Source organism: Nocardia sp. NPDC051030 (genome assembly GCF_040683015.1).
In the GTDB taxonomy this organism is placed as follows: Bacteria; Actinomycetota; Actinomycetes; order Mycobacteriales; family Mycobacteriaceae; genus Nocardia.
This window is the reverse complement of record NZ_JBFBCD010000004.1, coordinates 237,483-352,825: the sequence shown is the minus strand read 5'-3', so window position 1 is coordinate 352,825 and position 115,343 is coordinate 237,483. Positions and strand designations below refer to the sequence as shown.

General features: G+C 65.6%; 103 protein-coding genes and 2 tRNA genes (1 of these 105 only partly in view). 51 read left to right on the top strand and 54 right to left on the bottom strand.

Annotated elements, in window-relative coordinates:
* A protein-coding gene (locus AB0N05_RS15245; RefSeq protein ID WP_364693219.1) for an MFS transporter crosses the window boundary here: on the bottom strand, positions 1 to 1,047 show its 5' portion. 231 nt of this gene lie to the left of the window's left edge; the window shows 1,047 of its 1,278 coding nt (coding positions 1–1,047); it begins with the start codon at positions 1,045 to 1,047; its stop codon lies off the left edge, out of view.
* Between the two features lie 105 nt (positions 1,048 to 1,152).
* On the opposite strand from AB0N05_RS15245, the gene AB0N05_RS15240 reads away from it, so the two are divergent.
* The 7 genes from AB0N05_RS15240 (at position 1,153) to AB0N05_RS15210 (ending at position 6,948) form a co-directional block, all read left to right on the top strand.
* A complete protein-coding gene (locus tag AB0N05_RS15240) occupies positions 1,153 to 2,043 on the top strand; it encodes a LysR family transcriptional regulator (RefSeq protein WP_364693216.1) in 891 nt (296 codons plus the stop codon).
* A 193-nt stretch (positions 2,044 to 2,236) separates the two neighbouring features.
* A complete protein-coding gene (locus AB0N05_RS15235; protein WP_364694595.1) occupies positions 2,237 to 3,298 on the top strand; it encodes a PhoH family protein in 1,062 nt (353 codons plus the stop codon).
* A gap of 22 nt (positions 3,299 to 3,320) precedes the next feature.
* The gene (ybeY, locus tag AB0N05_RS15230) at positions 3,321 to 3,875 is read left to right on the top strand and encodes an rRNA maturation RNase YbeY (RefSeq protein WP_364693213.1); all 555 of its coding nucleotides are present in this window, start codon (positions 3,321 to 3,323) and stop codon (positions 3,873 to 3,875) included.
* On the top strand, positions 3,872 to 5,197 hold the full coding sequence (locus AB0N05_RS15225; protein ID WP_364693210.1) for a hemolysin family protein: 1,326 nt from the start codon (positions 3,872 to 3,874) through the stop codon (positions 5,195 to 5,197). Before ybeY ends, AB0N05_RS15225 begins: the two co-directional genes overlap by 4 nt.
* Positions 5,190 to 5,600: a cytidine deaminase gene (locus tag AB0N05_RS15220; protein ID WP_364693207.1), complete on the top strand. Its 411-nt coding sequence runs from the start codon at positions 5,190 to 5,192 to the stop codon at positions 5,598 to 5,600. Before AB0N05_RS15225 ends, AB0N05_RS15220 begins: the two co-directional genes overlap by 8 nt.
* Positions 5,597 to 6,550 (top strand): GTPase Era, encoded by a 954-nt coding sequence (gene era, locus AB0N05_RS15215; RefSeq protein WP_364693204.1) that lies wholly within the window; start codon positions 5,597 to 5,599, stop codon positions 6,548 to 6,550. Before AB0N05_RS15220 ends, era begins: the two co-directional genes overlap by 4 nt.
* Before the next feature lie 110 nt (positions 6,551 to 6,660).
* Positions 6,661 to 6,948, top strand: a complete 288-nt coding sequence (locus tag AB0N05_RS15210) for a YggT family protein (RefSeq protein ID WP_364693201.1) — start codon at positions 6,661 to 6,663, stop codon at positions 6,946 to 6,948.
* A 340-nt stretch (positions 6,949 to 7,288) separates the two neighbouring features.
* Here AB0N05_RS15210 and AB0N05_RS15205 read toward each other — a convergent pair whose 3' ends face one another.
* The gene (locus tag AB0N05_RS15205; protein ID WP_364693198.1) at positions 7,289 to 8,707 is read right to left on the bottom strand and encodes an amidase; all 1,419 of its coding nucleotides are present in this window, start codon (positions 8,705 to 8,707) and stop codon (positions 7,289 to 7,291) included.
* Between the two features lie 420 nt (positions 8,708 to 9,127).
* On the opposite strand from AB0N05_RS15205, the gene recO reads away from it, so the two are divergent.
* From recO to AB0N05_RS15190, 3 genes are all read left to right on the top strand, one after another.
* Positions 9,128 to 9,886: a DNA repair protein RecO gene (gene recO, locus AB0N05_RS15200; RefSeq protein WP_364693195.1), complete on the top strand. Its 759-nt coding sequence runs from the start codon at positions 9,128 to 9,130 to the stop codon at positions 9,884 to 9,886.
* A gap of 148 nt (positions 9,887 to 10,034) precedes the next feature.
* The gene (locus AB0N05_RS15195; protein ID WP_364694592.1) at positions 10,035 to 10,838 is read left to right on the top strand and encodes an isoprenyl transferase; all 804 of its coding nucleotides are present in this window, start codon (positions 10,035 to 10,037) and stop codon (positions 10,836 to 10,838) included.
* The gene (locus tag AB0N05_RS15190; protein WP_364693192.1) at positions 10,835 to 11,239 is read left to right on the top strand and encodes a hypothetical protein; all 405 of its coding nucleotides are present in this window, start codon (positions 10,835 to 10,837) and stop codon (positions 11,237 to 11,239) included. The genes AB0N05_RS15195 and AB0N05_RS15190 overlap by 4 nt, the downstream gene beginning before the upstream one ends.
* An 87-nt stretch (positions 11,240 to 11,326) precedes the next feature.
* Here the strand turns inward: AB0N05_RS15190 and AB0N05_RS15185 are convergent, their stop codons facing one another.
* The 3 genes from AB0N05_RS15185 to AB0N05_RS15175 form a co-directional block, all read right to left on the bottom strand.
* Positions 11,327 to 11,944, bottom strand: coding sequence for a TetR/AcrR family transcriptional regulator (locus AB0N05_RS15185; RefSeq protein WP_364693189.1), 618 nt, complete (start codon positions 11,942 to 11,944; stop codon positions 11,327 to 11,329).
* A 173-nt stretch (positions 11,945 to 12,117) separates the two neighbouring features.
* Positions 12,118 to 12,531 (bottom strand): Fur family transcriptional regulator, encoded by a 414-nt coding sequence (locus tag AB0N05_RS15180; protein WP_364693186.1) that lies wholly within the window; start codon positions 12,529 to 12,531, stop codon positions 12,118 to 12,120.
* A gap of 2 nt (positions 12,532 to 12,533) precedes the next feature.
* Positions 12,534 to 12,929 carry a metalloregulator ArsR/SmtB family transcription factor gene (locus AB0N05_RS15175; protein WP_364693184.1) on the bottom strand — a complete coding sequence of 132 codons (396 nt, stop codon included), beginning with the start codon at positions 12,927 to 12,929 and terminating at the stop codon, positions 12,534 to 12,536.
* Between the two features lie 258 nt (positions 12,930 to 13,187).
* On the opposite strand from AB0N05_RS15175, the gene AB0N05_RS15170 reads away from it, so the two are divergent.
* From AB0N05_RS15170 to AB0N05_RS15155, 4 genes are all read left to right on the top strand, one after another.
* The gene (locus tag AB0N05_RS15170) at positions 13,188 to 14,579 is read left to right on the top strand and encodes a glycine--tRNA ligase (protein WP_364693181.1); all 1,392 of its coding nucleotides are present in this window, start codon (positions 13,188 to 13,190) and stop codon (positions 14,577 to 14,579) included.
* Between the two features lie 196 nt (positions 14,580 to 14,775).
* Positions 14,776 to 15,486, top strand: a complete 711-nt coding sequence (locus AB0N05_RS15165; protein ID WP_364693178.1) for a DUF6875 domain-containing protein — start codon at positions 14,776 to 14,778, stop codon at positions 15,484 to 15,486.
* A gap of 6 nt (positions 15,487 to 15,492) precedes the next feature.
* Positions 15,493 to 29,421, top strand: coding sequence for an amino acid adenylation domain-containing protein (locus AB0N05_RS15160; protein WP_364693175.1), 13,929 nt, complete (start codon positions 15,493 to 15,495; stop codon positions 29,419 to 29,421).
* 113 nt (positions 29,422 to 29,534) lie between these two features.
* Complete coding sequence (locus AB0N05_RS15155) at positions 29,535 to 30,977, top strand: molybdopterin-dependent oxidoreductase (protein ID WP_364693172.1); 1,443 nt, start codon at positions 29,535 to 29,537, stop codon at positions 30,975 to 30,977.
* Between the two features lie 219 nt (positions 30,978 to 31,196).
* Here AB0N05_RS15155 and AB0N05_RS15150 read toward each other — a convergent pair whose 3' ends face one another.
* Positions 31,197 to 33,191: a TPM domain-containing protein gene (locus tag AB0N05_RS15150; RefSeq protein ID WP_364693169.1), complete on the bottom strand. Its 1,995-nt coding sequence runs from the start codon at positions 33,189 to 33,191 to the stop codon at positions 31,197 to 31,199.
* Positions 33,192 to 33,255: 64 nt separating this feature from the next.
* Here AB0N05_RS15150 and AB0N05_RS15145 point away from each other — a divergent pair, with 64 nt between their 5' ends.
* The 4 genes from AB0N05_RS15145 to AB0N05_RS15130 all read left to right on the top strand — a co-directional run bounded on the left by AB0N05_RS15145 (position 33,256) and on the right by AB0N05_RS15130 (position 37,375).
* Positions 33,256 to 33,951: an MBL fold metallo-hydrolase gene (locus tag AB0N05_RS15145; RefSeq protein ID WP_364693166.1), complete on the top strand. Its 696-nt coding sequence runs from the start codon at positions 33,256 to 33,258 to the stop codon at positions 33,949 to 33,951.
* Between the two features lie 125 nt (positions 33,952 to 34,076).
* A complete protein-coding gene (locus AB0N05_RS15140; protein ID WP_364694589.1) occupies positions 34,077 to 34,655 on the top strand; it encodes a YdcF family protein in 579 nt (192 codons plus the stop codon).
* Complete coding sequence (locus AB0N05_RS15135; RefSeq protein WP_364693163.1) at positions 34,655 to 35,923, top strand: deoxyguanosinetriphosphate triphosphohydrolase; 1,269 nt, start codon at positions 34,655 to 34,657, stop codon at positions 35,921 to 35,923. Before AB0N05_RS15140 ends, AB0N05_RS15135 begins: the two co-directional genes overlap by 1 nt.
* 666 nt (positions 35,924 to 36,589) lie before the next feature.
* Positions 36,590 to 37,375 carry a hypothetical protein gene (locus AB0N05_RS15130; RefSeq protein ID WP_364693161.1) on the top strand — a complete coding sequence of 262 codons (786 nt, stop codon included), beginning with the start codon at positions 36,590 to 36,592 and terminating at the stop codon, positions 37,373 to 37,375.
* Positions 37,376 to 37,379: 4 nt separating this feature from the next.
* On the opposite strand, the gene AB0N05_RS15125 is transcribed toward AB0N05_RS15130, so the two are convergent.
* From AB0N05_RS15125 to AB0N05_RS15115, 3 genes are read right to left on the bottom strand one after another with little or no spacing between them, the layout of a single operon-like run.
* The gene (locus tag AB0N05_RS15125) at positions 37,380 to 38,060 is read right to left on the bottom strand and encodes an ABC transporter ATP-binding protein (protein WP_364693158.1); all 681 of its coding nucleotides are present in this window, start codon (positions 38,058 to 38,060) and stop codon (positions 37,380 to 37,382) included.
* Positions 38,057 to 38,605 carry a biotin transporter BioY gene (locus tag AB0N05_RS15120; protein ID WP_364693155.1) on the bottom strand — a complete coding sequence of 183 codons (549 nt, stop codon included), beginning with the start codon at positions 38,603 to 38,605 and terminating at the stop codon, positions 38,057 to 38,059. The genes AB0N05_RS15125 and AB0N05_RS15120 overlap by 4 nt, the downstream gene beginning before the upstream one ends.
* A 54-nt stretch (positions 38,606 to 38,659) precedes the next feature.
* Entirely contained in the window at positions 38,660 to 39,250 is a 591-nt protein-coding gene (locus AB0N05_RS15115; RefSeq protein WP_364693152.1) for an energy-coupling factor transporter transmembrane protein EcfT, read from the bottom strand.
* A 133-nt stretch (positions 39,251 to 39,383) separates the two neighbouring features.
* On the opposite strand from AB0N05_RS15115, the gene dnaG reads away from it, so the two are divergent.
* Entirely contained in the window at positions 39,384 to 41,321 is a 1,938-nt protein-coding gene (dnaG, locus tag AB0N05_RS15110; RefSeq protein WP_364693149.1) for a DNA primase, read from the top strand.
* A 265-nt stretch (positions 41,322 to 41,586) separates the two neighbouring features.
* Here dnaG and AB0N05_RS15105 read toward each other — a convergent pair whose 3' ends face one another.
* On the bottom strand, positions 41,587 to 41,832 hold the full coding sequence (locus tag AB0N05_RS15105; protein ID WP_364693146.1) for a hypothetical protein: 246 nt from the start codon (positions 41,830 to 41,832) through the stop codon (positions 41,587 to 41,589).
* A gap of 184 nt (positions 41,833 to 42,016) precedes the next feature.
* Here AB0N05_RS15105 and AB0N05_RS15100 point away from each other — a divergent pair.
* A tRNA-Asn gene (locus AB0N05_RS15100) sits at positions 42,017 to 42,089 on the top strand.
* Positions 42,090 to 42,156: 67 nt separating this feature from the next.
* On the opposite strand, the gene AB0N05_RS15095 is transcribed toward AB0N05_RS15100, so the two are convergent.
* From AB0N05_RS15095 to AB0N05_RS14990, 22 genes are all read right to left on the bottom strand, one after another.
* Positions 42,157 to 43,431 (bottom strand): tyrosine-type recombinase/integrase, encoded by a 1,275-nt coding sequence (locus tag AB0N05_RS15095; protein ID WP_364693144.1) that lies wholly within the window; start codon positions 43,429 to 43,431, stop codon positions 42,157 to 42,159.
* 118 nt (positions 43,432 to 43,549) lie between these two features.
* Positions 43,550 to 43,819 carry a hypothetical protein gene (locus tag AB0N05_RS15090; protein ID WP_364693142.1) on the bottom strand — a complete coding sequence of 90 codons (270 nt, stop codon included), beginning with the start codon at positions 43,817 to 43,819 and terminating at the stop codon, positions 43,550 to 43,552.
* Between the two features lie 56 nt (positions 43,820 to 43,875).
* Entirely contained in the window at positions 43,876 to 44,820 is a 945-nt protein-coding gene (locus AB0N05_RS15085) for a hypothetical protein (RefSeq protein ID WP_364693139.1), read from the bottom strand.
* Positions 44,821 to 44,944: 124 nt separating this feature from the next.
* Complete coding sequence (locus AB0N05_RS15080; protein ID WP_364693136.1) at positions 44,945 to 45,169, bottom strand: hypothetical protein; 225 nt, start codon at positions 45,167 to 45,169, stop codon at positions 44,945 to 44,947.
* Entirely contained in the window at positions 45,166 to 45,858 is a 693-nt protein-coding gene (locus AB0N05_RS15075; protein ID WP_364693133.1) for a DUF2786 domain-containing protein, read from the bottom strand. Before AB0N05_RS15075 ends, AB0N05_RS15080 begins: the two co-directional genes overlap by 4 nt.
* The gene (locus AB0N05_RS15070; protein WP_364693131.1) at positions 45,855 to 46,076 is read right to left on the bottom strand and encodes a hypothetical protein; all 222 of its coding nucleotides are present in this window, start codon (positions 46,074 to 46,076) and stop codon (positions 45,855 to 45,857) included. The genes AB0N05_RS15075 and AB0N05_RS15070 overlap by 4 nt, the downstream gene beginning before the upstream one ends.
* Positions 46,073 to 47,926 carry a hypothetical protein gene (locus AB0N05_RS15065; protein WP_364693128.1) on the bottom strand — a complete coding sequence of 618 codons (1,854 nt, stop codon included), beginning with the start codon at positions 47,924 to 47,926 and terminating at the stop codon, positions 46,073 to 46,075. The genes AB0N05_RS15070 and AB0N05_RS15065 overlap by 4 nt, the downstream gene beginning before the upstream one ends.
* Before the next feature lie 20 nt (positions 47,927 to 47,946).
* Positions 47,947 to 48,486: a hypothetical protein gene (locus tag AB0N05_RS15060; RefSeq protein ID WP_364693125.1), complete on the bottom strand. Its 540-nt coding sequence runs from the start codon at positions 48,484 to 48,486 to the stop codon at positions 47,947 to 47,949.
* Positions 48,483 to 49,079, bottom strand: a complete 597-nt coding sequence (locus AB0N05_RS15055) for a hypothetical protein (RefSeq protein WP_364693123.1) — start codon at positions 49,077 to 49,079, stop codon at positions 48,483 to 48,485. Before AB0N05_RS15055 ends, AB0N05_RS15060 begins: the two co-directional genes overlap by 4 nt.
* 61 nt (positions 49,080 to 49,140) lie before the next feature.
* The gene (locus AB0N05_RS15050; protein WP_364693122.1) at positions 49,141 to 49,698 is read right to left on the bottom strand and encodes a hypothetical protein; all 558 of its coding nucleotides are present in this window, start codon (positions 49,696 to 49,698) and stop codon (positions 49,141 to 49,143) included.
* Positions 49,695 to 51,911 carry a hypothetical protein gene (locus AB0N05_RS15045; RefSeq protein ID WP_364693120.1) on the bottom strand — a complete coding sequence of 739 codons (2,217 nt, stop codon included), beginning with the start codon at positions 51,909 to 51,911 and terminating at the stop codon, positions 49,695 to 49,697. Before AB0N05_RS15045 ends, AB0N05_RS15050 begins: the two co-directional genes overlap by 4 nt.
* The gene (locus AB0N05_RS15040) at positions 51,908 to 52,720 is read right to left on the bottom strand and encodes a hypothetical protein (protein WP_364693117.1); all 813 of its coding nucleotides are present in this window, start codon (positions 52,718 to 52,720) and stop codon (positions 51,908 to 51,910) included. The genes AB0N05_RS15045 and AB0N05_RS15040 overlap by 4 nt, the downstream gene beginning before the upstream one ends.
* On the bottom strand, positions 52,717 to 53,580 hold the full coding sequence (locus AB0N05_RS15035) for a hypothetical protein (RefSeq protein WP_364693114.1): 864 nt from the start codon (positions 53,578 to 53,580) through the stop codon (positions 52,717 to 52,719). The genes AB0N05_RS15040 and AB0N05_RS15035 overlap by 4 nt, the downstream gene beginning before the upstream one ends.
* Positions 53,577 to 54,626 (bottom strand): hypothetical protein, encoded by a 1,050-nt coding sequence (locus tag AB0N05_RS15030; RefSeq protein WP_364693111.1) that lies wholly within the window; start codon positions 54,624 to 54,626, stop codon positions 53,577 to 53,579. Before AB0N05_RS15030 ends, AB0N05_RS15035 begins: the two co-directional genes overlap by 4 nt.
* Positions 54,623 to 55,465: a hypothetical protein gene (locus AB0N05_RS15025; protein WP_364693108.1), complete on the bottom strand. Its 843-nt coding sequence runs from the start codon at positions 55,463 to 55,465 to the stop codon at positions 54,623 to 54,625. Before AB0N05_RS15025 ends, AB0N05_RS15030 begins: the two co-directional genes overlap by 4 nt.
* A complete protein-coding gene (locus AB0N05_RS15020; protein ID WP_364693105.1) occupies positions 55,462 to 56,193 on the bottom strand; it encodes a hypothetical protein in 732 nt (243 codons plus the stop codon). The genes AB0N05_RS15025 and AB0N05_RS15020 overlap by 4 nt, the downstream gene beginning before the upstream one ends.
* A complete protein-coding gene (locus tag AB0N05_RS15015) occupies positions 56,190 to 56,693 on the bottom strand; it encodes a hypothetical protein (protein ID WP_364693102.1) in 504 nt (167 codons plus the stop codon). The genes AB0N05_RS15020 and AB0N05_RS15015 overlap by 4 nt, the downstream gene beginning before the upstream one ends.
* Positions 56,690 to 57,133 (bottom strand): RRQRL motif-containing zinc-binding protein, encoded by a 444-nt coding sequence (locus tag AB0N05_RS15010; protein ID WP_364693099.1) that lies wholly within the window; start codon positions 57,131 to 57,133, stop codon positions 56,690 to 56,692. Before AB0N05_RS15010 ends, AB0N05_RS15015 begins: the two co-directional genes overlap by 4 nt.
* Positions 57,130 to 57,489, bottom strand: coding sequence for a hypothetical protein (locus AB0N05_RS15005; protein WP_364693096.1), 360 nt, complete (start codon positions 57,487 to 57,489; stop codon positions 57,130 to 57,132). Before AB0N05_RS15005 ends, AB0N05_RS15010 begins: the two co-directional genes overlap by 4 nt.
* Entirely contained in the window at positions 57,486 to 57,968 is a 483-nt protein-coding gene (locus AB0N05_RS15000) for a hypothetical protein (RefSeq protein WP_364693093.1), read from the bottom strand. The genes AB0N05_RS15005 and AB0N05_RS15000 overlap by 4 nt, the downstream gene beginning before the upstream one ends.
* A gap of 450 nt (positions 57,969 to 58,418) precedes the next feature.
* Positions 58,419 to 58,718, bottom strand: a complete 300-nt coding sequence (locus AB0N05_RS14995) for a hypothetical protein (RefSeq protein WP_364693090.1) — start codon at positions 58,716 to 58,718, stop codon at positions 58,419 to 58,421.
* Positions 58,718 to 58,933 carry a hypothetical protein gene (locus tag AB0N05_RS14990; protein WP_364693087.1) on the bottom strand — a complete coding sequence of 72 codons (216 nt, stop codon included), beginning with the start codon at positions 58,931 to 58,933 and terminating at the stop codon, positions 58,718 to 58,720. The genes AB0N05_RS14995 and AB0N05_RS14990 overlap by 1 nt, the downstream gene beginning before the upstream one ends.
* Before the next feature lie 317 nt (positions 58,934 to 59,250).
* Here AB0N05_RS14990 and AB0N05_RS14985 point away from each other — a divergent pair, with 317 nt between their 5' ends.
* The 3 genes from AB0N05_RS14985 to AB0N05_RS14975 all read left to right on the top strand — a co-directional run bounded on the left by AB0N05_RS14985 (position 59,251) and on the right by AB0N05_RS14975 (position 62,146).
* Complete coding sequence (locus AB0N05_RS14985) at positions 59,251 to 59,613, top strand: winged helix-turn-helix domain-containing protein (RefSeq protein WP_364693084.1); 363 nt, start codon at positions 59,251 to 59,253, stop codon at positions 59,611 to 59,613.
* Between the two features lie 116 nt (positions 59,614 to 59,729).
* Positions 59,730 to 61,217, top strand: coding sequence for a peptide deformylase (locus AB0N05_RS14980; RefSeq protein ID WP_364693081.1), 1,488 nt, complete (start codon positions 59,730 to 59,732; stop codon positions 61,215 to 61,217).
* Positions 61,214 to 62,146, top strand: a complete 933-nt coding sequence (locus tag AB0N05_RS14975; protein ID WP_364693078.1) for a PfkB family carbohydrate kinase — start codon at positions 61,214 to 61,216, stop codon at positions 62,144 to 62,146. Before AB0N05_RS14980 ends, AB0N05_RS14975 begins: the two co-directional genes overlap by 4 nt.
* A gap of 186 nt (positions 62,147 to 62,332) precedes the next feature.
* Here the strand turns inward: AB0N05_RS14975 and AB0N05_RS14970 are convergent, their stop codons facing one another.
* The gene (locus AB0N05_RS14970) at positions 62,333 to 62,827 is read right to left on the bottom strand and encodes a hypothetical protein (RefSeq protein ID WP_364693076.1); all 495 of its coding nucleotides are present in this window, start codon (positions 62,825 to 62,827) and stop codon (positions 62,333 to 62,335) included.
* Positions 62,824 to 63,540 (bottom strand): hypothetical protein, encoded by a 717-nt coding sequence (locus AB0N05_RS14965; RefSeq protein ID WP_364693073.1) that lies wholly within the window; start codon positions 63,538 to 63,540, stop codon positions 62,824 to 62,826. Before AB0N05_RS14965 ends, AB0N05_RS14970 begins: the two co-directional genes overlap by 4 nt.
* Before the next feature lie 259 nt (positions 63,541 to 63,799).
* On the opposite strand from AB0N05_RS14965, the gene AB0N05_RS14960 reads away from it, so the two are divergent.
* Positions 63,800 to 64,312 (top strand): hypothetical protein, encoded by a 513-nt coding sequence (locus AB0N05_RS14960; RefSeq protein ID WP_364693070.1) that lies wholly within the window; start codon positions 63,800 to 63,802, stop codon positions 64,310 to 64,312.
* Positions 64,313 to 64,348: 36 nt separating this feature from the next.
* On the opposite strand, the gene AB0N05_RS14955 is transcribed toward AB0N05_RS14960, so the two are convergent.
* Together AB0N05_RS14955 and AB0N05_RS14950 are read right to left on the bottom strand one after the other, a co-directional pair.
* Positions 64,349 to 65,626: a hypothetical protein gene (locus tag AB0N05_RS14955; RefSeq protein ID WP_364693067.1), complete on the bottom strand. Its 1,278-nt coding sequence runs from the start codon at positions 65,624 to 65,626 to the stop codon at positions 64,349 to 64,351.
* 586 nt (positions 65,627 to 66,212) lie between these two features.
* Positions 66,213 to 67,103, bottom strand: a complete 891-nt coding sequence (locus AB0N05_RS14950) for a hypothetical protein (RefSeq protein ID WP_364693066.1) — start codon at positions 67,101 to 67,103, stop codon at positions 66,213 to 66,215.
* Positions 67,104 to 67,238: 135 nt separating this feature from the next.
* On the opposite strand from AB0N05_RS14950, the gene AB0N05_RS14945 reads away from it, so the two are divergent.
* The 5 genes from AB0N05_RS14945 (at position 67,239) to AB0N05_RS14925 (ending at position 74,505) form a co-directional block, all read left to right on the top strand.
* Positions 67,239 to 67,937 (top strand): hypothetical protein, encoded by a 699-nt coding sequence (locus AB0N05_RS14945; RefSeq protein WP_364693063.1) that lies wholly within the window; start codon positions 67,239 to 67,241, stop codon positions 67,935 to 67,937.
* Between the two features lie 119 nt (positions 67,938 to 68,056).
* Positions 68,057 to 68,809 carry a hypothetical protein gene (locus tag AB0N05_RS14940; RefSeq protein ID WP_364693061.1) on the top strand — a complete coding sequence of 251 codons (753 nt, stop codon included), beginning with the start codon at positions 68,057 to 68,059 and terminating at the stop codon, positions 68,807 to 68,809.
* 573 nt (positions 68,810 to 69,382) lie between these two features.
* The gene (locus tag AB0N05_RS14935) at positions 69,383 to 70,837 is read left to right on the top strand and encodes a hypothetical protein (protein ID WP_364693058.1); all 1,455 of its coding nucleotides are present in this window, start codon (positions 69,383 to 69,385) and stop codon (positions 70,835 to 70,837) included.
* Between the two features lie 644 nt (positions 70,838 to 71,481).
* A complete protein-coding gene (locus tag AB0N05_RS14930; RefSeq protein WP_364693055.1) occupies positions 71,482 to 71,691 on the top strand; it encodes a hypothetical protein in 210 nt (69 codons plus the stop codon).
* 93 nt (positions 71,692 to 71,784) lie between these two features.
* Positions 71,785 to 74,505 carry an ATP-dependent helicase C-terminal domain-containing protein gene (locus AB0N05_RS14925; protein ID WP_364693052.1) on the top strand — a complete coding sequence of 907 codons (2,721 nt, stop codon included), beginning with the start codon at positions 71,785 to 71,787 and terminating at the stop codon, positions 74,503 to 74,505.
* Between the two features lie 219 nt (positions 74,506 to 74,724).
* On the opposite strand, the gene AB0N05_RS14920 is transcribed toward AB0N05_RS14925, so the two are convergent.
* Together AB0N05_RS14920 and AB0N05_RS14915 are read right to left on the bottom strand one after the other, a co-directional pair.
* Entirely contained in the window at positions 74,725 to 74,988 is a 264-nt protein-coding gene (locus AB0N05_RS14920) for a GlsB/YeaQ/YmgE family stress response membrane protein (RefSeq protein ID WP_364693049.1), read from the bottom strand.
* 14 nt (positions 74,989 to 75,002) lie between these two features.
* Entirely contained in the window at positions 75,003 to 75,218 is a 216-nt protein-coding gene (locus AB0N05_RS14915; RefSeq protein WP_364693046.1) for a hypothetical protein, read from the bottom strand.
* A gap of 158 nt (positions 75,219 to 75,376) precedes the next feature.
* Here AB0N05_RS14915 and AB0N05_RS14910 point away from each other — a divergent pair, with 158 nt between their 5' ends.
* The 7 genes from AB0N05_RS14910 to AB0N05_RS14880 are packed head-to-tail and all read left to right on the top strand — an operon-like array spanning position 75,377 to position 85,542.
* On the top strand, positions 75,377 to 77,797 hold the full coding sequence (locus tag AB0N05_RS14910; protein WP_364694586.1) for an FAD-dependent oxidoreductase: 2,421 nt from the start codon (positions 75,377 to 75,379) through the stop codon (positions 77,795 to 77,797).
* Between the two features lie 2 nt (positions 77,798 to 77,799).
* Positions 77,800 to 78,939: an N-methyl-L-tryptophan oxidase gene (gene solA / locus AB0N05_RS14905; RefSeq protein WP_364693043.1), complete on the top strand. Its 1,140-nt coding sequence runs from the start codon at positions 77,800 to 77,802 to the stop codon at positions 78,937 to 78,939.
* Complete coding sequence (locus AB0N05_RS14900) at positions 78,930 to 80,063, top strand: aromatic ring-hydroxylating dioxygenase subunit alpha (protein ID WP_364694583.1); 1,134 nt, start codon at positions 78,930 to 78,932, stop codon at positions 80,061 to 80,063. Before solA ends, AB0N05_RS14900 begins: the two co-directional genes overlap by 10 nt.
* The gene (locus tag AB0N05_RS14895) at positions 80,057 to 81,550 is read left to right on the top strand and encodes an aldehyde dehydrogenase family protein (RefSeq protein ID WP_364693040.1); all 1,494 of its coding nucleotides are present in this window, start codon (positions 80,057 to 80,059) and stop codon (positions 81,548 to 81,550) included. The genes AB0N05_RS14900 and AB0N05_RS14895 overlap by 7 nt, the downstream gene beginning before the upstream one ends.
* A 38-nt stretch (positions 81,551 to 81,588) precedes the next feature.
* Positions 81,589 to 83,139 (top strand): APC family permease, encoded by a 1,551-nt coding sequence (locus tag AB0N05_RS14890; RefSeq protein WP_364693037.1) that lies wholly within the window; start codon positions 81,589 to 81,591, stop codon positions 83,137 to 83,139.
* On the top strand, positions 83,136 to 84,692 hold the full coding sequence (locus tag AB0N05_RS14885) for a GMC oxidoreductase (protein ID WP_364693034.1): 1,557 nt from the start codon (positions 83,136 to 83,138) through the stop codon (positions 84,690 to 84,692). Before AB0N05_RS14890 ends, AB0N05_RS14885 begins: the two co-directional genes overlap by 4 nt.
* 55 nt (positions 84,693 to 84,747) lie before the next feature.
* A complete protein-coding gene (locus AB0N05_RS14880) occupies positions 84,748 to 85,542 on the top strand; it encodes an IclR family transcriptional regulator (protein WP_364693031.1) in 795 nt (264 codons plus the stop codon).
* A 5-nt stretch (positions 85,543 to 85,547) separates the two neighbouring features.
* On the opposite strand, the gene AB0N05_RS14875 is transcribed toward AB0N05_RS14880, so the two are convergent.
* The 11 genes from AB0N05_RS14875 to AB0N05_RS14825 all read right to left on the bottom strand — a co-directional run bounded on the left by AB0N05_RS14875 (position 85,548) and on the right by AB0N05_RS14825 (position 94,238).
* The gene (locus tag AB0N05_RS14875; RefSeq protein ID WP_364693028.1) at positions 85,548 to 86,234 is read right to left on the bottom strand and encodes a hypothetical protein; all 687 of its coding nucleotides are present in this window, start codon (positions 86,232 to 86,234) and stop codon (positions 85,548 to 85,550) included.
* A gap of 83 nt (positions 86,235 to 86,317) precedes the next feature.
* The gene (locus AB0N05_RS14870) at positions 86,318 to 87,541 is read right to left on the bottom strand and encodes a cytochrome P450 (RefSeq protein WP_364693025.1); all 1,224 of its coding nucleotides are present in this window, start codon (positions 87,539 to 87,541) and stop codon (positions 86,318 to 86,320) included.
* The gene (locus tag AB0N05_RS14865; protein ID WP_364693022.1) at positions 87,538 to 88,803 is read right to left on the bottom strand and encodes a cytochrome P450; all 1,266 of its coding nucleotides are present in this window, start codon (positions 88,801 to 88,803) and stop codon (positions 87,538 to 87,540) included. Before AB0N05_RS14865 ends, AB0N05_RS14870 begins: the two co-directional genes overlap by 4 nt.
* Positions 88,800 to 89,330 carry an ATP/GTP-binding protein gene (locus tag AB0N05_RS14860; RefSeq protein ID WP_364694580.1) on the bottom strand — a complete coding sequence of 177 codons (531 nt, stop codon included), beginning with the start codon at positions 89,328 to 89,330 and terminating at the stop codon, positions 88,800 to 88,802. Before AB0N05_RS14860 ends, AB0N05_RS14865 begins: the two co-directional genes overlap by 4 nt.
* A 52-nt stretch (positions 89,331 to 89,382) precedes the next feature.
* The gene (locus tag AB0N05_RS14855) at positions 89,383 to 89,739 is read right to left on the bottom strand and encodes a DUF742 domain-containing protein (protein WP_364693019.1); all 357 of its coding nucleotides are present in this window, start codon (positions 89,737 to 89,739) and stop codon (positions 89,383 to 89,385) included.
* Positions 89,736 to 90,161, bottom strand: a complete 426-nt coding sequence (locus AB0N05_RS14850; protein ID WP_364693016.1) for a roadblock/LC7 domain-containing protein — start codon at positions 90,159 to 90,161, stop codon at positions 89,736 to 89,738. Before AB0N05_RS14850 ends, AB0N05_RS14855 begins: the two co-directional genes overlap by 4 nt.
* Positions 90,161 to 92,026 carry an ATP-binding protein gene (locus tag AB0N05_RS14845; RefSeq protein WP_364693013.1) on the bottom strand — a complete coding sequence of 622 codons (1,866 nt, stop codon included), beginning with the start codon at positions 92,024 to 92,026 and terminating at the stop codon, positions 90,161 to 90,163. The genes AB0N05_RS14850 and AB0N05_RS14845 overlap by 1 nt, the downstream gene beginning before the upstream one ends.
* A gap of 160 nt (positions 92,027 to 92,186) precedes the next feature.
* Positions 92,187 to 92,858: a TMEM175 family protein gene (locus tag AB0N05_RS14840; protein WP_364693010.1), complete on the bottom strand. Its 672-nt coding sequence runs from the start codon at positions 92,856 to 92,858 to the stop codon at positions 92,187 to 92,189.
* An 18-nt stretch (positions 92,859 to 92,876) separates the two neighbouring features.
* Positions 92,877 to 93,572 carry a hypothetical protein gene (locus tag AB0N05_RS14835; protein WP_364693007.1) on the bottom strand — a complete coding sequence of 232 codons (696 nt, stop codon included), beginning with the start codon at positions 93,570 to 93,572 and terminating at the stop codon, positions 92,877 to 92,879.
* Entirely contained in the window at positions 93,569 to 93,928 is a 360-nt protein-coding gene (locus AB0N05_RS14830) for a hypothetical protein (protein ID WP_364693004.1), read from the bottom strand. The genes AB0N05_RS14835 and AB0N05_RS14830 overlap by 4 nt, the downstream gene beginning before the upstream one ends.
* Before the next feature lie 79 nt (positions 93,929 to 94,007).
* Positions 94,008 to 94,238: a hypothetical protein gene (locus AB0N05_RS14825; protein WP_364693002.1), complete on the bottom strand. Its 231-nt coding sequence runs from the start codon at positions 94,236 to 94,238 to the stop codon at positions 94,008 to 94,010.
* A 322-nt stretch (positions 94,239 to 94,560) separates the two neighbouring features.
* Here AB0N05_RS14825 and AB0N05_RS14820 point away from each other — a divergent pair, with 322 nt between their 5' ends.
* From AB0N05_RS14820 to AB0N05_RS14780, 9 genes are all read left to right on the top strand, one after another.
* Positions 94,561 to 95,589, top strand: coding sequence for a zinc-binding dehydrogenase (locus AB0N05_RS14820; protein WP_364692999.1), 1,029 nt, complete (start codon positions 94,561 to 94,563; stop codon positions 95,587 to 95,589).
* 186 nt (positions 95,590 to 95,775) lie between these two features.
* A complete protein-coding gene (locus AB0N05_RS14815) occupies positions 95,776 to 96,480 on the top strand; it encodes a hypothetical protein (RefSeq protein WP_364692996.1) in 705 nt (234 codons plus the stop codon).
* Between the two features lie 65 nt (positions 96,481 to 96,545).
* A complete protein-coding gene (locus AB0N05_RS14810) occupies positions 96,546 to 97,922 on the top strand; it encodes an MFS transporter (protein ID WP_364692993.1) in 1,377 nt (458 codons plus the stop codon).
* Entirely contained in the window at positions 97,912 to 98,331 is a 420-nt protein-coding gene (locus AB0N05_RS14805; RefSeq protein ID WP_364692990.1) for a MarR family transcriptional regulator, read from the top strand. The genes AB0N05_RS14810 and AB0N05_RS14805 overlap by 11 nt, the downstream gene beginning before the upstream one ends.
* 37 nt (positions 98,332 to 98,368) lie before the next feature.
* Complete coding sequence (locus tag AB0N05_RS14800; RefSeq protein ID WP_364692987.1) at positions 98,369 to 99,160, top strand: N-acetylmuramoyl-L-alanine amidase; 792 nt, start codon at positions 98,369 to 98,371, stop codon at positions 99,158 to 99,160.
* Between the two features lie 221 nt (positions 99,161 to 99,381).
* Positions 99,382 to 101,244: an amino acid transporter gene (locus AB0N05_RS14795; RefSeq protein WP_364694577.1), complete on the top strand. Its 1,863-nt coding sequence runs from the start codon at positions 99,382 to 99,384 to the stop codon at positions 101,242 to 101,244.
* A gap of 183 nt (positions 101,245 to 101,427) precedes the next feature.
* On the top strand, positions 101,428 to 102,333 hold the full coding sequence (locus AB0N05_RS14790; RefSeq protein WP_364692984.1) for a metal-dependent hydrolase: 906 nt from the start codon (positions 101,428 to 101,430) through the stop codon (positions 102,331 to 102,333).
* 2 nt (positions 102,334 to 102,335) lie between these two features.
* Complete coding sequence (locus tag AB0N05_RS14785) at positions 102,336 to 103,445, top strand: PDR/VanB family oxidoreductase (protein WP_364694574.1); 1,110 nt, start codon at positions 102,336 to 102,338, stop codon at positions 103,443 to 103,445.
* 19 nt (positions 103,446 to 103,464) lie between these two features.
* Entirely contained in the window at positions 103,465 to 105,249 is a 1,785-nt protein-coding gene (locus AB0N05_RS14780) for an SDR family oxidoreductase (RefSeq protein WP_364694571.1), read from the top strand.
* A gap of 1,241 nt (positions 105,250 to 106,490) precedes the next feature.
* Here the strand turns inward: AB0N05_RS14780 and AB0N05_RS14775 are convergent.
* Positions 106,491 to 106,979 (bottom strand): hypothetical protein, encoded by a 489-nt coding sequence (locus tag AB0N05_RS14775; RefSeq protein ID WP_364692981.1) that lies wholly within the window; start codon positions 106,977 to 106,979, stop codon positions 106,491 to 106,493.
* A gap of 64 nt (positions 106,980 to 107,043) precedes the next feature.
* Here AB0N05_RS14775 and AB0N05_RS14770 point away from each other — a divergent pair, with 64 nt between their 5' ends.
* The gene (locus AB0N05_RS14770; RefSeq protein WP_364692978.1) at positions 107,044 to 107,883 is read left to right on the top strand and encodes a GNAT family N-acetyltransferase; all 840 of its coding nucleotides are present in this window, start codon (positions 107,044 to 107,046) and stop codon (positions 107,881 to 107,883) included.
* A gap of 74 nt (positions 107,884 to 107,957) precedes the next feature.
* Entirely contained in the window at positions 107,958 to 108,512 is a 555-nt protein-coding gene (locus AB0N05_RS14765; protein WP_364692975.1) for a hypothetical protein, read from the top strand.
* Positions 108,513 to 108,607: 95 nt separating this feature from the next.
* Here the strand turns inward: AB0N05_RS14765 and AB0N05_RS14760 are convergent, their stop codons facing one another.
* Positions 108,608 to 109,630, bottom strand: a complete 1,023-nt coding sequence (locus tag AB0N05_RS14760) for a TerC/Alx family metal homeostasis membrane protein (RefSeq protein WP_364692972.1) — start codon at positions 109,628 to 109,630, stop codon at positions 108,608 to 108,610.
* Between the two features lie 205 nt (positions 109,631 to 109,835).
* Entirely contained in the window at positions 109,836 to 110,264 is a 429-nt protein-coding gene (locus AB0N05_RS14755; protein WP_364692969.1) for a nitroreductase family deazaflavin-dependent oxidoreductase, read from the bottom strand.
* Positions 110,265 to 110,426: 162 nt separating this feature from the next.
* Between AB0N05_RS14755 and AB0N05_RS14750 the strand changes: the two genes are divergently transcribed.
* The 3 genes from AB0N05_RS14750 (at position 110,427) to AB0N05_RS14740 (ending at position 112,574) form a co-directional block, all read left to right on the top strand.
* Positions 110,427 to 110,804, top strand: coding sequence for a DUF4234 domain-containing protein (locus AB0N05_RS14750; protein ID WP_364692966.1), 378 nt, complete (start codon positions 110,427 to 110,429; stop codon positions 110,802 to 110,804).
* A gap of 112 nt (positions 110,805 to 110,916) precedes the next feature.
* Entirely contained in the window at positions 110,917 to 112,338 is a 1,422-nt protein-coding gene (gene tnpB / locus AB0N05_RS14745; protein ID WP_364692964.1) for an IS607 family element RNA-guided endonuclease TnpB, read from the top strand.
* 162 nt (positions 112,339 to 112,500) lie between these two features.
* A tRNA-Ile gene (locus AB0N05_RS14740) sits at positions 112,501 to 112,574 on the top strand.
* Between the two features lie 153 nt (positions 112,575 to 112,727).
* On the opposite strand, the gene AB0N05_RS14735 is transcribed toward AB0N05_RS14740, so the two are convergent.
* Positions 112,728 to 113,189, bottom strand: a complete 462-nt coding sequence (locus tag AB0N05_RS14735) for a nuclear transport factor 2 family protein (RefSeq protein WP_364692961.1) — start codon at positions 113,187 to 113,189, stop codon at positions 112,728 to 112,730.
* Positions 113,190 to 113,590: 401 nt separating this feature from the next.
* Positions 113,591 to 114,022: a GNAT family N-acetyltransferase gene (locus AB0N05_RS14730; protein WP_364692958.1), complete on the bottom strand. Its 432-nt coding sequence runs from the start codon at positions 114,020 to 114,022 to the stop codon at positions 113,591 to 113,593.
* 280 nt (positions 114,023 to 114,302) lie between these two features.
* On the opposite strand from AB0N05_RS14730, the gene AB0N05_RS14725 reads away from it, so the two are divergent.
* Complete coding sequence (locus AB0N05_RS14725) at positions 114,303 to 115,211, top strand: helix-turn-helix transcriptional regulator (protein ID WP_364692955.1); 909 nt, start codon at positions 114,303 to 114,305, stop codon at positions 115,209 to 115,211.
* Positions 115,212 to 115,343 lie beyond the last annotated feature (132 nt).

Sequence of the window (115,343 nt, the reverse complement as noted above, 5' to 3'; positions counted from 1 at the left end):
GGCGGCTGCTCCGACCCAGCCGCTGGCGACCGAGTGGACGCCGAAGAAGCCTGCGGTCCAGAGCAATACGCCGATCAGGAGGGTGGGGAGGTAGTCGGGGACAGTGCAGGCGAGGCCGATGGCCATGGTCAGGAGCGAGACCGTCATTACCCGGATGCGGCCCACGCGGTCGGCCAAGCGGCCCGCGATCGTGGATGAGGCGGTGCCTGCCAGGTACATGACGAATACCGAACCTGCTGCGGCGGCGGACAATCCGAACGGTTCCGCGATGAGACGGAAGCCCAGGAAGTTGTAGATCGCGACGAAGCCGCCCATCAGGACGAAGGCCAGGCCGAACAGTGGTAGCAGGGTGCGGTTGCTCAGATGCCCGGCCAGATCGCTTGCCACCGAACGGATGTCGAGGGTGTGGGCGACGAATCGGCGTGAGGGCGGGAGGTAGCGGACGAACCAGATCGTGCACAGTGCGGCTGCCGTACCGACCACCGCGGCACCCCAGCGCCAGGAGGCGAATTCCAGGGTGAGCGCCGGAAGTAGCCGTCCCGCAAGGCCTCCCATGCTCGTGCCCGACACGTAGACGCCCATTGCCGCGCCGAGACCCTTGCCGCCGATCTCCTCGGCCAGATAGGCCATCGCCACCGCGGGGACGCCCGCCAGCGCCATCCCTTGCACTGCACGACCGACGAGCAGCACCTCCAGGTTCGGGCTGAAGGGCAGCAGCAGCCCGATCGCCGCGGATGTCAGGGCCGAGGTGATCATTACCCGGGTGCGGCCGAATCGTCCGGACAGCACGCTCACCGGAACGACTGTCAGCGCAAGCAATCCGGTGGTCAGGGAGACGGCCAGGGCCGCCTGCGCGGGGGTGGCTCCGAATTCCGTGGACAGTGCGGGCAGTAGGGCCTGCGCGCTGTACATCGAGGCGAAGGTGGTCAGCCCGGCCGCGAACAGGGCCAGTCTGATTCGTCGTTCATGTGCCGTCGTGTCGGCATGGACGCTCGCAATGCCGGGCGAGACGCCGGTGGCGTGGGCCGGGGTGGCTTCGATGGTCACCGGCTCAGCATGGGCGGGTATTACTTCCGAAAGGAAATGCATCATAATTGCCTTGTTCATGCAGCGACGGCATTAGCTGAGCTATCGGGCGGGAGGTCGGAGCGGATGAGTGACGGGCTTCACTGGTTCATCACCCTTGCCGAACTGGAACGGGTCGGCGCGGCCGCCGAGCGGCTGCATCTGACTCAGCCGACGTTGTCGCGCATGCTGGCCCGGCTGGAACGGCGGCTCGGGGTGCAGTTGTTCGACCGACATGGGAAACGGCTGGCCCTCAATGACTTCGGGCGCGTCTACTACGAGCACACGCGGCGGGCGCAGGCCGAACTCGATGCCGCCGCGCGCGAACTGGCCGATCTCGCGAATCCCGCCAAAGGTGTTGTGCGCCTGTCATTCCTGCACTCCTTCGGTGCTCGCATAGTGCCCGAGCTGATCGCGGGATTTCGTCGCGGATCCGGCCACATCACGTTCACCCTCACTCAGGAGGCGGCCGAATCGGTCGAGGCGAGAGTGCTCGACGGCGGCGCGGACCTGGGCCTGGTGTCGCCCAAACCCGCTGTCCCCGGCCTGGGCTGGCGCACCCTGCAGCGGCAGCGCCTGGCCTTGGCGGTTCCCGCGGATCACCGCCTCGCGGCCCGCCGCCAGATTCGCCTGGCCGAGGTCTCCGACGCGGACTTCATCGTCATGCATCCGGGTTTCGGGATGCGTCGCATCTTCGATGACCTCTGTGCCGCAGCCGATTTCCGCCCGCGCATCGCCTTCGAATCGAGCGACCTGGTCACCGTCGCGGGGTTGGTCGCGGCGGGTTTGGGAGTAGCCCTGCTCCACATGGACGAACCACCGGTTCGCGGCCCGGTGCCCGCTCCGGTGCTGGTCCCGCTGTCCGATCCGGGCGCGATTCGCGAGGTAGGCCTGATTTGGTCCGCCTCCGCGGTCCCCTCCGAGGCGGTCCGCCGCTTCCGCGACTTCGCCCTCGACCGTGCCCATTCCGCCCCGTGAGCGGTAACGCCCAGGCCGCGAGGGTGCGGCGGTCTCGCGTCACCCCTGCCGGTAGCGATCTATTCACTGGGCGGTGTCGGTGTGCGGCGTTAAACTTTCATCAACGAAGCACCGCTCGAGACCGGGAAGCAGGCTATAGCCACTTTTGAGAACACCAGGCGAAATCGGCGACCAGAACACACCCCTTGTCGGCATCGGAGCCGGTACAGATGGGTCCGGACCGGCGGGTCGGACCGTTCGTTCCAGTATCGAATTGGCACCCGAGTCGGTGTTCGGATTCCTGGGTTCGGCGGATGAGAACCTGCGTGAACTCGAGCGACTGCTCATTGCCGACATTCATGTGCGCGGCAATACCGTCACACTCACCGGCAAGCCCGCGGATGTCGCTCTCGCGGAACGCGTTGTGGCGCAACTGGTCGCATTGACGGCGCGCAATCGGGTGGTCAGCCCGGAGGCTGTGCGGCACACCTATTCGATGCTCACCGAGGGTTCCTCGGACTCCCCGGCGGAGGTGCTGAGCCTGGACATCCTGTCCCGGCGCGGCAAGACTATCCGGCCCAAGACGCTCAATCAGAAGCGCTATGTCGATGCCATCGACAAGCACACCATCGTGTTCGGCATCGGCCCGGCGGGTACCGGCAAGACGTATCTGGCCATGGCGAAGGCGGTGCAGGCCCTGCAGACCAAGCAGGTCACCCGCATCATCCTGACCCGTCCCGCCGTCGAGGCCGGTGAGCGGCTCGGCTTCCTGCCCGGCACGCTGAACGAGAAGATCGACCCGTATCTGCGTCCGCTCTACGACGCCCTGCACGACATGATGGATCCCGAGGCCATTCCCAAGCTCATGGCCGCGGGCGTCATCGAGGTCGCGCCGCTGGCGTACATGCGTGGCCGCAGCCTGAACGACGCGTTCATCATTCTCGACGAGGCGCAGAACACCACGGCCGAGCAGATGAAGATGTTCCTCACCCGCCTGGGTTTCGGCTCCAAGATGGTGGTGACCGGCGATGTCAGCCAGGTCGACCTGCCGTCCGGTGCGCGTTCGGGCCTGCGGGCGGCGACGGAGATCCTCACCGATATCGACGACATCAATATTTCCGAGCTCACCAGCGCGGATGTGGTGCGGCATCGGCTGGTCGGCGAGATCGTGGACGCCTACGACCGCTACGAGAACGACACCCGCCCGCAGGTGGCGGCGCACTATCCGGGCAACCGCGCGGAGCGGCGTGCCGCGAGCCGGACGGGGCGCCGCTGAACTCGGCCGATACCCTTAGCGCGTGAGTATCGAGATCGCGAACGAATCGGGTATTGAGGTATCCGAAGAAGAGCTGGTCAGTGTCGCGCGTTTCGCGATCGGCCAGATGGATGTGCACCCGGCGGCCGAGCTGTCGATGGTGCTCGTCGATCTCGACACCATGGCGGACCTGCACATGCGCTGGATGGACCTGCCGGGTCCGACCGACGTCATGTCCTTCCCCATGGATGAGCTGGAGCCGGGCGGGCGGCCCGATGCCGCCGAGCCCGGCCCCTCCATGCTCGGCGATATCGTGCTCTGCCCCGAGTTCGCGGCGCAGCAGGCCGAGAAGGCCGGCCACTCCATGGACCACGAGCTGGCTCTGCTGACCGTGCACGGCGTCCTGCACCTGCTCGGCTACGACCATGCCGAGCCGGAGGAGGAGAAGGAGATGTTCGCGCTCCAGGCCTCGCTGCTGGAGGGCTGGTACGAGAGCCTGCGCGAGGCGCAGCGGCGGGCCGAACTCGCCGAACGGGATCGGCGACTGCTGGGCAAGACAGGTTTCACCGAATCCGGTGATCCACTGGATCCGGCGTGAATTCGATAGTCCTACTACTTCTGGCGATTGTGCTGGTGCCCGCGGGCGGAGTTTTCGCGGCATTGGATTCGGCGCTGAACACCATTTCCCCGGCGCGTGTGGACGATATGGTGCGGGCCGACCGCACCGGCGCGGCACGGCTGGCGCGCATCATCGCCGACCGGCCGCGGTACGTGAATCTCATGGTGCTGCTGCGCCTTACGTGTGAGATCACCGCGACGGTGCTGCTGGCGGCCGTGCTCATGGACTGGCTCAGCGAGGGGCAGGCCCTGATCATCACCGCCGCGGTGATGGTGCTGGTGGACTACCTCGTGATCGGTGTCGGGCCGCGCACTTTGGGCCGTCAGCACGCGTATTCGCTGGCGCTGGGCGCCTCGTTGCCGCTGCAGGCGATCGGCACGCTGCTGGGTCCGATCAGCCGCCTGCTGATCCTGATCGGTAATGCGATCACCCCGGGTAAGGGATTTCGCAACGGCCCCTTCGCCTCCGAGATCGAGCTGCGTGAGGTCGTGGATCTCGCCGGTGAGCGCGGCGTGGTGGACGATGAGGAACGCCGCATGATCCAGTCGGTGTTCGAACTCGGCGAGACGGCCGCGCGCGCGGTCATGGTGCCGCGCACCGAGATGGTGTGGATCGAGGCGGATAAGACTGCGGCGCAAGCCATGTCGCTGGCGGTGCGGTCCGGGCATTCGCGAATTCCGGTGGTGGGGGAGAACGTCGATGACATTCTCGGCGTCGTCTACCTGAAAGACCTGGTGTCGTACGCGGATCGGAGCAAGAAGGTGCATGTGCGCGATGCCATGCGCCCGGCCGTGTTCATGCCCGACTCCAAGCCCCTCGATGCCCTGCTCGACGAAATGCAGCGCCGCCGCAACCATATGGCGGTGCTGGTGGACGAGTACGGCGGGATCGCCGGTCTGGTCACCATCGAGGATGTGCTGGAGGAGATCGTCGGTGAGATCGCCGACGAGTACGACAAGGACGAGATCGCCCCGGTCGAGGATATCGGGCACGGCAAATACCGTGTCTCGGCGCGACTTCCGGTCGAGGACCTCGGCGACCTGTTCGGCATCGAGATCGAGGAGGAGGACGTCGACACGGTCGGCGGCCTGCTCGCGCACGCGCTGGGGCGCGTGCCGCTGCCGGGCTCCAAGGCCGTGGTCCACGGTCTGCAATTGAAGGGGGAGGGCGGTGCCGACGCGCGTGGCCGGGTGCGGGTGCATACGGTCGTGGTGCGTCGGGCGTCCGACAAGACGAAAACCGAACCGGCGGAACATGAGCCGGGCAGCGGTGCATACGAGGATGGAGAGACCGATGACTGAACTGGATGCCGAGGACAATAAGCTGCTTGTCCTCGCGCGTGGGGCCATGGGCCGCACGGGTGGCAATGGCGGTGCGGCGGTGCGCGATACGGATGGACGCACCTACGCGGCCGGCGAGGTGGCTCTCGCCGCGCTGGAGCTGACCGCTTTGCAGGCCGCGGTGGCGGCCGCCATCTCCAGTGGCGCAGAGGGATTCGAGGCCGCCGTCGTGGTCGCGGGGCGTTTCTCCGATCTCGGTGTCTCGGCTGTTCGTGAAGTAACCGCTTCGGCGCGAATCGTTTTCGCCGATGCCAAGGGCGCCGTATTCGAGGTGCTCGACCCGCAGGTGGAGGGTGATCCCGCTACCCGCCCGGGTATTCCCGAGGGGTTCGATCTGGAAACCGAGTCGGAGGTATTCGAGTGAGCGGCAAGAATAATGGCGAATTCCGTTCGGGCTTCGTATGTTTCGTGGGACGGCCGAATACCGGCAAGTCCACGCTCACCAATGCGCTGGTGGGTCAGAAGATCGCCATCACCTCCTCGCGCCCGCAGACGACGCGGCACACCATTCGCGGCATCGTGCATCGTGAGCACACGCAGCTGATCCTGGTGGATACGCCCGGTCTGCACCGGCCGCGCACCTTGCTGGGGCAGCGGCTCAATGACCTGGTGCGCGATACCTATTCCGAGGTCGACGTCATCGCGATCTGCATTCCGGCGGACGAGAAGATCGGCCCCGGTGACCGCTGGATCGTGGAGCAGATTCGGACGATGGCTCCCAAGACCACCCTCCTGGGCGTGGTCACCAAGATCGACAAGGTGAGCCGCGACGCGATCGCGCATCAGCTCATGGCGGTGTCCGAGCTGCTCGGACCCGAGGCGGACATCGTGCCGGTTTCGGCCGTCAAGGGCGAGCAGGTCGAGACGCTGATCGATGTCATCGCCTCGAAAATGCCGGAGGGCCCGGCCTTCTACCCCGATGGCGAGCTGACCGACGAGCCCGAGGAAACCCTCATGGCCGAGCTCATTCGCGAGGCCGCGCTGGAGGGTGTGCGCGATGAGCTGCCGCACTCGCTCGCCGTCGTCATCGAGGAGGTGCTCGAGCGTTCCGAGGATGAGGAGCTCGAGGCCGGGATGAAGGACCCGAAGTCCGCGCGCGACATGCTCGACGTGCATGCCCTGCTCTATGTCGAACGGCCCAGTCAGAAGGCCATCATCATCGGCAAGGGCGGTGCCAGGCTCAAGGAGGTCGGCACGAATGCCCGCAAGCAGATCGAGCACATTCTGGGTGTGCGGATCTACCTGCACCTGCATGTGAAGGTGCTCAAGGACTGGCAGCGCGATCCGAAGCAGCTCGGCAAGCTCGGATTCTGACGCGCGGCTTCTGATAGTCGACTGAGAACCGTACAAAAGCGACACTTACCCGCGATCGGCCACGTTGAGATCAGTAGGACGGCCGCTCGGCCACCACGAAGGAGTTCGACATGAGCCTGATCGGATTACTGCTCGGATGGGCGCTGACGGTGCTCATCCTGGTGCTGCTGGCCCGCATGGTGCTGGATTGGATCGGCACCCTGAGCACCGACCCCGCCCCCTGGGTAGGCAAGGGCCGCGCCCTCACCTACCGCTGGACCGAACCCCTCCTGGCCCCGGTCCGCCGAGTCCTGCCGCCCATCCGTACGGGCGGTCTATCCATCGACTTGGCCTTCACAGTGGTCTTCATCCTCGCGTTGGTGCTGCGCAGCGTCTTCTTCGCCATGGCGGCATCCTGACCCTGCTCTCACCTGGCCCACGGAAATAGTTGAGGGCTATGGTGGGTTGACGAATGTGGGCCAGCTCACTGTTCGTCGCGGCCCCGGCCGGACCGCCTGAACCCTCCGGCCGCGCAACACCCAGCCGCAGCAGAACCCCGTCGGGGGCTGCTACGGCGGCCATCTATCGCCCCAGCCGCGCACGCCGCAGCTGGGGCGAAAGTATGTCGCCACCTCTGAGCCCCGGCCGCACATACCGCAGCTGGGGGAAGCATCGGCGACCTCTGGGCCCCAGCCGCGCACGCCGCAGCTGGGGCGAAAGTATGTCGCCACCTGTGACCCGAGTGCACGGCGGGTTCGATCAGGCGGGTTGGCTCCACCAGTCGGTGGGGCGGTGTGCTTGCCACTTCAGTTCGGATTCGAGTTGGGCGGCGACCGAGACCAGGAGGGGTTCGGAGTTGGCGGGGCCCATCAGTTGGGCGCCGACGGGGAGGCCGGTGGCGGTGAAACCTGCGGGGACATTGACAGCGGGCCAGCCCAGGACGTTCCAGGGCCAGGTGTAGGGGCAGGCGGCGGTGATGAGTTCGTCTGTGGCCCAGGAGCCTATGCCGTCGATTTCGTGGACGCCCGGGGGAGGGGTGGCGGTGGTGGGGGCCAGGACCAGGTCGAAATCATTGAACATGCGGCCGATTCGCATGCGCAGCAAGGGTTCTGCGCGGCGGGCGGCGAACAGCAATGGGGAGAGGATTCGGCCTACGAGGGCATTGTGGTCGGTGCGCGGGTCCACGACCGCGCCGGGGAAGCGCGCCATCGCTTCATGGATGCCGACCATGGAGCGCGGCAGGAAGGTCGCGCCCATCATGACGCCGTAGTGGACATCGGCGATGACCACCTCGTGGCCGAGACGGCGGAGGGTGTTCGCCATCGCGTGCACATTGGCTTCGACCTCGCGATCGAGCGCGGTCTTGGTGGCGGTGAAGGGGATTCGCAGTGACAGTGCGATGCGCAGCCGCCCGGGATCGCGGCCCACGGCATCGGAGACGCGCACTGCGGGCGGGGTGTGCAGATCGCCCTCGTGCGGTCCGGCGGCGGCATCGAGGAGCAGTGCGGCATCGGCGACGGTGCGGGCGAGCGGGCCGTTCACGGTGAGTCCGTGGAACGCCTCCGGTAGCGGCCAGGTGGAAATCCGCCCGCGCTGCGGCTTGATCCCGACCAGGTTGTTCCACGCCGCCGGGATGCGCACCGACCCTGCCCCATCGGAACCCAGTGCGGCAGGCACCAATCCGGCCGCGACCGCCGCCGCCGACCCACCCGACGAACCGCCGGGAGTATGCCCCTCACTCCACGGATTGCGGGTATGCCCGAACGCGTCACCGCTGGTGAACGGCAGCTGCCCGAGCTCACACGTATTGGTCTTCCCGACGATCACCGCACCGGATGCACGCAACCGCCGAACCGATTCCGCGTCTTCGGTTTTCGCGGGAAAGTCCCCACCGCATCCGAAAGCCGTAGGGCTACCGGCGATATCGGTGTCATCCTTGATGGCCAGCGGCACCCCGAGCAGCGGGGTCCGTTCTCCCGCAGCAAGTTTCCGGTCCGCCTCGGCGGCCTCGGCCAGCGCCGCCTCCCGCCGCACGACCCGAAACGCATTCAGCCGCCCCTGACTGCCCTCGATCCGATCGAGCACCGCCCCGGTCGCCTCCACCGAGGTGACCGCGCCCTTGGCCAGTGCCGCCGCCAGCTCCGCCAGCCCGAGTTCGCCAACCGACGCCATCGTCATGTGAATCCCGTCTCCCAGCCGTGAGCGAAAAACGTATCGCGATTCTGGTCACACGTCCAATGTCTGTCCAGCCCTCTCGATATGCTGAGGGCTACTGCAATCCCGGTGCTGTACAGACGGGCGATCGGATGCCGACCACCGGGAGTTCCCGACATCCGCGCCCGTACCAAACTTTCCGAGGCGATCGTGCAGCGCTTCGACCCGCCTCGACCCGCCTCGATCCAGCGCTTGGACGCACCCTGTCCGGGCGTCCCGGCGAGGCCGGGCTTGAACCAGGCGTGGCACCTCGTCGCGGGTCTCCGCGTACGACAAGCCCGCGAGTTTCCTAGCGCGGACGGCTGGCGCGAGATATCGGCGCGATCCCGCACACGCCCGGCGACTCGTCGCCGCTCGGTCGGTCTCGCGTGCGAGACTGTTGCGGTGCGTTTGTATCGGGATCACGCGGTTGTGCTGCGCCAGCACAAGCTGGGCGAGGCCGATCGCATTGTCACGCTATTGACTCGGCAGCACGGGCTGGTTCGGGCGGTCGCCAGGGGAGTGCGGCGGACGCGGTCCAAGTTCGGGGCGCGGTTGGAGCCGTTCGCTTATATCGATGTGCAGCTGCATCCGGGCCGCAATCTCGACACCGTTACCCAGGTGCACACCGTGGAGACCTTCGCCGCCGATATCGTCGCGGATTATGGCCGATACACCACCGCCTGCGCTGTGCTGGAGACCGCGGAACGCCTAGCCGGTGAGGAGCGTGCCCCCGCGCCCCGCCTGCATACCCTTACCGCGGGCGCGCTGCGGGCGATCGCGCTCGGCCAGCGGCCTCACGAACTGATCCTCGACGCATTCCTGCTGCGCGCCATGGGTTTCGCCGGTTGGGCTCCGGCCCTGGACGACTGCGCCCGCTGCGCCACTCCCGGCCCGCACCGCGCCTTCCATGTGGCCGCGGGTGGCGCGGTCTGCGTTCACTGTCGTCCCCCGGGCGCGGCCACCCCCTCCCTGGGCGTCCTAGAGCACATGAGCGCCCTCAACCGAGGGGATTGGTCCGGCATGCACGAGATCCCCGACCCGATGCGCCGCCAAGCCAGCGGCCTCATCGCCGCCCACCTCCAATGGCACCTCGAACGCCAACTCCGCACTCTCCCTTTGATCGAGCGCACCCGCCCCCACGAGTCCGCCGTCGCAGGCTGATCTCCTGAAGTGGTGAGGGAACACTGGTGGAGGAATTTGTCCGATTTCCCCACCACCAGAGCTCCCTCGGCGCTTCGGTGTGCGGGTTTTGGGGAGAGAGTGTGGGAATGCGGTGGGTGGCGTCGGGGGGTTGGGGGCGTCGGGCAGGATGGTGGGCGTGATCGGTAACCGCAAACCTTCGACGGCCCAGCGCTCGGTTCGGCCGCCTTCGCCGCATCCGTCGGGGGCGACGCCGCCGGCGATTCCGCTCGAGTTCGTGCCCAAGCATGTGGCGCTCGTGATGGATGGGAATGGGCGGTGGGCGCAGGAGCAGGGGCTGCCGCGGACCGCGGGGCATGAGCGCGGTGAGGCGGTGCTCATGGATACCGTCGAGGGCTGCATCGAGATCGGCGTGAAGTGGCTGTCGGCGTATGCGTTCTCGACCGAGAATTGGCGGCGCAGCCCGGATGAGGTGCGCTTCCTGATGGGCTTCAATCGCGATGTGATCCGCCGCCGCCGCGATGAGATGCACGAGATGGGTGTGCGGGTGCGCTGGGCCGGGCGGCGACCGCGCTTGTGGCGCAGCGTGATCAAGGAATTGGAGATCGCGGAGGAGCTCACCCAGGACAATACGGTGATGACGCTCACCATGTGTGTCAACTACGGTGGCCGCGCCGAGATCGCCGATGCGGCAAGGGAAATCGCGCGTCGCGTGGCCGCAGGGGAGATCGACCCGGAGAAAGTCACCGAGGCGACCGTGGCCAAGTACCTGGACGAGCCGGACATGCCCGATGTGGATCTGTTCCTGCGCCCGTCTGGTGAGTTCCGCACCTCGAACTTCCTCATGTGGCAGTCCGCGTACGCCGAATTCGTGTTCCAGGAAACGCTTTTCCCCGATTTCGACCGCCGCAACCTGTGGGATGCCTGCCTCGAATACGCCAAGCGCGACCGTCGATTCGGTGCGGTGAAATGAGCGACCTGACCTCCGCCGAGGAACTCCAGGCCCGCGCCGGTGCCTGCCTGACGCGCTATGACGTGGCCGTCCGAGTCGAGGACACCGGCCTCGGCTTCGAATTCGACGGGGCGCTCTGCTCGCTCCGTGCCGTGAATCTCGCCCCCGGCCTGGATGTTCTGACCTTGACCTGCGTTCTGGCCTGGGACCGCCCGATGAAGCCGCAGCTCCACAAGCGGGTGGCCGAACGCAATGCCGCCCTCCAGTTCGGCTCCATCACCGTCATCAACCAGGACAAGCTGGCCGATGTGATGCTCCGCTACACCTTCCCGGCCGCGGGCCTGGACGACGAGGCTCTCGCGACCATGCTTCTGCTGGTCCTGTCCGGTGCGGGTCGCGCCCGCCAGGGCTTGCTGCCCTGACTCGCATTCAGCTGAATCCTGCTGTGGGCCTTGCTCATCGCGGGATTCAGCGCGCCGCCAGGGCTTGTTGCCCTCGTCGGTGCCGCATCAGCCGGGGGCGACGGCGGTGTGGCGGAAGGTCGGGAAGAGCTGTTCGACTCCGTGAGTGAGGGTTTCGGGGTCGACGTCGCCCATGATCAGGTATTGCAGGATGAAGCCGGGGAGCAAGCCCAGCAGAGTCTTGGCGACGGCGTCGGTATCGGCATCCGGTGGGAGCCAGCCGATGTCGACCATGCGGCGGGTGTAGTCGAACCAGAGTTTGCGGACGCCCGCCATATTGGTGCGGACGTAGTCGGCGATATTGGGGTCGGTGAGGGCGAGCGACCAGGCTTGCGGGATGAGGCGGACGGCTCCGCCCGGGGTGCTGAGCCGGACCACGGCCTCCGCGACGGTGTGCATGAGTTCCGGGGGAGTGGGGAGGGGGTCGCTGTAGACGGCCTCGCTCATGGCGGCGTGCAGGTCGACGGTGGCCTCGGTGGTGAGGGCCGCGATGAGGTGGTCCTTGCTCTTGAAGTAGCGGTAGACGGCGCCTGCGGACAGGCCTGATTCGGCGAAGACGTCCTGCATGGTGGTGGTGTGAAGGCCCTTGCGGGCGAAGCACGTTTGCGCAGCGTCGAGGATCTGCTGCCTGCGGCGTTCCAGGTGTTCCTCGCTGACTCTTGGCATGACCTCAAAGTAAAACGAATATCCGTTCTTGACTAGCTGACAGCTCGATGTCAGGGTTGTCCCCAACAAAAAGAACGAACCTTCGCTTTTCTCGCAGCGTAAGGATCACTCCCGAAACGCAGTGCGCCCCTTGCGGTCATCGCAAGGGGCGCACTGATTTTCGCCGGGGGGTGTCAGGCCTTGCCGTTGGCGCAGGCCCGGCAGGTGCCGAAGATCTCCATGGTGTGGCTGATCTCGGTGAATCCGTGCTCTGCCGCGATGGCGTCGGCCCAGGCTTCCACGGTCGGTCCTTCGACCTCGACGGTTCGTCCGCAGTGGCGGCACACCAGGTGATGGTGGTGGCCGGAGGAGCACTGGCGGTACACGGATTCGCCTGAGTCCGTGCGTAATACGTCGACCAGGCCCGCGTCGGCGAGGGATTGCAGGGTGCGGTAGACCGTGGTCAGCCCGATCCCCTCACCCCGTTTGCGAAGCTCGTCGTGCAGTTCCTGCGCGGAGCGGAATTCGTCGATATCGGCGAGCAGGGCCGCGATGGCGCTGCGCTGTCTGGTGCTGCGCACCCCGACCGTCTTCTCGGTTGTTCCCACCGTCACCCCTCCTCGGCATGCGCCACGGCGTCGATGACGATGTGCGCCAGATGTTCGTCCACGAGTTCATAGATCACTTCGCGGCCGGTGCGCTCGCCCCGCACCACGCCCGCGGATTTGAGGATGCGCAGGTGCTGGCTGATCAGCGGTTGCGTCACCCCGAGGGTGTCGACCAGTTCGTGCACGCAGCGCGGCGATTCGCGCAGTTGCAGCACAATGGCGATGCGTACCGGCGCCGCGAGGGCGCGCAGTAGCTCCCCGGCGGAATCGAGAATGGTGCGCGACGGCACCGCGGGTGGCAGGGGCGACCGGTACGGGTACGGGTCGTGGGGGATCGCGGTCGGGGCCTCCGTCGCGACATGGGAGCGCCGCAGTGGTGCACCACTGTCCGTGGTCATCGAACCAACTCCTTATTGGAAACCGATGCCATTTTTGTATGCATAGTTGCGCATGTCAAATGTGGCGCGTCTCAACTCTCGAAACTCTCAGGGGTTCCACCCCCGAACCCCCTGCTATCCGCCGTGTCCGCCGCCTCGGCAGCGGGCACGGTGAGTGCAGTCACTCGCGGGCAGGTCCGGGTGAAAATCCGCTCGCCAGGTACCGATAGTCTTGAGGTCAATCCTTGTTATCTTCCGGACCGGATGGAGAAATCTTCAGTGGCACCCAAGTCGAAGGTGGACACCGTCGCCAACCTCGCCAAGCGTCGGGGTCTCGTGTACCCGAGCGGTGAGATCTACGGCGGCACCAAGTCGGCGTGGGATTACGGCCCGCTGGGAGTCGAGCTCAAGGAGAACATCAAGCGGCAGTGGTGGCGGTCCATGGTCACCAGCCGTGACGATGTGGTCGGCCTGGACTCCTCGATCATCCTGCCGCGTCAGGTGTGGGTGGCCTCGGGTCACGTCGCGGTATTCAACGATCCGCTGGTGGAGTGCCTGAATTGCCATAAGCGGCACCGGCAGGACCACCTGCAGGAGGCGTACGCCGAGAAGCACAAGATCGATGACCCGGACACGGTCGCCATGGAACTGATCGGCTGCCCGGATTGCGGCACCCTCGGCAAGTGGACCGAACCGCGCGACTTCAACATGATGCTGAAGACCTACCTCGGCCCGGTCGAGTCCGAAGACGGCATGCACTACCTGCGCCCGGAGACCGCGCAGGGCATCTTCGTGAACTACAAGAACGTCGAGACCACCGCGCGCAAGAAGCCGCCGTTCGGCATCGCCCAGATCGGCAAGAGCTTCCGCAACGAGATCACGCCGGGCAACTTCATCTTCCGTACTCGTGAGTTCGAGCAGATGGAGATGGAGTTCTTCGTCAAGCCGGGCGAGGACGAGCAGTGGCACCAGTACTGGATCGACACCCGTCTGGCCTGGTACACGGACCTCGGCATCGATCCGGAGAACCTGCGGCTGTTCGAGCACCCGAAAGAGAAGCTCTCGCACTACTCCACCCGCACGGTGGATATCGAGTACCGCTTCCGCTTCGCCGGCAGCGAGTGGGGCGAGTTGGAGGGTCTGGCCAACCGCACCGACTTCGACCTGAAGACTCATTCCGAGCATTCGGGACAGGATCTGAGCTTCTTCGACCAGACCACGGGCGAGCGTTTCACCCCGTATGTGATCGAGCCGGCGGCCGGTCTGACCCGTTCGCTGATGGCGTTCCTGGTGGATGCCTACAACGAGGACGAGGCCCCGAACGCCAAGGGCGTGCTGGAGAAGCGCACCGTGCTGAAGCTGGATCGCCGTCTGGCCCCGGTCAAGGCCGCCGTTCTGCCGCTGTCGCGCAATGCGGATCTGTCGCCGAAGGCGAAGGATCTGGCCGCGCAGCTGCGGAAGAACTGGAATGTCGAATTCGATGATTCCGGCGCTATCGGCCGCCGTTACCGCCGTCAGGACGAGATCGGCACCCCGTTCTGCATCACGGTGGACTTCGACACGCTGGAAGATCACGCCGTTACGGTGCGGGAACGCGACTCCATGGCTCAGGAGCGGATCGCGCTTGATCAGGTAGAGGGCTACCTGGCCGCGCGCCTCATCGGCGCCTGACACACGCCATCCAGGAAAGACCGGTCAATGCCTGACCGGTCTTTTCTTTTATTCCGTGCCCCTGAAATTTGGGGCGCTGCTCAGTAATTCGGGTATCGCACTACTCATGTTAACGGCCCATGACCGGCGCACTATTAAATAAGTGTATGGGCAACGGCGCCTTCTGCCGCTGTGCTCGATCTGCCGAGGTGAAGTCATGAGCGAGCGTGTTATCGGCCCCCGCTCGGGGCTGCAATGGGTCTCATTGGGGGACACCGGTTCTTCCTGCCCGGCCGCAAAGTCCACGGTAGCGGCCTTTCGATCTTGGGCAGAATCCTTTCTGACCCAACCCAGTGATGAACTGGGCCGAGACGGGCCCGTGTGCCCGTATGTAAGGCCGTCGATGCGACGGGATCTGCTCTGGCTTGCGCAGGTCCCCGCCGTGGAACCGCGGCCGGTGTGGGTGCGCGCCATCATCAACGACGCACTGGAGATGTATCCCGAACTGCCTACGGGGAACGGCAGTTCCACCTCCGTGTTGCGCGCACTCATCACCGTGTTCCCGAATTTGAAGGATTATACGCTGATCGACGAGATCCATAGAGAATTCAAGACCAAATTCGTTGAGAGCGGGTGGATGCTCGGGCAATTCTATCCGGGCTGTGATCAACCGGGCTTGTGGAACAAGGAATTTCGGCCATTGGACGCGCCTATGCCGATGCTGGTGGTGCGAAGCATGATGACGACCGACTTCCCATTCTTGCTCGATAAGCCGGAATGGATGGATTCGTACGTGCGCAAGTTCGCGCCGATGCTTCCGGCGCATGTGCGATCAGTCATGGTGGGGCGCTTGACGGCTCGGCCGGACAGCTGGGTTCCGGCATATGAGGAGCAATCCGACGAGTCATGCTCGACCGGTAGCCGGTGACCAGCCGTGACACGCGAACTCGCGGCGGAACAGACCGCCACCGTTTTCCCGTTGTCGCCGGCCCAGTTGGGCATGTGGTATGCGCAGCAACTGGATCCGAGCGTGCCATTGTCCGAGGCGCAGTACATCGAGATGCGCGGGCCGCTGCTACTGGACGCGCTGCGTAGGGCCGGTGTCATCGCGGCACGCGAATTCGGTTCCGGCGTACTGCGACTCGTCGAGATCGAGGATCGGCCGTATCAAGTCGTCGATCCCAATCTCGAAGCGGCGGTCGGGTTCCTGGACTTCAGCGATCGGCCCGATCCGGTGGCGGACGCGCTGGCCTGGATGCGCGCGGACGTCACCGCGCCCATCGACCTGTTCGGCGCGAATGCCGGTATCTCCACGGTGATTCGGGTCGGGGAGGACCATCACCTGTGGTACACCCGAGCACACCACATACTTATCGACGGATTCGGCTCCGTGACCATGCTCTACCGGGTCGCCGAGCTCTACAACGCCGCGGTGCGCGGGGAACAGGCGCCTCCCGCCACCGCGGCCTCGCTGCTGGAAGTGCACGAGGCCGAAATGGCGTACCGGGATTCCACCCGGTACGCCACCGATGAGCGCTACTGGCGGGAAGCGTCCGCCGGGCTGCCCGACCGGTGCAGCCTCGTCTCCGCCACCGCGCCCGCGTCCGCGCTGGGACGCGAGGCCCGGGCGCAACTGCCGCCAGAGACCGCAAGGCGGCTGGACGCGGCCGCCCGGCGGTACGAGACCAGCTCCGCGACCCTCGTAATGGCGGCTGTGGCGCTCTACTACGCACGAATGACGGCTTCTGCTGATGTGGTCCTCAGTTTGCCGGTGTCGGGGCGTACAACGGCCGTGCTGCGGCGGTCGGGCGGGATGATCGCCAATGTCGTCCCCCTGCGCGTGAACGTCCCTCGTGACGGCCGCATCGGCGAAGTGGTCGCCGCGATCCAGGTGGCGGCCTCCGGCGCGCTCCGGCACCAGCGCTTCCGTCACGAGGACATGCGCGCCGACACCGACGCGACCTCCGACCAGCCCGACTTCGGCCGCGGCTTCGTCGGCCCCGTCATCAACATCATGCTGTTCCCCGCCGGTATCGACTTCACCGGCGTCGAATCCAGTCTGAACGTCCTGACCTCCGGCCCCATCGAAGACCTCTTCGTCAACTTCTACCAACACGGCGCGGGTGCACCGATCCACGTCGACTTCGCCGCCAATCCCCGTCTCTACGAACCGGATTCCCTCGATCGTCACCACCGGCGCTTCCTGACGCTGCTGGATTCCCTGCTGATAGCGGCACCGGAAACCCCTCTCGCCGAACTGGATTACTGCACCACAGACGAAAAACCCCTGCTCGCAGGAGCCTTTGGCGCGCCCGCGCCACAGCCACGCCTACTGCCCGAGATCCTGGAGGGCGGGCTGCGCCAGGCCGGTCGTGACGCGATTGCCGTATGTGGCAACGGTCGTCAGCTCACCTACGGTGAACTCGACGTCCTGTCGAACCGCTTGGCGCGCAGACTATTGGCGACCGGCATGCGGGAGTCCGCCGACACCGGTGGCCGAGACACCTTGGGGGAGACAGGGTCCGGCCACGGCATTGTCGGACCGGAATCGGCTGTGCTACTGGCCCTTCCGCGCTCGATCGAAGCCATGGTCGCCCTGTGGGCGGTGGCCAAGACCGGCGCGGCCTTCGTCCCGCTCGGAAGCGCCATGCCCGGCGATCGAGTCGAGCGAATCGCCGCCGAATGTGGCGCGAAACTCGGCCTCACCTTCGCGAAATCGGCTGCCGAACTGCCGGATTCGGTGCGATGGATCACTCTGGACGATCTGCTCGCCGACGTCGGACGACCCGGCGCGGAATCGGCTGCCTCGAACGGCCCGATTGCCTCCGATGAGCTGCGGGGGCCGGTGCGGCTGGAGAATCCGGCGTACATCGTGTTCACGTCGGGGTCTACCGGTGTGCCGAAGGGCGTGGTGGTTACCCATACCGGACTGGCGGGTTTGGCTGCTGCGGTGGTGGATTCGTATTCGGTGACGGCCGGGTCGCGGGTTCTTCAATGTTTGAATCCGAGTTTCGATGCGTCGGTGCTGGAATGGCTTATGGCGTTTGCTTCCGGGACGACTTTGGTCGTGGCCGAGGCAGATCCGGTGCTGGGCCCGGAGTTGGCGGCGTTGGTGCGGGACTATGGGATCACCCAGATCTGCTCCACGCCCGCGGTGTTGTCCACGTTGGAGCCGGGGGCCCTCGATGGGGTGCGGGCGGTGTCGTCGGGGGGTGAGCCGACTCCGCCGGATATTGTGGCGCGCTTCGGGATCGGGCAGGATCTGCTGAACTCGTATGGTCCGAGTGAGACCACGGTGGCGGTCACCTATACGAAGGGCCTCGTGCCGGGGGAGAACGCGGGGATCGGTGACCCGATTCCGGGTGCGGGGATGCTGGTGCTGGATCGCTGGATGCGGCCGGTGCCGATCGGTGTCGCCGGTGAGTTGTATGTGAGCGGTCCGGGGGTGGCGCGCGGGTATGTCGGTCGTGCGGCGCTGACCGCGGAGCGGTTCGTCCCGGTTCCCTCGGGGCGGCCGGGTGCGCGCATGTATCGCACCGGAGATCTGGTGCGCTGGACCGAATCCGGTGTGCTGGAGTATGTCGGCCGCGGTGATTTCCAAGTGAAGCTGCGCGGCATGCGCATCGAACCGGGTGAGATCGATGCCGCGCTCAATACGCATCCCGCCGTGGAAATCGCTGTGACAGTGGCCCGTCCGGCACCCAGCGGTGGCACCATGCTGGCCGCCTACGTGGTCCCGCGCGCCGATGCCACCGTCACCGAGGCCGAGCTGCTCGACCACGCCACCCATCGCCTGCCCCCGTACATGGTCCCCGCGACCATCACCGTCCTGGGTGCGCTACCGCTCACCGCGAACGGCAAGGTGGACCGCCGAGCCCTCCCCGAACCTGTTGTCGCACAGCCGGTCCACCACCGCGAGGCCGCCTCCGACACCGAACGCCTCCTGTGCACCCTCTTCACCGAGGTCCTCGGCACCCCCGAAATCGGCCCCGACACGTCCTTCTTCGCCCTCGGCGGCGATTCGATCATGGCGATCACCCTGGTCTCCCGCGCCCGCGCCGTCGGCCTCGTCTTCTCGGCCCGAGAGGTCTTCGAACACCGCACTCCCGCCGCCTTGGCCGCCATAGTCACCAGCCTCGACGACCGGCCCGCCCAACTGGCCGAACTCCCCGGCGGTGGCGTAGGCCGCCTCCCTCTGACCCCCATAGCCTCCTGGCTCCTGACCCGCCCCGGTTGGGAAACCTTCGCCCAGTCCATGATCCTGCGCCTCCCGCGAGGCGTAGAACACGAAGCCCTACTCACCACCATCCAGGCCCTCGTCGAACATCACGACATCCTCCGCGCCCGGGTGATAACCACCCCTTCCGGCTCCGAACTCGAGATTCCCCCACCCCACCGCGCCGACGCCGCCACCCTCTTGACTCGAATCGACTGCGCCTCAACTGAACCTGGGAACGGCGACCATGCACGGACGGAAGGTTCGGCGGACGCCAATACGCTCGATGACCGCGCGGAGCGTGAGCTCGACGTGGCGGTCACCAGGCTGAATCCGCGCGACGGCGTGATGATTGCGCTGACTTGGCTGGATGCCGGACCTGCTGCGGCTGGTCGCCTGGTGATCGCCGTGCACCACCTTGCCTGTGATGCGGTCTCCTGGCGCATCCTGTTACCCGATCTGATGGCCGCGTGGGCGCAGGCGTCGGCGGGGACGACCCCGACCCTGCAAGACACCGGCACCTCCGTGCGGACGTGGGCGCACACGCTTCGTGCACTCGCCGAACCGTCCTCCGCCTTGGATTCGGAAGTCCCGGTGGATGTCCCTGATATCGGCGACGTTGCGGATGTACCGGACGCTGTGGATGCCTCCGGCCTGCGCGAAGGGCGGCCCGGGGGAGCGGATCAGACTCCCGGGCGGTCAGCTGCGGCAGACGTGGGCGAGCTTGGCGTGAGCGAGGTGCGCGCGGAGGGTTCCGTGTGGCCGGTGAGTGAGCTTGGGTATTGGCGCAAGGTGCTGGCGGCGGACGCGTTGCTGGGTCGTCGGCGGCTCGATCCGGCGGTGGATACCGTGCGGACCGCCGGACGGGTCGAGGTTGATGTCTCGAGGGAGGTTTCGGCGGCACTGGTGGGCCGGATTGCGGCGGCCTATCGATGCGGTGTCGAGGATGCGCTATTGGCGGCGCTGGCCTTGGCGCTGGCGCGATGGCGGGCCGGGCGGGGGCAGTTCGGGGCGGCCGCGGGTGGGACCGTGGTGGCGGTCGAACGGCATGGGCGGGATGAGGCCGCCGTGGCCGGTGCCGACCTGTCGCGGACCGTCGGCTGGTTCACGGCTCAGGTGCCCGTGCGACTGGGACCGGTTGTCGCGGGGGGCTTCTCGCAGCCAGAGGACGACGCTCAGTTCGCGCCCGAGCGGATCGGTTCGGGAATCGCTGCGCTCAAGGCGGTCAAGGAGCAGTTGCGGGGGGTGCCTCGGGGTGGGTTCGGGTTCGGGTTGTTGCGGTATTTGAACTCGGAGACCGCCGGGGAGCTGGCGGGGTTGCAGGAGCCGCAGGTGGGGTTCAACTATCTGGGGCAGGTGCCGGAGTCGGATATGGAGGGGGATTGGCTGCCGGTTTCGATGGCTTCGCGATTGGGCGGGCACGCCGCGCCCGAAATGCCGCTGGCGGCGGTGGTTTCGGTCGATGCGGTGGTGTTGGAGTCCGAGCGGGGGCAGCGGATTCGGGCGGTCTGGCAGTTCGCCACCGGGGCCGTGGATGCGGCCGAGGTGGAAGCGTTGGCGCGCGAGTGGGTTTCGGCGGTCGAGGAGATTGCCGAGCAGATCGGTGTGCCGGAGTCGGGTGGGTTCACGCCCAGCGATGTGGGGTTGGTGTCGGTTACCCAACCTGAAATCGACTCGTGGGAGCGAGATTACGGCCGTTTGGATGATGTCTGGTCGTTGACTCCCTTGCAGCGGGGTCTGCTGTTCCAGGCGCAGTTGGCCGAGGGCGGGCCGGATGGGTATTCGGTGCAGGCGGTCATCGACGTGGAGGCCGACCTCGACCGGGACCGGTTGACGGCCGCCGCGGAGGCCCTGGTGCGCAGGCATGATGCATTGCGGGCGAGCTATGTGCCATCCGCGGCAAGCCCGGTGCAGGTGATCGCCGCTCGGGTGCCGGTGCCGTGCGCCTATCGCGAGGCCTTCGGCGCGACCGAGGCCGAACTCGACGAGCTCGCGGCCATCGAACTGCGCACTCCGTTCGAGGTGGATGCCCCGCCGCTCATCAGGTTCCTGTGTATTGCGGTGGGGGAGCGGAAGTTCCGGCTCGTCATCACCAACCATCACCTGATCCTCGACGGCTGGTCCATGCCACTGCTGTTCGCCGAACTCGTGGCCCTCTACGAAACCGGTGGGGATGACAGCGGATTCGGGCCCTCGGTGCCCTTTCGTGGCTACCTGGAATGGCTGTCGGAGCGCGACGCGGAGGGGGCTCGGCGGGCATGGTCCCAAGCCCTGTCCGGCGTCGAGGGCCCGACCCTTGTCGCTCCGGCCGCACCACGAGCCGACGCGGCCACCGCGCCTGTCGCACACGAGGTTCCGCTACCCGACGGCCTGACCGAGAAGCTCCGCACCACGGCAGCCGAATCCCAGGTCACCGTGAATACGATCGTCCAGGTGGCGTGGGCCCTGGTGCTCTCCGAGCTCACCGGTTCCGCCGATATCCTTTTCGGCGCTACCGTCTCCGGCCGCCCGCCGGAGCTCCCCGGTTCGGATCGCATGATCGGCATGCTGGTTAATACCGTCCCCGTCCGGATCGCCCTGAACCCGGCCGAATCCATTGCCGCCCTGCTATCCCGCGTTCAGCGCGAGCAGGCCGCCCTGGCCGAACACCAATTCCTCGGCCTGGATGAAATCCACGCTCGCACCGGCCTCGGCCCACTCTTCGACACCGCGACCGTCTTCGAGTCCTATCCCGTGGACGCCGCGTCCTTGACCGCCGCCACCCGCCAAGCCCAACTGTCGGTCACCGGCATCCACACCCACGACGGCACCCACTACCCTCTCTCCCTGGCTGCCTACGCCGCCGCCGGGCTCCGTCTGGAACTCACCCGCTCACCCAGCTATTTCGATGCCCTCCAAGCGGATTCGATAGCCGAGTCGCTGGCCCGAATCCTGACTTCCCTCACGGGCGACCCGAACCGTCGAACCGCCGAACTGCGCAGCACCATCCCGCTCGACACTCCCGCCATCCGTCACGGCGGCCCGACCCACTCCGTCCGGCTACTCCCGGACCTGCTCACCGCCACCGGACGCCCGCAGTCCACGGCTGTCGTAGCAAACGACACCCTGACTTCCTATGGCGAGCTGGACGCGCTCTCGAACCGACTGGCTCGCAAGCTCATTGCGCTGGGCGCCGGGCCGGAACGCGCGGTGCTCGTGGCCTTGCCGCGTTCGGTGGAGGCCATGGTGGCCGTGTGGGCAATAGCCAAAACCGGTGCGGCGTTCGTACCGATCGACACCTCGCAACCGGCCGCGCGCACGGCGACGATCGCGACGGAATGTGGTGCGGCACTGGGTATCACCGGGCAGTCGGTGGCGGCGGATCTGCCAGAGGAGGTGTCCTGGCTGCTGCTGGACGACCTGAGCACCATCGACGCCATGAGCGGTCTGTCCGAGGAACCGGTGACGGACGCCGACCGGCTGCTGCCGCTGCGCCCCGACCATGCGGCGTATGTGGTGTTCACCTCCGGCTCCACCGGAACCCCGAAGGGCGTCGTGGTCACGCACACCGGGCTGGCGAACATGGCCGACGGCACCGCCGAACACTGTCTGATCAACGCTGAGTCTCGCGTACTCCATTGCCTCAACCCAGCTTTCGACGCGGCGATTCTGGTCTGGCTGTCGACCTTCGCGGCAGGTGGCACGCTGATTATTGCCCCGCCCGAGGCCAATGCCGGTGGGGAGCTGGCCACCGCCATCGCCAATGGCGCTGCGACGCATCTGATCTGCACGCCAACCGTGCTGGCTACTCTCGATACAGCCGATCTTCGCGGCATCGAAGCGATCATCGCCGGTGGTGAGCCCTGCCCGCCAGCCTTGGTCACGCGCGTCAGCGCGGGCCGAATCCTGGTGAATTCCTACGGCCCTGCCGAATCCACCATTGCCGCCAGCTTCAGCGCCCCGATGACCCCGGAAACCTCCACCGTCATCGGTGCCCCGATCGCCGGTACCACCCTGCTGGTCCTCGACAACTGGCTACGCCCCGTCCCGCTCGGTGCGATCGGCGAACTCTATATCGGCGGACCCGGCGTGGCCCGCGGCTACACAAGTCGCACAACGCTTTCCGCGGCGAGTTTCGTAGCAGACCCCTACTCGGCCGGTCAGCGCCTGTACCGCACCGGTGACCTGATGCGCTGCACGCCAAGCGGGTTCGAATACGTCGGCCGCATAGACCACCAGATCAAGATCCGTGGCATCCGAGTCGAGCCCGGCGAGGTCGACGCCGTCCTGCTCACTCACCCTCAGATCGAAGCGGCGATCACTGTCGCCTACGAAACACCCACGGGCACGAAGGCGCTGTACTCGTACGTTTCGCTGTCATCCAAGACCAGCGGCGGTGATTCGGCCGCCGCAGCGGATGGGTCTGCCGTGGATTCGGTGGATGAGAGTGGCATCCCCTTGACGCCGAGCGCGGACTCTTCTGCCGATGAGATCAACACGGAGACCCTCGGCGGGCGGCCGACAGGGCCGGACCCCTCGGATCCGACCGCTACAGCGCCGGTGACGGCGACCGAGGTCGCGGCGTGGGTCCGGGCTCGGTTGCCGCGGTATTTGGTGCCGTCGGGGATTCGGGTGCTGGAGGAGTTGCCGCGCACTCGGAGCGGGAAGGTTGATCTGCGTGCGCTCCCGGAACCGGAAGTGGCGCAGGCGGAATACGTCGAGCCGGTCGGTGCCGAGGTGATGGTCGCGCGCACCTTCGCGGAGGTGCTGGGGCAGGAGCGGGTGGGTGCCCGGGATGATTTCTTCGCGCTGGGCGGGGACTCGCTGATCGCGACTCGGGTGGCGGCTCGGTTGAGTGCGGAGTCGGGTGCGCCGGTTCCGGTTCGGGTGCTGTTCGAGGCGCCCGTGGTGGCGGATTTGGCTCGGCGATTGGTCGCGGCGGAAGCGCACGCGGCCGGGCCCGAGCTCGTGGGCGGCGTCCGGCCCGAGGTGGTGCCGCTGTCTCCGGCGCAGCAGCGCATGTGGTTCGTGAATCGCTATGACCCGTCGTCTCCGGCATATAACGTGCCTGTGGCACTGCGGCTTTCGGGTCACTTGGATTTGTCCGCGCTGCGAGCCGCGTTGTACGACGTGATCGATCGGCATGAGACGCTGCGCACCCTGTATCCGGATATCGACGGGGTCGGTGGGCAGCGGATTGTCGCCGCGCGTGAGGTGCCGGTGGATCTCGATCCGGTTCCGTTGTCGCTGGAACAAGTGCCGGACGCCGTCGTGCGCACGGTCACCGAAGGATTCGATGTCACCGCTGCGGTGCCCCTGCGGCTGCGGCTGTTCCGCATCGAATCGGGCCACGGCGGTGAGGCGAAGGACGGCACCCTGGGAACGGCATCCTCGGGCTCCCGTGTCGACGGCACCGTGGGAACGGCCTTCACCGGCTCCGATGCCGACGGCACTACGCCCGCCGACTCGGCGGCCGAGTATGTGATCGTGCTGGTCGCGCATCACATTGCGACCGATGGTTTTTCGATGGCCCCGCTGATCCGGGATGTGGCCGCCGCGTATGCGACGCGTGCCGCCGGGCAGCTGCCCGCGTGGGAGCCATTGCAGGTGCAGTACGCCGATTACGCCCTGTGGCAGCATGCCCGGCTCGGTGATGAGGCCGATGCGGATTCACTACTGGCACGGCAGGTCGACTACTGGTCGCGCACGCTGGCCGGATTGCCCGATCACCTCGAATTGCCCACGGACCGGCCACGTCCCGCGCGTGCCTCGCATCGGGCGGCCGAGTGCACGGCACGAATGGATCGTGACCTCACGGCGGCCGTGGAGCGGTGCGCACGCAGCCACCGGGCGACGCCTTTCATGGTCATTCACGCCGCGCTGGCGGTTCTGCTGGCTCGGCTCAGCGGCAGCGCCGATATCGCCGTGGGCACGCCGGTCGCCGGTCGCGGTGCGCGCGAACTGGACGATCTGGTCGGCATGTTCGTGAACACGCTGGTACTGCGGACGGGTATCCGGCCGGATGAGGGCTTCGGCGAGCTGCTCGACCGGGTGCGCGAGAGTGATCTGGCCGCATTCGAGCAGGCGGACGTGCCGTTCGAGCGGCTGGTGGATGTGCTGGCCCCGGCGCGGTCGGAGGCTCGGCATCCGATCGTCCAGGTAATGCTGGTGTTCCAGAATCTCGCGCTGCCGGAACTGCAACTGCCGGAGCTGACGGTCACGCCACTCGAATTGCCGCAGACGACAAGCCGTTTCGACTTGAGCGTGACGGTCGTCGGAGATGCCGACGGCATGGAACTGCGCTGCTGCTATGCCACGGATCTATTCGACGAGTCCACGATGACGGCGTTCACCGACCGGCTGGTTCGGCTGCTCACCGCGGTAACGGCCGAATCGGCGCTCACGGTCGGTGATATCGACCTGCTCACCGCCGGTGAACGGGACGCGCTGACAGTCGGCACGACGCCTGCGGCGGCACCACGACCTCTGGCGGAACTCATGGCGGACGCGGTCGCCGCCAACCCGGATGGCATCGCGGTGGTCTGCGGAGACCGGCGGCTGACCTATCGGGAATTCGACCATCGCGCAGAGCGACTCGCACGCCGCCTCGCCCACGCCGGTGCCGGGCCGGAAACCCTGGTGGCCGTGGGTATTCCGCGCTCCATCGAGTCTGTGTTGGCAGTCTGGGCGGTCACCCGCACCGGTGCCGCATTCGTGCCGGTGGACCCGGCCTACCCACCCGAACGTATCGCCCGCATCGTCGATGTTTCCGGCGTGGAACTCGGACTGACTGTCACCGATCAACGGCATCGCCTACCCGATGCGGTCGACTGGTGGTGCCTCGATGATTCGGCCGATCCGGATAACCCGGCGGCAGGCGAAGGCAGCCGGGTAGCGCGGCCGGAGAATCCCGCGTACGTGATCTTCACGTCCGGTTCCACCGGTGCTCCGAAGGGGGTCGTCGTTACTCATGCGGGTCTGGCGAATCTTGCGGTGGCGCAACGGGAACGCGGTGGGCTCACCCCGCAGTCCCGGGTGCTGCACGTCGCATCGCCGAGCTTCGATGCTTCCGTGCTGGAACTGGTGATGGCGGTGAGCGCGGGCGGAACCCTGGTGGTTGCCCCGCCGACTGTCTTCGCCGGTGCCGATCTGGCGGAATTGCTCTTCCGTGAACAGGTTTCGCACATTGCTCTCACGCCTTCGGCGCTGTCCACGGTGGACGCGGCCGGGCTGGATTCCGTGCAAATGATCATTACCGGCGGTGAACCCTGCACTCCCGAGCTGGTGACTGCCTGGGCCGCGCCGGGGCGCGAGCATTTCAACGATTACGGTCCGACCGAGACCACGGTATGGGCAACTGGCAGTGGGCCTTTGCGGCCGGGGGATCCGATTACCATCGGCACGGCCGCGCCCGGTTTGCGGGAGCTGGTGCTCGATGATCGGCTGCGCCCGGTGCCGGACGGCGTTGTCGGCGAACTGTATCTGGCTGGGATCGCGCTGGCACGCGGCTATCACGGGCGGGTCGATCTCACCGCCGCCAGGTTCGTGGCGGACCCGTACGGGGTTGCGGGCGAGCGTATGTACCGCACCGGAGATCTGGTGCGGCGGCGCGGCGGGGATCTGGAGTATCTGGGCCGCACCGACACTCAGGTGAAGCTGCGCGGTCTGCGGATCGAGCTCGGCGATGTGGAGACGGCGCTGACCGCCGATCCCACGGTGTCGCATGCGGTCGCCCTGGTTCGTGAGGATGCGCGGGGCGGCATGCTGGTCGCCTATGTGATCCCGGAGACTGATGCGGAATTCGATCCGGCTCAGCTGAAAAAGGCTATGGCCCAGCGTGTGCCGTCCTACATGGTGCCCTCCGCGATCGTGGAGCTGGACGAGCTGCCGCGCACGGCCAATGGGAAGCTCGATCGGGATGCGCTGCCCGCACCCCGGTTGACCGTCGGTGAGCGTTCCGCGCCCAAGGGGCCGGTGGAAGCGGCAGTGGCCGCCGCCTTCGCGGAAGTCCTGGGTATCGACCAGGTTTGGCGTGATGACGACTTCTTCTCTCTCGGCGGCAACTCGCTGATTGCCACCCGCGTCGTGGCCCGGATCGGCGCGGCGCTGGCCACCACGGTCGCGGTGCGAGCGTTGTTCGACGCGCCGACGGTGGCGGAGCTGGCGACGCTCGTGGCTTCCGGCGGTACCGCCGATCGCCCGCGGCCGGGGCCTCGCCCACGCCCGGAGCGCATTCCGCTCTCGGCGGCTCAGCAGCGCATGTGGTTCCTCAACCGGTATGACCCGGGCTCGCCCGTCTACAACATTCCGGGTGCCTTCGAAATCCTTGGGGCACTGGATATACCGGCCCTGCGTGCCGCCATCGATGATGTGGTGGCACGGCACGAGACCTTGCGGACCATCTATCCCGCCGGTGCGGATGGACTGCCCGATCAGCGGATTCTCTCCGCCGCAGAGGTTTCCACACCGGTGATCGAGTTGGATGTGGCGGCGGATGAGATCGCGCAAGCGCTGGTTTCTCAGCTGTCACGCGGCTTCGACATCACGCGCGAGACTCCGCTGCGCGTATGCATCCTCCGCGTCTCACCGGAGCGCACGGTATTGGCAATGGCCGTGCATCACATCGCCGCTGACGGCTGGTCCATGGCCCCGCTGGCACGAGATGTGCTGTACGCCTTCGCCGCCCGCACAACCGGTGCGGAACCGCAGTGGACTCCGCTCCCGCTGCACTACGCCGATTACGCACTGTGGCAGCGAGAACTACTCGGCTCCGACGATGACCCGGACGGCCTCGCGCACCGGCAGCTGGAGTTCTGGCGCACCGCGCTCGACGGCTTGCCTGAGGTACATTCGCTACCCACCGACCATCCCCGCCCGACCATTCCCTCGGGTATCGGTGACCGCATCGAATTCACCATTCCGGCACCGGTTCACGACCGGTTGCAGGTCCTCGCCCGAGCGCACGGGGCAAGCCCCTTCATGGTCGCGCACGCGGCCCTGGCCGTACTTCTTGCCAGGTTCTCCGGCGAGCCGGATATCGCTATCGGCTCGGTCGTGGCCGGACGCGGTGACGGCGAATTCGATGATCTCGTGGGCATGTTCGTCAATACCGTGGTGCTGCGCTCGCATATCGACCCGTCCGCGGGCTTCGCGCAGACTCTCGATGCCACCCGCCGCTCCGACCTCGCCGTCTACGGCAATATGGACCTGCCCTTCGAGCGGCTCGTGGAGGCACTGGCCCCGTCCCGTTCCACCGACCACCACCCGCTGTTCCAGGTGCTCCTCGCCTTCCAGAACTTGCAGCTCGCCCGAACTGCCTTGCCCGGCATGGAGATCCGGCCACTGGATGCCCCCACCCCGGGCTCCAAGTTCGACCTGGAGTGGATGCTCGCCGAGCAATTCGGCTCGGCAGGCGAGCCCGCGGGCATCACCGCGTCGCTGATCTACGCCACCGACCTGTTCGACCGCGAAACCGCACAGACCCTGGCCGACGGCTTCGGTCGCCTCCTCGCTGCGGTCGCCGCGGCTCCCGATGAGCCCGTGGGCGATATCGCGTGCGATCCGGTGCCGCGACTCGCTATGAAGATTCATGATGCGGATGCCCCCGCAGTGAAGGTTCACCGCCCGGCCGAGAACCCGCGCCTGGCCTACCGCGCCCCGCGCACCGACGCCGAGCGCACGCTCGCCGCGGCCTTCGAATCCGTCCTCGACAACCCGCGAATCGGCATCGACGACAATTTCTTCGACCTCGGCGGCAACTCCATGGCAGCGGTCCAACTGGTCACGCTGGTTCGGGAACGCACCGGTATTCCGATGCCGCTGCAATGGATGTTCCTCGACCCGACCCCGGCCGCTCTCGCCCTCCGCCTCACCGAGACCGCCGATCAGCCTGGCGTGGATCCGTCCATGCGCGTGCTGCTCCCCATACGCCCGACGGGTGATGGCCCGGCCTTGTTCTGCATCCATCCCGCCGTCGGGCTGGCCTGGTGTTACGGCGGTTTGGTGCAGCACATCGATCGCGCTCACCCGATCTACGGCCTGCAATCCCCGGGCGTCACCGATGGCGGCAGCGCCGAACGCACCGTCCACGACTTGGCGGTTCGCTATGTCGAGGAGATCCGCCGAGTCCAGCCGAACGGCCCCTATCACCTGCTCGGCTATTCCGCGGGCGGCCCCATCGCCCACGCCATCGCCGTCGAACTGCGCCGCCGCGGTGAGCAAGTCCCCGCCCTGATCATGATGGATGCTCGCGCCGACGTGGCACCCGATGACAGCGCCATCCCGCCGCTGTCCGTGCTGCTGGCCGAATTCGGCGGCATCGATGTTCCACCCGAACAAGCCGAGCTGACTCCCGCCGAGACCGCCCGCCTCCTGGAATCCACCGGCGTCGCCCTCACCCCGGCCGACCTGGACCACCTCTACACCGACCTGCAGCACCTCCTGCGTCAAATAGCCGCCCACAAGCCGGAAGTGTTCGACGGCGACCTCCTGTTCTTCACCGCTTCCGGCAACCCGGACCCCACCCCCAATGTCGCGACCTGGAGCCCATACATCTCCGGCCGAATCCACGATCACCCGATCCCGTTCCCGCACAACCACCTGATCACCCCCGCCGCCCTGGCCTTGATCGGCCCCACCGTCAACAGCTACCTCACCGCCGGGCAATAACCCGCTGTCGACGGGGACATCGTTTGCCCTGCACCTTGGGGAAACCTTCTGGGACGCACGTCGGCTGGGGAAGAATGGGGCTGATTACCCGGGAGACTAGGGAAGGTTCTGCTGTGTCGGTGAACGGGAAGCGTCGGCTGCTGAGTGCGGCGGCGGTAGGGCTGGGTGCGCTCGGCGCCGGAGAGTTGATTGCCGCGGCCAGGGGCGGGTCGGTGATCGACGGCGTCGGACGATTGGCGGCCGATACCGCGCCGGTGCCGGTGGTCGAGGCGACCGTGGCCATGTCCGGCCGACACGACAAGGAGGTGACGCGCGCCGGGGTCGCGGTGGGCGCGATTGCCGCCACGGCCGGAATCGCGGCCCTGCCGGAGCGATTGCGCGGGCCCGCGGTGGCGGCCTTCGGTGCGGGAGCCGCGGCGGCCGCACTGCGAGGATCGACGCGGTCGACGGCCGGAGCATTCGGCGGGGTCGCGGCGGCGGGCATCTTGCGCGCCGGACTGCGCCGGACGCCGACTGGGCTCGGTGGCGGATTGCTGTGGGCGGCAACCGGTGTCGGGATGCTCGCCGCGGCGGAGACGCTCGTGCGCCGGGAGGATCGGTTGCACGAGGAGCGGGTGCGGCGGGTCGGCCCGATGGGTTCGCACACCCCGGTTCCCGAGGACGGTTTCGGCACCGAGCCCGGCCTGTCTCCGCTGATCACCAAGGCGGGCAGATTCTATGTGGCGGATGTGAATTCGCGTCCGCCGCGCATCGATCCGAATCAGTGGCGGCTGTCGATCAGCGGCAAGGTCGCGCACCCGCTGCGGCTGTCGCTCTCCGACTTGGCCGACCGCGCAGTGGAATTCGACGCCGTCATGGTGTGTGTGCACAATACGGCGGGCTCGGGCCGCGCGGGCAATGCCCGCTGGCTCGGCGTACCCCTCACCGAACTGTTCGACCACGCCGTCCCCGAATCCGGGGCGACACGCCTGATCACCCGAGCCGTAGACGGTTACACCATCTCCCTGCCCCTGGCACCCCTGCGCTCCGGAGAATGGCCCGGCTACCTGGTAATCGGCATGAACGGCGAACCCCTCGCGCCCGAACACGGCTTCCCCGCAAGAGTTTTCGTCCCCGGCCTGTACGGCCAATACACCGGCGCGAAATGGCTCACCGGCCTCGAACTCGCCGACGAAACCCACGTCGACTACTGGGTGAAACGCGGCTGGCCCCGCGAACCCATGTGGATCAACCCCCACGCCCGCATTGACGTAGCCTCCTGCGCCAGCTCGGGTTCCGGAAAATTCACCATCGCAGGCGTAGCCTGGGCCCCACCTCAGGGCGTCTCCGCCGTGGAAATCCGAGTAGACGAAACAGACTGGACCCCAGTAGAACTCGGCTCCGAACTGGCCCCCGCCGCCTGGCGTCGCTGGCGAACCATAGCCGACCTCCCACCCGGCCCCCACACCATCCAGGCCCGAGTAACCAGCCGCTCGGGCGAAGTCCAAGAAGGCACCCCCCGCCCCCCATTCCCCCACGGCCCCAGCGGCTTCCACGCCGTGACAGTCACCGCGTAACCACACCCGTGGCCTGCCGGTAAACAACGCAGACACTCGTGCGCTGAAACGGGTGAGTCCCCCACCTGAGGCTCGAATCTGCACAGGCTGCACGGCCAGGGCGCAGAGCAAGCGCCCCCGTGTGTTCCGTGCCCATGCGTGGTGTTTGGTGAGCATGCAATGGTGCAGGCAAATGCCGAGTGAGGGCCTGCACCACCGCATGCTCACGGGTGGTCGGGGTTAGAAGCGGCCGCCGCGGCTTATGCGGCGGGAGCCGTCGGAGCCGCCGAAGGAGCCGGGGCCGTAGCTGGTGCCGCCTCCGCCGAATCCGCCTCCTCCGCCTCGGTATCCGGAGCCCATGCCTCGGAGCATGCCGTCGATGAGGATGCCGCTGAGGACTGCGCCGGTTTGGGAGGAGCTGGCGACGGGCTGTTGTTGGGATTGCCACGCTTGGACGGAGGCCTGGGCGGTGTTCAGGGCGCGGGAGCCGAGTTCTACTGCGCGCTGGGCGGATTGGAGGGCCTGGTCAGGGTTGGTGGGGGCGAGTTGTTGAGCCTGGTCGAGGCTGCGCTGGGCTTCGGCTAGGCGGGTGCGGGGTTCGGCGTCGACGCCGCCTCGGCGGGTGCTGATGAAGTCGGCGGCGGCATTGATCTGGCTGCGCGCGGCGGTGAGGGCCTGGTCGAGGCGGCGGCGGAGTTCGTCGGCGGCCAGCTTGCGGTCGGTGGCGACGGCGATCGCATTGTCGAGGGTGGTGTCGGCGGCGACCGCTTGCTGGAAGGTGCCGAGCGGGTTGGTGGGACCGTCGTTGATGGCCTGCTCGAGGGCGGTGCGCGCACCGGTGGAGGCCGTGGTCAGGTCAGCGCCGCCGTGTTCGGTGAGGGTGGCGGCGGTGGCGAGATCGCGGCGCAGCTCCTCGATGATGCCGGGGAGCCCGGCGCGGGCCTGCTCGATATCGGTGGCGGCGGTGTCGACCGCGTTCAGCAGAGTGCGGGCGGTGTCGAGGGCGGATTCGGCTGCGCGAATGGCGGCCACGGCGGCACCCTGCTGGCCGACCGGCTTGGCGACTGCATCGCGGCCTTGCTCGATGCTGCGCTCCGCGAAGCTGATTCGCTCCCTCGCCATGTTCACATTGTCGTGAATGGGCGCGATGACCGAGGCGGGCTGTTGCGAGACCAGCTGGGCCAGCGTGACATTGGAGTGCGGGGCGCGCGTGGTCAGATCCACTACGTCCCGGGTCAACGCATCCAACCGTTCCCCGGCATTGATGAGCAGGTTTCGCATGGCATCGAATTCGGCGACCTTGGCGTCGAGTTCGTGATCGGCTCGCCCGCAGGTGCTGATCAGATCGACCAGCATGAGGCGCTGTTGATCCGGTGTTTCGGGAATATCGTCGTCGAGTTGCTGGCGGATCGAAAAGGCCTTGGCCAGAGCATTCTTCGCGGCTTGCAGCGCGGCGGTGAAAGGCGCCACGGCGGTAATGCCGAATTCGTCTGTGGCGAGCTGTAATTCCTCGCCGCTGGTGCGAATCGCATTGTCGGCGTCGACCAGGACTTCCTTGGATCGAGTGTCCAGGGCATGCAGGGGGAGTGCCGCCAATGCCTTGGTGTCGGTCGGATCGAGTTTGCGAACGGCATCCAGTTCCCGGCGTTCGCGTCTGCCGCGCCGATTACGCGACCACAGCCACAGCGCGATCAGCACCACCGCCACCACCAGCAAGAGCAGCGCAATCGTCCGGAAGCCCACTCCGCCGGAATCATTCATCGCGGCCGAGAGCCCCTCGGCCGTGGCGAGCCCGGCCCCGGCCCAATCTCCGGTCCGGAGTTTCGGCTCCACCTGGTCGGCGAGCAGCCGATCCAGCTCCTTATCGCTGACCGAGGTCGGCGCGGTTCCGGTGAACGCGTACGCCCGGTCGTTCACCGCGACCGACAGCAGCACATCGCGATCCCCGAAGCCGGAGGCCTGCGCGGTCCGCTCACCCCACGCGGTGGCGTCCATTCCGCCGAAGTCGTGCACGTAGACGATCCACAGTCGCTCATGATCTTTCGAGTAGAGCGAGTCGATCGCGGTCTGCAATTCCGCGGTCTGCCCCTTGTCGAGCGCTCCGGCCTTGTCGGTGACATAGGTGGGCAGCCGTGCCGGTTCCTCGGCGAGCGCCGGTGCGGCCCAGCCGACGAGCACGGCCAGGGCCAGGAGGAATCCGCTCGAGATCAACGACCACCGCTTCGACTGCGCCACCCATCGAATCTATCCGCCACAAGCCGGGCGGGCGGCTTCATCCGCGCACCTCGTGTCGGAGTCGATGACTACCATCGGGGGTGTGATCACGATCGATAGCCCGTATACGGGTCATGTCGCCCCCGGTTCGAACCCGCAGCAGCGGGAGGTTTCCGGCGCGCGCATCGTGAAGATGTCGGTGGGCGGCATGGATAACAACGTGTACCTGGTCCAGTGTGCGAATACCGGCGCTACCCTGCTGATCGACGCCGCCAATGAGGCCGAACGGATTCTCGAATTGATCGGCCAGGAGGCTCCGGAGCGGGTGGAGTTGATCTTCACCACGCACCGGCATCCGGACCATTGGTGGGCGCTGCAGGATGTGGTGTCCGCGACCGGGATTCCCACTGCCTCGCATCCCCTCGACGCCGGCCCGCTACCCGTGCCGCCGGACCGCATGGTGACGGACGGCGAGAAGATCCGCGTCGGTGATCTCGAGCTCGAGGCCATTCACCTGCGCGGACACACGCCCGGATCGGTGGCGCTCGCATTGACCGACGGTGATGGGCGCACGCATCTGTTCACCGGTGACTCATTGTTCCCGGGTGGGGTGGGCAAGACCGCCACGCCCGAGGAGTTCAGCACTCTGCTCGGAGATGTGGAGTCGAAACTGTTCGGTCGCTATCTGGATGACACCGTGGTGTATCCCGGCCACGGCGACGACACCACCCTCGGCGTGGAACGCCCGCAATTGCCCGAGTGGCGGCGGCGCGGTTGGTAAAACTCCGGAACCGCGCCCCCGAGCCCACTTGGGCACCCCGGGAGGAGCCCGACGACGCACCCCAGGACGGCTGCGTCGGGGGAACGCTGCGCTGGGTACGGCGGCTGCTGGTCGGTGCGCTATTGATGAGCGTGCTGGTGGTCGGCGGTACGGCCGTGCGGGTCTGGCAGGTGGCCCGGATCAGTGATCATTCCCCGGCCGATGCCATTGTGGTGCTGGGAGCCGCGCAGTACGACGGCACGCCGTCCTCGGTGTTCAAGGCGCGATTGGATCAGGCGGACAACCTCTTCGACAAGGGCGTTGCACCGCTGATCGTCACGGTCGGCGGGAAACAGGTGGGCGACAACTACACCGAGGCCGCTTCCGGGAAGCTGTATCTGGAAGACAAGGGTGTGCCGTCGGATCGGATTCTCGCGGTGGAAACCGGTTCGGACACACTGCAAAGCGTGGAGGCGGTCTCCAAAGCGCTACTGGCGCGCGGTAAGTCGTCGGTGGTGCTGGTGAGTGATCCGTGGCATTCGCTACGCACCCGCACCATGGCCCGCGATGCCGGTCTCGACGCGTGGACCGCGCCCACCCGCACCGGGCCCGCCGTGTACACGCGGGAATCGCAGGCGCACGGGATATTTCGCGAGACCTTCGCGCTGCTGTGGTATCAGCTCAGTCATTTCTCGGCGGACTTCAAGTACACGGCGGATCAGTAATGTGCGCGCGTATCGACTATGACAAGGTCTACTCCGATGCCGATCGGGAGCGACTGGTGCCCGAGACCGATCGGACGGCCGGGCTGTCCTGGTCGCCCAGTCCGGCGCGGCGCAGCGAGTTCGCGCGGGATCGCGCGCGGGTGCTGCATTCGGCCGCGCTGCGCAGGCTGGCCGACAAGACGCAGGTGATGGGGCCGCGCGATGGCGATACCCCGCGCACCCGGCTCACGCATTCGCTGGAGGTCGCGCAGATCGGGCGCAGCATTGCCGACGGGCTGGGCTGCGATCCGGATCTGGTGGATCTGGCCGGGCTCGCGCACGATATCGGGCATCCGCCGTACGGGCACAATGGTGAGAAGGCGCTCGACCAATTCGCTGATGCCCATGGCGGTTTCGAAGGCAATGCGCAGAACCTGCGCATCCTCACGCGGCTGGAACCCAAGGTGATCGACGAGCACGGCACCAGCTTCGGCCTCAATCCGACCCGCGCCGCCCTCGACGCGGTCATCAAATACCCCTGGGGCAGAACAGGTCCCAACTCCAAATTCGGTGCCTACGACGTCGACATGGACCGCCTGGCCTGGGTCCGCAAGGGTGCCCCCGAGCGCCGCCAATGTCTGGAATCCCAGGTCATGGACTGGGCCGACGATGTCGCCTACTCGGTCCACGATGTCGAGGACGGCGTCATAGCCGGCCGTATCGACCTGCGCGCCCTCGCCGACCCCCTCGAACAGGCAGCCCTCGCCGAATACGGTGCCCGCCAAAAGAACTCCCTGGCCGCCGGCGAACTGATAGCCGCAGCCCAACGCCTGTCCGAACTCCCCGTAGTCACAGCCGCCGCCGACTACGACGGCTCTCTAACCGCCTCGGTAGCCCTCAAACGCCTGACCAGCGACCTGGTAGGCCGCTTCGCCACCGCAGCCGTCGAAGCAACCCGATCCGCCTGGGGCAGCCGCCAACTCTGCCGCTACACAGCCGATCTCGAAGTCCCCCCGATAGTCGCCGCCGAAGTAGCAGTCCTCAAAACCATGGCCCTCCGCTACGTCCTCTCCGACCCCATCCACCAAGTCCGCCAAGCAGGCCAACGAGAACGCATCCTCCTGGTGGCCACCACCCTCCTCGCCGCCGCCCCCCGAGGCCTCGACCGCCTCCTCCTCCCCTGGTGGGACTCCGCCCCCGACGACACCGCCCGCCACCGAGTAATAGTCGACCAAATAGCCTCCTACACCGAAAGCCGCCTAGAACGAGTAGCCGCCGCCATCCCCTAACCCCCCCACGCCCACCTTTGCGCGCCCTTGGCGGCGGGCATGGCGGCGACTGCTTCCCAGCCCCTTGGGCCGCCCGACAGTTGGAACAGACCTGCGGCGGTGTCGAGCGGGCCGTCGAGCGAATTCCGCCCGCTGACCCGCCGCGCCTAGCGAATTCCCGCGCGGTGAGGGAGCGCTGGCGGCGTCGAATCAGCGAGTTGGCTCCCTCGGCTGCTCCGCGGGGCGGACGTAGGCGACCGGCCAGGACATGGCGCTCCTTGGACACAGACGATCGAGCGTGCGGTAGTGAGGGAGCACTGGTGGTGGCGAATCTGGCGATTTCCCGCCACGGTCGCTCCCTCGGTTACTCCGCGGGGCGGACGGAACCCGTGCCGGATGTGCCGCTCCGCAGTCGCAGACGATCGAGCGTGCTGAGGGAGCACTGGTGGTGGCGAATCCGGCGTGTCTACACCATGGTGGCTCCCTCGGTTACTCCGCGAGCAGACGGAGGTCGTTCGTTCCGGGCGGGTGGAGGGTGAGGCACTCCTCGCGCTTCGATGGCGGGGTGGGATTTGGGGTGGGCGGCGTGCCGGTGGGGTGATGGCGGGGGTGTGGGCGGTTGTGTCAGGCTGGCGGGGGAAATTGCGTCGCGGGCAATCGTTTCCGTGGCGGGCGGCGGCAGTGGGGATGGTTATGCCGACAGGGCTGGATTCGATTGTCGATCTTGATCTGTATCCGTTGGATCGGCGGGATCTTTGGGCGCTGGATGAGCTGTTCGACAGGGCGCATGTCGAGTTCTCGGCCAGCGGTGTGGTTGTACTACGGGAGTTCCTGCGGCCGGAGGCTATTGCTGAGATTGCTGCGGCCGCGCTGGCCAATGGGCGGTTGGACAGCTTTCGGTTCACAGATATCGATGCCGGTGAGGCGCTTCCCGACGTCGGGTCGGGGGGAAGTCGGGTGGGAGCCGGGCAGGGATCGCCGAGCAGTGAGCGTGTGCTCGCCTATGACCGGATTCCGGGGGGCTCGCCGGTCAAGCGGTTGTTTCAATGGGAACCGCTGCTCGACTTCGTTTCTCGGGTGGTGGGGGAGCCCGTATATCGGTCGGCTGATGATCTTGGCGCGTTGACCGTGCGGATTCATGAGCCCGGCGATGGTGAGGACTGGGGGTTCGGGTTCTCGGATTACACGCTCACGCTGCATATCGCGGCTCCCGAGCAGGGCGGGATTTTTGAATATGTGCCGCTGTCAGGAGCTTTCGCCGGGCTGGGCGGGGGCATGCCGGGCGGGCGGGTGGATATGTTGCCCACCGTGCCGGGGACGCTGGTTCTGCATGCGGGGCGGCGGTCCACGCATCGGGTGACGCAGGTGCGCGGGAAACTGCCGCGAGTCACCGCGGACATGGCGTTCAACAGCAAACCGGGGCAGCGGCTCAACGACTTGCAGCGGCGAAAGTGGTTCGGGCGCGGGGAGTGACGGCTTACGAGTCGGCGTGCAGGTCCAGGTAGTGGGCGATGCTGTCGGCGGGTGGGCCGTCGGCGACTATGCGGCCTTCGTGAAAGACGAGGACGCGGTCGAAGTCGCTGAGCAGGTCGAGGTCGTGGGAGATGACCACGATGCGCTGGGTGAGGGTGTGCAGGAGTCGCGCTATGCGGCGTTTGTTGCGTAGGTCGAGGAGTGTGGTGGGCTCATCGAAGATCACGTATTCGGGGCGGACGGCCAGGACCGCGGCGATGGCGAGGAGCTGTTTCTGGCCGCCGCTGAGTAGGTGCGCGGGGTGATCGCGGAATTCGCTGAGTCCGTATTCGGTCAGGACCTCGGTGACTCGGTCGGCGATTTCGGGTTTGGCCAGGCCGTGGTGTTTGAGGCCGAAGGCGAGGTCTTCGGCCACGGTCGGCATGACGATCTGGACGTCCGGGTCCTGGAAGACGAAACCGACCTGTCGGCGAACTGCCTTGCCCTGCTTGCGAGTATCGAGCCCGTTCACTCGAACCTGCCCGGAGGTGGGCACCTGCAAGCCATTGAGCAGGCGCGCGAAGGTCGACTTGCCCGAACCGTTCGCGCCGATGACGGCGATTCGATCCTCGCTCAGCGTCAGATCGAGTTCTCGCAGCACCTCACGCTCACCGAAGCGATGCGAGACCGTCTCGAGCTCGATCATGCGCGCGCCGGAATCATCGGATACGCCTTCTTCACCGCAATAGCCGCCGCTGAGCCGATGACCGCCTTCACCACATCACCCGGCAGGAACGCCACCGACGTGACGATCGCCTTCCCCAGCGAAATGTGCGCGGCCGCCGCCATCCACGGCACTCCGATCAGATAAAGCACGACCGCCCCACCGAAGAAGTTGATCGCAAAAGCGATAGGCGGGTTGTACTGCCGCCACAGCCGCTCGGTGAGCAACCCGATCACCAGCGCCCCGATCGGATAGGCAATCACGAACCCACCCGTCGGCCCCATGATCACCGACAGCCCGCCGCGCCCGCCCGGCAACACCGGCAACCCGACCACCACCAGCGCATCGAACAACAGAATCGCCAGCGCACCCCGCCGCGCCCCCAGAATCGACCCCGCCAGAATCACACCCAAGGTCTGCGAGGTGAATGGCGCGAACGCCCCCGGCAACTGAATGAGCGGGAAGAACCCCAACACCACCATGATCGCCGCGAACAATGCCACCTGCGCCAAATCCCTACTCCGCACCCGGGCATCCTAGGCGAGCGTCGCCCAGCATTTGCCGGGCGCATCCGGCATGGCTCAGTCGAGGCCGCGGGCGTCGAGGGCCTCGCCTACTCCATCGGCCATGCGGAGGGTGCGGATCAGGAGGGGGATGAGGAAGACGGTGCTGCGTTCGATGCCTCGGGCGCGCTGGGCGGAGCGGACGAGGTCGGCTTGGGCGCGGATCACCGGGATGAAGCGAATGGTCATGGCGATCAGGAGGCCGACCCGGTCGGGGCGGACGCCGAGGGGTTTCAACGGGGTGAGGGCGCGTTCGATGGTTTCGATCATCGCGGTGGTGCGGGTGGTGAGGGTGACCAGGTTGGCCAGCAGGACCAAGGTCAGCAGGCGTTCGCCCACCAGGAGGGCGGTCTCCCGATCGGTGAAGAGGATCTGGGCGAACATGATCAGCGCCAGGACCGGGATGAGGGCGAGGACTTGGCGGGCGGTCGTGCGCCACGGGATCCGCGCCAGCGCGTAGAGGCCGAGGACCAACGCGAGCGCCACGGCCAGCCACAAGATCGACGGCACGAAGAACAATGCGGTCCCTGTGACGGCCAGCACCAGCAGCTTCGCACCGGCGGGCACGGTATGCACCGGGGTCGCGGCGTCGTGGTACAGGCTCAGCACCGGTAGATCCTGGCATGCGGCTCGGGTCTACTCGGAGGGGGTGGTCGCTCGATCTTGGGAGGACCATTCGGTCCGGTGTCCAGCCGTGCGTCCCGGTCGAGCGTGTCGGTGGGTCGGGGGTAGGCTCGCTGCCGTGGCCGGCCGACTTCCAGACCGCGATATCGCGGCGATTCGTGAACGTGTTCGGATCGAGGATGTAGTCGGTGAATACGTCTCATTGAGGCGCGCGGGCGCGGACTCGATGAAGGGCTTGTGCCCCTTCCATGACGAGAAGTCGCCGTCGTTCCATGTGCGCCCGAATCACGGGCATTTCCACTGCTTCGGCTGCGGTGAGGGCGGTGACGTCTTCGCCTTCCTGCAGAAGCTCGAGCACATCGGCTTTGTGGAGGCCGTGGAGCAGATGGCCGACCGCATCGGCTACAAGATCAACTACGAGGGCGGCGGCACCTCGGTGCAGCGCGACCGTGGGACTCGCTCCCGCCTGGTCGCCGCCAATACCGCGGCGCACGAGTTCTATATGGCGCAACTCGGACAGCCCGAGGCGGAGACCGCCCGCAAGTACCTCACCGACCGCAATTTCGATGCGAATGCGGCCCGCGATTTCGGCTGCGGCTATGCCCCCGGCGGCTGGGACACGCTCACAAAACACTTGCTGCGCAAGGGTTTCGAGTTCAAGGAACTGGAAGAGGCGGGCCTGTCCAGGCAGGGCCAGCGCGGCCCGATGGACCGCTTCCACCGGCGGCTACTGTGGCCCATCCGCAATCTCGGCGGTGAGGTGATCGGCTTCGGCGCGCGCCGCCTCTTCGACGACGACACCATGACCGCCAAGTACATCAACACTCCGGAAACGGTGCTGTACAAGAAGTCTCAGGTGCTGTTCGGGCTGGATCTCGCCAAGCGTGATATCGCCAAGGGGCACCAGGCCGTGGTCGTCGAGGGCTATACCGATGTGATGGCCATGCACCTGTCCGGCGTGAAAACCGCTGTGGCGTCCTGCGGTACGGCCTTCGGTGATGAACATCTCGCCATGCTGCGCCGGCTATTGATGGACGACAACTTCTGGCGCGGCGAGATCATCTACACCTTCGACGGTGACGCGGCCGGTCAAGCGGCGGCGCTCAAGGCCTTCAGCGGCGACCAGAAACTGGCCGGGCAGACCTATATCGCCGTCGCCCCCGACGGTTTGGACCCCTGCGAACTGCGCCAGCGCTCCGGCGACGGCGCGGTGCGGGACCTGGTCGCGCGTCGAGTAGCCCTGTACGAGTTCGTGATTCGCGGCATCGTCAAGAAGTACGAGAACTCGGTCACCAATGACATGAGCCCCGAGCAGCAGGTGCAGGCGCTGCGCGAGGCGGTGCCGGTGGTCGCGCAGATCAAGGACAACGCCCTGCGCAAGGCGTATGCGACGAAGCTGGCGGGCTGGATCGGCTGGGACGACATCCAGCTGGTGGTCCGGCGAGTCGGCGATGAGGCGCGCAAGCTGTCGCGTGGCGGCGGCAATAGCCGCCCGGCGGGGCAGGCGGGACGTGAAGCCCCGCAACCGGTTGCGGGTCAGCCCGCGGGACGGCCGAACCCGAACGATCCGGTGCTGCTGCCGCAGCGTCAAACCCTCACCGTGGCACTGCAATACCCCGCGCTCGCCGGTCCGGTCTTCGACACGCTGGAGCCGGAAGCATTCACGCACCCCTCCTATGCGGCGGTGCGCGCCGCAATCGCGGAGGCCGGTGGCACCGCGGCCGGTCTGGGCGGCGCGGAATGGGTGAGCGCTGTGGCGGACAACACCGAGGACCTCATGCTCAGAGCGCTGGTGTCAGAGCTGGCAGCCGAGCCGCTACCCGTGAAGTCCAACGATGGATTGCCGCGGTTCGTCACCGGGATCCTGGCGCGCACGCAGGAAGCCTGGGTGGGCCGCCAGATCGCCGTGCTGAAGTCGAAACTCCAGCGCATCTCCTCGACCGAGCAGACCGACGCGTACATGGCGCTGTTCGGCGACCTCGTGGCATTGGAGCAGTACCGCAAGAGTCTGATCGCTCAAGCGATGGGCAATTCGCCAGACTTCAACGGTCGCTAAGTCGATTCCCGGTACGTCGGAGCGGTTTCCAGGGACTCTGAAGTCGCGCTGGGGTCGACTGAAGTCGCGTTGGGGTCGCTGAAGCTGCGCCGGGTGCGTTGAGGTCCCGCTGGTGCGTTGAGGCTCTCACCGGAGCGTCGAGATCCCACCGGAGCAATCGAGCCGATCTCGGAATGTTGCCCCAGGACCGCGTTTTTCATGCACTAAGCCCCCGAATCAGTCAGGAACCCGCCACTTTTCGCGCCTTAGTGCATGCCTACACCGGTTACCGCCGCAGCTGATCCTGCGGCACCAGAATCGTGGTCCGCTCATCCAGCGGCACCATGGGCTCCAGCTTGGGCTGAGTGCTCAGCTTGTCCGCCAGCTTCTGCCGTCCCACATGCACCAGCTTGCGTGTGACGGGGCTCTCGCTGATCGCGCGGGTCGTCTTACTTATCTGCTCATACCGAACCCGCCCGGCCTTCGCGCCCAGCACATACCCGGCCGCGACACCGATGATCAACCGCAGCATTTCGAGAAGCTCCTCCCGTTGGCCTGTCAGCGCCTCCATCCTGCCCGACGCCCCACCCCCCTGTCGATCCGCCTCCCCGTACCCGCCCCCACCAAAAGTCCGCAGGTAGAAGCGCGATTTGGGAAGTGAACAATGCATGCGCTAAAGTTTCTTCCCGTCAGCCCGAGCGGCTGACAGGCAACAATCCCCTATAGCTCAATTGGCAGAGCAGCCGACTGTTAATCGGCAGGTTTCTGGTTCGAGTCCAGATGGGGGAGCCTTTTTCGGCCCCTGACCAGCGTGAGTCTCTCACAGGTCAGGGGCCGAATTCGTACCAAAGAGGCTCTATCCTCCAGAATCCCTCCAGATATTCGGGGCGCGTCGCTTTCTTTCTCGATCTTGGTCGAGGTCGTCGAGGTGATCCGGCTCGCTCATGACCGCGTTGTGGATGATCTCGGCGGCGTTGTAGTGCAGCCGGCCGCGGGCCATGTACTTGCGCTGCGTCATCGCCGGGTCGGCGTGCTGGAGGACATCCGCGGTGACGCGCGCGGAGAGTCCTTCATCATCGAGCAGCAGCGCGATGAACTTCCGGAATGCGTAGGGACTCAGGCCGTCCGGTAGCCCCAATGCCTCTCGGACCCGTTGCCATTGATGGTTGACGTTCACCGGGTCGCGCAGGGTCCAGTCGAACGACGGAAAGATGAGGTCCACGTCGTACTCGGCAGGCGGCGGGTTCTCCCGCTTTCGTGCCTGCAGGTGTTCCCATCGGCGATCCAGGATGTCCACCGCGAAGTCGGGCAGCACGATGGTGCCTTGCGGATTTTTCGGGTCGTTGTCCTTTACCACTCGGATCAGGCCCTTGTTCTTCACCCGGATGACCTTGCCAACCGTACGGATCGTCTTCTTCTTGCGGTGGTAGAACGGCCAAGCCAACCCGAGGACCTGACTTGGCCGCTGGCCGGTGGCCGCGGTGATCGCGATCAGGTCTGCGAGGTCCGCTTCCTCGCAGTATTCGGCGACGGTCGGCGGTGTGTAGGAGCGAATCCCGCGCTTCTGCTCGGCCTTGGTGAGTTTGCGCGGACAGGGCAGTGTCGACCAGTACACAGAGGCCAGGATGAACCGCAGATCCTCGGTCTCGATATGCGCCGCGCCGCCGGTGCGGCCCTTTGCCGCGACATTCTCCGGAATCTCGGCTTCTCGTACGGGATTCACGCCGATCGCGCCCTTGCGGACCGCGTAGCGGAACATGCCGGACAGCATCGATCGCGCATTGAGCATGGAGGCTCGTCCGTGATTCTCGGCGACCGATTCCAAAAATGCTTCGGCGATAGCGGTGTTGAATTCATCGGTACCGATGCGGCGGAATCCGTACTGGCTCACCAGTATTCGCGCCCATCGGTCGTAGTTGCTTAGTGTGTTCTCGGCGCGATCCTTCTTCACCAGGTGCATCCGGTAGAGCTGCCACAGCTGCGTGACCGTGGTGCTCGCCGTCACTTCGCTGCCCGTGTTGGGAGTCAGTGCAGCGGAAGCGGCGCGGAGGGCGGCCTCGGCGCGGCTGCCGTCGCGATCGGGAACTCGACGGCCCAGGCTGTCGTAGCGCTCCGGGGACACCCGCCCCATGCGTCGGAGCTTGCCGCTGTGGTCGCGGACCCACGTGTCAGCTTGCCAATGCCCCGGGCGAAGCTCGGTCAGCCGGATGTTGCCCGGCACTCCGAGCGCCCGGGGCGGGCGACCAGGATCAGCCACGGTGGGACATTGAGCCTTCGTCGGTCTGCATCGCCTCCATTGCAGCGTGCAGTGCTCCGACGTTCCAGAGGTAGCGGCGGCCACGGCGTTTCGGCTTCGGAAGAGCGAAGGGGGCGCTGCCCTCGCGGTGCCACCGTCGCAGTACCTCAGGATGGCAGTGGACGATACTGGCGGCTTCGTTCGTGTCGGCCCAGCGCGCCGCACCGGGATTCATATTGGAGGTGGCCGTCGATGCGGCGGTTTGATCTGCGTAGCTGGTCATTTGGTGGCTCCTTTCCGGGAGTGCGAATGAGGGGGACATTGCTCTGTTCGGGCCATTCATCGATCGCTCCTGTCCGTCGGGTCGACGGCACCGCCCGTGATGAGCAACAGTCCGTCGCGTGGGCCGTCGCCGGTGTCGCTTTGCGCGACGATGCGGGCGACAGTGGAGTGGTGTAGACCGAATGCCGCCCCGACTTCGCGAGTGGAGGGGACTGTGCGGTACATGGCGCGGATGTGTTCATCGCGGTCGTGCTCGGTGGTGGTGTCGGGTGGTGTCGCATCCTCGACGACTGCGCTGTCGGTTCCGTCGCGGGCGCTGTCGGGTATGTCGGGATCCTTTGTTGGGGTATCCAGTTCGGAGTCAGTGGACCGAGACACTGTGTACCCGTTGACTTTTCCAATCGGATGTGAAGCTGTGTGCGATTCGGTCGGTGTGGATTCGGAAAGCATCGCGAAGCCGCAGATCACCATGAATCCATCGATGGCGAGGGGGCCGACGCGGGCGCCGATCAGGTCGTATCCCCAGGCCATGAGAACGTGGTAGACGTGGCCGTAGCTGATGATGGCCGATCCGATGGCGACGGTGCCCACGCCTCCGTAGCGGGCCAGTTTCCACCAGATTCCGGGTCGCCACCGTACGCGCAGTAGCACCTCCACGGAGAGCATGAGGAGTATGGGCCAGACTGCGGAACCGATTTGGGGTGCGGTGCCGGGGTTCCATCCGGCCGGTTTGGTGTCGGCGGGTAGCCAGGTATAGAGCCAGTTGGCGAGGACCGACAGGATTGCGCCGCAGCCGAATCCGAGGCGGGCTACGAGCCTGCCTCCGATGTCGTCCGCGGTGCGTCGCGTGGTCTGTCGCGTCGTGCGACGCAGGTGCGACGTGTCCGTGTCGCCGGTGTCGGGTGCGTCGGCTGTGGTGTCGTTGTGGTGTCGTACCGGTGCGCCCTCGGGCACAGCGTCGTTGCTGTGCCCGGTGACGATTCCGGCGTCGTTGCCGGTCATACCTGTCTCCTCGGATCGGGATGCGACAGGAGCGACAGCGCTGTCGCGGGCGCCGAGCCTGCGTCGTGGGTGTCCACGACACTGTTGCGGCGAAGTGGCTGGTGGGTGCGGTGTTGTTGGTGCATCAGTCCGAGTCACCGTCCTCGGAGGTGCGAGGGCGCGCCTCCAAGTAGGCGCCGACTCTGGTTCCGCTGCGCTGGGGGAAGATTCGCCAGTCCTGCACGATGTCGAGTACCGGGTCCAAGGCGTCGATCATGGCTTTGACTGCGGCGCGTTCCCCGACGAGCCGTACCTTCACGGTGTCGGTCGCCACCGAATCAGTCTCGGTGGGGACGGGGTAGTCGTTCATCGGCGCACCTGCTGCTCGTCGGGCGGCTGGTAGGTGGCGGTGTAGAGCTTGGGGGCAGCGAAGTTGGTGGCCGGGGGTTCCCCGAGTCCCTCGTAGCGGATGCGGAGTGCGCCGCCGATGGCAGGACGTTCGACGTCGGTGTCGTAGCAGGCGCCGATGATGGCGTCGGCGATGCCGGTGCGCATCCACAGTTTCCGCAACCCGGCTCCGTAGGGTTTGGTGGTGCCGTCGGTCTGCAGGATGAGGACCGGGATCATGTGTTCGGTGCCGTCGGCGTTGAGTTTGGGTGCCTTGGTGTGAAAGTCGAGGTCGGGTTCTTCTTCGATCGCAATGATGCGTCCGGTGACTTCGGTGCCGGGTTCGCTGGTGCGGCCGAATGCGGCGCGGGTGCGGGGGGTGAATGCGTGGCGCATGGTTCCGTCGCTGGCCGCGCGGCGGGGCTTGGCCGTGGTAGCGGTGTTGTCCATCGTGGTCCTCCTCATCGTTGTGGCGGTGGGTTGCTTGGCGCTGTCGGGGCGCGTCGAGGTCGAGCGTGCGGACGGCGTTGGGGGCGGTGTGAGAGGCAGGCTGTGTTCGTGGGCGAGGTCGTTTGCCTTGGCGTAGAACAGGTCTGCTTCCGGTGTTCCGGCGACGCTGGCGGCGTGGGCGCGGAGCTTGGCGACCTTGTCTCGGGCCTGCTCGGGAGTCACCGGTCGAGCCCTTCGATGTGGAGCGGGGTGGGGTGGTCGATGACCGGCACAGGGGCGGTCTCCGTCGTGGCCCGTCGGGTATCCCGGTCACTGTGGTCGGGGGTTTCGACGGCGCGTTCGAAGTGGACGGGTGAGCCGTGATCGGCCCCGGCACGTAGCGGGAAGGCGCCGTCGTAATTGATTGCGGGTGAGGAGTTCCTCGGCTCGGGGTCGGTCATCGGTCGACTCCGTCGAAGAGAGGCTGATTGATCACCGGTCCGGCGAAGATCGGATGTGCCAGACGCGGGCCGGTAGGCGGGGTCGTCGCGGTGCTCAGCGTGGGAGCGTGTTCGGCGAATTGCCTCGCGAATTCGGTGTTTTCGGTGCGTAGCTGTTCGACTTCGGTGTGGGCGGCGCGCAGTTCGGTGCGGAGCTTTTCGATTTCGGCGAGTGGGGATTTCTCGTGGTTCTCCTGCCAGGTGATGACCTCGTTGATGACCGTGTCGCGGTCCGCGGTGGACTCATAGATCGGTGCCTCGGCGCCGGGGTGGTGGATGTGGACGGTCACGTCGGCTCCGGCCGGCCAGCCCTGGCCGTCGTCGCCGAGCTGATCGAGGGCCCAGGTGTAGCCGTCGGCGAGGGTGGTCACTTGTGCCCGCTTGGCCATGTCCGGGTGATTGCGTACGAAGTCGGCACTGCCGACGGTCACGTCGTAGTTGCGTTCGGGTTCTGCGGGTCCTGGCTCAGGTCGTTCGGGAGCAGCAGCTGGGGTTCCCTCGGCGTGCCCGTCGCGGTCGATGGTGTGGGAGTCGTCGCCGAGCTGGGCGGCGATGACATCGATGCGTCCGACGACCTTGTAGATGGGCTCCTGCTGCTCGGGTGCGTCGATGCTGTTGGCGTAGAGGCGTACTGCCGCGTGGTTGTCGTGGTTGGCGAGTTGCTGCTGGGCCCACAGCAGCGCTTCGGCCGGAGTTCCGAACGTCTGGGTGTCGATCCTGCGTGCGACCGTCGAGTCCCCGGGATTGGGGTCGCTGCTGACCTCTACCCGGAAGCCGCCGGTCTCGTGGTCAAGCGGTGCGTGTTCTTGGTCGCGGTCGATGCCGGTAGCTGCTGTGCCGGGTCGATGGTCTTGGTCGGTTGGTGTGAACCCGTCTCGGTCGGGAGGCTCATGGTGCAGTTGATCGATGCCGAAGAGTGCCATGTCGACCAGGGCTGCCTGGTCGGGTCCCAGATGCTGGGCGTCGATGCGGATTTGTTCACGCAGACGAGCGGTCGCACGGTCGACGGGCGTCATTTCGGCCGGGTCGCCGGGGTGCTGGTTTCGGTACTGCACCCAGACTCGGTAGCGGTTGATGCGGCTGGTCAAGTCCTCGACGGTGACCTGCGGCAGCGGGGCTGGTGTCGCAGTGAAGGGCTGGGGAGCGGGTAGGTCGGTCGCGTTGAGGTCGATCGGAGCGTCCGGGTCGATATTCATGTCGGAGCGCCATCGGCCGCGGTCCGGTCGCTGTTGAGCGGGCCCGCGGCGGTCGGAATGCAGGCTGTCGAAGGGCAAGAGTTGGGATTGTTCGGACGGGATAGCCCATCCGGCGCGCAGCCTGGTCAACCCGTCATGGAGTCGGGCCCGCAGAGCATTCAGGCCGGTGGGTTTGCTGAAGACCAGGCCGATGCGAGTGTGCGGATCGCGGTGGATGCCGGCGAGGGTGGTTTCGATCTGACCGCGTTCGATGGCGTTGAGGTACGGCGAGGAGTAGGTGAGAGTTTCGATCCGGTCGCGGGTCTGCGCGAGCAGGCGCTGGCGTTCGAACCAGGTCTCCAGGGTGTCCGCGGAGCGGATTCCGCTCTCGGTGAGCAACTTCCACCGATATACCCGTAACTGCCCTCGCAGGGAGCTGCGTTCTTCGGCGTGGGCGTGACGCTGATCTCGCGCGTCCTGGGTGAGGATGCTGTTGATCTCGCGGCGCACGTTGCGCGGGACGGTGGTCGCGTTGGGGTTGAGGATGCGCCAGGCGCCGATGGTTTGCGCGATTTTGGTGGTGGCGCGGCCGAATTCGTGGGTGATCTGGTCGACTTCGGAAGTGTTGTCAGACATGATTATTGGCTCCTTGTGGGTCAGTGGTCGGATGGGTCGTTCGGGCCGCGGCCAAGCAGTTGCAGTGCGAATTGCCAGTTGTTGCGGGCACGCTCGTCGACGGCGATGAGCTGGTCGCGGGTGTGGTTGAACGCCTGCAGTGCTCGCAGTTGAATGGCGAGATCAGCCAGCTCACTCGCGATAGCGCGCACTTGTTCTGTGCCGTGGGCGATTTCGTGGGGGATGTCCCTGTGCTCGATGCGGAGCTGCCGGTAGCGAGCCGGGATGTTGTCGTCGATGTCGAGGAGGCGTCGTCCGCGTTCGGGGGCGGGGATCGGTGCGCGGATGATGGCTTCGGCGAGGATGTGCCACATGCCGCGCAGCAGCACTTCGCTGTGGTCGCGTTCGTTGCGGGCCATCAGCCCGAGCAGGTGGGCTTCGTGTTCGGCGCCGGCGCGAGCAGCATGCCCGCGGTAGATGACCACGAGCGAATCGAGCCATTCATCGAAAGCGCTGGTCGCGACCTGCGTTTGGCAGGTTTCGGTGGTGTCAGGTTCGGGGTTGCTCATCGGCACGATCACTGCTCGCTGTCGGGGCCGTCGAAGTCGCGATTTACCGTGCGCGGTGGGGCGGTGCGCGAAATGGCCGGGACTGGCGCCGCGGCCGGAAGGGCGAATCGGGCGTCGGAGATGCGCTTGTCGGCGTCATCGAGGCGCAGCTGGTCCAGCTCCGAGAGGTGGCGTTTCACGCTCCAGCCGGTGCGCCGGTCGAATTCGTCCAGCAACGCATCTCGGTGCCCACACCACCAGCCGTGTGGTTCCCACCGGCTCTTGGATCTGGTGATGGCCCGCTCGGTCTCGTTGATCAACGCCGGGACCGACAGCTCCTCCAACGCGTGCGCGGAATGCCCGCCCTGCAGCAGATCCGGCCGGAATTGCGCCCGCGTCGTGGCAGTCCGCTGATCACGGGCGCGGTCGCGGTCGTCGCGCTCGATTTCGCGCTCGGCCCTGAGCCGGTCCAGTTCCTGCCGCTCGGTGGGCGACAACCGCTGCCGCGCCACGGCCTTCTGCAGTTCGTCCCACGGGTCGTAGTTGTCGATGGCGATGATGCCGACGAGAGTCACGATCCCCGCGGTCACTCCGATCAGAGCTGTGCGAATGTATATGTGGTTCATAGGGTTTGGGCTCCTTCCACTGAGGGCTGATGGGTTCGATCAGGGGAGAACGGGGCGTGTGTCACCAGGCGCCGCCGCGGCGATTGGCGTAGAGCTGGTGCAGGCTGGGGCGGCCGTGGACGTGCCAGATGCTGTGGGTGATCCATCCGATGCCGTAGGTGCACCAGGCGATTCCGACGACCACACCGGTGGCACCGAACGCACAGGCCGCGATCACGACGACCGTGATGGCGGTGGCGGCGGGGCGCAACCAGAGTGTGAGGATGAATCGCAGCCGCAAGACCATGCCGATGAGTGGATCGTCGGTGTCGTCGCGGGTGTCGGCGGGCAGGGTGGCGAGGTCGTTGGGGTCCGGGACGGCGGCGAGGTGCCGGTTGCGTCGGGCGGGATGGTTTTTGGGCAGCGCGTCGGGAAACATCGCGTAAAGCTCTCCGGCACTGGGGGTGTCGACGTCGAAGTGGTCGGATGGTGGTTTCGGGGCTTCGATCGCGGGGTCGGCGCCGGCCTGGTCGTCATCGGGCTCGGGTTGGGGTTGGGGCATTTCGGGGTGGTCCTCCTCGGGGTTGTCGGGTTGGTCGTCGTCATGGTTGTGGTGGCCGAAGTCGCGTTCGGGGCTCACACGGGGGCTCCTTTGCCGTGGATGAGTGCGGTGCCGGCGCGCATCCACCGTCCGCGGCGGCCGGGCCTGTGGCCGGGCATCGGTTCCATCGGCAGTAGCGGGATGTGGTCGGGGTTCATGCGGGTGACGCGGCCCCAGATGGCAATGCCGTGGCTGACGTAGACGCAGTCGCCGGGTTCCAAGCGACGCAACAGGTTCGGGTCGATCAGCAGTGCGTCTTGCATGCGGACCTGGCCTTCGTCGCCGTGGCGGTCCTTGAGGGTGTGGCGTGAGGGTTCCAGGGCGCGGCGGGTGCCGTAGAGGGTGACGATCTCGTCGGGACCTTCCAGTCCGAAGCACAGCAGCCCGCCCGACCAGGCCTTCATCAGTTGTTTGGCGTCGCGGTCGGTGCCGGCGAGGGATTCGAAGGAGTGCGCGCCGACGATGCTGGCGACGTCTTGGGAGCGCAGGGCTTCGCAGGCGTCGGTGAGACTGGCGCCGTCGGAGACGCGGGAGTATTCATCGACGGTGAAGGTGATTTCGCGGCCGTGGTCGGTGGCGGCGACCTGCTCGACGAGCTTGATCACGGCTTTGGCTTGGGAGGTGGCGACGGACTTCTGCGCGGTGCCGGGCACGGTGATGAACCAGTAGTCCTTGTCCAGCAACTCGTGGTCGCCGTCGAAGACACCGTCGAGTTCGCGAAACAGGTTGTCGAAGCGGGCGGTCTCGGCGGGCAGGACGGGTTGTTTACCTTGGCAGGCGGCGAGGATGGCCTTCAGTTCTGGCTTGTACTTGGGTGTCTCGGGCATGACGAGGTGGCCTTCGGCGTTGAATTCCCCGCCCCAGGCGTGCCAGAGCCACAGCTCGTCGAAGCGGTTCATGAACTCCTTCGAGCCGTCCGGCTGGTTCTCACCCGGACCTTTGCCCGCGTCAGGGTCGGGGGCGTCGATGATCAGGTGGACCAGGGAGATGCGGAGTTCTTCGTAGAACTTCTGTGCCGAGTCGCTGGCCGCTGCGGTGGGGGCGAGGTCTTCGATGACGTGGCGTAACGGCGCGGGCGGGAGCCACCAGATGCTGAGCTTGTCTGCGGGCACCATCGCAATCCGCGAGGGATGCACGCCGGCGGCGAGCAAGCCAGCTTTCAAATCGGCCCAAGTGACCATGTCCTCGATCCCGCCTTTGCAGGTCAGGAAAAGCCCCAGCGGGCGTTTGGGCTTGATCCCCAACGCTTTCCGCATCGCCTTTGGTGTCGCTGCCGCCGCGAGGTAACGCTCCTGGCTGGCGACGTGGGAGGCGACCGATACCCGGCACAACCCGGTGGTTTTGCCGGAACCAGGTCCACCCAGCACGCCGACGTTCTTGCGGATCGCGCTGTAGGGGATGGTGAGCAGGGTGTCGGTGGTCGATACCAGTTCCCGGGCAACGGATTTGCGGTGCTGGGAGACCTTCACGGCGCGGCGGCCGAGCACGATCTGGCGACGGCCGCGACCGTGGCCGGTAACAAGGGTGAGTGGGGTGGCGCGGGTGGCCAGTTCCCGGGCGGTAGCGAATTTGGCGTCGATCTCGCGGCGCTGCGCACGTTCGGTAGCGGGAATGTCCTTCTTGCCGATGGTGTGCAGCCGGTTGCAGCGCCGTGCCCACCACCAGGTGGCGGCCAACAACCCGACCGGGACACCGGTCACACTCATCTGCAGCAGGCCCGCCAACCACTCGGCGTCAGCAGCCAGGGCCGCCCCGTGGGCGTACAGCTCCAGCGGCGTCCACACCGATGTCGTCATCGCCGCCGTTGTGATCGGCAGGACCAGCGAGCCGGCCGTGTAGTTGCGCAGCCTGGCCGGGTCCCATCCGCTGCGAGCTGCCGCGGCAGCACCGACGGTGAACACGATGCCGCCGAATCCGATCGCCGTGCCGGCGTCGGCGAGCAATCCGGGCAGATCATGCAGCCAGGGCACGTCAGGGTTCAGACTCGCGTCATGGGTGTTCATGAAGTGCAGCCAGCCCGGTTCATGCTGGGCCGCGGCGGGAGTTGAGCTGACTACCAGCGGGTGCGCTTCGTTCGGTGCGGAGACGGTTCCGCAGTCGTAAGCGGTGATGACCGGGCGACATTCGGTGGCTGGTGCGGGAATCGCGGTGGTCGGTGCCGGGACGGGTGTGGTGGGTCCGCAGTCGAGTGGGGTGATGAGTGGCTGGCAGTTGTTGTCGGACGGCACGGGGAATCGGTGGAAGATGTTCACGAGGCGCGCTCCTCTCGTGTCGTCGTGATGGCGGGCAGGTCGATGGAGCGGGCGTCGAGCACGCGCTGCAGCGACCGCAACCGGATGTCCGGATGTGCGGGGATGCGGCCGGTGGTGATGAGCTCGGTGACCGCGCGTTCGAGGGCGTTGCCGATACGGTCGTCGGCGTAGAGGTAGAGCAGCCCGTCCCCGACCGCGCGCGCCTTCTGGTAGGCGTTGAACACGGTGTGTACCAGGCGTTTCCGGGATGGCCGCTTGAGCGTCAGCTCCACCTCGACCGACAGCCAGGTCCCGCGATACAGGTAGCGGCCGTCGTGCACGTGCCCACGTGCGAGTGGGGCCGGGGGGTTAGGCAACAGGCCGGCGCGGTCGACGATCATCAGTCCGCTGGGGCGCTGTCCGGCCGCGATGGCAGCGTCGCGCAACAGCTTTCGCTCGGGCACCCACAATGCGGGATCCAAGCCGCACAGTGCGGCGCGGGCGCGGGCCACGGCGAGCTTGTGGACGATGTTGGTGCGGGTCGGGTTCCACCCCGACACCGGGTGGCTGAGCTGCTCGGCGACGACGGCCGGCCACGGCCAGATCACCGTCACCTCTTGCGCGGCGTTGTCGGGGAAGATCGACACCGACCGGAGCACACCGAAGCCGTTGCACCACCGGTCGATCAACGCGTAGGTGCGGCTGCGTTCGGTGCCGCACAACAGCTGGGCGGTGCCGAAGTCGAAGCACCACTGCTGACTGCCGAACCCGGTCACCAGGTCGTCGCGTTCGGTCCAGCGCAGGCGCGGGTTCGGGTGGGGTCGGCTCATCGGTCCAATCCCCAATCCAGCTCGGCCGGGGTCGAAGTTGCGAGCGCGGCGAGTTGCCGATCGCGTTGGACGGCGCGTTTGGTGACACCGAGCTGCTCGGCGATCTGAGAGGCCGCCAGCCCGAGGCCGGTCAAGGTCCGGACCTGTTCGCGCCGTTCGGCCTTGGTCGAGGCGGGAGTCCATCGAGCCCGGATCGGGCGTGCGTCGCGGCGGTCGATGCTGTCTTCGTCCCATTCGAACGGCAGCGGCCAGCCGTGGCGGCGTCCGTAGTCGCGGGCGCGGTCGGACGGGCCGGGGGTCATCTGCAGGCGGTCGAACAACTCCCGGATCGCGCGTTCGCGCTTGGCGGTGAGGGTCTGCCCGGTCGCGCCCGCGGCCCGGTTCGGGCGCCCCACCAGCGCGGCCATCGTGGTGTGCGCCGGATCGATGCCCAGTTCGCGGGCAAGGTGTGATTGGGGATAGCCGTGCGCGACAAGGGCTTGGATGCGTCGGCTGGCACCGAGGATCGGCACCAGCGCGTTGTCGGCGGTGACGTCGGCAGGCCGCTCGGGAACCGCGACGGCGAGGACAGCGCGTTCGACCGCAGACTGGATCCGCCCGGTGTCCGGATCCGTGATGTTGAAGACGGTGCTGCGGCTGATACCTGCCAGGTCGGCGACCTGCGCCGGGCGCAAGCCGGCGGCGACCAACGCAGCGACGTGTTCCCGGGCGGCGTCGACAGGCACGCGGGGTCGCCAACGGCCGTAAGCGATTTGGCGGCGGCGGTACTGGTTGTAGGAGGCGGCGCACATGCCGCGGCTGAAGTCTCCGGGGCCGCCGCATCCACAGCGGCACATCGGGACTCGATCGGGATTCGTCATCGGTCCAGTCCCCAATCCAGATCCGGGCGCGCCCATCCGGGCTGGGCCGGCGCCGAGACCGGCGACGGCCGGCGCGGACCGGTAGTGGATCCGCGCTCGTGCAGACCGGTGCGATAGCGGGCGAGCTGATCGGGCAGCACGACATGCAGGTCGTTGATGTCACGACCAGCATCGAGGTGGTCGGACAAGTCCTTGCCGACCGCGGCATGCAGCACGTCGACGTGACCGACCGATCCGCGCACTCGCTCGAATACCTGTGCGGCATGCTTGAATCCGGGCCGATCCCGGTCCGCGACAATCACTACACGTGCCGCGCCGCGTAACTGCCGGGCGTGCTCGGGACTGAACTTGCCCGCGCCGCCCGCATTGCAGGTGGCCGGGTATCCCGCGCGGATGGCGCGGTCGACGTCCTTTTCGCCCTCGCACACCAGGATCGGATGCCGCTGCGCGATGGCCCACGCAACCAGCGGCGACTGATACAGCACGGGCGCGAATCCACCGGGTACCCAGAGTTGTTGGTCATGATCCCAGCGCCGTTGGCTGAAGGTTTTCTCGATGCCGTGCTCGTGCGGGACCGCGTACCGGATCACCTGCCCGACCGGGTCATCGTTGCGGGTGGTGTAGATGTAGGTCTGCACCCGCCATTTCGGGCCCGTCACTGCACCGAGGTCACGTTGTGGTGTCTGTCGCTGCGGTGGTCGGACTGCCCTGTCCGGCGGTGTGTTTCGTGCCTGCGGCTCCCGAGGCCGCGCCGGATTGCGGCTGCGGTCGGGGAGATGGTCGAACAGGTCTCGCACACGCAGGCTCGCCTGATCGAGGACGTCTTCTTGCTGGCATCCGCTGAAGCAGGTGACGATGGTCTTTTCGCGGCGCGAGTCGTACTTCACTCCAAGCGAGGGTGTCCAGTCTCCGCGGCCTTGCCCGTGCGACGGGACCGGGCAGCGGAACTTCATCCACTCACCGGACTGGTTGGCCGCTTCGGTCGTCACCTGGCGCAGCGCGTCCACGATGCGGTCGAATGACGCACCATGCGTATCCCCGGTCATTGCGGCTCCGGGAAGTTCTCGACTGTCCAACCGCCCTTGGCGCGCTGCAGCTTCGAGACCTGCTTGCCCTTGCGCCAGTGATTCCAGGCCGCGACGATGAGCCCGATGTATTCGCGGTCACTGACGCGCAGCCGGGCGGTGCGGATGGTGTCGAAGCGCTCACGCAGCGCGAGGATCGGAGATCCCGCGTCAAGTCCCACCCCGGTGTCCCACAGCCGGACGAACTCAGCCGCGGCCAGGTCGTCGATCTCCGACAGCCGGATCGCGACCGCGCACGCCACCGCGGGTCGACACTTCAAGCGCGCGGCGACCGTGGCGAAACGTTCGGCGCGGGTAACGAGGTCGGGGAAAGTGTCGGCGAACTCCACAACTTTGGTCGTCGAGACCGGGATGCCGCCGCGCACGACGTCACCGAAGAGATTTCCCTCCATCCACACCAGGTAGACGCGCAAGGCAGCGGCAACCATCGTGGTGTTGTGGCCGGCCAGTCCCGTAAGAGTGAGCTGGTCTCCGGGACTGCGTTTGGCGCCCTGGTCCATCGTCACCTGGGCGTCGCGAGACAAGCCGCGCACCACCAGCATCGGGAACACTTTTCCGCTGGTGCGGGCGATGGCCATCAGCCGATGCTGACCATCGAGCAGTGTGCCGTCGGCGGCGATTTTGATGGCTTCGCCGTTGAAACGCCAACGGCCGGAGTTCATGTCGTCGAGATACTGCTGAACACGGGTTTCGCGGACGGTGCGGTTGTTGTGGTTGGACTCCAGCATCCGGCGCGCGGTTGCGGCGTCGAAGTTGACGATCTCATGGGTGACCGGATCGTTCGGCTGGTCGGAGTTCACGAGGTACACGGGTCTTCCCCTTCGGGCTGGTCGGTGATGTTTTCGGGCAGGCGGTTGAGGGCCGCCTGCAGGGACTGCAGGGCTCGCTCCAGGTCACTGCGGTGTCGGTGAGCAATCTGGGCCGCATAGCGGTCGAATCGGTTGTCGTCCAGGAGCCGGGTCAGGCTCGCGGTGTTCTTGACCAGCTCGCGCCGGACCATGTCGAACGACTCGGTGATCGGTTTCCGCTTGGGTGCCGGTGAGCTCTTTGCGGCGCGACCAGTCCGTGTGTGCGGTTCTTCGAGGACGAGGAAGTCGGCCTCGACGTCAGGCGGAATCTGTTCCGAATCAATTGGCTTCGGGCTATACGCCTTGCCGTCCTTACCGACGATCCCGGCAGGTGGGTGGTTTTCATCCACCTGCGAGAGGTCCTTACGGACGGTGCCTCGATCCAGTCCCGTGGCCGCCGCGATGGCGCGCGTGCTCATGCCGATTTCGCGCAGCGACGCAACGACTTCGGAACGTTCCTCACGGGGGATCTTGATGCGTACCCCATCAAACTCGTTGGCGCAGTATTCATCCCAAGAGCGGTAGCTCAGCGCGGCCCAGGCGCGGGAGAGATACGCCTGTCCGATCAGCTTCCAGATCTTCTCGGCGCACTCTTTGATGCGGTCGGTCAATTCCCGCGCGGACTCTGCGGTCACGATCTCGCCGGGTTCGTGCGGATCACGGATGGGCTGCGGGTTCATCGGCCCTGCCCCCGATCCCGGTCGAGGAACTCGCCCGATGCCAGCCATTGCCCCGGAACCCGGCCCGGTGTGTGCACCGCCGGTGAGGTGGGAAGGTTCACGTGAATCACCCGGTCCCGCAATTCGGGATGCGCGGGAAGGTGCGTGGCCAGGTGAGGAATCTGTTGCACCGGTGTCGGTACCGACTGCTCGCGAGCCTGTGCCTCGGCGTCGCGAATGAGCTTGACCGCGTCGCGTGCGTCCACACCGATGTCGTGCGCCAGTTCTCTGATGCGTGGCCAATCTCGCCGCGCCAATGCCCGTACGCGGTAGCTGGTGGACAGCTTCGCGACCAGGAGGGCGTTGCGTGCTTGTTCCGGGCTCAGGTCGTCGCGACCAGGTAGCCACGACACCTGCCAGCCGTGTTCGCCGGCGTGCGCGGTGTGCGGGAGTTCGTCGAACCACATCCGCTGTGCTTCCATTCGAATGCCGTTGGTGTGGTCGCGATTTGGGACGCTCATCGATCCAGCCCCCAATCAAGATCCGGCCGCGTCGGCAGAGGTCCGTCGGTGACCTCGATGCCGGGCGCCGAGGTCACCTCCCAGTGCGAGCCGGCGGCGGCGAAGTCGGTGCGGGCGATCCCGTGTCGTTCCGACGCGCGAAGCTGATGCTCCCGAGTGGCTTTGGCCAGCGCCATCAGCTGCTCCGGGGTGGCCTCGCGTTTCGGGGCGGCCTGATCGATTCGGTACAGGTAGGCGGCCAACGGTTCCCGCCCGCCGGGGCGCGGGCGCAGCACCTGGGCCGCGATGTCCTGGCCGTTCGGTCGCAACCCTTGCGTTCTCAGTTGGCGGCGAGTGGCCAATCCGTCCGGCGCGGTGCCCCAGTAGTAGGTCGGCACTCCGAACCGCTCGCCGGTGGCATCCGGCAGGTCTCGGGAACTGGCGTTGTCGGGTCCGATCATCGATCCAGCCCCCAATCTCGCTCCAGCTCAATCGAGTTCGCGGTCTTCACACCGGCAGAGGCGGTGATCTGGAGGAGCCCGACGGCCTCGTTGACGGTCAGCCCCAGCGATTTCGCCCAGGTCGTGGCCTCCAAGCGATCCGGTGCCACGGCCAGTCGCATACCGGCTTTGGCCTGTCCGGGGGTGAATTGGCGTCCCGGCAAGCCGGTGAACACCCACTTGCCGTCACCGACGTCCCTCGCTTGATGCGCGGTGGCATCGGAATGCATCACGCCGTGATCGACGGTGATCGGCGGGATCGCCGGTGCGGCGGCGCGTGCCCATTCGGCCGGACCCCAAACTTTGGGCAGCTTCATCGGTCCAGCCCCCAGTCCAGTTCCTGGTGATACAGGTGGCCGATGAGCCCCTGGACACGGTCGAGTTGCCTGCCGAGCTGTCCGGCTGTATCCGCTGCGTCACGCAGTTCGGCAGCCGCGGCTTCGGCGGCGACCTGAGCCGTATGCTCCGACGTGGACGCCTCAGCCGAACGCTGTTGGTCGTGACGGAGACTGGGATCTTGGGCGAGACCAACCGACCACCGCGCCAGGTTCTGCAGAACCTCGCCCTGAGTGTGTGTGGAGTGGGCGAGGTTTCCGAAGAGGGGATAAGCACCTGGGGCGCTAGGCAAGGTCTCCTGCGGGTTGCAGATAGTGGCGTGTGCGAGATACCGATTCAGTTCGCCCATGGCGTCCGCGGCAGCAACGAGCGACTCGGCGGTATACGGGCCGTCCAATGGCCAATGCCGGTGTACGACGTCGGCGCCGTCGATCGGATCGGGAGTGTGGTGAGTGTTCATCGCGTCACCCCTGGCAGCACGCATTCAGCCGGGAGTACCGCGACCGGTTCAGCTCCAGGGCCGGGACACACGACAACCGCCGGGTGTTCGTAGGTGCGATGGCTACATAACAGAGCGCCGGCGTACATGCCTGTCGCGAAGATCAGCGCGAGGATGAGCAGCATCACCCGGTGCTTCGGCGAGATAGCGTCAGCAGTGCGCAACGTCGGGCCAGAGGAACCGAATATGCTGTCGCGCAAAGTATTTGCAGTGACGTATCCGCGGTACCCGCCGACGGTGTAGCCGCGGTGATTCTCTGGGGTCATCGCCGCATCCCCCGCCGATAGGTGTGGCGTCGCCACAATGCCCAAAGCACGACCAAAAAGACGACGGCTAGGAAAGTGCTTGGAGCGGTAAAGAATACGAGCACCGCCAGCACGAACAGGACCGCGAGGATCGGGGTTGGCAGCATCACAGCGCACCCCCGGCCGGCAGCTCCAGTACTGGCGGGACTGATTTCGTGGCCGCGACCATGTCGGCGATACCTGCGCTCAGCAGTTCGCGCAGCAGAGTGGCCTGCTCCAGCGTGAGCTGCATCCCCATCTCGTCGAAACAGTTCGAGGTGACCGAGACGACGAGCCGTTCGATATTGCTGGCATAGCGAACCTTGAACGACCCGCGAACACTCGAAGTGGCGAAAACGCCGTCGGTGTCGACTTGGCCGCCGTACTCATTGACGTTGGAGACGTGCGCTCCGAGGAAGTCTCGCATCAGGCCACCCCGCGACCGTGGCGCCGATTGAAGCGTGCGAACTGCGAGATGGCGAGGAGCTGTTGCGCTCTCCATGCCCGCTCGGCGGGCGACAACAGATTGTCGGGATCGACTGCTCGCTCGAAGCGGGCCAGGGTGCGTGGGCGCACCGACTTGCGGGGTGGTTTGGACGTGTGGGAATCAGATGTGGCCATCCGGCCAGCTACGATGGACATGCCTCAGGAGTCCTGTCTCTGGGGGCGTAGGAAATTGCTGAAGCGGGTGCAACCGCTTTGGTTGTCAACTCCCCGGCAGCTGGAACTGCTGGGGAGTTCTTGTATCTGGGCCTGGCACGCCGAATCGCTGAAGCGTTCGGCGGAATTTTTTGTGTCGGATCTGAACCCGGCTCGCATTTTGCGATCAAGAATCAGTCAATGTGTGAGCCCTCCGTCCGTTTCGGCCCACTGACATATACTGCATCATACTGATGTGTATCAGTGTGCGCAATAGGTGATATGCACCAGTACAGAGCGGACGCACGTAAACTGCTCCCATGGAGAGCGCGACCTCGGCGATGGCCGCCTACGAGCGAGTCGCGGCGGCCATTAGGGACGACATCCGCAGCGGCACGCTCCAGGATGTTGACAACAAGCTGCCCGGACATCGTCGGCTGGCTCAGAGATATGACGTCTCGCTCGGCACGGCGCAGAAAGCAGTTCACCTTCTTGAGAAGGAGGGGTGGCTCAGCGCAAGGCCGGCCGTCGGCGTGTTCGTCAATATTCCGCTGCCTGAAGGGGATCCGACCATGCTGACCTCGTCGATTCACGATCAGCTCAGCGAACTTCGTTCCACGACAGCCGAACTGGCAACCAGGATCGAGCGGCTCGAACGCGCACTGCGCCGCTCTGACTCGTGATCGAGGTCGTGGTGAATCGCTCATGTGTCCCAGGCAACACCTACGAATAGGTCTGATGACACTGTTCCCAGTGCTCACTCAGAGGCTCACTGCTACTCACAGGGGGAGGCACGCCAGTGCCGGACGAGATTGCGAACTTCGTTGGTGAGCTGAAGCGGTGGAGGGAGAACCGCGGTCTCTCCCAGGTGCGGCTCGCGCAGGCGATACAGTACGACCGCTCGTACGTCTCAAAGATCGAGAACTTCCAGGAATTCCCAAGCGCCGACTTTGCGCGCCGCGCTGACGAGGAACTCGTAGCCGGCGGTGCCATCAAGCGTGCGCATAGGCTTGCCATGCAGTCGCAGGGAACCCGGCTGCCGAAGGCCAGCACCGCCAGCGGACAGCCCGCGCATGATTCAGGTCTCGTTGTCGAGCTCGACGAAGCCATACTCGAATATGATCACCGCACTGGTACCTACCGTGCCTCGCAACGTCGGCGAATTAGAAACTGCAGCAATGAGCCTATCTACCGCTATCTGATCAGAATTTCCGTCGACCGTCACCCCGGCTCGCCCGAGCAATCAAATGAGTTATATCGCAACAACCCGTTGACCTGGGAAGAGCTAAGCCTCGCAGCGCAATGTGACGACGAACCGATGACATGGAGAGTTCAACATGATCGTGACGCGTTCAAGGAATTATGGCTCTTGTTCGAGAACGATGGATCCCGATTTCCCCTGTACCCGGGAGAATCTGCTGAGATCCGGTATTCATACACGGTAGGTGACGAAAAGTGGGGGCAGTGGTTTCAGCGGGCGATTCGTCTTCCGACCGACAAAATAATCGTTCAACTAGACTTTCCGGCGGAATTAAGTCCGAAGGTTTGGGGCATGGAAACATCCATGAGCGCCGAAGCAATGCCGTTCCGCGACGCTATCCAGCGCATCGCTGTAGCTGATCGAGTCCGATTTTCATGGAGTACCAACGACCCTCCACTGCATGCACGATACCGACTCGAATGGCGCTTCAAGAACCATCACCCTAAGGATGAAATGACCAGTTCCAAAACGCTCCCCAGTGAGCAAATGGCATCACTTGGAATAGTCCAAGACGGCGACTCCATCCTCACGGCCACCGCGCGAAGGTTCGATCTTCCCATGGAAGCGGATGACGCGCGACGTGTGATTGCCGAACTACAATCCGCGCTAAACAGAGTCGCTAGCGTACACACGTTTAGCAAGGGGATGGGAATCGCGGCGCCGCAGGTAGGAATATCTCGATCCGCGGCTGTCGTACGGGCTCCCGACGGGGCAATGATCACACTATTGAACCCGGTTGTCATCGAGGAGTCTGTGAGTATTGATATCCAATACGAAGGATGCCTCAGCTTCTTCGACGTGCGCGGAAAGGTACCTCGACCGCTGGCGATCCATGTTGAGCACGTCGACATCGAAGGGCGCACTCAACTAACGGTATTCAAGCAAGGACTTGCACGCCTGGTCGCACATGAGATCGATCACCTCAATGGCCGCTTGTATCGTTCCCGAATGCTCCCGGACACCGAACCGATTCCGCTCGCTCAGTATCAAGGCACTGGAGAGCAGTGGAGCTATCCAAGCCAATGAGAGATATTAGCGATTTACACTTTGTTGTTGCTGGATCATATGTCGCAGATTGTATCGTCAATACCGATCGCATACCTGATTGGGACGACAACATAATCGCTAAATCGGTTCAGCTCACTCCTGGCGGAAAGGGGCTGAATCAGGCAATTGCTCTGGCACGTCTCGGTGCGCAAGTAACCGCTCTGGGTGTTGTCGCAGAGGATCCTGCCGGATTGTCCATACTAGATGCTTTGCAAACCAATGGTGTCGATACTAGCCTGATGCGTCACGATGCCGAGAACGGCACTGCAATTTGCGTCTGTTTCGTGGGAGACCACGGACAAACGGCCTTCATCTGGAGGACGCCGGATAGCATGGCCATCACGCCCGCTGACGTGCGGCGTGCATCGGATAGGCTGACAAGCGCCGACGGCATAATCATGACTCTGGAAATGCCAGTCCCAACCGCAAAGGAAATACTCTCGGTGGCCCAGGGTGGTGTCGCGAAGGTTGCTCTACAACCCTTTCCGGTACCTCACGGGACACATACGCTATCCTTCGATTCCGTTGATATGATTGTGCCGAACCTCGCTGAATCTCGGACCCTGGCCGAAAGGCTTGGTATATCCCCATCAGCTGACACGATGATGCTATCCAGTCAGCTGCACAAGAAGACCGGAGTTCCGCAAGTTGTAATAACATGTGGCGAACTCGGTTGTGTGAGCTTCTCGGAGGGCAGTATCCAGCAATTCTCCGCCCATCACGTCGACAAGGTGATCGACACAACCGCCGCGAGCGACGTGTTCACCGCATACTTTGCGGCGTCGGTAGTTGCCGGATCTTCCATCGAATCGGCGATCAATAGTGCTTTGACCGCCGCGGCATACACAATTCAGCGTCCAGGCGGATACGATTCGATTCCCTGGACGGCACTGGGGGAAGCGCAGTGACTTTCCAGCCGCTTGAGCCGAGTGCCTAGGTTCTTGAGACACCCCAGTGCTCCGGGCATGGTTCTTATTCGATCTCGTCAGCCCACCTTGAATGCCAGCGGTGTCGGCGGATTCGAACGTGTGACCCGCGGCTACGGGCTACATGGGCCTGAATCACGGTGAGCCTGAAGAATCACGCGATGCCGTTCATTGCCTGTCTTCCCCTTCGCATGAGCCGCAGTCCCGACACATGCGCACATACCGATGCTCGCGGGCAATGCTGGGTGCCCATTCACCCCACACATGACCGCGCAGTGCACACTCAGCAGCTGCAATGCACAGATCGCAGGTGAGCTGGTAGCCGTCGAACTGCCAGCCTGCCGCTGTCGCGGGATCCGAAACATACGCGACCGCCTCATCGACGGATGCAAACACCTGTGGCACCGTCGCCTCATCCGGACCGAACACTCCACTGCAGCCGTTGCAGTGCACGACGATGAATGTCTCAGCGACGAATCCAGATCTGGCTGCCGCCGTTGGTAGTAAGAGATCGGCATGCGCTTGGATCGCAGTTTCGCGCCACGTGCCGTCGACGCGTTCTTCCACCACCAGCCGGTATTCCTCTAGCCCGACCAGTGACGCCAACACCGTTGCGATATCGCCACGCTCGCCGTTCAATCGCAGCCGCACAATCCCGGTCATGCGACGCCGCCGAATAGCTGGCGCAGCTGCTCCTGGAATTCGCTGTCAGCGGCCAGCGCGGTGACGTCCGCGCGCGCGAACCGGCCGACCATGTTCGGCTCGATCTTTTTCATATGCACGGCAACCATGAATTGCCCTCCGCGCCAACCCAGCATGGCGCTGGCTTCCTGGTCGCTGACCGTAGCGGTGGTTCCTTGTTGGCGAGCGGTGACCACAGCATCCACCTGTTCGACAGCCAATGCGTCGACCTTGGCGGGGGCGAACAGCGCATGAGCTTGCCAGTCATCTGGTGGTTTGTAGGTTCCGACGACCTCGAGATGACCGCGCTCGGCCAGCACGCGAATGTCATTGGGTACCACATCACGATTGACGCGTTCCGCCAGTAGCGGTGCGCACTTGGTTGCGCCCAGCGGTCGGATTTTGCCGAACCGCCCCTCGATCTCCGACACCAGCCGACGGATCTGTTCGACTTGTTCTGCCGACCAGCTTTTCTCATCGGCCGGGTTCGGCAGCATCCCGACGAACTTCGCGCATTCGAGCTGCCACGGCTGCAACTCGACCCAGCTGGCGACCGTGGACAGATCCCAGTTGATCGTCATCATTTCCCCTGTTTCGAGATCTTGTGCGATGGAGGAAGTATGAGCTCCCACTCCGACAAGTCGAGGGCGGCAACGTCGAAACAATCGGAGTAACAACGGAATTGACTCACTCATCCATACCGCATAAGAGGTAAAATGAGAGGTCGGGCTTAGGGCCGATGATCCGACTACCTCTTAGGAGGAGAGAGGGGGTTGAGTGGCTATCGGGGGACCGCTGGCAACGGCGATCGATTCTGTGTGGGAAGGCATCCGACTACGGCATCCGGAGGTTCCGGACGCGGTGGTCACAGTCGCATCGGGTTCAGTAGGGCAAGGCCGGGCGGTGCGGCGGGGGCATTTCGGTCCGGATCGATGGCAGCGTGCCGGGGTGTGGATGCCCGAGTTGTTCGTCGGCGCAGAAGGTTTAACGGCAGGTGCGCCGGAGGTCCTCGGCACGCTGCTACACCAAGCAGCCCACGGGATCGCGAGGGCGCGGGGCGTCGCTGAATCCAGCGACAACGGCCGCTATCACAACAAGAAGTTCAAGATCCTGGCCGAGGAGGTGGGGTTGGTGGTGGCTCGGCATCAGCGGTTCGGATGGTCGTTGACAACGGTTCCGAACGCCACGGCCCGCCGATATCACGGTGAGATCAACTTGTTGAGCCGCGCGATCGTGGCACATCGCCGGCCCGAGCACGACGCGGCGGATACCGACTCCGTACCGGCGGATCCCGATACCACTGACAACGATCATGAGGACGGTGAGCGGGGTGATCGGTCACGCGACCGCAACGGTCGGCCGCTGTTGTGCCAGTGTCGGCCGCCCAGACGAATCCGCGCGCACAAGAAGATCATCGACGCTGGACCGATCCTGTGCGGAGTGTGTCGAACACAGTTCACCGCGTAAGAGGGAATCCTCCTGGATGACGACGTGTGGTCCGGCTCAGAGCAGCCACCACAGCAAAGCAGCTATCGCAATGATCACGATCGCGACGGCGATGAGCGCAAAACAGCCGTCGAGGTCCTCGGCAGCGGGTTGTGGCTGCGGACGCCGTTGTGGCCGAGGGTGATTCGAAACAGGATCCGGGAGCGGCGGAGCCGACACTGTGGAAGCGACCTCCGCAGGAGCGGTCACCGGACCGAAATCATCATCGGCATCGGCATCGGCCGAGGCTCGAACTTGGTCGAGTTCGTTCATTCGTACCCAGCCGGGTTTTGGCCGCCCGCGCTTGTCGAGCGGCATGCCGGCTTCTCCGGGTGGGAGCCAGCATCGTTGGCCGCCCAGCACCTCGTCGAGGAATTCGCGGATCGACATGCCGGTTTGCTTCAAATGCGGCGGGGTGGTGGTGGTGTCGAGGGCAAATACGGTGGCAAGGATGCGCATGTCGGCGTAGTGGTCGAGGACTCCGGACGGGTCCTCCCACGGCGTGAATTCGGGGGTGTCTCGGTCCCATCGAATGCGTCCGTCGTAGATCTTGAATCGAACCGACGGCAACTGCGTGAGAGCCTCGCGCACACTGACATTTGTCCACGCCACGTCGTGGGCGACGAACCATATTGTGTCGGCACCGTTGTCGCGCCGGCTGTCTGTACGGTCCCGAAACGCGGTGGGGCGCAGTTGAACTTCGAGGGCGGTGGCTGGCTTGGTGACGAAGACATCGGCGCGGGTGAGTGGATGCTCGGGAATGGCGGTGTACCCGAGTTCTCGGCAGGTGGTGAGAATCAGATCCTGGACCCACCGGTGTTTCGGCGTCATCGGGCCACCACCATCGGATCCGCCGTTCCAATGGTCGCAGCCACCGCGATGGTTCGGGCCCAGCCAGAGGTGGCGATCCACCTTGCTCTTCGGGTTCTTCGGCCGCGGGAACAGTCGTACCGTGCAGCCGGGCTCGGGACATTTCAGTGCGTTGCTGTTGTCCAGCATGGTCTGCCAATCGGCATTGTTGAGAACCCATAGGGTAGGGGAGTCCGGTCGGTTTTGTAATACCGCGTGCCGCTTAGTAATCCGCGATACCGGATGTGTATGTCGCTGACTCACAACATGATTCGTAGCATCAGACTCTGACAATTCCGACCAATCGGCACTATCTACCGCGTAGGAGGAAAGCGGGTTACCTCTTACGCGGTCGTTCGACGAGAATCCTCCGCGCGCCTTGCCTTCACTGCTTAAGAGGTAACTTTGATTCCCGCCGGTGCCTCCTTGGCAGTGGGTTCTCTGCATCGTCCCGTACCGACTGTCATGCACGTTGGCCTTGGCTCGAATTACCGCATAAGAGGGAGGTTTCTGTATCCACGTCTGCGCGCGACCCGTATCAGTCTCTGCTTCTGCTGACCGCATGCCGGCCGCCCAGGTCAACTACCTCAGCAACTCGCCCGATGCCGGTTATCCCTCGTGCCGGTCAACTTTTCGTCTAGTCTCCTTCGTCCAGTTCTTAGTCCGTCCAGTCTCTTTCGTTACTTTTTTATACCTGTTTGTCCCTCCGACCAGCCTTTACAACTCAACTGTCTGTCTGCCTGCCGCACGGACACTAAATGCACCCGCAGGGGGTGTTTAGTGTCCGTGCGGCAGGCAGACAGACGCCACCTCGAAAACCGCTGGTCGGAGGGACAAACAGGGGCGGATCACCGGGGGTGGACAGCTATCCGTACCCAGTTGTCCGCCCCTTTTGAAACCTGTTGAGGGGTAACCGCTTCCGCCTGCCTGTCGGCGGCGGGGTGCACCATTGTCCCCATGGGCGCCTACGACCACATCAATACGATCGGGACTGCCCCGAGTTCCATCAACGCCGAGGCGGCGGTCAGCGCGCTTAGTCCAGAGGGGTTTGGGACCCGGGTTCGGCCGCTGGGGAATCGGTGGGTGCATCACTAGAGGGAGAGCGGTCGATGGGTGGCGCTAGAAGCAGTTGCAGCGCCAGTCGGGCTCGCGTGTCATCGCGCAAGGTGGTATCGCTGATGGTTGTGGCAAGCTCCCGTGCAGCGGTGAGCCGACGATCGTCACGGCTCTCCTCGCGCAGCATCGATCCCTGTTCGCCCATACTGCGTCGGGCGCGGTTTGACTGCACAAAAAACACCGAGGAAGTGATGTTGATGACGACGCCGGCGCTGGTGGCGACGATGCTAGCGTAGCGGTCGCCGATTCCCGGGGCGTTCCAGATTGCCAGGACGATCCCGCTCAGCAGCACAGTCGAGCCCATGACGGCAAAGGCGAGGCTTACTCGAAAGCTATTGCGGGCCTGTGCAAGTCCCTGGGTATACATCTCTCGCAGGATTGCTTCCTGCTTCTCCATCGAGTCGGAAATACGTTCTGCGCCCGGGTCTTTGATAAGCCCTTCTAACGACTGGACTACGGCGTTGTCGCCGACATTGACGGTGATCCGAGGCGTGAAATCCTTGTCGATCCGCTCACGGATTCGGTCGGCCTCGCCGTTGTAAGACGATACTGCCGAGGACATCGCCGAGAGACTCACAAACATCACCGGGATCAGTGCGCCAACCATCGCCGCGTCGGGGGCGCTGTGCACGACGCCGGCCACCAGTGCGGCGATCATGAACTCAGCCGCCAGCTGCACCAGGTACAGCTGCGGTCGAATCGTCGTCCATATCCATGAGCCCGTCGCTGATTTGATGCCGAGCACCAAAAAGCCACGGGCGGTTACTACGCCGAGGATCCCCCACAGGGCAAAGGCCCAACCAGACATGCGTCAGGACGTTAGCGGGCCCCGCGACGTCGCGCCATGGCATGCCTCGACGTTCGCCGAGGCACTACGTTTCGCCTGTAGCCTTCTACCAGGTACGCGAGTCGGCGCGGCAAATTCAGGGGAGGGTGAAAGTCGGTGGGTGAGCGGGAGCCGGAAGCCGCTGAAAACTGGAGGCTTTGGCTCGTTGACCCACGAGTCAATGCACGGGTGAACAAGCTGATGGCCGAGGCCGGGATCAAGAACGACATCTCAAGCATGCCTCTGGATGCCCTTAAGAGCTCGCTTGTGCAGCTCGAGGACTGGATCGAAAACGCCCGCCTGCCCGGAAAAAGGTACCAACTCTTGGATGGGACTGTGGGCTCATACGACGAAGCCCTCCCTTTCCTTCTGAACCGACGACGCGACGTCATCGACCGGATCGGAATCCTGTCAAGGCAGGAGGAGATCGCCGAGATCAAAGACGCTGTCGAGGAGAAGGTTCAGGATCCGAAAGTGCGGCAAGAGCTTTCGAACCTGGTCTCCGAGATTGTGAGGCGGCAAGAGGAGCTGACGGCAAAGCTCCAGGCTCAGGATGACGCGGATGCGAGGGAGATCCGGAAGATCGAGCTCCAGGAACGCCGCTGGGACATGCGGAAGAAGGTGCTTGATCGGGAACCCGCCGCCGTCCTCATCGGAGGGCTTCTCCTGCTCTTGCTCAGCGTCGCTTTGGTCATCGCCATGTTCTGCCATACGCCTGTGCCGGAAGTGTTGACTAGTATGGTTTTGCTGATCTTGGGGTACTTCTTCGGTCAAACAGCGAGCGGCCGAGGCAAGTCCGGCCACGATGAAGCCTGAACCACCATGGCCGGACAGATGGATGTCCGATAAGGTCGCCCGTACTCTTCAGGACCCCAACATGATTCATGTCCATGTCTATCCTGGCGGACTGTCAATGTGTACGGGAGGATGCATACGTGGAAGATGATCCATCGAGCAAGAGCTCAGAGAGTCCAGACGTCAGCCCCGGTGCCATGCTGGGGTTCAAAGAACGAAGCCTAGCTCTCGTTCTCGGCGTTACGACCGGGACTTCAGGGACTATCGCGGTGTTCGTATCCGAAAACCAAGCTGGTACGGCTGCGCTATTCATCGTTTCGGCTGCCCTGCTGCTAATGGCGGTGCAGGGAACTCCCTTGACGCGCTTTGGCTCTGGTGAGCACAGCGTCGAGTTCGTGAGACGTCAACTCGGTCGTGAACTGATTCAGCAGGGAAGGCTAGAGGAGAGCGCCGAGGCCGCCCGCGCCTACGTCGAGGCAGCTTCTATTGTCGAGCCGAGCATTGGCGGGAATTCATCGATCACGGGGCTCCAATATGAGACGACTGTTGGTGAAGCTCTGACCCGCCTGTCTGATTCCCCAGTGCGTCGCGGGGTTTTCGATCGCAATGTTGATTTCTTTGTGCGGTATGAGAATACAACGATCGGGGTGATTGTGAAGTGTACTCAGAATCCAGTGAGTCTTGGTGTCTTGCAACACCTGGTTGACAAGGTGGAAAATCGTGTATCTCCAATTGCGATCGTCGTTGATAAGGCATCCTCTCGTGCGCTCGATCAGTTTCCAAACTGGCTAGATGAATCGAAGCGACCGAACGTTAGGCTCGTGGAATGGCACAGTGCTGACGATGATCATGCCTTGCAGTCAGCTCTGGCCGACCTTGCCGGCACCATCTAGTGAGGGTTATCGTCGCTTCCCGCCACAAACCCTCCACAAATTCCGGTGGTGTCTCGATAGAATCGGACCGCACGCAGTAGTCTCTGATTTCGTGAATTGAGGGTTAGCTCAAGGCGCACATGGAGTTTCGCGCTATGCTTGAGGTTCGGAGTTGTATGCAGTAGTGAAAGATTCAACCACTCGGCAGGTTTCTGGTTCGAGTCCAGATGGGGGAGCCTTTTTCGGCCCCTGACCAGCGGATCACTCAGCAGGGTCAGGGGCCGAACTCGTACCTGGGTAGCGATAATCGTCGATAAGTCGTCGCTAAGTCGCCGCGCCTTCCTTTTCGTTCTGATCTTCGAGGCCACGAAGGCGGTCTCTCGTCGCTGCGTCGTGGATCACCACTGCGGTGTTGTGGTGGACCGCGCCGCGCCGCATGTACTTGCGCACTTTCGACACCGACCGGGTTTCCCGACGAGTGCAACACTGCCGCGGCACAGACCTGCGCTGTCTACCTCGCTGCGGGATCGGTTGTGTGCCGGGGTGATCGAGCTTTAGCAAACCTAAGGTCCTGGTCCGTAGGCTTCTCGACTCGTGAGAGTTTTCATCGCGGCTTGGCTCGCGTATGCCACGGCCTTGCTGGTTAGCAGTCGTGACCTGTTTACCCGGATCGTGTACGAGGAGGGGGATTCGGCGACGGTCTCGATCCAGGTGCTTGCGGCGAAGCATTTCGAGCTTCTCGTGGGTAACTACTCTCGTGTCGGGTTTCATCATCCTGGGCCGGGGTTCGTGTACGTGCACGCCTTCGGTGAGTGGCTTTTCTACGATGTGTTGCATCTGGTGCCGACACCTTGGAACGGTCAAGCGGTCGCTGTTCTGTTGCTCAACGCCACGATGCTGGCGCTGGTGCTGAGCATCGTCCACACCTGGTATCCGTCCTGGTCGCTTGTCGCCGGGCTCGGTGGTGCGAGCTTGCTTTTCGTCAGTACCCAGCGCGAACTGATCAGCGGGCACTGGTTCGCGTACCTGTATTTCGCGCCGTTCCTGGTCTTGTTGGTCGCGGTGTCCTCGGTGGTGGCCGGGCGCACCGAACACCTGTGGATCGTGGCGCTGTCCGGCGGGTTGCTTATTCATGGGCATGCGGAGTTCTTGTTCTTCGTGCCGTTGTTGGGCGGGGCGGCACTGTATTTCGTGTGGCGGCGCAAGTTGGCGGTGGCCAAGAAGGACTGGTGGTTGTTCGGCGCGATCGCGGCGTTGTTCGCTTCGACGATCGTGCTCGACGCGATCGTGAACTTCCCCGGGGAGCTCGTGAAGTACGTCCGATACGGCGGCGGTAACGCGATTCATATGCCGTGGACGGCGGCGTCCTACACGGTGCAGTTCTGGGGGCCGAATCGGGTGCTGGGCTTCATCTCCCTTGTCGCGCTCTTCGCTCTTGTCGCGGTGCTGGCGCGCGGGGAGAGGTTCCTGCAGAGCGCTTGGGGGTTTTGCGCGGCGACTGTGGCGCTGATGTCGGTGTACGCGATGGTGGGTATCGATCACATCAATGAGGCATATATCGGCTACTTTTCGTTCGCGGTGCCGCTGTTGATGGTCCTGCTTCTCCTCATCGGTGTCACCAGGCGGGTCGATCAGCTGAGATACGCCGGTGTCGGCGTGCTCGTTCTCGGGATTGTGGTGAGCGGAATGACACACGTGCTGTCCAACCGGCGCAACGAGATAGTCGGCGTGCCAGGCACTTTGGACGCGATGGCGAGAACGGCCGGGAGTCGGCCGATCGTGCTGGAACGCCTTCCGCACGAAGCGTGGGCCGAGGTCGCGACCCTCGTTCTGAGCGGTGCACGCGACGACGTTCGGGTGTGCGCCGACGACGCTGAACGTATGGAGATACTGGTAACCGCCGCGTTCGTCTGCAGCCCAGCCGAATTGGCCAGCGGTGCCCGGTTCGTGGTGACCAGGAGCGATGCCGGAACACCCCGCGGTCGGGTCATCGGCGAGATCAGCCAATCAGGTGGCGGCCGTCGGAGTTGGGTGAGCGCGCTCGACTGACCCAACATGCCCTGGCGGTCGCCTGGTCTGATTCCGTCTTCTATGGGGTGGATGATCGCGGTAGCCTCGCCGGTATGACGGACCCGGGGGTCATGGACTGGCTGCTCGACTCTGATCCGGCGTTGCGGTGGCAGGTCGAGCGGGATTTGCTGCGGGCGCCGGAGGCGGTGTGGAGCGAGACGCGGGGAAGAGTATCTGTTGGGGCGGGGGCTCTATCGGCGGCTGTCGACGGGGGAGGCGGTTGCGCCGTGGGCGTTGCGGTTCGCTTATCCGTTTCGGTGGTTCTATAGCCGGTTGAAGGCGGCGGACTACTTCCGGTCGGCGTCATTGTTCGACGGGACTGCGCCGGACCTGCGGATGAGGGATGCGATCGAGGGGATTCGCGCTGGGCAGCAGGCGGATGGCAGGTGGGTTCAGGAGCGGCGGCATCCGGGGCGGGTGTGGTTCGAGGTTGATGTGCCTGCGGGGGAGCCCTCGAAATGGCTTACGTTCCATGCGATGCGCGTGCTCGAGTGGTGGGATGCGGCGGGTAGGTCACGGAATGGCGGCTCTCGAGTGCGGGAATGGACACTTGGTGAGTAGGGCGCTCCGGGAGTGGGAACTTGGACAGTGGCAAGACTGGGCGGTGATCGAGGAGGCCCGACATGAGCGAGTTCGTTTGCGACGAGTGCTGGCGCCGGGACAATCTGACCTTCGCGCAGCGACTGGATCCTGCGTTCATTCGGCCCGGACGTCGGCGGGTGTGCGAGGAGCATCGGGCGCGGGATGGGGCCCTGCATATTCGGACTCGCTGTGCGCGTAAGCCGAAAGAGGATGATTCGCAGCAGGATTGGGGCAATGAGAACGCTGCTTGAGGGCAGTGCCTGATTGCCACAGCGTACTGGGGGCTGAATCGCTACTGAGGGTGATGGGGAGCGCGGGCGGGGCGACCGGCAGACTGGTCGGCAATGAAACTGCCTGCGCTTCCCGATCTGCCGGTTCGCGGCGAGCTCGATCGTATTGTCGAGACGCTGATGGAGCGGGAGACCGCGGTGCTCGTCGCGCCGCCGGGGACCGGGAAGACGACATTGGTGCCCCTCGCATTGGCGGCGGGGGCGAGCGGGCGCGTGGTGGTGGCGGAACCGCGGCGGTTGGCGGCGCGGGCGGCGGCCGGGCGGATGGCATCGCTGCTGGGGGAAGCGGTGGGGGAGACCGTCGGGTATTCGGTGCGCGGGGATCGGCGGGTGGGGGCGAAGACGCGGATCGAGGTCGTCACGTCGGGGCTGCTGGTGCGGCGGTTGCAGGGTGATCCGGAATTGACCGGGGTGGATGTCGTGGTGCTCGATGAGTGCCATGAGCGGCATCTCGATGCGGATCTGCTGCTGGCACTGTTGCTCGATGCCCGCGAGGGATTGCGGCCGGACCTGCGGGTACTCGCCACCTCGGCGACGGTTGCGGCGGACCGGCTTTCGGCATTGCTGGGTGGTGATCGTGCCGCGCCCGTGGTGGAGGTCTACGGTCGGGCCTATCCGGTCGAGATGACGTATGTGCCGCAGCTCCCCCGAGAGCGCCTCGAGGGGCAGGTGGCGCGGGCTACTCGTGCCGCACTCGCCGGTATCGAGGGAGATGTGCTGGTCTTCCTGCCGGGCGCCGCCGAGATTCGGCGGACCGCGGACCTGCTGTCCGGATTGAACGGCGTGGACGTAATTCCCTTGCACGGGAGGCTTTCCGCCGCACATCAAGACACCGCATTGCGACCGGGGACGCGGCGGCGAGTGGTGCTGTCCACCGCGGTCGCGGAGTCGAGCCTGACGGTGCCGGGAGTGCGGGCCGTCGTGGATTCCGGGGTATCCCGGGTGCCGCGTATCGACCGCGGCCGAGGGCTGTCCGGCCTTGCGACAGTGCGAGTTTCGGCCGCCGTGGCCGAGCAGCGGGCGGGCCGCGCCGGGCGTGAGGCTCCGGGGCACGCGTGGCGCTGCTGGCCGGAGTACGAGCACGCGACACTGCCCGCCTACCCCGAACCGGAGATCAAGACGGCGGACCTGACGCGACTGGCCTTGGAACTGGCCTGCTGGGGCACCCCCGACGGTCATGGCCTGGCATGGTGGGATGCGCCGCCGCCCGGAGGACTGGCCGCCGGACGAGAAGTCCTGCGAGCGTTGGGCGCGGTCGATGCGGACGGCGCGGTCACCGATCGCGGCCGCCGCATGGCCAAACTGGGCTTGCACCCGCGATTGGCGCGAGCGCTACTCGACGGCGCCGCCCAGGTCGGCGCGCGATCAGCCGCAGAAGTGGTCACGTTCCTCGACGACGAAACCCTGAGCCCTGGCGTCGATCTCGTCGCCGGTCTGCGCACGCTCCGCCGCGAACGCCCGGACCGCTGGCGTCGCGAAGTCGACCGCCTCGCCCGCCTGATCGAACCGGCTTCGAACGGCCCGAGGTCGAAATCTGGTGGGGCCTCGATCGGCGATGCGACGCGGAGAACGGACGCGGATTCGGGTAGAGGCGCGGCGGTGGCCGGGGTTGCTGCGAGCGACGGCCCCGGGTCGAGAGCTGGCCGGGCACCGAACAGTGATGCAGCCGGGAAGATCACAGCGGCCGTAGGCCTTGACGGGGCGGGGAAGGTCGGGGCGTCTGCTGGCGATGCTGTGGCTGGGAAGGTCGGCGGTGGCGAGGCGGCAAAGGGTGGCGGTTCGGGGAAGGGGGATGATCCGGCTCTTGTTGTGGGGCTTGCGCATCCTGAGCGGTTGGCGCGGCGGCGGGGGGTGGGGTCGGCGAGTTATCTCATGGCGGGTGGCACCGCGGTGACGTTGCCGCCGGGGTCTGGGTTGGGGGATGCGGAGTGGTTGGCGGTGGCGGTGGCTACTCGGGATCCGGGGCGGGCGGAGGGGCGGATCAGGTTGGCTGCTGTTGCTGATGAGGGGTTGGCTCGGGAGGTTGCGCCGACCCTGTTGTCGATTACGGACGAGGTGGACTGGGTCGACGGGGATGTGGTTGCTCGGCGGGTGGAGCGACTGGGAGCGATCATGTTGTCGGAGAAGGCGATTCGGGAACCGGATCGGCGATTGGTCACGGAGGCGGTGCGGCGTGGGCTGATGGCGGCTGGGGTGGGGGTGCTGCGTTGGAGTGCCGACGCGGTCGCCCTGCGGCAGCGGCTGGACTTCCTGCATCGGACGCTCGGGGCACCTTGGCCCGCGGTTGATGACGAGTCGCTATTGGCCGATGTCGATGCTTGGCTGGGTCCGGAGCTTGCTACCGCTCGTCGGCGCGCCGATCTCGAGCGTATTGATGCGGGGCAGGTCTTGCGGCGGTTGCTGCCGTGGCCGGAGGCTGCGCGGTTGGATGAGCTTGCTCCGGAACGGCTCGAGGTTCCCTCGGGAAGCAGTCCGCGCCTGGACTATTCGGCCGATCCGCCGGTGTTGGCGGTGAAGGTGCAGGAGGTTTTCGGGTGGACGAGCACCCCTCGGCTCGCTGACGGTCGAGTATCTATTCTTCTGCACTTGCTGTCACCGGCTCATCGGCCGGTCGCGGTCACCGCGGACCTGGAATCGTTCTGGCGCACCGGGTGGCCGCAGGTTCGTGCCGATCTGCGCGGGCGCTATCCGAAACATGCCTGGCCGGAGGACCCCGCTACTGTCCAGGCGCACCGCGGGACCGCGCGTAATGCGTCGCGGGGGCGACCGATCTGAGTCCCTGGGCTGCTGGACTGGCCGCACCCCTCGGCGTGGGATTCGCCGAGGTCTACTGTGCCAGGCCGAGACCTACATGCTCATGACCCGCACCCAGGGCTGGAGCCCGGCGGACTACCAGCACTGGATGCATCGCACGTGGCTGCACTTCGCCACTACGCCCGGACCGTAAGGCCGGGCTGATCACTTCAAGCGCAGAGCATTTCAAGCGCAGAGCATTCAGACGCGGGCTCTGACGAACTTGTAGATCACCAGGATGATGATCGCGCCGATGATCGCGCCGATGAAGCTGTGCTCCACCGGGGGACGTAGATCGAATTTGTGGGGCGCGAAGACGAGGCTGCCCAGGGTCCCGCCGACATAGCCGCCGACTATGCCCAGGACGATGGTCATGATCCAGCCGAAGTCCTCTTTGCCTGGGACGAGGAGGCGGGCGATCGCACCCGCGATGAGGCCGATGATGATCATGGTGATGATGCCCATGGCGTGCTCCTTGCCTAGCGGTGTACCGCATCCTCGAAGGTAGCAGGGCTGGACGCCGATGTGAGCGTGTCGCAATACATCAGCGTGCCCGCGCCGACGAGGGCGTGCGGGGCAACCTCGGTAGGGCCGCCGCGACGGAAATACCCACTGCGCGCACGACTATGCGTGCGCTCCGCGAGGCGATGGCCATGCGCGATCCGGGCACGCTCGAGCCTCTGGGCTCCGCTCATCAAGCTAGCTGAAATGCTGCCGAAAAGTAGTGAAATGCGCAGGAAACAAAGGGAATACGAATATCCCCGTTCCGGTTGACAGCGTGTTCGGCCGGGCGGAACATAGTTGCGTATTACGGCACTTGGTGCGCAATACGCAACACTTTGGAGGCTCGGTGATGCAGCCGCGAGTCGTCATCATCGGTGCGGGAATCGTGGGAACCGCGCTGGCGGACGAAATCACCGGGCTCGGGTGGACGGATGTCACCGTCACCGATCGCGGGCCACTTTTCCGGACCGGTGGATCCACTTCGCACGCACCGGGATTGGTGTTCCAGACCAATGGTTCCAAGACCATGGCGGAACTGGCCCGGTACACGGTCGAGAAATTCACCGAACTGGAGGCATTCGACGCGGTCGGCGGCCTCGAGGTGGCGACCACCCCGCAGCGCTGGCGAGAACTCCACCGCAGGCACGGCTGGGCGAAATCGTGGGCAATCGAGTCGCGGCTGCTCAGCCCGGAGGAATGCGTCGCATTGCATCCGCTGCTGGACATCGAGCGAATTCTCGGCGGATTCCACACGCCCACCGATGGTTTGGCGCTCGCGCTGACAGCCGCCGAAAAGCAGGCGGCACGGGCGGCCGAGCGGGGCGCACAGTTCCTCGGCTACTGCGAGGTCGTCGAGGTGCTCCGCAATGACGGTCGCGTCACCGGCGTCCGCACCGCCGACGGCCAGGAATTCCCGGCCGACATCGTCATCAGCGCGGCCGGATTCTGGGGTGCTGAACTGGGCCGCCGCGTCGGGCTCACGGTGCCGCTGGTGCCCATGGCACACCAGTTCGCCAAGACCGGCCCGGTGCCCGCGCTGGACGGCGGCGAGCGGCTGCCCATGCTGCGCCATCAGGACGCGGACCTCTACTACCGCACCTACGGTGACCGCATCGGCATCGGCTACTACGGGCACGAGCCCCGGCCGATCGAGATGGAAAATCTCCTGCGCGACACCGCCGATGAACCGATGCCGTCCATGCTGCCGTTCACCGAATCGGAGTTCGAACCCGCCTGGGCGGAGAGCACGCACCTGCTGCCCGCGCTCGGCGACAGCAAGGTGGAGGAGGGCTTCGACGGCATCTTCTCCTTCACTCCCGATGGCTTTCCGGTGCTCGGGGAGCATCGCGAACTTGCCGGATTCTGGGTGGCCGAGGCGGTGTGGGTGACGCACTCCGCGGGAGTGGCTCGCGCGGTGGCGCAGTGGATCGTGCAGGGCGCACCGGAGATCGATCTGCACGAGGCCGACCTGTACCGCTTCGAGGAGGCCGCCCGCAGTCCGGAATTCATTCGGCGCACCAGCGTGCAGGCGTTCGTCGAGGTGTACGACATCATCCACCCGCATCAATACCGCGCCGAGCCGCGGAATGTGCGGACCAGCCCGTTCCATGCGCGGCAGTGTGAGATGGGCGCCTTCTTCTTCGAAGGTGCGCTGTGGGAACGCCCGGCCTGGTTCGAGAGCAATGCGGGTTTGGTGGGCGAGCTGGCCGCCGAAGGCGTGGACTTCCCCGAGCGCGACGACTGGTCCGGCAGTTTCTACTCGCCCATCTCGATCGCCGAAGCACGCTGGACGCGTTCGCATGTCGCCATGTACGACATGACACCGCTGACCCGATACGAGATCTCCGGCCGGGGCGCGGCGGCATTCCTGCAAGAGATGACCAGCAATGACGTCGGCCGCAAGCCCGGCGCGGTCACCTACACGCTGCTGCTGGACCAGAACGGCGGCGTCCGAAGCGATCTCACCGTCGCCCGGCTGGAAGATCAGCTGTTCCAGGTGGGCGCGAATGGCCCGCTGGATTTCGACTGGTTCACCCGGCACCTGCCCGGCGACGGCAGCGTCACCATTCGCGACATCACCGGCGGCACCTGCTGTGTCGGCGTCTGGGGACCGCAGGCGCGCAACGTGGTGCAACCACTGTGCGCGGATGATCTGTCGCACAAGGCATTCGGCTACTTCAAGGCGCTGCGCACCCATCTGGGCAGTATTCCGGTCACCATGCTGCGCGTGTCCTATGTCGGCGAACTCGGCTGGGAGATCTATACGACCGCCGAACACGGTGCGGCGCTGTGGGATCTGCTGTGGGAGGCCGGGCGCGAGCATCGGGCGATCGCGGCCGGGCGAATCGCGTTCAATAGCCTCCGGCTGGAGAAGGGCTACCGCTCGTGGGGCACCGATGTGACCATCGAACACACCCCGGAGGCGGCGGGACTGGGCTTCGCGGTCCGCATGAACAAGCCGTCCTTTATCGGCAAGCGAGCACTGGAATCGGCTGCACCGCAGGAGAAGACACTGCGTTCCCTGGTCTGCGATGACCCGCAAGCCGTGCTGCTCGGCAAGGAACCGGTCTCGGTGCACGGCAGCGTCGCCGGATACGTCACCAGTGCCGGGTACTCCGCGACGATCGGCCGCACCATCGCCTACGCCTGGTTGCCGAGCACGGTCCAGCCCGGAGATCCGGTCGAAATCGACTATCTGACACACACATTCACGGCCCGGGTGAACACCGAACCGGTGGTCGATCCCGATATGTCGCTGATCCGGAGGTAACGATGTCAGACACCTACGACGTCATAGTGATCGGCCTGGGCGGCATGGGCAGCGCCGCCGCCTACCACCTGGCCCAGGCCGGACATCGGGTACTCGGCCTGGAGAAATTCACGCCCGCCCATAACAAAGGCTCCAGCCACGGCGGCTCCCGTATCGTCCGCCAGTCCTATTTCGAGGACCCGGCCTATGTGCCGCTGCTGCTGCGCGCCTACGAGCTGTGGGAACAGCTGGCCCGGGATTCCGGTGACGAGGTCTTCCGGCTTACCGGCGGCCTCTACATCGGGCCGCCGGACAGTGAGACCGTCGCGGGCAGCCTGCGCGCCTCCCGGGAATGGTCGCTGCCGCACGAAATGCTCGATGCGCGCGAAATCCACAGGCGCTTCCCGAATTTCACGCCCGAATCGAAGTTCGTCGGACTCTATGAGGAGCAGGCCGGGTTCGCTCGCCCGGAGCTGACCGTGGCGGCCCACCTGGATCTGGCCGCCAAGGCCGGTGCGACCCTGCGGTTCGGTGAGCAGGTCGAGTCGTGGAAGGAGACCGGCGGCGGCGTCACCGTCACCACCGGGACCGGCACGTACACGGCCGGTCAACTGGTGATCTGTCCCGGCGCGTGGGCTCCGGAGCTACTGGCCGACCTCGGCATCGGCATCGAGATAGAACGCCAGGTCATGTACTGGCTCGACCCGGTCATCGGAACTCAGAAGTTCGAGCGCGACCCCATCTATATCGCCGAAAACGAAGCGGGCGAACAGATCTACGGTTTCCCCGCCATCGACGGCCCGGACGGCGGCGTGAAAGTTGCCTTCTTCCGCAAGGGCATCCCGTGCACTCCGGAGACCATCGATCGCCAGGTGCACGCCGAGGAGATCACCGAAATGCGCACGCGGGTACGCGAATTGCTGCCCGCCCTGGTCGGCCGCGCCATCCACGCCGCCACCTGCATGTACTCCAATACCTCCGATCAGCATTTCGTCATCGCCCGCCATCCCGCGCACGCCGCGGTCACCGTGGCCTGCGGATTCTCTGGGCACGGCTTCAAATTCGTGCCGGTGGTGGGTGAGATCCTCGCCGATCTCGCCATGTCCGGCGGCACCCGGCACCCCATCGACCTGTTCGCCCCGCAAAGGCTGGTATCCCTGTGACCTCGGATCTCATTCCCACCCTCGGCGGTGAGTATTACTGCGACCCGGCGATTTTCGCCGCCGAGCAGGCCAACATCTTCGAATCCATGTGGTTCTGCGCGGCCCGCGCCTCGGAGCTGCCGGACCCGGGCTGCTTCAAACGCGTGCAGGTGGGCCGGGAAAGCGTACTGATAGTGCGCGGCCGGGACGACGAGCTACGCGCATTTCTGAATGTGTGCCGCCATCGCGGTGCCATGATCTGCACCGAATCCGAGGGGCAGGTGCGGCGCACGCTGCAATGCCCTTATCACGCCTGGGCGTACGGATTGGATGGGAAGCTGGTCGCCGCACCGAATATCGGTTCCCTGCACGATGATTCGGGCGACCCCATCGACCGCGTCGCCCATGGGCTCATCCCGGTGGCGCTGCGGGAATGGCTCGGCTACGCCTGGGTGTGCCTGGCCGATGAGCCACCGTCCTTCGAAACCGAGGTCATGGGCGCGGTCACCGGGCGCTTGGGTGATCCGGTCGCCATCGACCGCTACGGGCTGGACCAGCTCGCCGTCGGCAAGCGCGTCGTCTACGACGTGGCCGCCAATTGGAAGCTGATCGTCGAGAACTTCATGGAGTGCTACCACTGCGCGGTCATCCACCCCGAATTGGTGGAAGTGCTACCGGAGTTCGCGAAAGGCTATGCCGCACAGTACTTCGTGGGACACGGCGCGGATTTCGGTGAGCGAATCGACGGCTTCACGGTGGATGGCCGCGCCGGGTTCGACCCACTGCCCGATCTCGCGCCGGAACAGGATCGCAAGTACTTCGCCGTCACCATCCGGCCGACGGTATTCGTGAATCTGGTGCCCGATCACGTCATCTTCCATCGCATGTACCCGATGGCGCACGACCGCACCATCGTCGAATGCGATTGGCTGTATGCACCCGATGTCGTCGAATCCGGCGGTGTGCTCGACCATTCCGTGGAACTGTTCCATCGCGTGAACGAACAGGATTTCGCGGCATGTGAGCGGACCCAGCCCGCCATGTCCTCGCGGGCGTATCGCAAGGGCGGCGTGCTGGTCCCGGCCGAACACCATATTGCCGAATTCCATGAGTGGGCCAGGAAGAAGGCGGACGGGCCGTGTTAGACGAACTCTGTAGTCCGCCGAACCTGTATATCGACGGAAAATGGGTGCACGCGGTCGGCGGCGGCACTCGTGACATCGTGAACCCTGCCGATGGCACGGTGATCGCCACCATCGACGAGGCCGATCGGGCTGATGCGGTGACCGCGGTGGCCGCGGCGCGCGCGGCCTTCGACACCGGCGGCTGGCCGCAGACGCCGGTGACGGAACGCGTGGCCTACCTGCTGCGCATTGCCGATCTGCTCGGCGAGGAACGAGATGCGCTGGCCCGCATCGAAACTCTCGACACCGGAAAGACGCTGCGCGAGAGTTACATCGATATCGACGATGTGATCTCGGTGTTCCGCTACTACGCGAATCTCGCTGTGACCGGCGCGGATCGGCTCATCGACACCGGGAATCCGGCAATCATCAGCCGGGTGGTGCGCGAACCGGTCGGGGTATGCGCGCTCATCGCGCCGTGGAACTATCCGCTGCTCCAAATGTCGTGGAAGATCGCACCCGCACTGGCCGCCGGGTGCACCATGGTGGCCAAACCCAGCGAGGTCACACCGCTCAGCACGATCGCGTTAATGCGCCTGATCGACCGGGCGGGCGTGCCGCCGGGCGTGGTGAACCTGATCCAGAGCAGCGGCGGCACAGTCGGTTCCGCACTCACCGACACCCCGGACGTGGACCTGATCTCCTTCACCGGCGGCGCGGCGACCGGGGAGACCATTGCCCGCAATGCCGCCACCCACATCACCAAGGTGGCTCTCGAACTCGGCGGCAAGAACCCGCACATCATCTGCGCGGACGCCGATTTCGACAGCGCGGTCGATGCCGTCCTCACCGGTGCGTTCCTGCATTCCGGCCAAGTCTGCTCGGCGGGCACCCGACTCATCGTGCACGAGTCCATCGCCGATGACTTCGTGACCGAATTGACCCGGCGCGCACGCAATATTCGCATCGGACCCGGCATGGACGAGGCCAGCGAGACCGGCCCCTTGGTCTCCGGACAGCACCGAGCCAAGGTCGAAGCCTATGTGGCCCTGGGCATTGCGGAAGGTGCGACGCTGATTACCGGTGGCTCCCGCCCCGATGACAAGCACCTACAAGCCGGAAGTTACTTCCTGCCCACCATTTTCGACGACTGCCGCCGCTGGATGCGCATCGTGCAGGAGGAGACCTTCGGCCCCATCCTCACCGTCGAACGCTTCACCGACGACGCCGAGGCCATCGCCCTGGGCAATGACACCGCCTACGGTCTGGCCGCCGGTGTCCGCACCGCCGACCCGGCCCGCGGTGAACGCATGGTCCGTGCCCTGCGGCACGGCACCGTGTGGCTCAACGACTTCGGCTACTACACCCCCGCCGCCGAATGGGGCGGGTTCGGCCGATCCGGTATCGGCCGCGAACTGGGTCCCAGCGGCCTGGCGGAATACCAAGAGACCAAACACATATGGCACAACACCGCTCCGGCGGTGGGCGGCTGGTTCGCCGACAACTGAATATGTTCTAGCGCGTCATTTTTGAAAGTTGGGCCGTCATGACGACCACCCGTCCCCCCGCTCCGACCACCTCCGCTCACGACCACGGTGTCGAAGAATTCGGCTATCGGGAATCATTGAGCCGTAGCATCGGCAAGTTCGCGAGTTTCGCCGCGGGCGTCAGCTACATCTCGATTCTCACCGGCACCTTCCAGATGTTCTATTTCGGGTACGGGACCGCCGGGCCGGGATATCTATGGTCGTGGCCACTGGTATTCCTAGGACAGTTGGCCGTGGCGCTGTGCTTCATGGAGCTGTCGGCCAAGTATCCGGTCGCGGGTTCGGTCTACAACTGGTCCAAGAAGCTCGGCAACAAACTTGTGGGCTGGTCGGCGGGGTGGCTCATGCTCACCGCCTCGATCGTGACCCTCGCGGCCGTGGCGCTGGCCATGCAGTTGAATCTGCCGCGATTGTGGAGCGGGTTCCAGATCATCGGCGACGGCACCGGCGAGTATGACTACGCCACCAATGCCGTCATTCTCGGCACCGTACTGATCACCTTCAGCACGGTCGTGAATGCGTTCGGCGTGAAGCTCATGTCGATGATCAATAGCGCGGGCGTGTTCATCGAGTTGATCGCGGCCGTCCTCATCGCGATCATTCTGGGATTCCACATCACTCGCGGGCCGAGCGTGTTTTTCTCCAGCAATGGCTACGGTGCGGGCGAGAGCGGCGGCTACCTGAGCGCCTTCCTGATCGCCTCGCTGGCTTCCGGCTATGTCATGTACGGATTCGACACCGCGAGCTCACTCGGCGAAGAGACGGTGGAGCCTCGGCGCACCGCACCCAAGGCGATCCTGCGAGCGCTGTTGGCGTCCTTCGTGATCGGTGGCGCGATCCTGGTGTTCGCGGTCATGGCGGCACCCAATCTGAGCGATGAGAAGCTCGGCACCACCGACGGCGGTTTGCAGTACATCGTCGAGCAGGTGATGTGGGGTCCGGCGAGCAAGGTATTCCTGGTGTGCATCGTGGTCGCGGTGACCGTGTGCTCGCTGGCGGTGCACTCGGCGGCCATCCGGCTCGCCTTCGCCATGGCGCGTGACAATGCGCTGCCGTTCGGTGAGCGGCTGGCCAAGCTGAGCGTGAAGCATCAGGCCCCGGTGGTCCCCGCGATCGTGATCGGTGTGCTGTCGGCGCTGATCCTCGTTCTCAATATCGGTCAGCCACAAGTCTTTACGGTGTTGACCTCCATTGCCGTCATCATGATCTACCTCGCCTACCTCATGGTGACCGGGCCGATGCTGTGGCAGCGGATCAAGGGCAATTGGCCCCCGCAGGATCTGCGTGACGGCGGCTACTTCACCATGGGCCGCTGGGGCATGTTCGTGAATATCGTTGCCGTGGTGTGGGGTCTGGGCATGGCCATCAACCTGGCCTGGCCGCGCGAGGCCGTCTATGGCTCGCCTTGGTACAACACCTGGGGTGCGTTCGTCTACATCGGCGCGATCCTGCTCGTCGGCCTGATCTGGTACTGGGTCAGAGGAGTTCGCGTCATCGGCATTCTCGCCTCGCATGCCGCCCCGACACCGGGGGAGGTGCCTGCCGCATGAGTGACACCTTCGATTACGTGATCGTCGGCGGCGGGTCGGCGGGCTGTGTGGTGGCGGCGCGGCTCAGCGAGGATCCGGACGTCACCGTGTGCCTGCTGGAGGCCGGGCCCTCCGATATCGGCGACGACAAGATTCTGCGGCTGGTCGATTGGATGCTGCTGCTCGAATCAGGTTATGACTGGGACTATCCGGTGGAACCGCAGGCCAGTGGCAATAGCTTCCTGCGTCACGCACGCGCCAAAGTGCTGGGCGGATGTTCCTCGCACAACTCGTGTATCGCGTTCTGGCCGCCTGCCGAGGGACTGAACGAGTGGGAGGCAATGGGGGCCACCGGATGGGGTGCGGAAGGGCTCCACCCGTATGTGACCCGGCTCGAAAGCAATGATGCGCCAGGCGATCAGCATGGGCACACGGGCCCGGTCGAGCTGCGTGACATTCCACCCAAGGACCCCTGCGGATACGCGGTGCTGGAGGCCGCGGCGCAGGTGGGATTGCCTACGGTGCAGTTCAATCGGGGCGAGACGGTCCGCAATGGCGCGGGCTGGTTTCAGATCAATGCGGATGGCGACAACATTCGCATGTCGTCCTCGCACGCGTACCTGCATCCGATCATCGGGACGCGCGGCAATCTGGAAGTGCGTACCGGGTGCTGGGTCAGCGAAATCCTGTTCGATGAAACGAATTCCGCGACGGGTGCGCGGTATCGCAGGCCGGATCTGACCGGCTTCGACACCGTGCACGCGCGCCGGGAGGTGATCATCAGCACGGGCGCGATCGACACACCGAAGCTGCTCATGCTCTCGGGAATCGGTCCCGAGGATCATTTGCGGGACATGGGAATTCAGGTGCGCGCGGATTCACCCGGCGTCGGCTCGAACCTGGACGACCACGTCGAAGGCCTGGTGTTCTGGGAATCCTCCCGGCCCATGATCACCACCTCGACGCAGTGGTGGGAGATCGGTGTATTCGCCACCACCACAGACGGTCTCACCCAGCCCGACCTGATGATGCACTATGGCAGCGTGCCCTTCGATATGAACACCGTGCGCTGGGGCTATCCGACCACGGAGAACGGCTTCTGTCTCACTCCCAATGTGACGCAGGGACATTCGCGCGGAACCGTCCGGCTTCGCTCCAGGGATTTCCGCGACAAACCGCGGGTGGATCCCCGCTACTTCAGCGATCCCGACGGCCACGACGAGCGCGTGATGCTGCACGGCATCCGGCTCGCCCGCCGCATTGCCGAGCAGTCTCCGCTGAAGGATTGGGTGGCAAGGGAACTCGCGCCCGGACCGGAGGCCGTCACCGACGCCGACCTCATCGATTACATGCACCGCACCCACAACACCGTTTACCACCCGGCCGCCACCGCACGCATGGGCGCGGTCGACGACCCCATGGCGGTGCTCGATCCGCAACTGCGCGTGAAAGGCGTGCGTAACCTCCGCGTCGTCGACGCCTCCGCCATGCCCAAACTCCCCGCCGTGAACCCGAATATCACCATCATGGCGATGGGGGAGAAGTGCGCGGCCCTGATCAAGGCCGACGGGTGACTCCGCCGGGTCCCCGACCTGCGGAAAACCCTGTGCCGCATACACTGGGAAGGCTATGGCGAACCAATCGGGCGAGGGGTCCGGCACCCGGCGAGACGGCGCGGCCGTGCAGTCCGTCGACCGTGCGCTGGCGGCCCTGGAAATAGTGGCCAAACTGGGAGCGGCCGGGGTCACCGAGATCGCGGCCGAACTCGGCGTGCATAAATCGACGGTATCGCGCCTGATCGCCGTCCTGGAAGCACGCGGCTACGTCCAGCAGCTCTCCGAACGCGGCAAGTACCGCTTGGGCTTCACCGTGGTCCGCCTGGCGGGTTCCACCAGCGCCCATATGGACCTCCCGCGCCAAAGCCAGGACGTCTGCGACGAACTCGCCGCCCGAGTAGGCGAAACCACCAATATCGCCATCCTCGACAGCGACCGCATAGTCAATGTCGTGGAAGCCGTCGGCTCCGCGGGCGTGGCCCTGCGCACCTGGGTGGGCCAATCCTGCCCCGCCCACGCCACCTCCAGCGGCAAGGTCCTGCTCTCCGACCTCACCGCCCCCGACCTCCGCGCCCACCTCAACCGCCGCCTGGAATCCTTCGCCCCCAACACCATCACCGACCTCCCCACCCTCCGCACCCAGCTCGCCCAGATCAAGACCCAAGGCTGGGCGGCCTGCGAGGAAGAACTCGAAATCGGCCTGAACGCGGTGGCCGCCCCCATCCGAGACTCCGACGGCCGCATAATCGCCGCCCTCAGCGTCTCCGGCCCGTCCTATCGCATGTCGGCCCAAAGCTTCCCGGAGATCGCCGCCCAGGCCGTCGAATCGGCCGCGGTGATCAGCCGTCGCCTGGGCTACACCGGCTGAACCTGCTACTTCGCGTTCTTGACCTTCTGCACCGCGTCGGTGAAGAACTTGTCGAAGGTGGCCTCGTCGGGGGTGCCGCTGATGGCGGAGACCTTGACTCCGACGGTGGTGCCGCGCAAGGTTGCCCAGCCTTGGTAGGAGGTTCGGGTCGAAGGGGCGCCGCCGGAGATGATGTTCGTGGCGGTGGAACGGTAGGCGACCGCGTCGGTGCCGGAGAGGGCGGCGGGGACCTTCAGCTTCTCGGTCTTCACCTTGGTGTCGATGGTGTCGCCTTCGATATCGGCGGTGGTGGAGACCTCAGCGCATTTGGCGTAGTTGTCGATCATCGGCTTCAGGTCCAGGACCTGGCTGGAGACGATGTCGACGTAGACGTTCATGTCATTGGTGGCACCGGCGACCATGGATGATTTGGCGAGCATGTCCTTGCTGGCGGCGGCCAGATCCACTTGCGCGCCACGGCATTCCTCGGGGGTGAGGGTGGCGTTCTTCATGTAGCTGTTGGCGTCGGCGAGACTCGCCTGGATCTTGTCCTGCGGGAGATCCATTTTGGTGACGCCCGCCGGGAACTCCGTATCGGAGAGCACCAGTTGGTCGCGGGGCGTGCTCGGGGGCGCGTCGTCGGCCGCCGAATCGCTCTTGCTGCTGCCGCATGCGGCGGTCAGCAGGACCGCTGCGCACGCGACCGCCGACACCCAAACTCCTGTGCTTTTCACGCGGCACAGCATGACATCGGGTGTCGGCGGGAGCGGCGAACTCGTGGCCGGAGCGGCGAGTCTCAGGCCAGGCGCACCGGCACGGCCGCCACATCGTTCTGGGTGAGGACCGGGAGATGGGTGATTTCCTCGGCGGGGACGGCCAGGCTCAGGCCGGGGAAGCGGTCGAAGAGGGCGGGCAGGGCGATGGAGGCCGCCAGGCGGGCCAGGGCCGCTCCGGGGCAGATGTGCGGGCCGTACCCGAAGGCGATATTGCGGCTCGCGGTCGGGCGGGTGGCATCGAATTCGTTCGCGTCCTCGCCGTGGATGGTGGTGTCGCGGCCGACGGCGCGATAGGAGATGACGACGCCCTCGCCCTTGTCGATCACGGTGTCGCCCAACGCAATATCCTCGGTGGCGAAGCGCATGAGCAGGTGTGTGAGCGGGCCGTCCCAGCGCAGGGTCTCCTCGATGGCCTGCTTCCACTCGATATCGCCGGAGCGGAGTTGCGCCAGCTGCTCGGGGCGAGACAGCAAGGCGCGCACCGCATTCAGGATGAGGCCGACCGTGGTCTCATGACCGGCGGCGACCAGGGCCTCGAGATTCCCGGCCACCTCTTCCTCGGTGAGCGGGTCACCGCCCTCATCGGCGAGGATGAGCGCGCTGGTGAGATCGTCACCGGGTTCGGCGGTCTTGCGGCGGACCATCTCGGCGAAATAGGCATCCAGATCAGCGATCACCTGCAGCCGTTCGTCCTGCGGGGTGAGCATGGAGAAGAACGCCTTGTACGAGGTCAGCAACTTGGGCTGATCCTCGCGCGGCACGCCCATGAGTTCACTGACCACGCGCATCGGCAGCGGATAGGCGAACACCTGCTTGAGGTCCACCACCGCGCCGTCGCGACCGGCCTCCTCGAGATCGTCGAGCAGTTCCTTGGTGAGGCGTTCGATGTACGGGCGCAACTGCTCCAGGCGGCGCGGGGTCAGCGCCTGGTTGGTCTTGATGCGCAGGCGGCGATGCTCGGCCCCGTCCACGGTGAACATGGAGCGTCCGGCGTCGATCATGCCGATCAGCGGCCACTGCCGGGTCACCACACCGGACTGCCACAGGCCCCAGGCATTGATGTCCTTGACAAGTCTTGTGTCGGTGAGCAATTGGCGCGCGAGGGTGTGGTCGGTGACGGTCCAGGCGGAGACGCCCAGCAATTCGATGCGGGTGAGCGCACCGGCGGCGCGCAGCCGCTCGGTCTCACCGGCCAGATCACTCACCATGGGATCGATGGCGATGGCATGCGGGCATGAACTCACTGAAAACCTCCGACAGCACGAACAGGCGTGAAAACAACAGGCAGGGAAGTCATTCCGCGCAGAAAAGGCGACGGACGCCGCACCAGGTTCTGGGCGGGCACGGCCAGATCCATGTCGGGCAGCCGATCCAGCAGCACCTCGATACCGGTTCGCGCGATGATCTCGGCGAGGTGCTGCGCCGCGAACGGGCAGCGGTATTCGCCGTGGCTGAACGCGAAATGGGCATTGTTGCCGGTATGCACGGCCTCGGAAACATGCTGGCGCACATGCGGATCGCCATTGGCGGCCGCCAGGCCGAGCAGCAGCATGTCACCCGCGCGAATAACCTTGTCGCCCAGGCGGGTATCACGCGCGGCCCAGCGCCCGGCCAGAATCTGGGTGGGGGTGTCCTCCCACAGCACCTCGTTCATGGCCTGGCCCACGCTGCGCCTGCCACCACCCAGTGCGGCGGCGAATCGATCGTCGGTGAGCATGAGCCGCATGGAGTTTCCGAGCCAGTCGCAGGTCGGGAGGTGACCGGCGGCGGTGATCGCCATCAGGTCGTTCGCGTATTCCTCATCGGTGAACGGCATCGGGTCGGCCAGCATGCGGGACACCAGGTCATCGCCGGGCCGGGCCTTCTTCATGGCCACCAGGCGCTGCATGTGCTGCATGAACCGCAGGTATGCGGCCTGGGCGTCCGCGCCGCCGTCGGCCATGACCTTCATGGTCCGGGCCAGGTCCGCGCCGTCCTCGTCCGGGAGGCCGAGCAGTCCGGCCAGGACCAGCACCGGGAGCGGTTCGGCGAAGTCGGCGACCAGGTCCGCGGTGCCGCGACCGCAGAAGCCGTCGATCAGCTGATCCGCCAATTCCTCACAGACACGGCGCAAGTGGAAGGGATCGACCGCCTCGAGGGCGGGCTCCACCATGGCCACATGCCTGCGATGCTCGGCGCCCGCGGTGAAGTAGATGGAGGGCATGGGCTGGCCGACCATGGGCAGCAGCGGCCAGTCGGCGGGGATATTGCCCCACTGATTCCACAGGCTCACATCGCGCGGGAACAGCTCGGGGGAATTGGTGACCTGATGCATCTCGCGATAGCCGATGACCAGCCACGCGGGCACACCGCCGGGCAGCTCGACCGCCACCACCGCGCCGTGTTCGCGGCGCATCTCGTTGTACAGGTGCTGCGGATCGGTGTGGAAGCGAGGGCCGCTGAGCGGCACGGTGCCGGGCTCGGGCCGCTGCACCGGGCAGCCGCCGCCGGACGCGGGGGAGGTCATGACAGGGCCTTCGGGGTGTTGAGGAATTCGACCAGCTCGATCAGGACGCGCTTGCAGGAGTCGCGGTCGCGGGCATCGCAGTCGATGAGCGGCACGTGCGGATCCAGGTCCAGGGCGTCGCGGACTTCCCGCGGGTCGGCCTGACCGCCGAAGTTATTGCACGCCACTATGAATGGCGTCCCCTGATGTTCGAGACGGTCGATGGCGTACCAGGAGTCCTCGATGCGGCGCTGATCGACCAGGACGATCGCGCCCAATGCGCCGGTGAACAGCCGGTCCCACAGGAACCAGAAGCGTTCCTGCCCAGGCGCTCCGAACAGGTACAGCACATGCTCGTCGTCGATGGTGATCCGCCCGAAGTCGAAAGCCACCGTGGTGGTGGTCTTTCCGGGCGCGCCACTCGGATCGTCCACGCCCTGGCCGACCTGGGTCATGGTGGCCTCGGTGTCGAGCGGGCGGATCTCGCTGATCGCGCGCACCATGGTGGTCTTGCCGACGCCGAAACCGCCCACGATCACGATCTTCAACCCGTGCCGGGCATCGGCGTGCAGTGGTGCGTCGGCGCGCGCGGGCCGGGGATCAAAGATTGCGGAGTCCAACGAGCACCTTCTCGAGCGTGGTGGAGTCGGGGAGTGAAGTCCATTGCGAGCCACCGGAATTGCTCGGATGACGCACCGTGATCCGGCCCGCGTGCAGCAGGTCCGACAGCAGAATCGTGGCGATGCCGACCGGCAGCCGCAGTTCGGCCGCGATCTCCACCACCGCGGTGGGTCTGCGGCACATGGCCAGGATCGCGGCATGCTCGGACTGCATGCCGGGGGCCGGATCGCATTCGCTGACCACGAGCGTGACGAGATCGAAGGCATCGGAATCCGGGCGGCTCCGACCGCCGGTCAGCGTGTAGAGCCGGTCCGGATCCTCGTTCGGCCTGGTCACGACACGCCCGCTCCCCGCACTCGCGGCGTGGTGGCCAAATGCTCGCCGAGCTGTTCCACCAGCTCGCGCATATTGTGGCCGACCAGCCCGGCATCGGCGTCCTCCGCGGCGACCACCGCGATATGCGCGCCGATTCCGGCCTCCACAATGAACAGAATCCCACCGTAGAACTCGGTCATCGACTGCCGCACACCCCCGCGCCCATCCCCGAACTCCACCGACGCCCCATGCGAAAGACTCTGAATCCCAGCCGAAATGGCGGCCAACTGATCCGCGCTGTCATTGCTCAGCTCGGGCGTATGGCAGATCTTCAACCCATCGCCGGACAACAATAGGGCGTGCCTGGCGCGCGGAGTGCGAGTGAGCAGTTGCTCCAGCAGCCAGCCCAGCTGCGTCGCGGCGGGCGTCCCATTCGGATTCATCAGTGTTCGGTCTCCAGGGAAACGGTCGGGGAAGGGGTTGCGCCGCCGGTGTTCTCGCGGTTCATCGCGCGCTGGAAGGCAGCGAGCGCGGACGGAGAAGAAGCCGGGCGAGCGGAGGGGGAAGTGCCTGCCGGATTCGAGCTCTCGGGCAAGAGATCCGGCAGCCCGCCCGGATGTACGGCGGCCAACGTGGTGCCGCGGCGGCGTTTGGGCAGGCCCGAGGCGGTTACGGCCGAAGTGGTGGAAGGTGCTGTGGCCGAGGCTGTTTCGTCGGCCAGATCGGTCGAAGCCCGGCCGGAATCGGCGGAACCGGTAGCGATCGCGGCGTTTTCGGCCGTGGCAGCGACGAGATCGGCCAAGGTACGGCCAGCGAGCCCGGCCTGTGCCGAACCGCTCGAGGTTCGCGGATCCTGTGCGGGGTAGGCCGGAGTCTCCGGTGGAGCGGGCAGGGTGCGGCCAGCAGACGCGGTCTGCGCGGAACCGGTCAAGGCTCGCGAATCCTGCTCGGGGTGGGCCTGAGTGTGCGGCGGAGCAGGCAGAGCGCGGGAGGGCTCAGCCTGTGGCGGGGAGTTCAGGATGTGGGAGCCGGTCTGCGACAGGGAAGTCAAGGCGCGTGCGGCGGGCTCGGCCTGCGGCAGGGAAGTGAGGGCGGCCGGTTCGAGCTGAGGTGCGGCGGGGAGAGTGCCTGCGGCGACCTCGGGTTGGGGGTTGATGGGGAGTTGGACCGGGAGGGGGATGGCGCTGAGGGTTCCGGTGCGGTCCAGGCGGGTGGTGAGTTCACGGGGGACGACCACGACTACGGCGGTGCCGCCGATGGCGGAGGGGCGGTAGGAGACGGTGAGTTCGTGTTTGCGGGCCAGGTGGCCGACGACGGCCAGGCCGAGGCGGGTGCCCGCGAGGGAGGAGAGGTCGGAGCCGTGACCGGTCTTGCCGGAGACGGTGAGTTCGGCTCGGCGCAAGGCGGATTCGCTCATTACGAGGCCGCTGTCTTCGATGGTGATCACGACGCCCGCGGGGACTTCGGCGGCGTAGACGTGGACCTCGGTGGTGGGCGGGGAGAAGTTGCAGGCATTGTCGAGGAGCTCGGCGAGTGCGTGCATGACGCCCTCGGCGGCGTGACCGGCGATGGCGATGTCGGAGACGGCGCGCAGGCGGACTCGCTGATAGCCCGCCACCCGGCCCATGGCTCCGCGCAGGATCGATTCCATGGCAATGGGTTTCGCCCAGCGCCGTCCGGAACGTGCGCCGCTCAGGACCGCGATGCTGTCGGCGAGGCGTCCCGCCTGGGCGGTTCGGTGGTCCAGTTCCAGCAGGTCGGCCAGGACCTTCGGGTCGCCGTGCCGGTGTTCCATCTCGCGTAGTTCGGCCAGCATGCTGGTGCTCATGGCCTGCATGCGGCCCGCCGCACCGGCGAAGGCGGCCATGGCGGCGGCCCGGCGATTCTCGCTGTCCCTGGCATCGCGCGCTTGGTGGCCCGCGGCATCGTCCAGGAGGCGAATCCTGGCTTCCACCTCGGCGATTCGGCCCTGCGCCTCGGTGACCACGGAGCCCATGCGCTGCTCGGCCTCGGTGATCACCGCCGCCGTGCGGGCCTCCGCCCAGGCCGCGCGCCCCTGACCTTCCCGCCGGGCGCGCTCGACCTCCGAGCGGTAGTACACGGCCGCCGTTACCGCCGCGCACAGCAGCGCGGCGAGCGCACTCGCGCCCACCGCCAAGGGAATTCGGAAATCATGAGGTGCGGCGAGGACCGTCGCGGCGACTCCCACAATGGAGAGCCCGATACACGTCGACAACGTCCGGAACGGGATCCGTGCGCCGCGAACGGCCTCCGGCTCGCCGCCCGGCGGATTCGATGACTCCGACAAGCTTCGCACTTCCGCACTCACGTTCACCGAGGCAGACGCCACGATGCGACCGAAAGCCCGGTTCGGAGCGCACGCCGAATAGGCGGGCCGACAAGAGGATTCGGATCTCGCGCACGAGCATAAGCGTCTGAGAAGGTCCGCGCTACCCGAGCCGTGAACCCTAGGCCGGAGTCGGCTCCGATGCGCGGGAGAGCAGCGTCTGCGCCCCGTAACCCACCAGGCAGACCATGTACAACACCAGTGCCGCGGCCGGGGCCACGAGCCCGATCGCCGCGATGACATCGAACGCCAGGAACCCGATCACCGCGAGTCGGCTCTCCCGCCGCACGAACTCCGCGTCATACCCCAGCTTGAGCAGACTCGGATTGCGCCGCAAGGCAATCCACATGACGAACCAGGCCAGCGCCTGCACCGCCGCCACCACACCGTAGAAGGCGGTGGCCACCCGCGCGTTCCACCCGCCGTCCTCGAGATGATGCGCCAGCACCGTCGTCGGAAACGGCAGGAACGCGACACACAGCAATAGCAGCAGATTCCCGCATTGCAGCAGCCCGTCCGCCCGCCGAATCCGCCCGAAGAAGGAGTGGTGGCACAGCCAGATAACGCCGATCGTCATGAACGACCCGGCATAGGCGAGGTAACTGGGCCACAATCCCAACAGTTCATGTAGCACATTGCCGCCATGGCCCTCGCCCCCCTCGGGAAGCCGAATCTCGATGACCAGCAGTGTGATGGCAATCGCCATCACCCCATCACTGAAAGCCTCGATGCGAGCAGTATTGGACGGCCGAGCCTCGATTTCGATCTCGCCGAGCGGTGAACCTTGTTGCATCCGTGCATTATCAGCGGCTCAGGCGTCGAGGTCGACGTCTGTTTCCTGCTCCGCCGCCATATTCCGAGTCCTGGCGCTCGCGATCAGTGAGCCGATGGCATAGGCGAAGATCGGGAGGCTGGCGAGCACGGCCCACCAATCGCCCAGGCGCACATCGGGCATGAGCAGGACCGCCCCGCGGGCAATGCTGGCGATCATCGCGAGCACGCCACCGGCCAGGAACAGCATCATGGGCAGGCGGTAGCGAGCCGGAAGCTCGCGCAGGCTCAGTGTCGCGGCGACAATGGTCGCGATGCTGCTGACCAGCATGGCCCCGGCGATCAGCCACTTGCGGGCATTGATCAAGTGGTCGGGGGATTCGACCGGGTCATAGGTGACCAGCACCGCGGCCAGCACGACCGCCAGCGTCACGTAGATGGCCTTGATCAGGGTGGGCCGCGCCCACGCCTGGGCGACGGTCACCGTGAGCAGGGCCGCGGCCGAGATCGACGCCACCTGCGCGAGGAGTTCGGGCAGTCGCTCGTAATGCAGCGTCGTGGCCGCGAAATCCTCGGCCGCCCGGTGAATCACGGGCGTGCGCATGACGGCCCACACGGCCAGCAGCGCCAAACCGAGCGTCAGCGGCCGGGACTGCGTGTTCGGCCACCGTGGCGCGCGCACCACGGCCGCCGCCGCGGCGACCAGGGCGGCGAGAATCGGAACGGCATTGGTCACTGGAACAGCCTCGCGCCTGCCTCGCCGTGCGAGGGCTTGCGCGGCGGTGTGTCCTCGTTCTCTTTATCGCGCCGCAATAACTCGGTGAGCAATTGCCGAGTCGTCGCATGCCGGATGGCGCTGCCGGATCCGGCGCGCTGTGCCTCGGCTTCGGTAATGATTCCGGCGACCACCTGCACCTCGACCGGATTCGCGGCATAGGCCCGCGCGATCTCGATGAGCGTCTCCACCGGCGGCGTCGGCATGGCCAGATGCCGGGCGAGGGTGGCCTGCGGGATTCCGGTGACAGCGGCGATGGACCGGGTGCTGTCCCCGCCGGTGAGGTCCTCGATCCACCGTTTCAGCTGCTCTTGCACCGCGTCATTGTCGCACCGGTCCTGCCTCATCTCTGAGGCATGGCGCCGTCGTGTCGAGCCGATGGTCTTCGTGACTGCCCTAGACCGTGGTGTAACGGCTGCCGGTACGGACGCCGTCACGGATCTGGTAGACGCGGGACGTGGTGATGTCGCCCGCGGCCTTGGCAATGAGAAAGACGCGCTCGCCCGCGGCGGTGGCTTCCTTGATTTTGGTGCGCCACAGGGCGTCCGCGGCTTGTGCGGCGGCCTTGGCGGCTTCCTTGGCCATGGTGGCCTCGCGGATGTGGTCGAGGTGCTGATCCGTGGTCATGGTCTCTCCTGCGATCCAAGTTCGGGGTCGTTGGGGGTCCACAAAAAGTAAGTGCTGGAGTGAACCATTGTCAAGACTGTTTGGACCGAAAATGAGGCAAACATGATTCGGGAAGACGCAGACTGCGACGTCATTGGCTTGAAAAACGCGATTGTTGGGCAGGACACTCTGTCGCGTCTGAGGGACGGTCTGTCTCGGTTCCGGTGAGTCACGTGGTGATCGCTCGGTCCGGCGGCTCGAGCGACCTCGGGTATTCCAGGGTTCGCTCGCCGCGTAATCGGCCCCGCCGACTTGACCTCAACATCACTCGAGGTTCGAAGCTGTGGAAGTCGGATTGCGAGAACGAAAGGGCGGCAGTGAGATGCGCGTAGTAGAGGCCAAGGCCTTCGGAGGACCCGAGACGCTGACCGTGAGCGAAGCCCCCGATCCGGTCGCCGGACCCGGCGAAGTCGTGGTGCGGGTCGAGGCGGCCGACGTCATGTTCCTGGACACCCTGCTGCGCAGCGGCTGGGCCAAGAACTTCTTCCCGGTCGAACCGCCCTTCGTGCCCGGCGGAGCGGTCGCCGGAGTAGTGGAATCGGTCGGCGAAGGCGTCGACTCGAGCTGGATCGGCAAGCGCGTCGCCACCCCCACGGCCGCCAGCGGCATCGGCGGCGGCACCCCTACCGGCGGCTACGCCGAGAAGGCCCTCGCCAAGGCCGACACCCTGGCCACCGTCCCCGACGAACTCGGCCTCACCCAGGCGGTGGCGCTGGTCCACGACGGCCGCACCTCCCTCGCGGTGGCCGACCGAGCCGCCATCCAGCCCGGCGAATGGGTACTGATCACCGCCGCCGCGGGCGGACTCGGAACCCTCTTGATCCAGCTCGCTCGATCGGCGGGCGCACAGGTCATCGCCGCGGCACGAGGAACCGCGAAACTCGCACTCGCACAACGACTCGGCGCTCACGCGGTGGTCGACTACTCCGAGGACGGCTGGGTGGATCAGGTGCGCGACCTGACCGGCGGCGTCCAGGTCGTACTCGACGGCGCGGGCGGCGAGACCGGCCGAGCCGCCCTGGCCGCGGTCGCCCCCGGCGGGCGAATCATCGGATACGGCAATGCCGCAGGAGGATTCGCGGCCTTCGACCCGGAAGCGGCAGCGGCACAGAACATCACGATCATCTCCCTCATGGAGATCACCGCCAGCGGCGTCGACTGGAACGCTCTGCACAACCGGGCCCAAACCGAAGCAGCCTCCGGCCGCCTGGAAGTGGTGGTCGGCCAAAGCTTCCCCCTCGCGGAAGCCTCCGCCGCCCACGCCGCCATCGAATCCCGCTCCGCCGCGGGTCGCACCATCCTGACCGTCTAATCCCCGGTGAGCATGCAGTGGTGCAGGCGCTTCTCGGCGTGTCTCCTGCACCACTGCATGCTCACGTCTTAGTCGGGTGGGTTTCGGCGTGTCTGGGAGGTTTTTGCTGGTGGGGGGCGGCATGGTGGGGGGAGGGGGCTCGACGCGGAGGTGGCGATGCGGGTTCGGGTTGGTTTGGTTGGGGTGATGGCTGTGGGGGTTTGGGTGGGGTTGGCCGGTGGGGCGGTGGCTGGGGCCACGCCGCAGGAGCCGCAGCCGCCGGGGCATGTGGAGGTGCCTGCGCGGACCTCCATTTCGGTGCGGTCGGTGGTGCCGGGGGTCGGGTGGGGGACTGCCAATGAGACGGAATCTCGTGGGGGGCTTTCGGTTTCGAAGTTGTATATGGCGGACTATGCGTTGCGGCATGGGGATGGGTCTGCGGAGGATCGGGTGTTGGGGGAGCGGATGATTCGGTACTCCGATGATGCGGCGGCGGATTCGATGGCGGCCAAGTATCCGCGGGCGATCGACTCGGTGGCCGAGGAGTATCAGCTCAGTGCCACGCATGGGGCGGGGGAGTGGGGGATGTCCTCGACCAGTACCGCGGATATGGCCGATTTTCTGGCGGCGAAGCTGCGCAGCGATCCGGATTCGCCGATCCTCGGGTGGATGGAGCATTCCGGCAAGACTGCCTCCGATGGGACGGTCCAGGATTGGGGAACGGCTCGATTGCCGCGGGTGATCGGGACCAAATGGGGGTGGGCCGATACGGGTGAGCCCGAGGTGGCTTCGGCCTCCTACGGGCAGGGGTTCACGGTCGCCGCGCACACCTACGGCACTTCCGGTGAGCAGACCGAGGATGTGCTGGGTGCGCTGTCGGGCGTGATCACCGAGTGGCTGCCCAAGCGCTGAGAACGTGACTTGTTCCATCGAATACCGCTATTGCCATCCAACAGTTGTGTGTTCACAATAGTTGTGTGCTTACAACCGTTGAGGGATTGAGCTCGCGGCGGAAGACGATCATCCTGATCACCTGCTGCTTGAGCCTGCTGATCTCGTCCATGGACGCGACCATCGTGAATGTCGCCATCCCCACCATCCGGGCCGATCTCGACGCGCCGCTGTCCCGCCTCCAGTGGATCATCGACGTCTACACCCTCACCCTGGCCAGCCTGCTCATGCTCTCCGGCGCGGCCGCCGACCGATTCGGCCGCAAGCGCATGTTCCGCATCGGGCTGCTCATCTTCGCGCTCGGCTCACTGCTGTGCAGCCTCGCGCCCACCATCGAGGTCCTGATCGGCGCGCGCTTCCTGCAGGCCGTCGGCGGCTCCATGCTGAATCCCGTTGCCATGTCGATCATTACGACGGTCTTCACCGAACGCGTCGAACGCGCGCGGGCGGTCGGCGTGTGGGGTGCGGTGGTCGGCATCTCGACGGCGCTGGGCCCGCTGGTCGGCGGCGCGCTCATCGATACGCTGGGCTGGCAGTCGGTGTTCTGGATCAATTTGCCGATCGTCGCCGTCGCCCTCGTGCTCACCACGATGTATGTGCCGGAATCGAAGTCGGCGAATGCGCGCGGCATCGACCCCATCGGTCAGGTGCTGGCCATTGTCATCCTGTTCTCCACGGTCTTCGGATTGATCGAGGGCAAGCCGATCATCTTCGTGATCTCCGCCGCGGCGCTGGCCGGATTCGTCTGGCATGAGGCACGGCATCCCTCGCCGTTCATCGATCTGCGCTTCTTCCGCAGCTTCCCGTTCTCCTCGGCCACCCTGATCGCGGTGTGCGCGTTCGCGGGATTGGGTGCGTTCCTGTTCGCGGTCTCCCTGTATCTGCAAGGGACCCGGGGCTTTTCGGCCATTCACACCGGTGTGCTGTATCTGCCGATGGCCCTGGCGATGCTGATCTTCTCCCCGCTGTCGGGACGACTGGTCGGCCGCTACGGCACCCGTCCCTCGCTGCTGGCCTCCGGCGTCCTGATGACGCTCGCCGCCATCGGCCTGAGCCGGTTGCAGCCCGATACCCCGGTCTGGCAGCTGATCCTCTTCTTCACGCTCTTCGGTATGGGCTTCGGGATGGTCAACGCGCCCATCACCACGACGGCGGTCAGCGGTATGCCGCTCGATCGCGCGGGTGCGGCCTCGGCGGTGGCCTCCACCAGTCGTCAGGTCGGCATCAGCATCGGTGTGGCGCTGTGCGGTGCGCTCTCCGGAGCGAGCCTGTGGTGGACCATCGCCGGTATGGCCGCCGCGATCACGGGACTGGGCGTGGCCGCGAACACCGACTGGGCGTACCGTTCCCGCGATCGCGTCGCTCCACTGCTCGAACAGAAGGTTCCCGCCCATGCCGCCTGATACGCCCACTCCCGATGACGTCTGGCGGCAGCTCACCCACGTGGTGATGGATACCCGCGACGCCTGGAAGCGCGCGGTGGTCGAGGCAACGGGCATGCCGTTCAGCCGGACTCGGATTCTGCGGCGGCTGCTGCCCGGCCCGCTGGCGGTCAAGGAGCTCGCGCACGCCGCCGGGATGGACGCGCCCGCCACCACGGTCGTGGTCAATGATCTCGAAACGCGCGGCCTGGTGGTGCGTGAGATCGATCCGACCAATCGACGGTGCAAACTGGTGTCGCTCACCACGGCCGGACAGCGGGTCGTGGCCGAGGCGCTGGTCACGCCCGATCCCGCGCCGGCGGCGCTCGCCCGCCTCAGCCCCGAGGAGCTGCGCGCGCTCGGCGCGTTGCTGCGCAAACTCGAACACTGACTTACCGGGCCGTTATCCGGCCGTTAGGGTGGGTCGGGTGCGACAGCGACACTGGAAAGCATTGGCGGCTCTCTGCGGTGCCCTGCTGATCGGGGGCAGCGGGCAGAGCGTTGCGGCCCCGCTCGCGAAGGATCGGGGGCCCCGGCCCGCGCTGGATTCGCCTGCCTTGCCACTATTTCCGGTTGCCGAGCGGGTCGTGGTCCTGGACCCCGGCCACAATGGCGGCGGTGCGGCCAATCCGGATGCGATCAATGCGTCGGTGCCGGACGGCCGCGGCGGTTCCAAGCCCTGCAATACCACCGGCACTAGCGCCAATGACGGCTACACCGAGCACGAGTTCAACTGGGATGTGGCGCAGCGGGTGCGAGACCTGCTCTCCGCGCGCGGCATCCGCGTGATCATGAGCCGCGATAGCGATACCGGCGTGGGGCCGTGCGTGGATGAGCGCGGCACCCTCGGCCAGCGGGTCGGTGCGGCCGCCGTGGTCTCCATTCACGCCGATGGCGCGCCCGCCGGTGCGCACGGCTTCCACGTCGCGTACTCCTCGCCGCCACAGAACGATTCGCAGGGTGAGCCGTCCATCCGGCTGGCCACCGCGATTCGCGACAGCATGGTCGGCGCGGGCCTATCCACCTCCACCTATGTCGGTTCCGACGGTATGAACCCGCGCGCCGATCTGGCCGGGCTCAATTTCGCGGAGCGTCCTGCCGCGCTGGTGGAGTGCGGGAATATGCGTGATCCCGACGATGCCGCGCTCATCGAATCTCCGGATGGGCGGGCTCGATTCGCGAGCGCGATAACTTCAGCGGTCATGGCGTACCTCGGGTAGATCCGAGTAGCACAGATGTAGGGACGACTCGCGGCGCGGTGTGTATCTGCGCCCGGTTTGCCCTGAGTACATTGGCCACGACATTGCTGGAGTCCGGTGCACCGGACCGACAGGGTTCCGGGGAGGACTCCTTGACCACGACCGAGCTACGGTCACGTTCGCGCTTCACGGCCTGGCTATTGGAAGACGCGGGCGCGCAGCACTCGCAGCTGCCGGGACCGATGGTCAAGCGCACCCCCAAGGAAAACCAGCATTCCTGGTGGAAGGTCATGTGCCTGACGGGCGTCGACTATTTCTCGACACTCGGCTATCAGCCCGGCATCGCGGCGCTGGCCGCGGGCGTCCTATCCCCGCTGGCGACCTTGGTGCTGGTGGCGCTGACCCTATTGGGCGCGCTACCCGTGTACCGGCGGGTGGCCAAGGAGAGCCCGCACGGTGGCGGTTCCATCGCCATGTTCGCGAATTTCATGCCCAACTGGTGGGGCAAGATCTTCATTCTGGTGCTGCTCGGCTTCGCGGCCACCGACTTCACCATCACCATGACGCTGTCCGCGGCCGACGGCGCGGCGCACATCGTCGAGAACCCGCTGGTGCCCGATGCGCTGCACGGGCACAACATGATCATCACGCTGGTGCTGCTGGCGCTCCTGGCGGCGGTGTTCCTCAAGGGTTTCAGTGAGGCCATCGGCATTGCCGTGGTGCTGGTCGGCACGTATCTGGCGCTGAATGTCGTGGTCGCGGTGACCGGCATCGTGAAGGTGCTGCAGTCGCCGCACCTGGTCACCGACTGGACGCATCTGCTCACCGCCGAGCACGGCAGTCCGATCGCCATGATCGCCGTTGCGCTGCTGGTGTTTCCGAAGCTGGCCCTGGGCCTGTCCGGATTCGAGACCGGCGTGGCCGTCATGCCGCAGATCAAGGGCGCGCCCGGGGAAACCGAGCAGTACCCGCGCACCCGCATTATCGGCGCGCGCAAGCTGCTCACCACCGCCGCGCTGATCATGAGCTGCTTCCTCGTCATCACCAGCTTCATCACCACGGTCCTGATTCCGGAGTCGGAATTCGAGGTGGGTGGGCAGGCGAACGGTCGCGCCCTGGCCTACCTCGCGCACGAGCATCTCGGCGACACCTTCGGCACCGTCTACGACATCAGCACCATCGCCATCCTCTGGTTCGCGGGCGCTTCGGCCATGGCGGGCCTGCTCAATCTCGTGCCGCGCTATCTGCCGCGCTACGGCATGGCCCCGGAGTGGGCGCGCCAGATTCGGCCGCTGGTACTAGTTTTCGCGGCCGTCGCCTTCGGCATCACCTGGTACTTCGACGCCAGCGTGGACGCACAGGGCGCGGCGTACGCGACCGGCGTCCTGGTGCTGATCACCTCGGCCGCCGTCGCGGTGACGCTGTCGGCCTGGAACAAGGGCCAGAAGTCCCGGGTGCTCGGATTCGGTGCGGTGTCACTGATTTTCGTCTACACCACCATCGACAACATCATCGAGAAGCCCGCGGGTGTGCACCTGGCCATCCTGTTCGTGCTCGGAATCCTGGTGGTGTCCTTCGCCTCCCGCTTCCGCCGCTCCTTCGAGTTGCGTGCCATCACGGTGTCCTTCGATGAGAAGGCCGCCCGGCTGATCGACGATATGGCCGCCACCGGCGAGATCCGCATCGTCACCCACGAAATCGATCACCGGCTGCCGGAAGACTATGCGGAGAAGGAAGCCGACCAGCGCCGCGAAAGCCACATCCCCGACGGCGAGCCCATCCTCTTCCTCGAGGTGATCGTCAAGGATCCGTCGGAGTTCATCACCGACCTGAAGGTCACCGAAATCGACGTCGACAAGTACCACATTCTCACTGTCGAAGCCGCCGCCGTCCCCAACTCGATCGCCGCCATCCTGCTGGCCATCCGCGACCGCACCGGCGTCATTCCCCACGTCTACTTCGAATGGTCCGAAGGCAACCCCTTCATCAACCTCCTCCGCTTCATGTTCTTCGGCGAAGGCGAGGTCGCCCCGGTAACCCGCGAAATCATTCGCCGCGCCGTCCCGCGTCGGTCCCAACGCCCGCACGTCCACGTAGACAGCTAACGCCCGAACCACCGAGGGAGCTCTGGTGGCGGCGAATCATTCTGATTCCCGCCGCCAGAGCTCCCTCGCTCTTTTGGTAGCGGGTGTGTATAGGTGTAACTCTGGGTTTCATGTATGGGTAGAATGTTGCTACGCTCACGTAGCAAATTCATGCAGTGTCGTTTTCACTGATGAGGAGTATCGATGAAGCTACTTCCGAAGCTGGGCCGCCGATCGGTGACCGAACCCGGTGAGGTAGCCCTGCACGCCCGCAATGTGCGGTTCGACTGGTCGAATACCGCACCGGTGTGGATGAAGTCCGAGCCGGTCGCCTCCCATGTGCTCAATGCCCTGAGCATGTTGCTGCCCGAAGGGGAGCGCAATTTCCTGGTGACCTACGGCGAAGCCCTCGAACTGGTCAAGGACGAGAAGCTGCGGGAGGCCATGATCGGCTTCATCGGCCAGGAGTCCATGCATGCCGAGAGCCATCACGGCGCGCTCGAAGAGGTCCTGGAAGCGCACGGCATCGACGTGGAACCGTATGTGCGGCAGACCGAATACCTCTTCCGGAAGACGCTCGGTCCTCGTGAGTTCGATACCGAGGCGGCCCGTCAGCAGCATCTGGTGGAGCGGCTCGGTTTCATCGCCACGCTCGAGCACTTCTTCGCCTTCCTGGGCGACTGGGTACTCAATGCCGATCTGGAGAAGTTCGACACCGACCCGCAGATGCTGGACCTGTTCCGCTGGCACGGCGCGGAGGAGGTCGAGCACCGGATGGTGGCACATGATGTGGCCGAGTACTTCGGCGTCGGCTATATCCGTCGCGGCGCGCTCATGGTGATCGTCTTCCCGCTGTTCCTCGCGCTCATCCTGCGCGGCACCAAGTACCTGGTGCATCAGGATCCGGCGCTGCCCAACCATCGGTATCCCATGCTGATCGGCCGGATCTTCGCGGCCATGTGGCGGGGCTCCGTCCCCGGCATTCCGTCGCTGCTGGTGAGTGCGCTGTCGACGTTCAAGCCGGGCTACACCCCGGAGCCGGTCGGTTCCAGCGCGCAGGCGATCGCCTACCTGGCGCAGTCCCCGGCCGCTCGGATCATGGCGTCGTGACGGTGACTCCGACCCGGCCCATCCCGGCCGAGCCGCCACGCGACCTTTACGGCAAGGATCGCCCGGATCGCGCCACCCGGGTGCTCGAACTGATCGCCGAAACCCGGTTGCGCTGGACCACTTTCGTCAATCGGAAGGAACCACCCACGCTGGTGGACGACTTCCGGATTCCGCTGGTCGTGGTGGAACGCCGGGTGGAGGCGCACGACACCGATGTGATCAGCCTGATGCTCACCGCGCCCGACGGGCGGAAACTGCCGGAGTGGCGGCCGGGCGCGCACCTGGATCTGGAGCTGCCGTCGGGTCGGGTGCGGCAGTACTCGCTGTGTGGCGATCCGGCCGACCGGAACGCGTATCGCGTTGCGGTGCGGCGGATTCCGGAGGGCGGGGGCGGGTCGCTGGAGGTGCATGACGCACTGACCGTCGGCACTCCGGTGACGGTGCGCGGGCCGCGCAATGCTTTTCCGTTCGTGCTGCCGGGTTACGGATCATCCGCTGCCCGAGTGCATTTCGTCGCGGGTGGCATCGGCATCACGCCGATCCTGCCGATGATCCGGATGGCGGATCGGCTCGGGGTGGACTGGTCCATGGTCTATGTCGGGCGCAGCCGCGACACCATCCCCTTCCTTTCGGAGGTCGAGGGATTCGGCGATCGGGTCACCGTCCGCACCGATGACGAGCACGGCCTGCCCACAGCCGCCGACCTGCTTCCGGGCGTCGGCCCCGACACCTCGATCTACTGCTGTGGCCCCGTCGTGATGACCCAGGCCATTGCCACCGCCGTACGCGACATGCCGGGCGTGGAACTGTATTCCGAACGGTTCTCCGCACCGCCCGTGGTGGACGGCACCGCCTTTCAGGTGGAGCTGGCCCGCAGCGGCGAGATCATCGACATTCCGGCGGACAAGTCCGTGCTGGAGGAAGTGCTGAAAGTTCTTCCCACCGCCCCATATTCGTGCCGTCAGGGTTTCTGCCGCACCTGCAAGGTGAACGTGCTCTCCGGCGATATCGACCACCGCGACACCGTCCTCACATCCGACGAGCGGGCCGCCGGTGACATGCTCATCTGCATGTCCCGTTGTGCCGGTGACCGTCTGGTGCTGGACCTCTAGCATCCCTCCCCAGGAGAAGATCGTGACCGATCAACCGACCGTCATTCCCGCCGCCGAGCGCGTCGTGCGCAATGGCGAATTCGATATCGCCGTCTATGAATACGGCGAGCCGTCGGCGACTGGAACATCTAAAGACACCATTGTGCTGGTGCATGGCTGGCCCGATGACAATCATCTGTGGGATCGCGTGGTGCCGCTGCTGGCCGACCGCTTCCACGTGGTCACCTATGACACTCGGGGACATGGCCGTTCGACCCGCAGCGATAAGACCGAGGACTACAAGCTCGAGCATTTCGCCTCGGACTTCTTCGCGGTCGCCGATGCCGTGAGCCCGGACCAGCCCGTGCACATCCTCGCTCACGACTGGGGTTCGGTGGAGATGTGGGAGGCGGTGTGTGAACCGCAGGCCGCGGATCGCGTCGCCTCCTTCACCTCGGTGTCGGGTCCGAACCTGGATCACATGGGTTCGTGGATGCGTTCGAGTCTGTCCAAGGGCAAGGTCTGGGGTCCGTTCACCCAGCTGCTGTCCTCGGCCTACACCGGGTTGTTCATGACGCCCGGGCTGCCGCGCGTGGTGCTCAAGCCGCTGGGCACCGAGAAGATATGGTCGCGATTCGTCGGGCTGATGAATGACACCTCGCCCGAGAACATCAAATTCGGGCCGGAGTTCCGGCGCGACTTCTTCGACGGCATGCGCATCTATCGCGCGAATATCCTGCAGCGCGTGAGTGGTCCGCGTGATCGCCGCACCGAAGTTCCGGTGCAGCTGATCATTGCCCGGCGCGATGTCGCCGTGCGGCCCGCCGGATATGACGACACCCAGGAGTACGCGCCCAACCTGTACCGTCGCGAGGTCGGCGGCGGGCATTGGCTGCCGTTCTCGCATCCGGAACTGCTGGCGACTTCGACCTCCGAGTTGATCGATTCACTGCGGACCGGGGATGCCCCGCGGACCCTGCGTCGTGCCGAAGTCGGTAGGGAGCAGCGGCCTTTCGAGGATCAGCTGCTGGTCATCACCGGCGGCGGCAGCGGCATCGGCCGCGAGACCGCGCTTGCCTTCGCCCGGCTCGGCACCGAGGTGGTGCTTTCCGACATCAATCTGGATTCGGCCAAGGAAACCGCGGAACTCATTGCGCGCGAAGGTGGTACGGCCCACGCCTATCAGCTGGATGTGTCCTCTGAAGCGGCCGTCACTGAGCATGCCGCCGCCGTCATCGCCGCGCACGGCGTGCCCGACATCCTGATCAACAATGCCGGTGTCGGCCAGGCCGGTGACTTCTTCGATACTCCCGCAGCCGAATTCGATCGCGTGCTGAACATCAACCTGTACGGCGTGATCAATGGCTGCCGCGCCTTCGGTAAGGCAATGGCCGAGCGCGGGCTCGGCGGGCATATCGTGAACCTGTCCAGCATGGCGGCCTACTCCCCGCAACGCGGCTTCTCGGCCTACTCGACCAGCAAGTCGGCCGTCTTCATGTTCTCCGACTGCCTGCGTGCCGAACTGGCGGGCAAGAATATCGGCGTGCACACCATCTGCCCCGGCATCGTGCACACCAATATCGTCGCCACCACCCGGTTCGCGGGCGTCTCCGCCGAGGAGGAGGCCGCCAAGCAGCAGCGCTACGACAAGCTCTACGCGACCCGCCACTACGGTCCGGAGAAGGTCGCCGCGCAGATTGTCAAGGCCGTCGAACGCAATCGCGACATCGTCCCGGTGACTCCAGAGGCCTGGCTGCAATACCGCTTCAACCGCTTCGCCCCGGCCGTCACCCGCTTCTTCGCCGCCCGCGTGAAGCTGACGTAACCTCCCCGCGCAGTTAGCGATACCTCGCCCCCTGTGGACCTCCCGCAGGGGGCGTTTTCGCGCCCCAATACGCATACATACCCGCCGGTAGCGTGCGCGAACCCTGGCCCGGCTCCCCGAATTAATGGGGCTGCCGAAGCGGTCGGTGCGCCATACGCTTTCGGTATGACACTGATGATTGTGGTTGCGATCCTCATCGGGCTGTTCTTCGCCTCGAGGGTTATCGCACCGGGTGGGAACCGCAATTCTCGGCGTGGCGGGGGCTACGCGGGGGGAGACGGCGTGAACGGCGGCAGCGACAGCGGAAACCTCTGGGCGCTCGGAAGCTACGGAGGCGACGGCGGGGGCCATGGCGGCGGAGGCCACGGGCACGGCCACGACGGCGGGGGCCACGGGCACGGCCACGACGGCGGGGGCCACGGACACGGCTGCGGCGGCGGAAGCAGCTGCGGCGGGGGCAGCAGTAGCGGTTGCGGCGGCGGAAGCAGCTGCGGCGGGGGCAGCAGTAGCGGTTGCGGCGGAGGCGGCGGCTGCGGAGGGGGGTCTTGATCATGATCGGCGGATTGGTGATGGCCGCGCTCGTGCTCGCGATCCTCGCCTGGTTCATGTGGCTGGACCACAGGATGAAGGTACGGCGGGAGCGCAGTCGGTGGCGGCGCCGTTACGGCCCCACGGACGGCGGCAGCAGCTGCGGCGGTGGCGTCGGTTGCGGCGGGGGCGGGAGTTGCTGCGGCGGAAGCGGTTGCGGCGGAGGAGGTTGCGGATCATGAGAACGGCATTGGTACTGATTGCTCTCGTGGCGGTCCTGGTGGGGTGGTACGTCTGGCTCGACCGCAGAGGGAAGGCCCGCGCCAGGGGCAGGGGAGGGCAAAGCCTGATCGGGCAGATTCGGGCCGATCAAATTCGAACCGGGCAGATCCGCGTCCCGCGCGGCCGACGTCGAGGGAAATGGGTGAAAGGCGCCTACGGGGGCGAAGTCGGTGCGAGCGGGAGCGGGTCCGGCAGCTGTACCTCCTGTAGTGGAGGGGGCGGCGGGCACGGACACGGGCACGGACACGGCGGCGGCTGCGGTGGGGGCAGCAGCTGCGGTGGTGGCGGCAGCAGTTGCGGTGGCGGCGGCAGCAGTTGCGGTGGTGGCGGCTGCGGCGGCGGTGGGGGAGGCTGCGGTGGCGGGGGCGGCAGCAGCTGAGCGCGGTGCGGCACGGTCGAGTCGGTTGACTTCGACCGTGCCGCAGCGGCTTTCAGTCACCGGCCAGGGATGCCTCGATCGAGGCCACCCGCTCCGCCGGGACGCCCCACGGATCATCCACGCCCACAACGGTATCCAGATTCCACAGCACGCATTCCTCGCCCGGCCGGGCCACCATCGACCAGGCGACCACGGTGCGGCCGAGCTGATCAGCCATGGGATCGGCCGTCCCACCCGAGCCGTCACCGGCCGGGAAGTGGTGCAGGAAGCGGCCGTACGCGGCATCGCAGAAGCGGGCGTAGCGCATGGTGCACAGGATCAGGCCGTGCCAGGCCTCGTCCACGGCGTGCGAGGGCATGCCGATCACCTGGTCGTCACGCATGGCCGCGCCGGCGCAGCGCAGCCATTGCCGCAGGCCGGTTTCCACCAGTTCTCTCGGCTGCCAGGGCACGGTCTTGAAGACGGCTTCGGAGAGCTCGAGGGCGTCCACCACGCGGTTCACCTCGTCGATGCGCGGGCGCTGGAAACGATTCAGCAGCATGCTTCACCGTACGTCGCGGAAAACCGATGGGCACGCCGTGCCTGGCCGCCTACCGTGGGGACGTATGCGGATCGAGGTCAGCAGTGATGCGGTCGAATATCAGAAGCTCGTCGCCGAGTTCCTGGGGCGTGATGCGCTCGGGCATACCGTGCTTCTCACGATTCTCGACAATCTGATCAGCGGTATCACGGTGGAGCCCGGGCATTTCCTGTCGGTGCACGACGGTGAGAAGGTGGTCGGCGCGGCGGCGAAGACCGCCTCGCACGGAGTCCTGCTCGGTGAGCTGCCCGCGGGGGCGGTCGAGGCCGTGGCCGATGTGCTCGCCGAGATCGCGCCGGACGCTCCGGATATCGAAGCCGCCGACGAGGATGCGCTGGCCTTCGCCGAGCGCTGGAGTGCATTGCGCGGCAGGCGATTCGAGCTCGACTATCACACTCGGCTGTACCGGCTCGGTGAGCTGTCGGTACTGTCCGCGCCCGGGCGGGCCCGGCGTGCGGGTGCGGCTGACATCGAGCTGTGTGTGCAGTGGATGGATGCGGTGCGAGCCGAGCACGGCTTCGGGCTGCCCGCCCAAGGCGTACAAACCCGCGTGGCTGCGGGTCGTATATGGCTGTGGGAGCACGACGGGCATCCGGTCAGCCTCGTTGCCCACCACGGCAATGTGGTGGGCTGGTCTCGGGTCGGCCCGGTGTACACCCCGCACGCCGAACGCCGGAAAGGATATGCGGGCGCGCTCACCGCGCACGTCTCGAAAATGCTGCGTGACAAAGGATCCGGCGTCTGCCTGTTCACCGATCTGGCCAATCCGACCTCGAACCGGATCTATCAGAACATCGGCTATGAACCGGTCCGCGACTTCGTCCGTTACAAATTCATCTCGAACAGTTTGCCCATGGACAGTTAATACTTCGCAAGCGCATGATTGATCTATATATCCCGTGCCGTTCGTCGGGGGAACGTCAAAGGAAACCCGAACGGATGGGAAAGATCATGTTCATCAAGAAATTGGTGGCGACAGCTATATTCGCCATCGCAGCCACCGGAATCGCCATGGGAACGGGCCACGGCGAAGCGGGTTTGGCTGATGTCAATGTCAGCGCCACGGCGGGCCCGGTCGGGTACACCACCACGCTGGCGGCCGACCATTCATACGCCCTCGTGACGTTGGATTCCGGCCGGTTCGCACTCACCTCGGACGGCGTGCAGATCCTCGCGGATGACGGCGTTGTCGTCGGTACGGTACCCACCACCCTGCGGGTGGACACCGGCCAAACCCTCGAAGTCACACCGGCAGTCAACACTGACACCTCGTTGACCCTCACCCCGGTCGGCGGGCCGACCCAAGCCGCGACCAGTGTGCAAGGCAACCCATTGATTCACGTCGTCGACTCCGATGGCGGTGCCATCATCGCCGGTGCGGTGGTCGGCTGCTTGATCGGAATCGTGATCGGGATCTGGTTCTTCCTGGTCGGAGCGATCGTCGGCTGCGCCATCGGTGCGGCCATCGGCGCGTTCGTGGGAGCGGCGTCGTAAGCCCCGCCCCCCGAAGCCGATTCGGGCCGGACAACCAGCGGCTGCCCGGCCCGGATCACACCTCGAGTGATCGACTCAGCGACGATCCCGGTCGATCACGCGGTCGGAGCGTCGACGTCGTCGGATTGCTCCTGGCCGCGAGTGGCGCGCAGGCTGGTGAACGTCACCGTCGCCAGCACCACCACGATCACCACCAGCGAAGTGGCGGTGGGGATCTGGGGCACGCCGCTCCAAATGCCGTGTGCCCAATGCAGCACCAGCTTCACACCGATGAAAGCGAGGATGACGGCCAGACCGTACGCCAGGTGCACCAGTCGCGACAGCGCGGCGTGCAGCACGAAATACAGTGCGCGCAAACCGAGTAGCGCGAACGCGTTGGTGGCGAACACCAGGAACGGGTCGCCGGTGACGCCGTACACGGCGGGCACCGAATCGACCGCGAACACCAGGTCGGTGGCCATAACCGCGGCCACCACCAGCGCCAGCGGGGTCAGCGCGCGCTTCCCGGCCTCGCGGACGGTGAGCTTGGTGCCGCGGTAGTCGTCGGTGATGGGCCAGAATCGGCGCATCAGCCGCACCGACTTCATGGACGAGATATCGACTTCCTGCTCATGCCCGCCCGCCGCATCGGCGAGCAGCTTCACCGCGGTGATCAACAGGATCACGCCGAACAGCAGGAACGCCCAGTCGAGGTTGGCCAGTGCGGCCGCGCCCAAGGCGATGAAGATGCCGCGCAAGACCAGCGCGCCCGCGATACCGAACAGCAGCACGCGCTGGGCCAGCACCTTCGGCACCGCGAAGGCCGAGAGCAGCAGCATGAAGATGAACAGGTTGTCCACCGACAGCGACTTCTCGAGCAGGTAGCCGGTGAAGAATTCCACGGCCGGGGTGCTGCCGTTATTGGCCCAGATGAAGAAGCCGAACGCGACCGGCAAAGCGATGTAGAAGACGGTCCAGCCGATGGCCTCGCGCATCGAGACCTCGTGCGGGCGGCGGGTGAGCGCGAAATCCAGCACCAGCAGGGCCAGGACGACGGCGATCGTGCCGCCCCACAACCAGGGCGTGCCAATGGTTTCGATAACGGTGGAATTCGCGAGTACGGAAAGGGTAGGACTCATGGGGACCTCCTCGGGCATGGGAAACCAGCCGAGGTCTCCTTCACCCGTGCCTTTCGAGGATCAACCGTCGAGCAGACACAGCGTGGGCGATCATCCGGGGGCCGCGGCGGCGCGACCCGTACTGACCGGAGTGATACTTGGGAAGTACTCCCCTCTGCGGCAGAGGATAGCCGACCCTTACCTCGCCTGTCCAACTCGCCACGCGCTATCGCGGGCTGAGCACCACCACCGAAATCGGCCGCGACGTCTGCTTCTGATACTGCGTGTAGCGGCCGCCGTTCACCTTGTCGACGAGCGCGAAGCGTCGCGCGTAGTCCGCATCATCCGGATACGTGGCCCGGGCGGTCACCGGAATCTTCTTCGTCCCCACCTGAATCTCGACCTCTGGCGCGGCCTTCACATTCGCCAGCCACCCCGGCGGCCGCGGCGACCCACCATTGGACGCGGTGACCAGGAAATCCTTGCCATCCTTGGCATAGGTCAACGCCGAAGTCCGGTCTTTCCCCGACTTTCGGCCCACGGTCCTGAGCAACAGCGTCGGATTCCCGAACAGCAGCCGATGCCCCACCAACCCGCGGCTGTTCTCATAGATCCACTGATGTCCCCGCAGTACGTTCACGAAGAGATTCGCCATCGTTCCTCCTGCTCGAGCGGTCAGCGTCCACACTATGTGCGACCGTGCGTCCCGCTTATCTCGGGTCAGGGTTCATGATCCGATCACGAACCCACCGATACCTTGCTGGCAACCGGGACGCCGGTGCCCGAAAATCACATGAAGACAACAGGATTGAAGAACATGAACACTGCACTGACCGTCCCCATCAAGCAGCGCAACCCAGTCCTGGTGTGGCTGGTCTGGCCGCTCATCACCCTCGGCATCTACTTCTTCGTCTGGTACTACAAGATCCACAAGGAAATGGCCGAACTCCGCCGCGACCCCGAAGCCCCCGTCGCAGGCCCCCTCCTCGTCATGATCTTCCTATCCTGGACCGGCATAGCCGCCATCATCAGCTTCTGGCGCACCGGCACCCGCATCAAGGAATCCCAAGAATCCGCAGGCCTCGACCCCACTTGCAACCCCCTCCTCGGCTTCCTCCTCAACTTCGTCTTCGGCCTCGGCATCCTCTACTACCAGCTCGAACTCAACAAGATCGCCGACCGCTTCGCCCAGTAGCCCTCGAAAACGGCCCTGCCCCGACTCGCCCGGGGCAGGGCATGCCGCTGACACTGCGGAGTCGTTCGCGAAATCGGTGAGTCTCTCGGACCTCGATGACATATTGACCGTCGTGGAAGGCGAAGAGGGTTGGAGCATGCGGGCATATCGGTATGCCCTCGATCCCTCGTCTGCTCAGCTGCGCATCTTGGAATCCAATTGTGGTGCAGCGAGATTCGCGTTCAACCACATGCTCAGCCATGTGAAGGCGATCATCGATCAACGCGCTGCGGAACGCACATACGATATCCCCGACGACGAGCTGACCCCGCCGCAAGGCTGGTCGCTGCCCGCACTGCGGAAGACCTGGAACCAGCGTAAGGACGAGTTCGCGCCTTGGTGGCGTGAGAACAGCAAAGAGGCATACAACACCGGGCTCGATGCGCTGGCGGGCGGCCTGGACGCATGGGCGAAATCGCGTACCGGTGAGCGCTCAGGCGCGGCAGTCGGTTTTCCCCGCTTCAAGTGCAAGTTTCGCGCCGCGCGTTCGATTCGGTTCACCACCGGTGTGATTCGGATCGAGCCGGACCGTCATCATGTGACGTTGCCGCGGTTGGGGGCAATCCACACGCACGAGTCCACTCGAAAGCTTGCACGCAGGTTGGAAGCTGGGACCGCGAGGATCATGTCGGCCACGGTGCGTTTCGACGGACGCCGGTGGTACTGCTCGTTCCATGTTCTCGTCGAGCATGAATCGCGGTCGACCCCGGCGGCTCGATCCCGCTACTCGGTGGTGGGTGTGGACCTCGGAGTAAAAGATCTGTTGGTTGTTGCCGCGCCGGACGGTACCGAACTCATGCGTCGCCCAGCTCCGAAGCCGCTGGCGGCGGCACAGGAGCGGCTCCGCATAGTGCAACAGCGTGCAGCGCGCCGCCAGGGCCCGTGGGATCCTGACGCTCAGAGCGGGCGCGATCCGTCCCAGCGCTGGCTGCGCACGCAGCAGCAGGTTGTGAAAATACATGCGCGCGCGAGCAATCTACGCCGAGAGCTGCTGCACGAGGTGACCACCGGCCTCGCGCGTGACCACCAGACGATCGTGATCGAGGATTTGAATATCGCTGCGATGAGCCGCCAAGGTGGCCGATGGAAGCGCGGCTTGAATCGTGCGATCGGTGACGCCGCACTCGGGCGCCTCCGTATCCTCCTCGAGTACAAGTCGATGTGGAACCACCGCTCCCTGATCGTGGCGGACCGATGGTTTCCCTCGACCCAGTTGTGTTCCGGTTGCGGCGCGAAAACCAAGCTGCCGCTGTCCGAACGCACCTTCCGCTGCCGCACCTGTGGTCTCGTCATCGATCGGGACCTCAATGCGGCGATCAATCTCGCCCGCCTCGGCGAACTCCCGGCTGCCCGGGAAATGAGGACCGGTACCGGGAGTAGCCCGGCCGCCAGTGTCGCGACTGGAAAAGGACGTGGAGCCATCCGGAAGACCCGCCGCGCCCATCCGGCGCGGCAGGCAGGAGGCCGTGAAGCGTCTACCCTCCACGCCCACTAGCCAGTGGTCGTACAGGGACTGTCGCCTCGAAAGGGCTGACCGCCGAAGCCCGGTTCGTCACGCGAACACAGGCTCCCGGCGACGGCGGTAGCTCAGTCGGTTCGCCCGGTGAGCGCCAGGTTTGGTGACCTGCTATGGAACTTGCTAGGGTGCCGGGGGCACGCCCCCGTAGCTCAATAGGTTAGAGCCGTCGACTCATAATCGATTGGTTGCCGGTTCGAGCCCGGCCGGGGGCACAACCGACAGAACCCCCTGCGGAAGTTGCATGCAGGGGGTGTTTTTCGACATTCCGCAAGATCACAGTTCGGCCATCCTGGACTCGACAGTTCGAACGCGCAGGTTGCGGCATGTCAGTGCGTTGCGAACCAGCATGCCGCGCCGTCATCCACTCACCTGATCGACAAATCCTCAGCCTCGATGGCGTCGGCGGCGGTATTCCTACCGAAGACGTCACGATGTCCACGTGCGGTGTCCATGTATTCGCGAACCCTGTGGATGAGCCCGTCCCGCAACTCGAAGACGAAGCAATAGTCATTGCGGTACGCGTTCCCGTTCGCCAGCGTGGCGCTCATCGTTTCCTCCACGATCACCCGATCCTCGTCGACGTAGAAGCCGCGGAAATCCACGGCAACGTCACTGACGAACAACCGCGAGAACTCGTGTGCGAGAAAGTGTGTGATGGCCTGCCGGCCGATCATGTGGCTGGGAGCGTCGAGCGCGACCGCGGTCGCATTGCCCGCTGGCGCAAGCCATTCGGCGTCGGCGGTGAAGAACGCGGCGATCTGCTCTGCGTCGTGACTGGCGAACGCCTGCCACGCCGCCTGGACGATGGCCCTGCTGTCGGTAGTCATGGCTCGACGGTACAAACATCCACACCCGTCATACCAGCGGGAAACGGACGAGATCATCCGAATTTCGCCCACACCGCCGAAAGATCCAGCCCGACAACGGAACAGTGCGTCGATCTGAGGACCGATAGGGACGACATTCTGAAACATCCGCCGGTCGGCAGGTACAGACGTTCCGCCAGCATCAAAGGATGTCGCGTTCGGAAGGCACAGCAGCGATCGCGTCCGGCCTGAACATGCACCTAGACCCATGAACGGTCAGAAAACTGACCGGCAAAAGGGGTTAGTGCATGAATAGGCCGGTAATCCGGAACTCGGCATTACCGCGCACTCGAGTCCACTGGAGCCAGCAACTACGGTGACCGCCGACTTCGCTTAGGACTTCGATGTCAGTGGCGTCTCGATTAGCCCTCCTCGGTCAACGCCATCCAATTCTGTGGATTCGGTAGGGGAGCGAAGCCGACCTTGGCGTAGAGGGTGTGGGCGTCGGCTGTTGCCAGGAGCACGCGCTTGAGTTTGTAGGGGGCGAGGTGGTCGCGGACTGCTGTGGCGAGGTGACGGCCGATTCCGATGCCGCGATGGTCCCGGTCGACGTAGACATCGCATAGCCAGGCGAAGGTTGCCGAGTCGGTGATGACGCGGGCGTAGGCGACCTGGTTGCCGTTGCTCTCGTATACGCCGAAATTCAGTGATGCTCGGATGGATCGCTCTACGACCTCTCGTTCCCGACCCAATGCCCAATATGCATCGGTGGACAGCCAGTCGTGCACCCGGTCCACGTCGATCCGGGCGGGGTCGACATCGATTTCGTATTCGGCTTCGGCGCGCGCGGTCACCGCCAGATGGTAGCGGCGTGCCTGGGGCGGAACCCAAGTGCGCTGTGCGCGGAGGAGGTTCGACCTGGCTCGCATGCGACATTGCTCCACCTTGCTTGCGCCCTTTGACCTGCGAATAGGGGTCAGGGGTTCTGTCGTCGGTGACCCTGTTTCTGCCCGGGTTGATGTCGGGCTGTTGATCTTTCGGTCCGGCGGGGTGGCCGCCTTGATTCACGTTGTGACCCGGGGAGTCTTGACTCTGGTGAATCAAGATGGTTCTATCTGAATCATCATGGTTTCAGTGAATCAACCGGATGAAGGCGCGGCGGCGGCGGGGACCGCCGCGAATTCGGTTGCGCGCCAGTCGCGCCCACGCCAAGAGTTGGCGGTGGAGCTGCGTCGGTTGCGGGATCTGGCTGGGATTTCTGGGCGGGAGTTGGCTAAGCGGGTCGGGATCAGTCAGTCGACGTTGTCTCGGATTGAGGCGGGGCATGCGGTTCCGGCGCTGCCTCAGGTGATTGATTGGGCCAAAGCTGTTGGGGCGGACGCGGATTGTCAGCAGACGTTGCGGGGTCTGACCGAGGCGGCGCATTCGCCTGAGGTGCATGATTGGGCGGCTTCGCTGGCGGGGCGCGCGCATTTGCAGGATGATGTGCGGGCGTTCGAAGAGGATGCGCAGGTGGTGCGGAATTTTCAGCCTGCGCTGGTGCCGGGGCTGCTGCAGACCGCCGACTATGCGCGCCGGGTGTTCGCCACCTTTGATCCGCCCTATGCGCCCGATGCTTTGGCGGCTGCGCTCGCGGCGCGGCTGGATCGGCAGCGGGTGTTGTACGACCCTGCGAAGCGCTTCGAATTCTTGATTACCGAAGCGGCCCTGCGATTTCGGCCGGGGCCGTATCGTGTGCTGCTCGCACAGTTGGATCGGATCATTTCGATCGAGACGCTCGATACGGTCACCATCGGGGTGATTCCGCAGGATATCGAGGCGAGCACCACGATTCCGCACGGGTTCGTGATCTACGAGAGCGAGGAATTCGCGCTCGCTTCAGCGGAACCGATTCCCGGAAGCATGGTCACTCGTGGCCCCGAACTTGTCGATGCGCATCGCCGCCGCTGGGCGGCTTTGACTCGAATGGCCATATTCGATGCCGATGCCCGCGAATTCATCGCCGGGCTCCGGGACGAAATCCACCGCATCGCAACCGATTGACTTGATTCCAGCGGCCGTCGAGGGGTCGGCCGCACGTGGGGTGGTGGGGTTGAAGCCAAAAACTAACGAAAAAAAACGACAGAAAAAACAGCAAAAAAAAAATAAGCGCCACCACCACAAAAAAAAAAAAAC

Coding starts and splice junctions, on each gene's coding strand:
- AB0N05_RS14760 (WP_364692972.1), bottom strand. CDS start 109,630: ATGAGTCCTACCCTTTCCGTACTCGCGAATTCCACCGTTATCGAAACC.
- AB0N05_RS15210 (WP_364693201.1), top strand. CDS start 6,661: ATGAGCCTGATCGGATTACTGCTCGGATGGGCGCTGACGGTGCTCATC.
- AB0N05_RS14930 (WP_364693055.1), top strand. CDS start 71,482: ATGAGCGAGTTCGTTTGCGACGAGTGCTGGCGCCGGGACAATCTGACC.
- AB0N05_RS15175 (WP_364693184.1), bottom strand. CDS start 12,929: ATGACCACGGACAGTGGTGCACCACTGCGGCGCTCCCATGTCGCGACG.
- AB0N05_RS14960 (WP_364693070.1), top strand. CDS start 63,800: ATGCCCGAGTTGTTCGTCGGCGCAGAAGGTTTAACGGCAGGTGCGCCG.
- AB0N05_RS15080 (WP_364693136.1), bottom strand. CDS start 45,169: ATGAACGACTACCCCGTCCCCACCGAGACTGATTCGGTGGCGACCGAC.
- AB0N05_RS15030 (WP_364693111.1), bottom strand. CDS start 54,626: ATGACCGGGGATACGCATGGTGCGTCATTCGACCGCATCGTGGACGCG.
- AB0N05_RS14750 (WP_364692966.1), top strand. CDS start 110,427: ATGAACACTGCACTGACCGTCCCCATCAAGCAGCGCAACCCAGTCCTG.
- AB0N05_RS15125 (WP_364693158.1), bottom strand. CDS start 38,060: ATGATCGAGCTCGAGACGGTCTCGCATCGCTTCGGTGAGCGTGAGGTG.
- AB0N05_RS15085 (WP_364693139.1), bottom strand. CDS start 44,820: ATGACCGGCAACGACGCCGGAATCGTCACCGGGCACAGCAACGACGCT.
- AB0N05_RS14990 (WP_364693087.1), bottom strand. CDS start 58,933: ATGTCCATCGTAGCTGGCCGGATGGCCACATCTGATTCCCACACGTCC.
- AB0N05_RS14765 (WP_364692975.1), top strand. CDS start 107,958: ATGGGAAAGATCATGTTCATCAAGAAATTGGTGGCGACAGCTATATTC.
- AB0N05_RS15145 (WP_364693166.1), top strand. CDS start 33,256: ATGACTACCATCGGGGGTGTGATCACGATCGATAGCCCGTATACGGGT.
- AB0N05_RS14770 (WP_364692978.1), top strand. CDS start 107,044: ATGCGGATCGAGGTCAGCAGTGATGCGGTCGAATATCAGAAGCTCGTC.
- AB0N05_RS15040 (WP_364693117.1), bottom strand. CDS start 52,720: ATGAGCCGACCCCACCCGAACCCGCGCCTGCGCTGGACCGAACGCGAC.
- AB0N05_RS15095 (WP_364693144.1), bottom strand. CDS start 43,431: ATGGGGCGGGTGTCCCCGGAGCGCTACGACAGCCTGGGCCGTCGAGTT.
- AB0N05_RS15015 (WP_364693102.1), bottom strand. CDS start 56,693: ATGAGCGTCCCAAATCGCGACCACACCAACGGCATTCGAATGGAAGCA.
- AB0N05_RS14925 (WP_364693052.1), top strand. CDS start 71,785: ATGAAACTGCCTGCGCTTCCCGATCTGCCGGTTCGCGGCGAGCTCGAT.
- AB0N05_RS14790 (WP_364692984.1), top strand. CDS start 101,428: ATGAAGCTACTTCCGAAGCTGGGCCGCCGATCGGTGACCGAACCCGGT.
- AB0N05_RS14965 (WP_364693073.1), bottom strand. CDS start 63,540: ATGAGTGAGTCAATTCCGTTGTTACTCCGATTGTTTCGACGTTGCCGC.
- AB0N05_RS14735 (WP_364692961.1), bottom strand. CDS start 113,189: ATGACTACCGACAGCAGGGCCATCGTCCAGGCGGCGTGGCAGGCGTTC.
- AB0N05_RS15065 (WP_364693128.1), bottom strand. CDS start 47,926: ATGTCTGACAACACTTCCGAAGTCGACCAGATCACCCACGAATTCGGC.
- AB0N05_RS14850 (WP_364693016.1), bottom strand. CDS start 90,161: ATGAATCCGAATGGGACGCCCGCCGCGACGCAGCTGGGCTGGCTGCTG.
- AB0N05_RS14825 (WP_364693002.1), bottom strand. CDS start 94,238: ATGACCACGGATCAGCACCTCGACCACATCCGCGAGGCCACCATGGCC.
- AB0N05_RS14910 (WP_364694586.1), top strand. CDS start 75,377: ATGCAGCCGCGAGTCGTCATCATCGGTGCGGGAATCGTGGGAACCGCG.
- AB0N05_RS15055 (WP_364693123.1), bottom strand. CDS start 49,079: ATGAACCACATATACATTCGCACAGCTCTGATCGGAGTGACCGCGGGG.
- AB0N05_RS15190 (WP_364693192.1), top strand. CDS start 10,835: ATGAGCGACCTGACCTCCGCCGAGGAACTCCAGGCCCGCGCCGGTGCC.
- AB0N05_RS15185 (WP_364693189.1), bottom strand. CDS start 11,944: ATGCCAAGAGTCAGCGAGGAACACCTGGAACGCCGCAGGCAGCAGATC.
- AB0N05_RS15090 (WP_364693142.1), bottom strand. CDS start 43,819: ATGACCAGCTACGCAGATCAAACCGCCGCATCGACGGCCACCTCCAAT.
- AB0N05_RS14815 (WP_364692996.1), top strand. CDS start 95,776: ATGGCTGTGGGGGTTTGGGTGGGGTTGGCCGGTGGGGCGGTGGCTGGG.
- AB0N05_RS14955 (WP_364693067.1), bottom strand. CDS start 65,626: ATGCAGAGAACCCACTGCCAAGGAGGCACCGGCGGGAATCAAAGTTAC.
- AB0N05_RS14975 (WP_364693078.1), top strand. CDS start 61,214: ATGAGAGATATTAGCGATTTACACTTTGTTGTTGCTGGATCATATGTC.
- AB0N05_RS15070 (WP_364693131.1), bottom strand. CDS start 46,076: ATGACCGACCCCGAGCCGAGGAACTCCTCACCCGCAATCAATTACGAC.
- AB0N05_RS15140 (WP_364694589.1), top strand. CDS start 34,077: ATGAGCGTGCTGGTGGTCGGCGGTACGGCCGTGCGGGTCTGGCAGGTG.
- AB0N05_RS14755 (WP_364692969.1), bottom strand. CDS start 110,264: ATGGCGAATCTCTTCGTGAACGTACTGCGGGGACATCAGTGGATCTAT.
- AB0N05_RS15035 (WP_364693114.1), bottom strand. CDS start 53,580: ATGACGAATCCCGATCGAGTCCCGATGTGCCGCTGTGGATGCGGCGGC.
- AB0N05_RS15130 (WP_364693161.1), top strand. CDS start 36,590: ATGGTTATGCCGACAGGGCTGGATTCGATTGTCGATCTTGATCTGTAT.
- AB0N05_RS14890 (WP_364693037.1), top strand. CDS start 81,589: ATGACGACCACCCGTCCCCCCGCTCCGACCACCTCCGCTCACGACCAC.
- AB0N05_RS14805 (WP_364692990.1), top strand. CDS start 97,912: ATGCCGCCTGATACGCCCACTCCCGATGACGTCTGGCGGCAGCTCACC.
- AB0N05_RS14865 (WP_364693022.1), bottom strand. CDS start 88,803: ATGACCTCCCCCGCGTCCGGCGGCGGCTGCCCGGTGCAGCGGCCCGAG.
- AB0N05_RS14885 (WP_364693034.1), top strand. CDS start 83,136: ATGAGTGACACCTTCGATTACGTGATCGTCGGCGGCGGGTCGGCGGGC.
- AB0N05_RS15005 (WP_364693096.1), bottom strand. CDS start 57,489: ATGAAGCTGCCCAAAGTTTGGGGTCCGGCCGAATGGGCACGCGCCGCC.
- AB0N05_RS14840 (WP_364693010.1), bottom strand. CDS start 92,858: ATGCAACAAGGTTCACCGCTCGGCGAGATCGAAATCGAGGCTCGGCCG.
- AB0N05_RS14995 (WP_364693090.1), bottom strand. CDS start 58,718: ATGCGAGACTTCCTCGGAGCGCACGTCTCCAACGTCAATGAGTACGGC.
- AB0N05_RS15010 (WP_364693099.1), bottom strand. CDS start 57,133: ATGATCGGACCCGACAACGCCAGTTCCCGAGACCTGCCGGATGCCACC.
- AB0N05_RS15220 (WP_364693207.1), top strand. CDS start 5,190: ATGACTGAACTGGATGCCGAGGACAATAAGCTGCTTGTCCTCGCGCGT.
- AB0N05_RS14970 (WP_364693076.1), bottom strand. CDS start 62,827: ATGACCGGGATTGTGCGGCTGCGATTGAACGGCGAGCGTGGCGATATC.
- AB0N05_RS15020 (WP_364693105.1), bottom strand. CDS start 56,193: ATGAACCCGCAGCCCATCCGTGATCCGCACGAACCCGGCGAGATCGTG.
- AB0N05_RS15135 (WP_364693163.1), top strand. CDS start 34,655: ATGTGCGCGCGTATCGACTATGACAAGGTCTACTCCGATGCCGATCGG.
- AB0N05_RS15000 (WP_364693093.1), bottom strand. CDS start 57,968: ATGAACACTCACCACACTCCCGATCCGATCGACGGCGCCGACGTCGTA.
- AB0N05_RS14985 (WP_364693084.1), top strand. CDS start 59,251: ATGGAGAGCGCGACCTCGGCGATGGCCGCCTACGAGCGAGTCGCGGCG.
- AB0N05_RS15165 (WP_364693178.1), top strand. CDS start 14,776: ATGAGCGAGCGTGTTATCGGCCCCCGCTCGGGGCTGCAATGGGTCTCA.
- AB0N05_RS14775 (WP_364692981.1), bottom strand. CDS start 106,979: ATGCTGCTGAATCGTTTCCAGCGCCCGCGCATCGACGAGGTGAACCGC.
- AB0N05_RS14795 (WP_364694577.1), top strand. CDS start 99,382: ATGGTCAAGCGCACCCCCAAGGAAAACCAGCATTCCTGGTGGAAGGTC.
- AB0N05_RS14880 (WP_364693031.1), top strand. CDS start 84,748: ATGGCGAACCAATCGGGCGAGGGGTCCGGCACCCGGCGAGACGGCGCG.
- AB0N05_RS15105 (WP_364693146.1), bottom strand. CDS start 41,832: ATGCTGCGGTTGATCATCGGTGTCGCGGCCGGGTATGTGCTGGGCGCG.
- AB0N05_RS14920 (WP_364693049.1), bottom strand. CDS start 74,988: ATGGGCATCATCACCATGATCATCATCGGCCTCATCGCGGGTGCGATC.
- AB0N05_RS14915 (WP_364693046.1), bottom strand. CDS start 75,218: ATGAGCGGAGCCCAGAGGCTCGAGCGTGCCCGGATCGCGCATGGCCAT.
- AB0N05_RS15195 (WP_364694592.1), top strand. CDS start 10,035: ATGGTGGGCGTGATCGGTAACCGCAAACCTTCGACGGCCCAGCGCTCG.
- solA (WP_364693043.1), top strand. CDS start 77,800: ATGTCAGACACCTACGACGTCATAGTGATCGGCCTGGGCGGCATGGGC.
- AB0N05_RS15205 (WP_364693198.1), bottom strand. CDS start 8,707: ATGACGATGGCGTCGGTTGGCGAACTCGGGCTGGCGGAGCTGGCGGCG.
- AB0N05_RS15240 (WP_364693216.1), top strand. CDS start 1,153: ATGAGTGACGGGCTTCACTGGTTCATCACCCTTGCCGAACTGGAACGG.
- AB0N05_RS14950 (WP_364693066.1), bottom strand. CDS start 67,103: ATGTCTGGTTGGGCCTTTGCCCTGTGGGGGATCCTCGGCGTAGTAACC.